Origin of the sequence: Bacillus sp. DC4300-2b2, from assembly GCF_049895685.1 — a bacterium.
GTDB classification, from domain to species: domain Bacteria; phylum Bacillota; class Bacilli; order Bacillales; family Bacillaceae; genus Bacillus; species Bacillus safensis.
Genome location: NZ_JAFCSW010000003.1, coordinates 229,666 through 343,981, shown reverse-complemented (window position 1 = coordinate 343,981; position 114,316 = coordinate 229,666). Strand labels below are relative to the sequence as shown.

General features: G+C 41.2%; 128 protein-coding genes, 2 pseudogenes, 2 riboswitches and 1 other annotated feature (2 of these 133 running past the window's edge). Of the genes and pseudogenes, 112 read left to right on the top strand and 18 right to left on the bottom strand.

Translation table 11 applies throughout. From position 1 onward, the window contains the following. Positions 1–1,282, bottom strand: the 5' portion of a protein-coding gene (gene zwf / locus ACP69X_RS11685) for a glucose-6-phosphate dehydrogenase (RefSeq protein WP_269103299.1). 194 nt of this gene lie to the left of the window's left edge; the window shows 1,282 of its 1,476 coding nt (coding positions 1–1,282); its start codon is at positions 1,280–1,282; the stop codon falls past the left edge of the window. A gap of 221 nt (positions 1,283–1,503) precedes the next feature. Here zwf and rnz point away from each other — a divergent pair, with 221 nt between their 5' ends. Together rnz and ACP69X_RS11675 are read left to right on the top strand one after the other, a co-directional pair. Then, positions 1,504–2,433, top strand: coding sequence for a ribonuclease Z (rnz, locus tag ACP69X_RS11680; RefSeq protein ID WP_075611605.1), 930 nt, complete (start codon positions 1,504–1,506; stop codon positions 2,431–2,433). A 139-nt stretch (positions 2,434–2,572) separates the two neighbouring features. Further along, positions 2,573–3,880 (top strand): aminotransferase class I/II-fold pyridoxal phosphate-dependent enzyme, encoded by a 1,308-nt coding sequence (locus ACP69X_RS11675; protein ID WP_075611604.1) that lies wholly within the window; start codon positions 2,573–2,575, stop codon positions 3,878–3,880. 46 nt (positions 3,881–3,926) lie between these two features. Here the strand turns inward: ACP69X_RS11675 and ACP69X_RS11670 are convergent, their stop codons facing one another. Both ACP69X_RS11670 and namA read right to left on the bottom strand, forming a co-directional pair. Beyond that, complete coding sequence (locus ACP69X_RS11670; RefSeq protein ID WP_041086052.1) at positions 3,927–4,691, bottom strand: alpha/beta fold hydrolase; 765 nt, start codon at positions 4,689–4,691, stop codon at positions 3,927–3,929. Positions 4,692–4,811: 120 nt separating this feature from the next. Further along, the gene (namA, locus tag ACP69X_RS11665) at positions 4,812–5,828 is read right to left on the bottom strand and encodes an NADPH dehydrogenase NamA (RefSeq protein ID WP_426052691.1); all 1,017 of its coding nucleotides are present in this window, start codon (positions 5,826–5,828) and stop codon (positions 4,812–4,814) included. A gap of 140 nt (positions 5,829–5,968) precedes the next feature. Here namA and ACP69X_RS11660 point away from each other — a divergent pair, with 140 nt between their 5' ends. From ACP69X_RS11660 to ACP69X_RS11640, 5 genes are all read left to right on the top strand, one after another. Further along, positions 5,969–7,582: a M20/M25/M40 family metallo-hydrolase gene (locus ACP69X_RS11660; RefSeq protein WP_073979643.1), complete on the top strand. Its 1,614-nt coding sequence runs from the start codon at positions 5,969–5,971 to the stop codon at positions 7,580–7,582. Between the two features lie 368 nt (positions 7,583–7,950). Then, positions 7,951–9,300 carry a coproporphyrinogen-III oxidase family protein gene (locus ACP69X_RS11655; RefSeq protein ID WP_073979724.1) on the top strand — a complete coding sequence of 450 codons (1,350 nt, stop codon included), beginning with the start codon at positions 7,951–7,953 and terminating at the stop codon, positions 9,298–9,300. Continuing rightward, positions 9,300–10,556 carry an MFS transporter gene (locus ACP69X_RS11650; protein WP_073979644.1) on the top strand — a complete coding sequence of 419 codons (1,257 nt, stop codon included), beginning with the start codon at positions 9,300–9,302 and terminating at the stop codon, positions 10,554–10,556. Before ACP69X_RS11655 ends, ACP69X_RS11650 begins: the two co-directional genes overlap by 1 nt. A 19-nt stretch (positions 10,557–10,575) precedes the next feature. Beyond that, positions 10,576–11,064, top strand: a complete 489-nt coding sequence (locus ACP69X_RS11645) for a DinB family protein (RefSeq protein ID WP_305960286.1) — start codon at positions 10,576–10,578, stop codon at positions 11,062–11,064. 13 nt (positions 11,065–11,077) lie between these two features. Beyond that, a complete protein-coding gene (locus ACP69X_RS11640) occupies positions 11,078–11,221 on the top strand; it encodes a hypothetical protein (RefSeq protein ID WP_155761598.1) in 144 nt (47 codons plus the stop codon). 49 nt (positions 11,222–11,270) lie between these two features. On the opposite strand, the gene proC is transcribed toward ACP69X_RS11640, so the two are convergent. Continuing rightward, positions 11,271–12,098 (bottom strand): pyrroline-5-carboxylate reductase, encoded by an 828-nt coding sequence (gene proC / locus ACP69X_RS11635; RefSeq protein ID WP_041086046.1) that lies wholly within the window; start codon positions 12,096–12,098, stop codon positions 11,271–11,273. 41 nt (positions 12,099–12,139) lie between these two features. Beyond that, positions 12,140–12,351, bottom strand: a binding site (T-box leader). Between the two features lie 167 nt (positions 12,352–12,518). Between proC and ACP69X_RS11630 the strand changes: the two genes are divergently transcribed. Continuing rightward, positions 12,519–13,469, top strand: a complete 951-nt coding sequence (locus ACP69X_RS11630) for an MBL fold metallo-hydrolase (RefSeq protein ID WP_426052690.1) — start codon at positions 12,519–12,521, stop codon at positions 13,467–13,469. Between the two features lie 12 nt (positions 13,470–13,481). Next, complete coding sequence (locus ACP69X_RS11625) at positions 13,482–14,258, top strand: SDR family NAD(P)-dependent oxidoreductase (RefSeq protein ID WP_039179737.1); 777 nt, start codon at positions 13,482–13,484, stop codon at positions 14,256–14,258. Between the two features lie 63 nt (positions 14,259–14,321). Here ACP69X_RS11625 and ACP69X_RS11620 read toward each other — a convergent pair whose 3' ends face one another. Continuing rightward, positions 14,322–15,650 (bottom strand): CoA-disulfide reductase, encoded by a 1,329-nt coding sequence (locus ACP69X_RS11620; RefSeq protein ID WP_426052689.1) that lies wholly within the window; start codon positions 15,648–15,650, stop codon positions 14,322–14,324. Positions 15,651–15,838: 188 nt separating this feature from the next. Between ACP69X_RS11620 and coaA the strand changes: the two genes are divergently transcribed. After that, complete coding sequence (coaA, locus tag ACP69X_RS11615; protein ID WP_024428044.1) at positions 15,839–16,798, top strand: type I pantothenate kinase; 960 nt, start codon at positions 15,839–15,841, stop codon at positions 16,796–16,798. Positions 16,799–16,831: 33 nt separating this feature from the next. On the opposite strand, the gene ACP69X_RS11610 is transcribed toward coaA, so the two are convergent. The 4 genes from ACP69X_RS11610 to ACP69X_RS11595 all read right to left on the bottom strand — a co-directional run bounded on the left by ACP69X_RS11610 (position 16,832) and on the right by ACP69X_RS11595 (position 20,461). Further along, on the bottom strand, positions 16,832–18,067 hold the full coding sequence (locus ACP69X_RS11610) for an MDR family MFS transporter (RefSeq protein ID WP_426052688.1): 1,236 nt from the start codon (positions 18,065–18,067) through the stop codon (positions 16,832–16,834). A 199-nt stretch (positions 18,068–18,266) separates the two neighbouring features. Next, complete coding sequence (locus ACP69X_RS11605; protein ID WP_041086037.1) at positions 18,267–18,611, bottom strand: YolD-like family protein; 345 nt, start codon at positions 18,609–18,611, stop codon at positions 18,267–18,269. A gap of 15 nt (positions 18,612–18,626) precedes the next feature. Next, on the bottom strand, positions 18,627–19,859 hold the full coding sequence (locus ACP69X_RS11600) for a DNA polymerase IV (RefSeq protein ID WP_041086034.1): 1,233 nt from the start codon (positions 19,857–19,859) through the stop codon (positions 18,627–18,629). A gap of 152 nt (positions 19,860–20,011) precedes the next feature. Further along, complete coding sequence (locus tag ACP69X_RS11595) at positions 20,012–20,461, bottom strand: YfmQ family protein (protein ID WP_073979648.1); 450 nt, start codon at positions 20,459–20,461, stop codon at positions 20,012–20,014. 273 nt (positions 20,462–20,734) lie between these two features. Between ACP69X_RS11595 and ACP69X_RS11590 the strand changes: the two genes are divergently transcribed. The 5 genes from ACP69X_RS11590 to ACP69X_RS11570 all read left to right on the top strand — a co-directional run bounded on the left by ACP69X_RS11590 (position 20,735) and on the right by ACP69X_RS11570 (position 24,407). After that, entirely contained in the window at positions 20,735–21,214 is a 480-nt protein-coding gene (locus ACP69X_RS11590) for a GNAT family N-acetyltransferase (protein ID WP_041086032.1), read from the top strand. Further along, positions 21,211–22,185, top strand: coding sequence for a GNAT family N-acetyltransferase (locus tag ACP69X_RS11585; protein ID WP_426052687.1), 975 nt, complete (start codon positions 21,211–21,213; stop codon positions 22,183–22,185). Before ACP69X_RS11590 ends, ACP69X_RS11585 begins: the two co-directional genes overlap by 4 nt. 79 nt (positions 22,186–22,264) lie before the next feature. Continuing rightward, positions 22,265–22,591: an iron-sulfur cluster biosynthesis family protein gene (locus ACP69X_RS11580; protein WP_041086027.1), complete on the top strand. Its 327-nt coding sequence runs from the start codon at positions 22,265–22,267 to the stop codon at positions 22,589–22,591. 12 nt (positions 22,592–22,603) lie between these two features. Next, entirely contained in the window at positions 22,604–22,843 is a 240-nt protein-coding gene (locus ACP69X_RS11575) for a YqkC family protein (protein WP_024422884.1), read from the top strand. Positions 22,844–23,144: 301 nt separating this feature from the next. Then, positions 23,145–24,407, top strand: a complete 1,263-nt coding sequence (locus ACP69X_RS11570) for a tetratricopeptide repeat protein (protein WP_024428051.1) — start codon at positions 23,145–23,147, stop codon at positions 24,405–24,407. Positions 24,408–24,433: 26 nt separating this feature from the next. Here the strand turns inward: ACP69X_RS11570 and ACP69X_RS11565 are convergent, their stop codons facing one another. Beyond that, complete coding sequence (locus tag ACP69X_RS11565; RefSeq protein ID WP_338527471.1) at positions 24,434–25,360, bottom strand: alpha/beta hydrolase; 927 nt, start codon at positions 25,358–25,360, stop codon at positions 24,434–24,436. A 123-nt stretch (positions 25,361–25,483) separates the two neighbouring features. Here ACP69X_RS11565 and ACP69X_RS11560 point away from each other — a divergent pair, with 123 nt between their 5' ends. The 3 genes from ACP69X_RS11560 to ACP69X_RS11550 all read left to right on the top strand — a co-directional run bounded on the left by ACP69X_RS11560 (position 25,484) and on the right by ACP69X_RS11550 (position 26,246). Next, on the top strand, positions 25,484–25,708 hold the full coding sequence (locus ACP69X_RS11560; RefSeq protein WP_039179706.1) for a YqkE family protein: 225 nt from the start codon (positions 25,484–25,486) through the stop codon (positions 25,706–25,708). 203 nt (positions 25,709–25,911) lie between these two features. Further along, on the top strand, positions 25,912–26,094 hold the full coding sequence (locus ACP69X_RS11555; RefSeq protein WP_231120192.1) for a hypothetical protein: 183 nt from the start codon (positions 25,912–25,914) through the stop codon (positions 26,092–26,094). A 44-nt stretch (positions 26,095–26,138) separates the two neighbouring features. Next, a complete protein-coding gene (locus ACP69X_RS11550) occupies positions 26,139–26,246 on the top strand; it encodes an LCI fold-containing protein (protein ID WP_231120193.1) in 108 nt (35 codons plus the stop codon). A 113-nt stretch (positions 26,247–26,359) separates the two neighbouring features. Here ACP69X_RS11550 and ACP69X_RS11545 read toward each other — a convergent pair whose 3' ends face one another. Continuing rightward, a complete protein-coding gene (locus tag ACP69X_RS11545) occupies positions 26,360–27,280 on the bottom strand; it encodes an aldo/keto reductase (protein WP_426052686.1) in 921 nt (306 codons plus the stop codon). Positions 27,281–27,448: 168 nt separating this feature from the next. Between ACP69X_RS11545 and ACP69X_RS11540 the strand changes: the two genes are divergently transcribed. From ACP69X_RS11540 to lysA, 23 genes are all read left to right on the top strand, one after another. Further along, positions 27,449–28,006, top strand: coding sequence for an NUDIX hydrolase (locus ACP69X_RS11540; protein ID WP_081378157.1), 558 nt, complete (start codon positions 27,449–27,451; stop codon positions 28,004–28,006). Further along, positions 28,003–29,184, top strand: coding sequence for a TIGR00375 family protein (locus tag ACP69X_RS11535; protein WP_075611593.1), 1,182 nt, complete (start codon positions 28,003–28,005; stop codon positions 29,182–29,184). The genes ACP69X_RS11540 and ACP69X_RS11535 overlap by 4 nt, the downstream gene beginning before the upstream one ends. Beyond that, positions 29,171–29,623: a GNAT family N-acetyltransferase gene (locus tag ACP69X_RS11530; protein WP_041086016.1), complete on the top strand. Its 453-nt coding sequence runs from the start codon at positions 29,171–29,173 to the stop codon at positions 29,621–29,623. Before ACP69X_RS11535 ends, ACP69X_RS11530 begins: the two co-directional genes overlap by 14 nt. A 68-nt stretch (positions 29,624–29,691) precedes the next feature. Beyond that, on the top strand, positions 29,692–29,913 hold the full coding sequence (locus tag ACP69X_RS11525; protein ID WP_039179694.1) for a hypothetical protein: 222 nt from the start codon (positions 29,692–29,694) through the stop codon (positions 29,911–29,913). Between the two features lie 110 nt (positions 29,914–30,023). Beyond that, the gene (locus tag ACP69X_RS11520) at positions 30,024–31,154 is read left to right on the top strand and encodes a S8 family peptidase (RefSeq protein WP_052468228.1); all 1,131 of its coding nucleotides are present in this window, start codon (positions 30,024–30,026) and stop codon (positions 31,152–31,154) included. Between the two features lie 116 nt (positions 31,155–31,270). Next, positions 31,271–31,915: a stage II sporulation protein M gene (gene spoIIM, locus ACP69X_RS11515; RefSeq protein ID WP_041086012.1), complete on the top strand. Its 645-nt coding sequence runs from the start codon at positions 31,271–31,273 to the stop codon at positions 31,913–31,915. A 110-nt stretch (positions 31,916–32,025) separates the two neighbouring features. Then, positions 32,026–32,478 carry a ferric iron uptake transcriptional regulator gene (gene fur / locus ACP69X_RS11510; RefSeq protein ID WP_003215577.1) on the top strand — a complete coding sequence of 151 codons (453 nt, stop codon included), beginning with the start codon at positions 32,026–32,028 and terminating at the stop codon, positions 32,476–32,478. Positions 32,479–32,595: 117 nt separating this feature from the next. Beyond that, a complete protein-coding gene (locus tag ACP69X_RS11505) occupies positions 32,596–32,823 on the top strand; it encodes a YqzK family protein (protein ID WP_024428058.1) in 228 nt (75 codons plus the stop codon). Between the two features lie 6 nt (positions 32,824–32,829). Continuing rightward, the gene (xerD, locus tag ACP69X_RS11500; RefSeq protein WP_039179686.1) at positions 32,830–33,720 is read left to right on the top strand and encodes a site-specific tyrosine recombinase XerD; all 891 of its coding nucleotides are present in this window, start codon (positions 32,830–32,832) and stop codon (positions 33,718–33,720) included. A 153-nt stretch (positions 33,721–33,873) separates the two neighbouring features. Next, the gene (gene deoB, locus ACP69X_RS11495; protein WP_024422869.1) at positions 33,874–35,058 is read left to right on the top strand and encodes a phosphopentomutase; all 1,185 of its coding nucleotides are present in this window, start codon (positions 33,874–33,876) and stop codon (positions 35,056–35,058) included. Positions 35,059–35,069: 11 nt separating this feature from the next. Further along, positions 35,070–35,882 carry a purine-nucleoside phosphorylase gene (locus tag ACP69X_RS11490; protein ID WP_041086007.1) on the top strand — a complete coding sequence of 271 codons (813 nt, stop codon included), beginning with the start codon at positions 35,070–35,072 and terminating at the stop codon, positions 35,880–35,882. Between the two features lie 150 nt (positions 35,883–36,032). Further along, positions 36,033–37,187 (top strand): D-alanyl-D-alanine carboxypeptidase family protein, encoded by a 1,155-nt coding sequence (locus ACP69X_RS11485; protein ID WP_370332956.1) that lies wholly within the window; start codon positions 36,033–36,035, stop codon positions 37,185–37,187. Between the two features lie 161 nt (positions 37,188–37,348). Then, on the top strand, positions 37,349–37,702 hold the full coding sequence (gene spoIIAA / locus ACP69X_RS11480) for an anti-sigma F factor antagonist (protein ID WP_024422866.1): 354 nt from the start codon (positions 37,349–37,351) through the stop codon (positions 37,700–37,702). Beyond that, complete coding sequence (spoIIAB, locus tag ACP69X_RS11475) at positions 37,699–38,139, top strand: anti-sigma F factor (RefSeq protein ID WP_024422865.1); 441 nt, start codon at positions 37,699–37,701, stop codon at positions 38,137–38,139. The genes spoIIAA and spoIIAB overlap by 4 nt, the downstream gene beginning before the upstream one ends. Before the next feature lie 13 nt (positions 38,140–38,152). Continuing rightward, entirely contained in the window at positions 38,153–38,920 is a 768-nt protein-coding gene (sigF, locus tag ACP69X_RS11470; RefSeq protein ID WP_041086003.1) for an RNA polymerase sporulation sigma factor SigF, read from the top strand. A 114-nt stretch (positions 38,921–39,034) separates the two neighbouring features. Then, the gene (locus tag ACP69X_RS11465) at positions 39,035–39,655 is read left to right on the top strand and encodes a stage V sporulation protein AA (RefSeq protein WP_041086001.1); all 621 of its coding nucleotides are present in this window, start codon (positions 39,035–39,037) and stop codon (positions 39,653–39,655) included. Then, entirely contained in the window at positions 39,645–40,061 is a 417-nt protein-coding gene (locus tag ACP69X_RS11460) for a stage V sporulation protein AB (protein WP_034280358.1), read from the top strand. The genes ACP69X_RS11465 and ACP69X_RS11460 overlap by 11 nt, the downstream gene beginning before the upstream one ends. Before the next feature lie 20 nt (positions 40,062–40,081). Beyond that, complete coding sequence (gene spoVAC / locus ACP69X_RS11455) at positions 40,082–40,534, top strand: stage V sporulation protein AC (RefSeq protein ID WP_041085999.1); 453 nt, start codon at positions 40,082–40,084, stop codon at positions 40,532–40,534. A gap of 12 nt (positions 40,535–40,546) precedes the next feature. Continuing rightward, positions 40,547–41,563, top strand: coding sequence for a stage V sporulation protein AD (gene spoVAD, locus ACP69X_RS11450; protein ID WP_041085997.1), 1,017 nt, complete (start codon positions 40,547–40,549; stop codon positions 41,561–41,563). Next, positions 41,563–41,913 carry a stage V sporulation protein AE gene (spoVAE, locus tag ACP69X_RS11445; RefSeq protein ID WP_007501045.1) on the top strand — a complete coding sequence of 117 codons (351 nt, stop codon included), beginning with the start codon at positions 41,563–41,565 and terminating at the stop codon, positions 41,911–41,913. Before spoVAD ends, spoVAE begins: the two co-directional genes overlap by 1 nt. A gap of 6 nt (positions 41,914–41,919) precedes the next feature. Next, positions 41,920–42,528, top strand: coding sequence for a stage V sporulation protein AE (locus ACP69X_RS11440; protein ID WP_041085994.1), 609 nt, complete (start codon positions 41,920–41,922; stop codon positions 42,526–42,528). Further along, a complete protein-coding gene (locus ACP69X_RS11435; RefSeq protein ID WP_041085992.1) occupies positions 42,482–43,954 on the top strand; it encodes a spore germination protein in 1,473 nt (490 codons plus the stop codon). Before ACP69X_RS11440 ends, ACP69X_RS11435 begins: the two co-directional genes overlap by 47 nt. Positions 43,955–44,069: 115 nt before the next feature. After that, positions 44,070–45,395, top strand: a complete 1,326-nt coding sequence (lysA, locus tag ACP69X_RS11430; protein ID WP_041085989.1) for a diaminopimelate decarboxylase — start codon at positions 44,070–44,072, stop codon at positions 45,393–45,395. A gap of 38 nt (positions 45,396–45,433) precedes the next feature. Here the strand turns inward: lysA and ACP69X_RS11425 are convergent, their stop codons facing one another. Then, positions 45,434–46,318, bottom strand: coding sequence for a DUF1002 domain-containing protein (locus ACP69X_RS11425; protein WP_041085988.1), 885 nt, complete (start codon positions 46,316–46,318; stop codon positions 45,434–45,436). A gap of 321 nt (positions 46,319–46,639) precedes the next feature. Between ACP69X_RS11425 and ACP69X_RS11420 the strand changes: the two genes are divergently transcribed. Then, positions 46,640–47,077 carry a peptidylprolyl isomerase gene (locus tag ACP69X_RS11420; protein WP_008359679.1) on the top strand — a complete coding sequence of 146 codons (438 nt, stop codon included), beginning with the start codon at positions 46,640–46,642 and terminating at the stop codon, positions 47,075–47,077. 29 nt (positions 47,078–47,106) lie between these two features. On the opposite strand, the pseudogene ACP69X_RS11415 reads toward ACP69X_RS11420, so the two are convergent. Then, a pseudogene (locus tag ACP69X_RS11415) lies at positions 47,107–48,305 on the bottom strand (MFS transporter). 270 nt (positions 48,306–48,575) lie between these two features. On the opposite strand from ACP69X_RS11415, the gene ACP69X_RS11410 reads away from it, so the two are divergent. The 7 genes and pseudogenes from ACP69X_RS11410 to ACP69X_RS11380 all read left to right on the top strand — a co-directional run bounded on the left by ACP69X_RS11410 (position 48,576) and on the right by ACP69X_RS11380 (position 52,926). After that, entirely contained in the window at positions 48,576–49,157 is a 582-nt protein-coding gene (locus ACP69X_RS11410; protein ID WP_041085984.1) for a TetR/AcrR family transcriptional regulator, read from the top strand. 209 nt (positions 49,158–49,366) lie between these two features. Continuing rightward, a complete protein-coding gene (locus ACP69X_RS11405) occupies positions 49,367–49,603 on the top strand; it encodes a DUF2164 domain-containing protein (RefSeq protein ID WP_039179646.1) in 237 nt (78 codons plus the stop codon). Positions 49,604–49,833: 230 nt separating this feature from the next. Further along, positions 49,834–50,178 (top strand): hypothetical protein, encoded by a 345-nt coding sequence (locus ACP69X_RS11400; RefSeq protein WP_008344451.1) that lies wholly within the window; start codon positions 49,834–49,836, stop codon positions 50,176–50,178. Between the two features lie 106 nt (positions 50,179–50,284). Then, a riboswitch (FMN riboswitch) is annotated at positions 50,285–50,426 on the top strand. Between the two features lie 253 nt (positions 50,427–50,679). After that, positions 50,680–51,330: a riboflavin synthase gene (gene ribE / locus ACP69X_RS11395; protein ID WP_075611585.1), complete on the top strand. Its 651-nt coding sequence runs from the start codon at positions 50,680–50,682 to the stop codon at positions 51,328–51,330. A gap of 11 nt (positions 51,331–51,341) precedes the next feature. Further along, positions 51,342–51,938 (top strand): annotated as a pseudogene (ribB, locus tag ACP69X_RS11390) (3,4-dihydroxy-2-butanone-4-phosphate synthase); the annotation flags it as partial. Between the two features lie 56 nt (positions 51,939–51,994). Further along, the gene (ribH, locus tag ACP69X_RS11385) at positions 51,995–52,459 is read left to right on the top strand and encodes a 6,7-dimethyl-8-ribityllumazine synthase (protein ID WP_029706184.1); all 465 of its coding nucleotides are present in this window, start codon (positions 51,995–51,997) and stop codon (positions 52,457–52,459) included. Positions 52,460–52,572: 113 nt separating this feature from the next. Continuing rightward, positions 52,573–52,926, top strand: coding sequence for a GNAT family N-acetyltransferase (locus tag ACP69X_RS11380; RefSeq protein ID WP_039179637.1), 354 nt, complete (start codon positions 52,573–52,575; stop codon positions 52,924–52,926). Between the two features lie 24 nt (positions 52,927–52,950). Here ACP69X_RS11380 and ACP69X_RS11375 read toward each other — a convergent pair whose 3' ends face one another. Together ACP69X_RS11375 and ACP69X_RS11370 are read right to left on the bottom strand one after the other, a co-directional pair. Further along, a complete protein-coding gene (locus tag ACP69X_RS11375) occupies positions 52,951–53,475 on the bottom strand; it encodes a DUF309 domain-containing protein (RefSeq protein WP_426052685.1) in 525 nt (174 codons plus the stop codon). A gap of 90 nt (positions 53,476–53,565) precedes the next feature. Continuing rightward, a complete protein-coding gene (locus ACP69X_RS11370) occupies positions 53,566–53,658 on the bottom strand; it encodes a YjcZ family sporulation protein (protein WP_012010430.1) in 93 nt (30 codons plus the stop codon). Between the two features lie 209 nt (positions 53,659–53,867). Here ACP69X_RS11370 and ACP69X_RS11365 point away from each other — a divergent pair, with 209 nt between their 5' ends. From ACP69X_RS11365 to ACP69X_RS11295, 15 genes are all read left to right on the top strand, one after another. Further along, positions 53,868–54,626, top strand: a complete 759-nt coding sequence (locus ACP69X_RS11365) for a segregation/condensation protein A (RefSeq protein ID WP_024422848.1) — start codon at positions 53,868–53,870, stop codon at positions 54,624–54,626. Further along, a complete protein-coding gene (gene scpB, locus ACP69X_RS11360; protein WP_024422847.1) occupies positions 54,616–55,209 on the top strand; it encodes an SMC-Scp complex subunit ScpB in 594 nt (197 codons plus the stop codon). The genes ACP69X_RS11365 and scpB overlap by 11 nt, the downstream gene beginning before the upstream one ends. Positions 55,210–55,322: 113 nt before the next feature. Further along, complete coding sequence (locus tag ACP69X_RS11355; RefSeq protein WP_041085975.1) at positions 55,323–55,802, top strand: YpuI family protein; 480 nt, start codon at positions 55,323–55,325, stop codon at positions 55,800–55,802. A 113-nt stretch (positions 55,803–55,915) separates the two neighbouring features. Next, on the top strand, positions 55,916–57,067 hold the full coding sequence (locus tag ACP69X_RS11350) for a D-alanyl-D-alanine carboxypeptidase family protein (RefSeq protein ID WP_041085973.1): 1,152 nt from the start codon (positions 55,916–55,918) through the stop codon (positions 57,065–57,067). Then, on the top strand, positions 57,055–57,642 hold the full coding sequence (locus ACP69X_RS11345) for a nucleoside recognition domain-containing protein (protein ID WP_041085971.1): 588 nt from the start codon (positions 57,055–57,057) through the stop codon (positions 57,640–57,642). Before ACP69X_RS11350 ends, ACP69X_RS11345 begins: the two co-directional genes overlap by 13 nt. A 4-nt stretch (positions 57,643–57,646) precedes the next feature. Next, positions 57,647–58,183 carry a spore maturation protein gene (locus ACP69X_RS11340; protein WP_041085969.1) on the top strand — a complete coding sequence of 179 codons (537 nt, stop codon included), beginning with the start codon at positions 57,647–57,649 and terminating at the stop codon, positions 58,181–58,183. A 135-nt stretch (positions 58,184–58,318) separates the two neighbouring features. Continuing rightward, on the top strand, positions 58,319–59,053 hold the full coding sequence (gene rluB, locus ACP69X_RS11335) for a 23S rRNA pseudouridine(2605) synthase RluB (RefSeq protein WP_024422842.1): 735 nt from the start codon (positions 58,319–58,321) through the stop codon (positions 59,051–59,053). Positions 59,054–59,143: 90 nt separating this feature from the next. Continuing rightward, positions 59,144–59,674, top strand: coding sequence for a thiol-disulfide oxidoreductase ResA (resA, locus tag ACP69X_RS11330; RefSeq protein WP_041085967.1), 531 nt, complete (start codon positions 59,144–59,146; stop codon positions 59,672–59,674). A 1-nt stretch (position 59,675) separates the two neighbouring features. Beyond that, positions 59,676–61,355 carry a cytochrome c biogenesis protein ResB gene (gene resB, locus ACP69X_RS11325; protein ID WP_041085964.1) on the top strand — a complete coding sequence of 560 codons (1,680 nt, stop codon included), beginning with the start codon at positions 59,676–59,678 and terminating at the stop codon, positions 61,353–61,355. Further along, the gene (gene ccsB / locus ACP69X_RS11320) at positions 61,339–62,517 is read left to right on the top strand and encodes a c-type cytochrome biogenesis protein CcsB (protein WP_039179613.1); all 1,179 of its coding nucleotides are present in this window, start codon (positions 61,339–61,341) and stop codon (positions 62,515–62,517) included. Before resB ends, ccsB begins: the two co-directional genes overlap by 17 nt. A gap of 86 nt (positions 62,518–62,603) precedes the next feature. Beyond that, the gene (locus ACP69X_RS11315) at positions 62,604–63,326 is read left to right on the top strand and encodes a response regulator transcription factor (RefSeq protein ID WP_003215596.1); all 723 of its coding nucleotides are present in this window, start codon (positions 62,604–62,606) and stop codon (positions 63,324–63,326) included. Then, positions 63,323–65,104, top strand: coding sequence for an ATP-binding protein (locus ACP69X_RS11310; RefSeq protein ID WP_426052684.1), 1,782 nt, complete (start codon positions 63,323–63,325; stop codon positions 65,102–65,104). Before ACP69X_RS11315 ends, ACP69X_RS11310 begins: the two co-directional genes overlap by 4 nt. A gap of 202 nt (positions 65,105–65,306) precedes the next feature. After that, on the top strand, positions 65,307–65,915 hold the full coding sequence (gene sigX / locus ACP69X_RS11305) for an RNA polymerase sigma factor SigX (RefSeq protein ID WP_039179611.1): 609 nt from the start codon (positions 65,307–65,309) through the stop codon (positions 65,913–65,915). Then, entirely contained in the window at positions 65,827–66,933 is a 1,107-nt protein-coding gene (locus ACP69X_RS11300; protein WP_073979662.1) for a sigma X negative regulator, read from the top strand. Before sigX ends, ACP69X_RS11300 begins: the two co-directional genes overlap by 89 nt. Before the next feature lie 104 nt (positions 66,934–67,037). Beyond that, positions 67,038–67,685, top strand: coding sequence for a peptidoglycan DD-metalloendopeptidase family protein (locus tag ACP69X_RS11295; RefSeq protein WP_305960274.1), 648 nt, complete (start codon positions 67,038–67,040; stop codon positions 67,683–67,685). 35 nt (positions 67,686–67,720) lie between these two features. On the opposite strand, the gene serA is transcribed toward ACP69X_RS11295, so the two are convergent. Continuing rightward, positions 67,721–69,295 (bottom strand): phosphoglycerate dehydrogenase, encoded by a 1,575-nt coding sequence (gene serA / locus ACP69X_RS11290; RefSeq protein WP_024422834.1) that lies wholly within the window; start codon positions 69,293–69,295, stop codon positions 67,721–67,723. A 287-nt stretch (positions 69,296–69,582) separates the two neighbouring features. Then, positions 69,583–69,713: riboswitch (FMN riboswitch) on the top strand. Positions 69,714–69,857: 144 nt separating this feature from the next. Here serA and ACP69X_RS11285 point away from each other — a divergent pair. Next, entirely contained in the window at positions 69,858–70,439 is a 582-nt protein-coding gene (locus ACP69X_RS11285) for an ECF transporter S component (protein WP_024428075.1), read from the top strand. 34 nt (positions 70,440–70,473) lie between these two features. Here ACP69X_RS11285 and ACP69X_RS11280 read toward each other — a convergent pair whose 3' ends face one another. Continuing rightward, positions 70,474–70,722: a ferredoxin gene (locus tag ACP69X_RS11280; RefSeq protein ID WP_003215700.1), complete on the bottom strand. Its 249-nt coding sequence runs from the start codon at positions 70,720–70,722 to the stop codon at positions 70,474–70,476. A 267-nt stretch (positions 70,723–70,989) separates the two neighbouring features. Between ACP69X_RS11280 and ACP69X_RS11275 the strand changes: the two genes are divergently transcribed. The 17 genes from ACP69X_RS11275 to fni all read left to right on the top strand — a co-directional run bounded on the left by ACP69X_RS11275 (position 70,990) and on the right by fni (position 87,040). After that, positions 70,990–72,042 (top strand): helix-turn-helix domain-containing protein, encoded by a 1,053-nt coding sequence (locus tag ACP69X_RS11275; RefSeq protein ID WP_073979664.1) that lies wholly within the window; start codon positions 70,990–70,992, stop codon positions 72,040–72,042. Beyond that, on the top strand, positions 72,035–73,543 hold the full coding sequence (locus ACP69X_RS11270) for a RecQ family ATP-dependent DNA helicase (protein WP_426052683.1): 1,509 nt from the start codon (positions 72,035–72,037) through the stop codon (positions 73,541–73,543). The genes ACP69X_RS11275 and ACP69X_RS11270 overlap by 8 nt, the downstream gene beginning before the upstream one ends. Then, complete coding sequence (locus ACP69X_RS11265) at positions 73,540–74,181, top strand: CPBP family intramembrane glutamic endopeptidase (RefSeq protein ID WP_041085946.1); 642 nt, start codon at positions 73,540–73,542, stop codon at positions 74,179–74,181. Before ACP69X_RS11270 ends, ACP69X_RS11265 begins: the two co-directional genes overlap by 4 nt. Continuing rightward, the gene (locus tag ACP69X_RS11260) at positions 74,126–74,914 is read left to right on the top strand and encodes a LysM peptidoglycan-binding domain-containing protein (RefSeq protein ID WP_411242764.1); all 789 of its coding nucleotides are present in this window, start codon (positions 74,126–74,128) and stop codon (positions 74,912–74,914) included. The genes ACP69X_RS11265 and ACP69X_RS11260 overlap by 56 nt, the downstream gene beginning before the upstream one ends. Positions 74,915–74,988: 74 nt before the next feature. After that, the gene (locus ACP69X_RS11255) at positions 74,989–75,444 is read left to right on the top strand and encodes a DUF2663 family protein (protein ID WP_041085941.1); all 456 of its coding nucleotides are present in this window, start codon (positions 74,989–74,991) and stop codon (positions 75,442–75,444) included. Positions 75,445–75,531: 87 nt separating this feature from the next. Then, positions 75,532–76,320, top strand: a complete 789-nt coding sequence (locus ACP69X_RS11250) for a metallophosphoesterase (RefSeq protein ID WP_426052682.1) — start codon at positions 75,532–75,534, stop codon at positions 76,318–76,320. A gap of 165 nt (positions 76,321–76,485) precedes the next feature. Next, positions 76,486–77,064, top strand: coding sequence for a genetic competence negative regulator (locus ACP69X_RS11245; protein WP_024428080.1), 579 nt, complete (start codon positions 76,486–76,488; stop codon positions 77,062–77,064). Between the two features lie 196 nt (positions 77,065–77,260). Continuing rightward, positions 77,261–78,535 carry a Glu/Leu/Phe/Val family dehydrogenase gene (locus ACP69X_RS11240; protein ID WP_007500982.1) on the top strand — a complete coding sequence of 425 codons (1,275 nt, stop codon included), beginning with the start codon at positions 77,261–77,263 and terminating at the stop codon, positions 78,533–78,535. Positions 78,536–78,658: 123 nt separating this feature from the next. Further along, positions 78,659–79,630, top strand: coding sequence for a YpdA family putative bacillithiol disulfide reductase (locus ACP69X_RS11235; RefSeq protein ID WP_041086836.1), 972 nt, complete (start codon positions 78,659–78,661; stop codon positions 79,628–79,630). A 155-nt stretch (positions 79,631–79,785) separates the two neighbouring features. Next, positions 79,786–80,442, top strand: a complete 657-nt coding sequence (gene prsW, locus ACP69X_RS11230; RefSeq protein WP_041085934.1) for a glutamic-type intramembrane protease PrsW — start codon at positions 79,786–79,788, stop codon at positions 80,440–80,442. 133 nt (positions 80,443–80,575) lie between these two features. Beyond that, positions 80,576–81,484: a spore cortex-lytic enzyme gene (sleB, locus tag ACP69X_RS11225; protein ID WP_269103337.1), complete on the top strand. Its 909-nt coding sequence runs from the start codon at positions 80,576–80,578 to the stop codon at positions 81,482–81,484. A 16-nt stretch (positions 81,485–81,500) separates the two neighbouring features. Then, positions 81,501–82,850, top strand: a complete 1,350-nt coding sequence (gene ypeB, locus ACP69X_RS11220; protein WP_305960272.1) for a germination protein YpeB — start codon at positions 81,501–81,503, stop codon at positions 82,848–82,850. Positions 82,851–82,952: 102 nt separating this feature from the next. Next, positions 82,953–83,600: a flagellar brake protein gene (locus ACP69X_RS11215; RefSeq protein ID WP_041085928.1), complete on the top strand. Its 648-nt coding sequence runs from the start codon at positions 82,953–82,955 to the stop codon at positions 83,598–83,600. Positions 83,601–83,663: 63 nt separating this feature from the next. Further along, entirely contained in the window at positions 83,664–83,846 is a 183-nt protein-coding gene (locus ACP69X_RS11210) for a DUF5359 family protein (RefSeq protein WP_024422820.1), read from the top strand. A 71-nt stretch (positions 83,847–83,917) separates the two neighbouring features. Beyond that, positions 83,918–84,595, top strand: a complete 678-nt coding sequence (cmk, locus tag ACP69X_RS11205; protein WP_338527480.1) for a (d)CMP kinase — start codon at positions 83,918–83,920, stop codon at positions 84,593–84,595. Between the two features lie 223 nt (positions 84,596–84,818). After that, entirely contained in the window at positions 84,819–85,970 is a 1,152-nt protein-coding gene (gene rpsA, locus ACP69X_RS11200; RefSeq protein ID WP_041085926.1) for a 30S ribosomal protein S1, read from the top strand. A 14-nt stretch (positions 85,971–85,984) separates the two neighbouring features. Next, the gene (fni, locus tag ACP69X_RS11195) at positions 85,985–87,040 is read left to right on the top strand and encodes a type 2 isopentenyl-diphosphate Delta-isomerase (protein WP_041085924.1); all 1,056 of its coding nucleotides are present in this window, start codon (positions 85,985–85,987) and stop codon (positions 87,038–87,040) included. Between the two features lie 17 nt (positions 87,041–87,057). Here fni and ACP69X_RS11190 read toward each other — a convergent pair whose 3' ends face one another. Next, positions 87,058–87,189, bottom strand: a complete 132-nt coding sequence (locus ACP69X_RS11190) for a YpzI family protein (RefSeq protein WP_305960269.1) — start codon at positions 87,187–87,189, stop codon at positions 87,058–87,060. A 119-nt stretch (positions 87,190–87,308) separates the two neighbouring features. Here ACP69X_RS11190 and ACP69X_RS11185 point away from each other — a divergent pair, with 119 nt between their 5' ends. The 30 genes from ACP69X_RS11185 to ACP69X_RS11040 form a co-directional block, all read left to right on the top strand. Further along, positions 87,309–87,911 carry a YphA family membrane protein gene (locus tag ACP69X_RS11185; protein ID WP_422666686.1) on the top strand — a complete coding sequence of 201 codons (603 nt, stop codon included), beginning with the start codon at positions 87,309–87,311 and terminating at the stop codon, positions 87,909–87,911. After that, the gene (locus tag ACP69X_RS11180; protein WP_073979669.1) at positions 87,908–88,792 is read left to right on the top strand and encodes a YIEGIA family protein; all 885 of its coding nucleotides are present in this window, start codon (positions 87,908–87,910) and stop codon (positions 88,790–88,792) included. The genes ACP69X_RS11185 and ACP69X_RS11180 overlap by 4 nt, the downstream gene beginning before the upstream one ends. A 6-nt stretch (positions 88,793–88,798) precedes the next feature. Continuing rightward, positions 88,799–88,993, top strand: a complete 195-nt coding sequence (locus ACP69X_RS11175; protein WP_008344527.1) for a capping complex subunit for YIEGIA — start codon at positions 88,799–88,801, stop codon at positions 88,991–88,993. 159 nt (positions 88,994–89,152) lie between these two features. Next, positions 89,153–90,463: a ribosome biogenesis GTPase Der gene (der, locus tag ACP69X_RS11170; RefSeq protein ID WP_041085918.1), complete on the top strand. Its 1,311-nt coding sequence runs from the start codon at positions 89,153–89,155 to the stop codon at positions 90,461–90,463. 14 nt (positions 90,464–90,477) lie between these two features. Then, positions 90,478–91,515, top strand: a complete 1,038-nt coding sequence (locus tag ACP69X_RS11165; protein WP_041085916.1) for an NAD(P)H-dependent glycerol-3-phosphate dehydrogenase — start codon at positions 90,478–90,480, stop codon at positions 91,513–91,515. 266 nt (positions 91,516–91,781) lie between these two features. After that, a complete protein-coding gene (locus ACP69X_RS11160; RefSeq protein ID WP_041085913.1) occupies positions 91,782–91,985 on the top strand; it encodes a DUF2768 domain-containing protein in 204 nt (67 codons plus the stop codon). 18 nt (positions 91,986–92,003) lie between these two features. Next, complete coding sequence (locus ACP69X_RS11155; protein ID WP_059376268.1) at positions 92,004–92,729, top strand: hypothetical protein; 726 nt, start codon at positions 92,004–92,006, stop codon at positions 92,727–92,729. A gap of 204 nt (positions 92,730–92,933) precedes the next feature. Next, on the top strand, positions 92,934–94,412 hold the full coding sequence (gene spoIVA / locus ACP69X_RS11150) for a stage IV sporulation protein A (RefSeq protein ID WP_008344534.1): 1,479 nt from the start codon (positions 92,934–92,936) through the stop codon (positions 94,410–94,412). 376 nt (positions 94,413–94,788) lie between these two features. Next, positions 94,789–95,067, top strand: coding sequence for a non-specific DNA-binding protein Hbs (gene hbs, locus ACP69X_RS11145; RefSeq protein WP_003215863.1), 279 nt, complete (start codon positions 94,789–94,791; stop codon positions 95,065–95,067). Positions 95,068–95,257: 190 nt separating this feature from the next. Beyond that, the gene (gene folE / locus ACP69X_RS11140) at positions 95,258–95,827 is read left to right on the top strand and encodes a GTP cyclohydrolase I FolE (RefSeq protein WP_003215789.1); all 570 of its coding nucleotides are present in this window, start codon (positions 95,258–95,260) and stop codon (positions 95,825–95,827) included. Positions 95,828–95,851: 24 nt separating this feature from the next. Beyond that, positions 95,852–96,082 (top strand): trp RNA-binding attenuation protein MtrB, encoded by a 231-nt coding sequence (gene mtrB / locus ACP69X_RS11135; protein ID WP_008344541.1) that lies wholly within the window; start codon positions 95,852–95,854, stop codon positions 96,080–96,082. Between the two features lie 115 nt (positions 96,083–96,197). Further along, positions 96,198–96,965 carry a heptaprenyl diphosphate synthase component 1 gene (locus tag ACP69X_RS11130; protein WP_041085908.1) on the top strand — a complete coding sequence of 256 codons (768 nt, stop codon included), beginning with the start codon at positions 96,198–96,200 and terminating at the stop codon, positions 96,963–96,965. Between the two features lie 3 nt (positions 96,966–96,968). Next, positions 96,969–97,673, top strand: coding sequence for a demethylmenaquinone methyltransferase (locus ACP69X_RS11125; RefSeq protein ID WP_024422810.1), 705 nt, complete (start codon positions 96,969–96,971; stop codon positions 97,671–97,673). Between the two features lie 24 nt (positions 97,674–97,697). Then, positions 97,698–98,660 carry a heptaprenyl diphosphate synthase component II gene (hepT, locus tag ACP69X_RS11120; RefSeq protein ID WP_041085904.1) on the top strand — a complete coding sequence of 321 codons (963 nt, stop codon included), beginning with the start codon at positions 97,698–97,700 and terminating at the stop codon, positions 98,658–98,660. A gap of 129 nt (positions 98,661–98,789) precedes the next feature. Then, positions 98,790–99,236 (top strand): nucleoside-diphosphate kinase, encoded by a 447-nt coding sequence (gene ndk, locus ACP69X_RS11115; RefSeq protein ID WP_024422808.1) that lies wholly within the window; start codon positions 98,790–98,792, stop codon positions 99,234–99,236. 145 nt (positions 99,237–99,381) lie between these two features. Further along, positions 99,382–100,161, top strand: a complete 780-nt coding sequence (locus tag ACP69X_RS11110; RefSeq protein WP_075611568.1) for a CheR family methyltransferase — start codon at positions 99,382–99,384, stop codon at positions 100,159–100,161. Positions 100,162–100,234: 73 nt separating this feature from the next. After that, positions 100,235–101,407 (top strand): chorismate synthase, encoded by a 1,173-nt coding sequence (gene aroC / locus ACP69X_RS11105; protein ID WP_024422806.1) that lies wholly within the window; start codon positions 100,235–100,237, stop codon positions 101,405–101,407. Beyond that, on the top strand, positions 101,407–102,498 hold the full coding sequence (gene aroB / locus ACP69X_RS11100) for a 3-dehydroquinate synthase (RefSeq protein WP_426052681.1): 1,092 nt from the start codon (positions 101,407–101,409) through the stop codon (positions 102,496–102,498). The genes aroC and aroB overlap by 1 nt, the downstream gene beginning before the upstream one ends. After that, complete coding sequence (gene aroH, locus ACP69X_RS11095) at positions 102,495–102,878, top strand: chorismate mutase (protein WP_024422804.1); 384 nt, start codon at positions 102,495–102,497, stop codon at positions 102,876–102,878. Before aroB ends, aroH begins: the two co-directional genes overlap by 4 nt. Positions 102,879–103,109: 231 nt before the next feature. Continuing rightward, on the top strand, positions 103,110–104,657 hold the full coding sequence (gene trpE, locus ACP69X_RS11090; RefSeq protein WP_041085897.1) for an anthranilate synthase component I: 1,548 nt from the start codon (positions 103,110–103,112) through the stop codon (positions 104,655–104,657). Then, positions 104,629–105,651: an anthranilate phosphoribosyltransferase gene (trpD, locus tag ACP69X_RS11085; RefSeq protein ID WP_059377969.1), complete on the top strand. Its 1,023-nt coding sequence runs from the start codon at positions 104,629–104,631 to the stop codon at positions 105,649–105,651. Before trpE ends, trpD begins: the two co-directional genes overlap by 29 nt. After that, the gene (trpC, locus tag ACP69X_RS11080; RefSeq protein ID WP_041085893.1) at positions 105,644–106,396 is read left to right on the top strand and encodes an indole-3-glycerol phosphate synthase TrpC; all 753 of its coding nucleotides are present in this window, start codon (positions 105,644–105,646) and stop codon (positions 106,394–106,396) included. Before trpD ends, trpC begins: the two co-directional genes overlap by 8 nt. After that, complete coding sequence (locus ACP69X_RS11075; protein WP_423358470.1) at positions 106,393–107,061, top strand: phosphoribosylanthranilate isomerase; 669 nt, start codon at positions 106,393–106,395, stop codon at positions 107,059–107,061. Before trpC ends, ACP69X_RS11075 begins: the two co-directional genes overlap by 4 nt. Then, the gene (trpB, locus tag ACP69X_RS11070; RefSeq protein ID WP_073979675.1) at positions 107,042–108,244 is read left to right on the top strand and encodes a tryptophan synthase subunit beta; all 1,203 of its coding nucleotides are present in this window, start codon (positions 107,042–107,044) and stop codon (positions 108,242–108,244) included. The genes ACP69X_RS11075 and trpB overlap by 20 nt, the downstream gene beginning before the upstream one ends. Then, positions 108,237–109,040: a tryptophan synthase subunit alpha gene (gene trpA, locus ACP69X_RS11065; RefSeq protein WP_426052680.1), complete on the top strand. Its 804-nt coding sequence runs from the start codon at positions 108,237–108,239 to the stop codon at positions 109,038–109,040. The genes trpB and trpA overlap by 8 nt, the downstream gene beginning before the upstream one ends. Before the next feature lie 11 nt (positions 109,041–109,051). Then, positions 109,052–110,149 carry a histidinol-phosphate transaminase gene (hisC, locus tag ACP69X_RS11060; protein WP_426052679.1) on the top strand — a complete coding sequence of 366 codons (1,098 nt, stop codon included), beginning with the start codon at positions 109,052–109,054 and terminating at the stop codon, positions 110,147–110,149. A gap of 115 nt (positions 110,150–110,264) precedes the next feature. Further along, positions 110,265–111,380 (top strand): prephenate dehydrogenase, encoded by a 1,116-nt coding sequence (locus ACP69X_RS11055; protein ID WP_041085882.1) that lies wholly within the window; start codon positions 110,265–110,267, stop codon positions 111,378–111,380. 10 nt (positions 111,381–111,390) lie between these two features. Next, positions 111,391–112,677 carry a 3-phosphoshikimate 1-carboxyvinyltransferase gene (gene aroA / locus ACP69X_RS11050; protein ID WP_041085880.1) on the top strand — a complete coding sequence of 429 codons (1,287 nt, stop codon included), beginning with the start codon at positions 111,391–111,393 and terminating at the stop codon, positions 112,675–112,677. 280 nt (positions 112,678–112,957) lie between these two features. Continuing rightward, positions 112,958–114,229 carry a tetratricopeptide repeat protein gene (locus tag ACP69X_RS11045; RefSeq protein WP_058837950.1) on the top strand — a complete coding sequence of 424 codons (1,272 nt, stop codon included), beginning with the start codon at positions 112,958–112,960 and terminating at the stop codon, positions 114,227–114,229. Positions 114,230–114,304: 75 nt separating this feature from the next. Further along, a protein-coding gene (locus ACP69X_RS11040) for a ReoY family proteolytic degradation factor (protein WP_008344562.1) crosses the window boundary here: on the top strand, positions 114,305–114,316 show its 5' end (the start). 528 nt of this gene lie beyond the right edge of the window; only the first 12 of its 540 coding nucleotides appear in the window; its start codon is at positions 114,305–114,307; its stop codon lies beyond the right edge, outside the window.

Here is a 114,316-nt window from a genome sequence, read left to right as displayed (position 1 = left end):
CATGAATCAGTTTTTCATATGCTTCTGGTGTATTCATGATGTCGTTATAGTTTGTTTGGTAGTCGAGTTTAATCGGTTTCGCATACGTGCCGCCATCCAGCTTGCGAGCATTCAGGTGAAGGGTGATGCCTTCATCTGGCTGAATATGAATGACAAGTAGGTTTGGATGCATGGCATTTCCGTTACCATAGTACAGGTTCATTGGAATGTCTTTAAATTGAACCACGATTTGAGTAGATTTCTTTTCTAACCGTTTTCCTGTCCGAATGTAAAATGGCACCCCGGCCCATCTAAAGTTATCAATGAGCAGTTTCCCTGCCACAAATGTTTCTGTGTTTGAGTTCGGGTCAACATTTTGCTCTTCCAAATAAGAAGGAACCTCGCTGCCATCAATCGTACCCGTATCATACTGTCCGCGGACAAAGAATTGATCGACCTCATCTTTAGAGAAAGGACGAAGAGCGCGCAATACTTTCCGTTTTTCGCTGCGGATTTCCTCTGTATTCAGTTTAATTGGCGGCTCCATTGCTAAAAGGGCAACCATTTGAAGCATATGGTTTTGGACCATATCTCTTAGTGCACCAGAATTTTCGTAATATCGAGCCCGGTCTTCAACCCCTAATGATTCACTGGATGTAATTTGAATGTTTGAGATATAACGGTTTGTCCAAAGTGGTTCAAAGATGGCATTCGCAAAACGGATAACCTCAATGTTTTGAACCATTTGTTTACCAAGATAGTGGTCAATACGATAAATTTGATCTTCTGTGAATGCATCACGAATTTCTTCATTTAATGTTTTCGCACTTGGCAGATCATGCCCAAATGGCTTTTCAATGACAAGTCGTGACCAGCCGGTTGTTTCTGATACGCCCTCACTCTTTAGGAACTTCGCAATCGTTCCGAAGAATTCCGGTGCCATAGCTAAATAGAACATGCGGTTATTTGGAATACTGTACGTATCTTCAAGGCCTGTTAGAAGCGTGTTAAGTGATTGATAGGAAGCAGGGCTTGATACGTCAAAATCGTGATAATAGAAATGTGAAATGAATTCCTCTGTTTTCGCTTCTGCATCATCAGAAGAAACAGATTCTTTTACCACAGCTCTGAGGTCCTCATGAGACCACGGACGGCGTCCAACTCCGACAACAGCGAATTGATCACCGAGCTTTCCGCTATGATAAAGTCTATGTATAGAAGGGTAGAGCTTGCGTTTGGCAAGGTCTCCTGTTGCGCCAAAAATGACAATGACTGCTTTAGGGTTATTAGTTTCTGTATTCACGAGAAGTACCTCACTTTATTCGTAGCATTGTTGTAAAAACCGAGAATGTATGTACATTTTCTTTATTTTAAAGGTTCATTGTTCGTAAAGCAAACATTTGATTCGACTTTTTCTGCTCTCGTTTCACTTTTTTCAAAAATTCCGCTGAATTCACATTTACCTTGTCTTCATGTATTCTATATGAATGAAGATATTGTATACCGGCTTTAGGAGGAAAAGTAATGGAACTGCTCTTTTTAGGAACAGGTGCAGGCATTCCTGCAAAAACAAGAAACGTCACTTGCACAGCGCTAAAGCTTTTAGAAGAAAGAAATGCAGTGTGGCTTTTTGATTGCGGAGAAGCAACGCAGCACCAAATCTTACATACAACGATTAAACCGAGAAAAATCGAGAAAATATTTATCACACATATGCACGGAGATCATGTATATGGCCTTCCGGGACTTCTTGGCAGCAGGTCCTTTCAAGGCGGGGAGGATGAATTGACGATCTATGGACCAAAGGGCATCAAGGCCTTTGTAAACGCAGCACTTTCAGCCTCGCAAACGCATTTGACATATCCGCTGCATATCATAGAAATAGATGAAGGGATCGTATTTGAAGATGATACCTTTCAAGTAGAAGCAAGAAGAGTCTCTCACGGGATTCCAGCTTACGGCTACCGGGTTGTGGAAAGAGATATGCCTGGTGCATTAAAAGCCGAAGACCTAAAAGAAATCGGTGTAAAACCTGGACCTTTGTATCAGAAGTTGAAAAATGGGGAAACCGTGACACTCGAAGATGGAAGAACCATCGATGGAACCGATTATTTGGAACCCCCTAAAAAAGGGAGAATCGTTGCATTTTCAGGAGATACCCGTTTGTGCGAGAATATAACAAGGCTTGCCAAAAATGCGGATGTGTTAGTCCATGAAGCAACATTCGGTAAAGAAGATGCAGATTTAGCCTACAATTATTATCACAGCACAACAGAACAAGCAGCGAAAACAGCACAGGAAGCAGGCGCAAAAAGGCTTATTTTGACCCATATAAGTGCACGTTACCAAGGAGAAGAGGCACTGAAACAACTGTTGAAAGAAGCCCGCGATATATTTCCGCTGACAGAAGCTGCACATGATTTCTCTTCTTTCCCCATTGAACGCACCCTGTAAAAATTGGATGAATCGTCAAAAAAAGTTGTGTGATTTTTTTGATATTTATGATGACGCTCTTTTTCAGGTAGTGGTAAAATGGTGAAGAAAAAACAAATGACGAATCAAACTATGAAGAATACGGGAGGCACAATCAAAGATGAGCGGTTTTACAGCATTAAGTGAAGCAGAATTGAATGACCTATATGTGGCACTACAAAATGAGTATGAAACTTACAAAAGTAAAAACTTGCACTTAGACATGTCTAGAGGGAAGCCTTCACCAAAACAGCTCGATTTGTCTATGGGCATGCTCGATGTTGTGACATCAAAGGATGCAATGACAGCTGAAGATGGCACAGATGTGCGAAACTATGGCGGCTTGACAGGCCTTCCTGAAACGAAGAAATTTTTTGCAGAAGTTCTGAATTTAAAGCCAGAACAAATCATCATCGGCGGTAACTCAAGTCTGAATATGATGCATGATACCATTGCACGTGCGATGACTCACGGCGTATGTGACAGCAAAACACCTTGGGGAGAATTGCCAAAGGTAAAATTCCTTGCACCAAGCCCAGGGTATGACCGTCATTTTGCCATTTGTGAGCTATTTAACATAGAGATGATCACGGTCGATATGAAGGCTGATGGACCTGATATGGATCAGGTAGAAAAATTGGTCGCAGAAGATGAAGCGATTAAAGGCATTTGGTGTGTACCGAAATATAGCAATCCAGACGGCATTACGTATTCAGATGAAGTCGTTGACCGCCTAGCTTCAATGAAAACAAAAGCAGACGACTTCCGAATTTTTTGGGATGATGCATATGCAGTCCACCATCTAACGGATACACCTGATACGTTAAAAGATATTTTTCAAGCAGTCGAAGAGGCAGGATACCCGAACCGTGTGTTTATGTTTGCGTCTACGTCTAAAATTACATTCCCAGGCTCAGGTGTTGCTCTGATGGCGTCTAGCCCGGACAATGTGAGCTTTACTCAAAAGCAATTATCGATTCAAACGATCGGACCGGACAAAATCAATCAACTAAGACATCTTCGTTTCTTCCAAAATCCAGAAGGTTTGAAGGAACATATGAAAAAGCATGCAGCGATCATTAAGCCGAAATTTGACCTCGTTCTTTCTATTCTTGATGAGAAACTTGGCGGGAAAGACATCGCTGAATGGCACAAGCCAAATGGCGGATATTTTATTAGTTTAAATACACTTGATCATTGTGCAAAAGCTGTTGTGCAAAAAGCTAAAGAAGCAGGTGTCACAATGACAGGTGCAGGTGCAACATATCCATATGGAAAAGATCCGCTTGATCGTAACATTCGCATTGCACCAACATTCCCGGCTCTTGAAGAACTAGAGCAAGCGATTGACATCTTTACATTATGTGTTCAGCTTGTCAGCATTGAAAAGCTGCTTTCTGAAAAAAGTCAATCTGCTCCAATGGCATAAATTAAAGAAACTCCTTGACTCATAACAGGTCAAGGAGTTTTTCGTTTTAATTGGCAGTTTGATAATAGGAGACAGGTTGTTTGGCTGCGCACCATACATCATAGATGGCAAGCTGTACAATATGCGGTTCATCTTGATGAATATAGTGCGAGCTGTTCTGCGCCTGAATCCATCCGCTTTGGGATGACAAAGACAGCATGCGTTTATGAAGTCTGAGCCAAGCTTCATGCGCTGGATGAAACAATCGGCTCTTACCTGATGAAATGACAAGAAGCGGCATCATCCCATAATGGTTTTGCTCCTCTTTGATTGTGCTTAACATTTGCTGAAAGTCCTCATGCGTACATTCTGCTGTAAATTGCGTCATATATGAAGTGCGTTCTTCCTTTGATAAAAGCGGCAAGATCACCTGCTCTTGTTCCTCGCTTGCTGGGTCTAGCAGCACCATGCCAATGACATCATCTCCTCTTCGGCTTGCCCATAGCCGGCTGACAAGAGAGCCGAATGAGTGAGCGACGATGAGAAATGGCGGCTGAATATTGGCTTCTTTCAGTAGCGCATCTAAATCATCAGCGAGGTCATGCAAGGTTCTTCCTTCACAGCTCTCACTGCTCTTTCCATTTCCTAAACGGTCGTATAAGAAAACCCCAAGCTCTGGGTCAATATCACGGGCCATATTCGACCACGTATCACTAGAAATGCCGTAGCCGGCTTCAAAGATAATCGTGGCTTGCCTTTTGCCTTGACGATGTTTTGTATAAAAATGGTGTCCATCTATATGATACATTTTTTCAATCATTGCCGAATTCATTCTTCCATCTCCTCTAAGTGGTTCTTTAGCTAAAAGACGGCACAAAAGGCAGATATGTTTCTCTTAAAAACAAAAAAGATGCCTATTTCGAAAAATAGACACCCTTTTTCCTAAGAGCTTTTACCAAGCGCGATCATATTGACGCGGGCTTTCAATGGATGTACGGAGCTCTTGAGCAGCTGTTTTTGGAAAGTATGGATCGCGTAAAAATTCTCTGCCAATAAAGATCAAATCTGCACGCTGATTTCGTAAAATCTCCTCTGCCTGTACACCAGATGTGATCAGACCGACAGCTGCTGTTTGAATGCCGGCACCTTCTTTTATTTTCTCAGCGAATGTTACTTGATAGCCGGGGAATGTGTTGATTTTCGCCTGTACGACAGCACCTGAGCTGACATCGATTAAGTCGACACCTTGCTCTTTGAGCCAAGTGGCAATGCCAATATAATCTGCAATATCAAGTCCTTTTGTTGTGTAATCAGAAGCCGACACACGGACAAATAAAGGTCCGTCCCATACGGCGTTGACTGCGTCTACGACTTCTCTTAAGAAACGATAGCGGTTTTCTGGTGAACCGCCATAGTCGTCTGTTCGGTGGTTCGCCAGCGGTGAAAGAAATTCATTGATCAAATAGCCATGTGCACCATGAATTTCAATGATGTCAAAGCCCGCTTTTTTTGCCCGTACAGCTGCATCCTGAAACGCCTGAACGGTATCTTTGATTTGATCAACAGACATCTCGACAGGGGTTTTAGATGTTTCATCAAATGGAATGCTTGATGGTGCAAGGATGTCCCCATCAAGTTCAGCTTTACGTCCTGCATGGGCTAGCTGGATGGCTGTCTTCGTTCCGTATGCTTTGATTTGTTCGTTTAATGAAGCAAATCCTTCAATGTGCTCATCGCTCCAAATACCGAGGTCTTGATCACTAATTCTTCCCTCAGGAGATACAGCACTTGCTTCCACCATGATGAGGCCAGCCTGACCTTGTGCACGGGAAATATAATGTGTGAAGTGGAAAGGCTGTAATTTCCCATCACAGTCATAGGATGAATACATACACATCGGGGACATCACGATGCGGTTTTTCAGTGTAACACCTTTTAATGTCCAAGGTGAAAAGAGTTTTGTTTCCAAATACCTTCGCCTCCTCATGGAATTGTATAGCCGATTATAACAGCCATTCAAACTTTCGTCATAAAAGGTGCTCAAAGAATATAGCTTTTATACACGTTTTTGTATAATGGAGAGATAGAGACATCAAAGGGGGAGAACGGATGAAATGGCAAACAGAGAGTGAACTAAAGGAGCTCCTGACAGCTCTTATGCAATATGAAAGCATATCAGGTACAACAGGAGAAGTCGCGTTAGCGGAATACTTATATTATTTGCTAAGGGAACGGCCTTATTTTGAGCAGAACCCTGATCATTTGGCTTTGCATCCGATGAAAGATGGCCGGTATTATTTAACGGCACTTGTGAAGCGCAGTACGCTGCGGTGTACCGTGCTGCTTCTTAGTCACTTTGATGTAGTTGATACAGAAGATTACGGCGAATTCCAAAACATGGCATGCAAGCCTGAAGAGTTAATGGCATCCTTTTCGCAAAAAAGTGCGCTTCTTCCAAAGAGGGCAAAAGAGGACCTTGCTTCAGGCGACTGGCTGTTTGGGAGAGGGGCCATGGATATGAAAGCAGGTCTCACCGTGCAGCTTTCTATGCTGGAAAGAGCGATGACAGAAACATTTGATGGAAATGTCCTGCTCGTCACAGTCCCTGATGAAGAAGTGAATTCACAAGGAATGCTTGAGGCTGTCCCGAAACTAAAGGAGCTTAAAGAAAAGCATGACCTTGACTATACCGCGTGTTTAAACAGTGAGCCCATGTTTGAAAAGTATCCAGGGGATGAACATCATTATATGTATACAGGCAGTATAGGAAAGGTATTAGCTGGATTTTTCTGTAAAGGGATTGAAACGCATGTAGGAGAGCCATTCTCAGGCTTAAATGCGAATTTTATGGTATCTGAACTAAACCGGCTGTTAGAGCTCAATAGTGATTATTGTGAGGAAGTAGATGGTGAAGTAACACCTCCCCCTACGAACTTAATGCAAAAAGACTTAAAAGAAGCCTATTCCGTTCAAACACCTCACACAGCCGTATCTTTATTTAATGTGCTCATGATGAAACGTTCAAGTGAAGAACTGCATTGCCTTCTCTATGATACTGCGAAACAAGCCGCAGACCAAATCGAGGCCAATCTTCAGCAAAAAACAGCTGACTTTCAGCGCTTCAAACACTTTACACCCATCGATGCGAGGGTTACGGTTCTCACGTATCACGAGCTGTATCAAAAAGCCGCAGAACGCTCTGGTGAACAGGAAGTCGAGCGCATTGTCAACTATGCATTCGCCAACCGAGGTGAGCTTGGAGATCGTGATTTTTCAACGAAAATTGTCTCGGAGCTGACGACGCTTTGTAAGGAAGAAGGACCGCTGATTGTTCTATTTTATAGTCCGCCATTTTACCCTTCTGTGTCCTCAACAGAAGATCCGCATATTCAGACGACATTAAAGAAGATTCAAGAAGAGGCAAAAGAGGCGTACGGACTTGAAGTGGAGGAAGTGAAATATTTCCCGGGATTGTCTGATTTAAGTTACTTACAGCTCGAAAAGCAGGAGGTAGGTCATTACACGACCAATATGCCACTTTACCAAAAAGGCTATTCTTTACCACAAGGAGAAAAGGAAGCCCTTTACGTTCCAGTCATCAACGTGGGTCCATTAGGAAAGGACCCGCACAAATGGACAGAGCGGCTGCACGTCCCGTTCTCTTTTGGCATTTTGCCAGAATTACTAGAATCAACGATTCATGCTTTATTAGAGAAAAAGTAAGTAGATGTGATGAAGAGCCCTATCTTGATGATAGGGCTTTTGGTTGTGAATGTTCAGTCTATATTTTCATGGTTATACCAAAAGTTTCATACGTAAATTGTATTTAAAACAATAGTCCTTACAAAAAATAGTGAAAATGATTGAAATATTCAGAAAAGTCTATTATAATCAATTATGTAATTAAGTTACAATTATTCTAATTAAAAGGAGGTGATAAAAATGAAGCGTAACGAGTGGATTGCAATCTAATGAATAGAATCAATACTTACTGAAAAGAGTTTTTCGCAGAGAAGTGCTTTATTTAGCTTCTCTGTGAATTTGTATGTAGGATAAAAATAGACGAGAGTTGGGTGAGATAATTGTCAAATATGAAAAGTTATTATGATGAGCATCCGTCTTTGTGGAATTTTCTTTATCCGTTTTTTGGCCAAGCGAGCCAAGAAGGAGCACAATCTCGTGTGACAGAATTCATTCAGAAAGAGCGAACATTTCAAAAAGGGAAAAACGCTTTATATTTACATATCCCTTTCTGCGATACGATTTGTTCGTTTTGTCCTTTTATTAAATCTACGAAATATGAGCCCATTATCGGAAAATATATAGATGCTTTAATCAATGAGATGCGTATCTTATCCCAATCTCCTAATATCCAAAAAATGACGTTTGATGTGGTGTTCGTTGGTGGAGGGACTCCTTCCATAATGCCCCCAGAGCTAATCTATCGACTTTCGACCGCTATAAAAGAAAATTTCTCATTATCTGCTGATTATGAATGGACATTTGAATGTGAAGCAAAAACAGCTACGCCAGAAAGAGTGGCTGCTATGGCTGAAGGTGGAGCCAACAGAGGGAGCTTTGGTGTCCAAACATTAAATGAACACTATCGGAAAATGTTCAACTTAACGGCTAGTTTTGATCAAATCTCTCAGACTGTGGACTTAATGAGACGTCATTTCCAATCTTATAATATTGATTTGCTTTATCAGCTGCCTGGACAAACGAAAGAAGAGATGATTGAGGACATAAATGGAGTGATGGCATTAGGAAGCACAAGTATTGATACGTATCCACTAGAATATATTGCTTGTTCAAAGGGATGGTTATCAAAAATTAACAAAGGCAAGGTGCCAATGCCGCCAAATCCTAAAGAAAAATTTGAGTTTAGTGATACATTATATCGTCATTTAAAAACGAATGGCTGGCATCAAAATTATGTGTATACGTTTATGGCTCCAGAGCATCAGAATAAACGTTTTCAATATGGCGAAGTGATTTACGGAGGATATGAAGATCAATATATTGGTTTGGGAACAGGAGCGATCTCCTATATGCAAGGCATGATATGGTCAAATGAAGGAAATACGCAAAAGTATATCGAAAGCCTAACGAATCAAGAATTACCTATTGTTAAATCTAGAGAATATCATGCTTTTGATAGAAGACTCGTCTTCTTCCCTAAAACAATGAAAATAGAAAAAACGCATCTGAATCGAATGCCAAAACGTGAAGAAATCTATCGTAAACTACACCTGCTCATAATGAAAGGAGTAGTTGAAGAAGCGGAGCAATATTTTTTAATCAAAGAAGAAGCGAAGCCATGGTATCCGGCGATCTTAGTTGATCTTATACCAGAAAAAGAGAGAGAAAATTATGATCAAGCCGTGGAGTTTATGCAAAAAGAGTTAGGTTGGTACGAGTCGACTGAGGTGCTCCTCTAATGGTTTCAAAGAAAGAAACGACATCGCTATTCAAAGATCAAAATTTTGTCTGTTTCTTTATTGGGCAAAACTTATCAGCTTTTGGAGATTGGTTTAGAACGATAGCGACGATTGGTTTAATTTATGAACTTACTGGGAAAGCGACTCATCTAAGCATTCTATTTATTTGTTCCATGCTCCCTCTCATTTTAACATCTATGCTTTTGAGCCCAATTATAGATAAGTTTTCTTACAAAAAAGTTGTGATATTCGCAGATGTGGCACGTTTTATCATTGGACTGGGGTTTGTTTTAGTTGTCACAATGAATGTTACACCGTTTATCCTTTATTTATTATTGGCGTTAAATGGTGCTTTCTCTGGTATTTATCTGCCAGCTCGTTCATCTATGATACCTGAAATCATTGCTAAGGAGCAGCTTTCTAAGGGGAATAGTATACTGGCCACATCTTTTAGCGCATCGATGCTCATCGCGACAGGATTAGGCGGGTTGGTGACAGAAATTTGGTCAATTTCTACAATTTATTTAGTAGATGCGCTGACATTTTTATTATCAGCTATGCTGTTAATTCCTATTAAAGCGAAAGAAGCATCTGAAAAAAAAGAGTATGTGTCATATGTTCAAAGTTTTAAAGAAGGGATTAAAGAAATCAAAGGATCACCCAAAATTCAAAGCGCCATATGGATATTGATGTCAAGAGAGTTTGCTTTAAGCATCGTTTATGTTTTATTTAGTCTGTATATTTTAGAAGTGGCCAGAGAAGGGAATTTTGGCTTGGGCCTTGGTCATACAATTAGTGGACTAGGGCAAATTATCGGTGGACTTACACTTGCAGCGTACTTCAAAAAAGCGAAATTCTCCTTTCAATTTTATAAAAGGTGGTCCACGTTAGCGGTTATATTGCTTGCGATATTACATGCATTGTCGTATCAACAAACGACTTTTATTGGATTTTTGATTGTTGTTTTATTAGCCAATCTTTTATATAGTCCAGTCGAAGTTTTGTATTCTACTAATATTATGACCTATGCAAGCAGTCATTTAAGAGCCCGTGTTTTTTCAGTAGGTCTTGCATTATCACGCATATTTTATATTAGTGGGTTTATCCTCATGGCATTTATCGGAGATTTGATTCCTATACATGTCATCGCTATAGGGATGGCCGGGCTTGTGATAGTAGCAGGTTTAATGAACAGCTTCCTGCTACTAAAAGGAAAGCATCAAGATAAATCAAAAGTAGAAATGCATTCACTGTAAAGGGGACGTTGATTGCGTAATGGAAACTGGGAAATTAACAAAAACAGACATCATCACATCGCTTCAGGAAAGTATGCGTGAACTTGAGAAGCTAGTGGAGGCTTGTAATGATAACACACTGGATCAATCTTTGGGGGAGGGGAAGTGGTCAATCAAGCAGCTCGCCGGGCATTTGTATGACACAGAAGAAGTCTGGTCAGAGCGGATAGAGCAGGCGATATCAGATGATCAAACGTCCTTTCAATCGTATGATCCTGAAATGTATGTGAAAGAAAGAGCGTATGAATGGTATAACGCAGAGGAGATCAAAGCATTGATCAAACGGATGAAAGAGAGAAGATACAACACGCTTCGGCTATTAGAAAAAGATATATGGGAACAATCAGGCCTGCATCCGGAAGAAGGACTGATGACCGTTCAAATATTAGCTGAAACCATCGCTTTACATGAACAACATCATCTGGATCAAATCAAAGCCATCATGTCAATGAGTGAATCATCTACATGAGGAGGTGCTAATAGTGAAGCATCAAGAATTGTTAGTTGATGTGAATTTTTATCAGGCACGTGATTCTTTATTACAACAAGCCATTTCTAGTAAAGAACAGAAAGAACCGAAGTGTGAATCACGAAATTCACACCCAGTGGCCAGCGAAAAAAAATAGAGGGGTATATGTGAAAAAGCACCTGCATCAAAACAGGTGCTTTTCAAATTCATTTATACGTGCTTGCTGAAAACATTTCGTTTAATTCTGCTGCGCGTTTAGTGGCTGTTTTGACACAATCGACAACAGCTTCTTCAAATTGATAGGCAGCCAGTGTGTTCAGGCCGGCTTCTGTTGTTCCGCCTTCACTTGTGATTTCTTTGCGCAGTTCGGCAGGTTCTTTTCCGCTGTCTTGAAGCATATTGGCGGCGCCTGCAATCATTTGGCAAATGAGTAATTTCGCAGTTGCTTGGTCCATTCCAAGTTCCGAAGCACCTCGCTCCATTCCTTCAATCAAATGATAAATGAAGGCAGGGCCGCTGCCTGCGATGGCTGTTACCGCATTTAGCTGCGATTCATCTAATACGGTGACATGCCCGATTGTTTCAAACAGCTCGACGGCCTTTTTCTTTTGCTCCTCAGTCACTTCTTGACTTACGGCAATACCTGTTGCTGACTGCTGAATCGCCGCTGATGTATTTGGCATCGCACGAACGACTGCACTCTTTCCTCCAGCATAGTGTTGAATCGTTTCAATGGAAATACCCGCTAAAATAGAAATGATCAGCTGGCCATGTAAATGAGGCTGAACTTCAGAAATTCCGCTTTCTGCATCCTTCGGTTTTAAGGCAAAAACGAGAATATCTGCTTCTTCATAAATAAAGGAGCGAGCGAAATCCGTTTTAACTCCATAACGTACCTGTAATTCCTCTAATCGTTTTTCATTCGTTTTGTTTGTGACAATGATATCTTCATTCGACATCATTCCGCTTTTTAATAAACCTTTGATCATAGACTCTGCCATCGAGCCTGCACCGATAAATCCAATTTTACTCATAAGCTGCTCCTCCTTGTAGAAAATAAAAAAACCTCTCGCCTGAAAAGGACGAAAGGTTTTTCGCGGTACCACCCTCAATTAGCATGCAAACATGCATACTCAGCTCTAGTCCCTTAACGCGGGAAACGTTTAGGTTTGCCTAACAGCTCAAAGGGCAGGTTCAGCAAATAAGAGGATGGTGAAGTCTTACAGCCGGCGGACCTCACTCTCTTGCATCATTATTTTGCTTACTAATCCTTGTCATCGCGCATCATATATTTGTTGTTCATTATGCAACGATGGACAAGTTTATGTCAATAGGGGCAGTTAAAAAAATTGCCCATCTAAACCGCATGACAGTCTGCCTTTTGCAAGATACAATGAAGTAAGAAGACTGAGTCCCACAATCATGAGTCAAAAAGCAGGAGATGACATATAAAAGTGAAAGAAGACATCATTCAATTATCCATCCCGACGCCGTTTGCCGTTGGGGATGTGCATGCATATGTATTAAAAGGAGAGGCCGTAACCTTAGTAGATTGCGGGCCGATGACAGAAGAGGCAGAGTATGCCTTTGTCACGCAACTAAAGGAACATCGTTTATCGATAGACGATATTGATCAAGTGGTGCTGACCCATCATCATGCAGATCATGTCGGTCTATTGAATTTGATGAAACCTCATGTCCGTGTGATCGGGCACCAGCTAAATGAGCCGTATATTAGTCAGGATCCAGTGTTTAAGCAGCGTCAAGTGGACTTTATGACTCTTTTTTTTCAGCAGTTAGGTGTGCCGCTTCGACAAAATGAGTGTGAAAAAATGGTGAAGCAATCTTATACATATTCTTGTACTTCACATGTAGATGAGGTCATAAAAGAAGGTGATCGTTTAAGTGGGCATGAACACTTCTTTGTGATGGAAACACCCGGACACGCACAGTCTCACCTTTCCTTTCTAGACGAAAGAACGGGGAATTTTATTGGCGGCGACCTGCTTTTGACGACCATTTCCTCAAATCCGTTAATGGAAGCACCGGATGAAGGCGAGGAACGTCAAAAATCACTGCTTCAATATAAAGCATCACTCAATCGGTTATTGCGTCTGCCAATCAAGACGATTTATCCGGGACACGGTCAGCTCATCACGGCTCACCATGAATTGATCGAAGAAAGATTTAAGAAACAAGAAAAACGGGCAAACACAATGTATCAGCTGCTCAAACAAAAAGAAATGACAGCCTTTCATCTTTGCCGTAAGCTATTTCCAGTGCTATATGAAGAGGCCTTATTTTTAACGATGTCAGAGACAGTCGGTCAGCTTGATGTGCTCTTAGCGGCTGGGCAAATTGAAGAAGTTGAAAAAGACGGAATCGTCTATTACAGGGCAAACTAAGGAGTGAAACGTATGGGGCGATTGACAGGAAAAAGAATTTGGATTACAGGCGCATCTGGGGGCATTGGTGAAAAAATGGCGTACTTGGCAGCAGAAGAAGGCGCAGAGATCATTATTTCAGCAAGACGAACAGAAAAGCTTACAGATGTGAAAGAAAAAATTGTGAGCGCTGGCGGGGTGTGTCACATCGCTCAGCTTGATGTCAGTCAGCTCGAGGACATTGATCGCGCGTATGAAGAAGTGGGGCCGGTCGATATTTTGGTCAACAATGCCGGCTTTGGTGTATTCGATCTCGTCGAAGATGCGTCCATCGAAGAAATGGTGTCGATGTTTGAGGTGAATGTGTTTGGCTTAATCGCCTGCACGAAAAAGGTCATCCCTGAGATGAAGCAAAGAGGGCAGGGACATATTATCAATATCGCATCCCAGGCAGGAAAGGTTGCGACGCCCAAATCAGCCATTTATTCTGCATCAAAGCATGCTGTTCTTGGATTTTCAAACAGCCTCAGAATGGAGCTGGCAGACTCAGGTATTCACGTAACAACGGTCAATCCAGGACCGATTGCAACAGATTTCTTTACCATCGCTGACCGCAGCGGTGAATATGTGAAGAACGTTGATTTTATGATGCTCAGTGCGGACAAGGTGGCAGGCAAAGTCGTATCTGCCATGATGACGAAAAAGAGAGAGATTAATCTGCCCGGGTGGATGAACGCTGGCAGCAAATTGTATCAGTTATTCCCATTTTTATTTGAAAAAGCAGCACGCAAAGCGTTGATGAAAAAGTAACAAAAAAGAAACCGGTTTTGAACTGGTTTCTTTTTTTGATAAGGCTTCATTGCAGAAGTCTTTCTATATCCGTCTTGCCGCTTGCTGAAGCGGGTCCCATACACTGTTAAAGGGCGGTGCATAGCTAATATCTAAATCTTCAAGGTCTGTTATGGTCAGCTCTTGGTAAAGGGCAGCCGCCACGATATCGATCCGTTTATCTACACCGTTTCTGCCGATGATTTGGGCACCAAGCAAGGTATGGTCATCGCTTCTGTAGATCAGTTTCACTTTCATTTTCTGCGCTTCTGGGTAATACTTCGCGTGATCTGTACTATCAATCGTGATCACGGAGAAAGGAATGTCCGCTGCTTTTGCTTCTTTTTCTGATAAGCCTGTTCTTCCCGCTGTCACTTCCATAAATTTCATGATGGCTGTTCCAGTCACGCCTTGAAACGCCCGGTTTGTTCCTGTCATATGAAAGCCTGCGATTCTCCCTTGTTTATTCGCAGTTGTGCCAAGCGGAATATAATCCAGTGATTTTTTGATGCGGTGATAGGTCGCCGCGCAATCACCAGCAGCATAAATGTCTTTTATATTGGTTTGCATGTATTGATTTACTGCAATAGCGCCATTTTGAAGACGCTTGATTCCGGTATGATGTAAAAAGGAGGTTTGCGGAGTAACGCCGATGGCTATGATGACCATATCTGTTTGAATGGTTTGTTTGTCTGTGATAACAGCTGTGACATGTGACTTGCCTTCTAATTGCTGCACTGTTTCTCCAAGCGACACGTGAATACCCTTGGCGTCAGCCTCTTCTTTAAGGTATTTTGCCATATCGGAGTCAAAGCCCGGGCCGAGTGCTGCTCCCCGCTGAATGATATGTACGTTTTTTTCGAGCGCTTTTAAATTTTCAGCCATTTCAAGGCCGATATATCCACCGCCAATGATGGTGACATGTGTGATGTCCTTTTTTAAATGGTTCAAAATGGACAGCGCATGCGGGATGGTTTTTAATACGTGTACGCCTTCTAATGGCTGAGTGTCTAAATCCAGTGTGACAGGGCTTGCTCCTGTTGCAATTAAAAGACGGTCATAGCTTTCTGTAAAAGGTTCTTTTGTTTTTGTATGATGACCCGACACTGTTTTTTGCTCTGGGTCAATGGAGGTCACTTCGTGTAAGCATCTGGCGTCAATTCCATATTTCTCACGAAAGGTTTCAGCACTGCGTGCGATCAGCTTACTGTGATGATCAATGAGACCGCCGATCAAGTAGGGAAGTCCGCACTGTCCATATGAGAAAATCTCTCCTTTCTCAAAAGCAACAATGTGTGCATCTGGATCCTCTCTATATATTTGCATAGCGCAGCTCATTCCAGCTGCATCTCCGCCAATCATCACATATTTCATTTGGTGTGCTCCCTTCTATCTATCGTACTGAATACTCTTATTTACCCTCATATTCCTTTTTTTAATGCTTTTTTTTGCAAAAGAAGCAAACTTTAGTTGAAAAATAAAGACAGCGCCTTCATTTTAAGCTACAATCGGATTATCGTCTTTTTGGGTTACGAGTTTAGTGAAGATTGGTGGGAAAGACTTTGAGTGACACGCGACTAGATTTTAATACGCTATACACGCGCCATACGAGAGAGGCCTGGGCCGCTCTTGGAGAATATATGCCGGTATCAGTTTCAGAAGAGGAAGCGAGAGCGCTGCAAGGGTTAAATGACTATTTATCGCTTGAAGAAGTTCGAGATATTTACATACCGCTTATTCGTTTTCTAACATTACATGTCTTTGCAGAAAAACAAAAAAATCAGCATGTGAATGCCTTTTTAAACTACCCGCATCATGCCAAAATTCCCTTTTTAATTGGAATTGCTGGAAGTGTAGCTGTCGGGAAAAGCACAACGGCTCGTATCATTGAAACGCTTTTATCAAGGCTTGGAGATGGGCTGAAGGTGAGTCTTGTGACAACAGATGGCTTTTTATATCCTCAAAAAGAATTAAAGGATCGAGGGCTGATGGAAAAGAAGGGCTTCCCGGAAAGCTATGATGTCAAAGCCCTGCTGTCTTTTTTAAATGAATTAAAATCAGGTAAACAAACTGTGCATGCCCCGGTATATTCTCATCTGACCTATGATCGGCTAGAAGGGGTGTATGAAACGGTAGAGGATGCGGATATTGTCATTATTGAAGGAATCAATGTACTTCAATCACCAGCGCTGGATGATCTGAAGGATGAACCGCGTGTGTTTGTATCAGATTTCTTTGATTTTTCGATTTATGTAGACGCCGCTGAAACGCAAATTCAATCATGGTATAAAGAACGATTTCGTTTGCTAAGGGAAACAGCCTTCCAAGACCCTGAATCCTTCTTTCATCAATATAAAGATTTGACGGATGAAGAGGCAGATCAAATGGCAAGCACCATTTGGAATACTGTGAACCGCCCTAATTTATATCAAAATATTTTACCGACAAAATATCGAGCTGATCTCATTTTGAAAAAAGGTGATCAGCACAAGGTGGAAGAGATCGCCATCCGCCGGGTATAAAGAAAAAACCGCTCAAACGAGAGAGCGGTTTTTTTAATGATCTCCACTTACTTTAATAGCTACGTCTGCCGCCGATCGCTTTTTTAAACGGTAATATCCTATGAGTAAGAATGGAACGCCTGCGATGGTGATCATTGACAAGACCGTAAAAATGGAGAGGGGATGGGCTGCGCCAAAATAGTCAATGCACAGTCCGCCGACAAATGGTCCGATGACGCTGCCGAGCTGAGAAAATCCCATCGCCCCAAAGTACGACCCCTTCACTTCAGGCTTTGCAATATTGTCTACAAAAAGATCCATCATCGCAAACAGCAGAACCTCCCCAATCGTAAACACGACAATGATGAAAGCAAGCATGCCGAGACTCTGTGAAAAAGCAATGGCAAACAAACTGCCGGCAAGAAGAATATTCCCAGTGGTCAGCGACAAAATGGTGGAGTAACGCTTCGCAATCATGATGAGGGGGTATTGTACGACAATGACAACGACTGCATTTAGAGATAAAAGATATCCAAACAGTTTAGGACCATCCTCAATCATAGGTGACGCGGATAAGTATTGAGGCAGTGTTGAGCTTAAATGCGAATACCCGAACGAACATAAGGTAACGCCGATAAGGATGATGCTAAAGACCGTATCTTTTTGGATAATGGAAAGGGCTTTTTTGACGCTGATTTGTTTCATGCTTTCTGGAGCAGCAACTGGATGTTTCTGAAATTGCCAGGCCAGTGTTAAACCGTATAACAAATAAATGAAGGCAGCGACAAGAAATGGAAACGTTGTTTTCGATGACCCGAGATATAAGCCAAGCAGCGGGCCGAAGATCACACCAATATTAATGGCCGTATACCGTAAATTAAAAACAAACAACCGAATACTTGATGGGGTGACATCAGATAAGAGTGCCTTAGACGTCGGTTCAAACAGTGCCCGGCACAGTCCATTTAAAGCGTTCATGAGAAAGAAGACCCATATGGCATCTGCAAACGCAAAGCCAACAAAGACAAGTGTCCAGCCGAAGATGGATAGAAGCATGACCTTTTTCCTGCCGATTCGGTCAGAAACATAGCCGCCGTAAAAACTCGCCACGATCCCAATAAGGGAGCTGACGGCAATGATTAACCCAGCTGAAGAAGCTGAAGCCCCTTTGACTTGTGTCAAATAAACGGCCAAAAAAGGAATGCTCATGGACGTCGCCATTCGGCCGAATATGGTGCCGATGATGATCGTCCAACTAAGTGGATGTAAAGTACGTAAGTTATTTTTCATGCTGTTTCTCCCCTGAGTGTTAAGATGTTCCAATCATACATGAAAAATTGTGCAAATTAAATACACAATTTGATGGAGGAGACATCCGCCATATGACAGAGGAGCTCCGAATAGCTCGCAAATTTGGAGAGCATGTTTTTTCTGCTGATGCTTCTATGTCTTTTAAATCTGCTGATTCGTACGATCACTTAAAGACCATTTAATCAAGATCAATCGCGACAATTTGCTGTAAGGACAGGTGGAGAACATCTTCATCATTGACGATTTTTATGCGCTGCGTTTCATAATGAATGGCTTTCACCCAGCCCCAAAACTGCTGTTTCATACCTGCTGCAGCATATGTCACGCAAATCGCTTGGTCTTCTGTAATCGACTGTGTGATCAAAAAATTCATTTCCTCTAGCTGATCAGTGCTCAGCGGAGGAGGCGTGTATTCTTTTTTCTTTCGTTTTTGAGCAAGCAGCTGTTCACGGTGCTCTGGGAGCATCATTCGGCTTGATTCCCACATGATGTTGTATCCAGGTGTTAATTTATTGGGATTCATGGATGTTCGCCTCCGTTATTTGTAATGTCCACCAATTTTTTCGGCGCGGTGATACGCCTGCCCTGCACTTGTTAGTGACGAAGCGTGCAAGAGTGCAGCAGGTCCATACTTCATATGGATGGCATCAAATACTTTGCTGAGTCTGTCTTTTTTTAAATGGTGATCAAATAAACTCAGCTGATATTGGCTGTCAGGCTGCAGCTGTGAGAGAGTAATACCTACACTGCGAATGGGCTGGCCGTCCCAGTGCTGCTGGCATAGCTGAATGGCTGCGTCTGCAATATCTGTCCCGTACTGTGTGGGTGAATGGAGCTTGATTTGTCTATGAAATCCAGTCGGATGAGAAAAATCAGCGCCTCTTACGCCAACAGACACCGTTTGCCCAACATAATGCTTAAAGCGCGCCCGTCTTGCCACTTCTTCACTCAATTCAAGAATGGCGACTTTAATGTCCTCAAAGGACGCATAATCATGGGGAAGGGTCATATGATGACCAACCGCTTTTTGCTGATCATGTGTGTGAAGAGTGACCGGGGAAGGGTCGTGTCCTAAAGCTGTTCGCTGTAGAAGCTCCCCATTGATTCCCCAGCGCTTTTTTAGCCGGTCTAACGGATAAGTAGCAAGCGTCCCAATGGTACTGATGCCCATTCGTTTTAAATGTTGCTCCATTCGTTTGCCGACGCCAAATAGTTTTCCGACCGGAAGCGGCCATAAATCAGCCGCAACTCGGTCTGCACGAAGCTCATAGATGCCAGATGTGTTTTTTTTAGCAAAATGGTCACAGGCCATTTTAGCAAGTACTTTATTAGGACCAATGCCAACACGTGCGTAAATGCCCGTTTGGTTCATAATGGTCGTTTGTATATTTTGGGCGATCTCGCGGGGTGAACCGAGTAGTGTCACACTCCCCGTAATATCAAGAAACTGTTCATCAATTGAATAGGGTTCGACAAGATCTGTGTATTGTTCAAGTAGTTCTGTCATCATGACAGAAACATCAAGATAACGCTGCATACGTGGACGTACAACGACGGCTTCAGGGCATTTTTCCTGTGCTTCCCATAATCTTGATGCATTTTGTACGCCCCGTTTTTTAGCGAGCGGGCAGGCCGCAAGTACGACCCCGCTCCGCCGCTTGGGATCTCCTGAAACGATGAGCGGTACATCCTTCAAATGGGGAGCCTCCACTTTTTCGACCGACGCATAAAACGACTGCATATCCACAAGCAGAATGGCTCGTTCATTCATCATTTTCACCTCTTAGAACATATGTTCTGTATATATTTTAACCGCCAGAAGGTGAAATTGATACTGGTAAATCATTCAAAGAGAAGAGTGTAAATCCATACAAAAAAGACGAAGTGTCTCCACTTCGTCTCATCTGTGTAAAATGAGTCATTTTAAGCATGTGCCAAGTTATTGGATGTTTGGAGAGGCTCAGAACGCAAACGATAGGCCGTTAGCTTTTTCTTAGGCTTATGGGTAAACTGCCGCACCACATCCACGTGGTCATCGTAATGATACAGATAAAGGGTCACATCATGCTTGCCAAGCTTTGTTTGCATGGTAAGCGGCGTCGGTCCTTCCTGTGGATGAAGAAAACGCTCTTCGTCACCAGGATAAATATAATAGCGTTCAATAAAGATCGCATCATTAAAATGTTGAATAATTTCAGATGTTTGCTGATCATCGAGTGGACGTCCTTGAAACGTCATCGTTGTTTGATCACTTGTTACTTTTGCATGCACCGCATAACGACTAAAAAGGCGTTCAACAACACCGGAAGGCAGCGAAGTGACAAGCAGCTTTAAAAGACTAAACACAACAAGTGAAGTAACAATCCAAACCAATATCATCATCTCCAATAAACATTTGTTCCATTTCCTATATGAACCATCTTAACATAACAAAAGAATAAAGCTTTCACACAAAAAGTGAACTTTTTGAAATAAGTGTGAAGATTTAAAAGGAGATGACAGCGAAAGAACGAAGAACCAACAAAGCTGAAAGGAAAAAAGGCTGATACATCATCTTTACAAACAATCGATCAGACAGGTAGACTATTGAAACAGTTGATTTTTTGTGAAACGGTACAGCTAAAAATGGAAAGGGGCGAGGCCATCATGATACGTCAAGTGAAGCCGTCAGATTTTTATGCGGTCACATCCGTCATTCAAAGCTGGTGGGGAGGCAGAGATTTGCGCGCAAAATTGCCAAAGCTATTTTTCGAACATTTTCAGCAAACAAGTTTTGTCGTTGTTGAAGAAGGTGAACTGATCGGCTTTTTAGTCGGTTTTTTATCGCAATCGCATTCAGATGAAGCGTATATTCACTTTGTGGGGGTACATCCAGACCACAGAAAATTAAAGATTGGCAAAATTCTCTATCAAGCATTTTATGAAGCGGCTGAAAAGGAAGGAAGAACAACGATTAAGGCGATCACAGCTCCTATCAATAAAGTCTCGATTGCTTACCATACAAAGCTCGGTTTTCAGATAGAAAAGGGAGATAAAACGGTTGATGGCATTTCAGTTTTTTCAGATTACGACGGCATTCATGAAGACAGGGTGCTATTTGTGAAAAAGCTGGAGGCGAAAGCATGATCATTAGACTGGATCAAAAAAATAAAGAACAAGCAAAAGAGCTGTTACATATCCAATTGGCTGCATATCAGCGGGAGGCAGAGCAAATTGGCTATCAAGATTTACCGCCCTTAAAAGAAACAGTTAAAGACATAATAGAAACAAATGAAATTTTCATAGGATTTGAAAAAGAGGGGCATTTGTTAGGGATCGCTTCATATGAACTGCATGACGATCGGATCATCCTCAGCCGGTTAGCTGTGCACCCTCATCATGTCAAACAAGGAATCGGGACAGCGCTCCTGCAATCCATAATCCAGCATCAAAAAACAATTGAGCTCACAACAGCGGAAGCAAATATACCAGCAATCAAGCTTTATGAAAAACTAGGGTTTAAACAGAAGGACCGTTTGCAGGTGGAAAACAATCTGATGTTAACAAAGATGGAACGTTTGATGCTTCGAAAAGTGGAAGTGATTGAATACCAATCGAGCTGGCCAAAACAATTTCAAGATGAGCATGACAAGCTGAAAAAGATAGTTGGCGACAACTGGGTATATGGCCACCATATTGGCAGTACGTCAGTCATAGGAATGGCGGCTAAGCCAATTATTGATATCTTGCTAGAGGTGAAGCATATCAGCAGCTTAGATGAGTGTAACCACCTTTTTCACCAGCTTGGTTATGAACCGCTCGGAGAAAATGGACTCAAGGGAAGACGTTTTTTTAGAAAAGGCGGCTTGAACCGAACACATCACGTTCACGCCTATGAAGCCGGACATGATGATGTAAAAAGGCATTTGGTGTTCCGAGATTATTTAAAAGCTGCACCTGATCGTGCCAAAGCCTATTCCGATAAAAAGCGTCAATTGGCAAAAGCCTATCCTGAAGATATGGCAAGTTATATGAAAGGAAAAGATGGGCTCATTAAAGAAATTGAACAAGAAGCGTACAATTGGTCAGAGCAGTTAAAGACAAACGATCAGACATAAGAGCTGGCAGGACGTGAACATGTTTAATTAATGACTGATATGTTACAATGTAACAATCAACGAAAAAAGGATGTTCGGCATGTATATTCATATAACAGAACCAGCAGCAGCGTTCCTTACAAAACAACAAGCAGCGCATGAAACAAAAGAACTGCTCCTTCGATATGATTCAGATGGGTGCGGCTGTGCGGTAAGCGGTGTTCCAATGATTTGGCTCATAGGTGAAAGAACAGGCGAATGGGAAGAGCTCAAGCATAATCAGCTCTTTAAGCTGTACATACACACAGCACAAAAGGTCTTTTTTGACGAGGAAATGACGATTGATTTTAATGAAAAAGCCAACACACTCATGTTGAAAAGTCCTCAACAAATACTCAGCCCGAGAATGGGTATACTTGTAAAGTAAGGTGGAAATGTAGTGGATCAAAAGCTAAAAGTGATACAAAATACGGCACAAAATAAAACATGGGTGTCGTTTTTAAATAACAATCATCCCTATAGCCTTTTGCACTGGTCAATAGGTGGAATGGATTCGGTGAAAAAGGACGTTTGGCTTCTTCAAGATGAAGTCACATTTGAAACGGAAGAATTTCCAACGCTCGAATTAGCTGTCAATTGGATCAAAGAGAATATGGACCAAGTAACAGATGTATTATAAGAGCCCTTTTTCGAAAGGGTTTTTTTCGTGCGTTCATCATCTCATCAAACCGCACGGTTGTCTAATCTGAAAAATGATCTTTTGAAGCGAAAAAAGCAGTTTTTCAACAAACAATTCGACAAAATGAGCAAGCTGGAAATAAAAAAATAATGGCTGTAAATGCCGAAAAATAGGCATTCGCAGCGTTTATTGCGGGATACCGAAAACTTTGCGAAAAATGACATTTCATATTTCTTCCATTCGAGGAAATGTGATAGAATACAACATGTATCGTATATGAGAAGGGAGGTGCTAAAGTGAATTGAAGCTCAAGCTGTCATCGCCTCAGGTTGGAATCAAAATAAACGAATGGTATAGGCAGATTTGCGGATTTCATGTGATGAAAGCAGAGAAGCTGAAGGCGGAGATCGAGCAGGAAATCCTCGAAATGGAGCAGGATCAAAACTTGTTATTGTTTTACCAGCTGATGGATTTTCGCCACAAGGTGATGCTTGAATATTTTGAACCGGCAAAGAAAGCCTCAAATGATGAAGAAATTAAGAATTTGCTAGAAACGATCGAACATTCACAAACGAAATTAACGGATATGCTTGAATACTATGTTCATTTTTTCACAGGAATGTTTGAATTTGAACAGCGAAACTATTTAAGTGCTATTGCTTATTACCGCTCAGCAGAAAAAAAGCTCAATCTTATATCAGATGATATAGAAAGAGCAGAATTTTACTTTAAATTAGCAGAAATTTACTACCACATGAAACAAACCCACTTTTCGATGCACTATGCCTTGCAAGCGTTAGATACGTATTCTGCCTACAGAACGTACACGCTGAGAATCATCCACTGTGAATTTGTCATCGGTGCAAACTATGATGATTTGAAATGCTATGAACATGCATTGCCCTACTTTAAAAATGCTCTAAAGCGAGCACGCTCAATTGGAAACCCTCGAGTCATAGGTTCGGCCCTTTTCAACTTAGGTAACTGTTATTATCAAATGAACGATCTTGCGGAAGCAAGCCGTTATCTGAAAGACTCTATTGAAGTGTTTGAAAAGGAGAATTTAACCCATCTTAATCGCTCTCTAGACCCACTATTTATGCTGACACAAATCCTGTTTAAACAAAAACAAATAGAAGAGTCGTTAACCCTCTATCAACAAGGTATTATGAAGGCCTGTGAATTAGAAGATGAAATTTACATCTGCAAATTTCAGTTCTTAAAAGCATTATACGTTGATGCAGACATAACAATCATAGACGATACATTAGACCTGCTCGAGGACAAGCGCTTATACCCAGATATTGAGGAATTGGCACTTGATGCGGCTCATTATTACAATGAGCTTGGACTGTTTGAAGTATCTACCCGGTTTTACGAAAGGAAAATTCAAGCCATATCAAAAATTCAAAATGGGGGTCATTTATATGAAAACGAGTTTGATAGTTCTTTTATTGGCAGCAACTGCAGGATTATCGGTCATGAGTCAGCAGCAATCGGAAGAGAGCCATATGGAGCTTGCGGGCAGACACCATACAACAGTGGTGACTATCGCATAAGTTAGCTCAAAAAGAGGGGACGAACTGCTGTTCATTCTCCTCTTTTATTTTCATTCAATTCAAATCTTTGAAGAAATGCTTGAATTTCTTGCTCATAAGCTTCCTTATTTTCGCTAAAAGACATTGCATGCGCACCGTGTGGCGCAATAAATAACTGTTTGTCACCCTTTTTTCGTGCATATAACTGCTGACTTTGCTCACAGGGGATATAGTCGTCATGGCGGCTATGAATAAAAAGTACAGGTTCTTTCACCTCATCGATCACATCAAGAGGAGAAACTTGCCGGATGCGGTATCCGTCCCGCCATTTTAATACTTGATCACTTAGTGAAAGAATCCATTGCCCTGAAAGGCGAAAATCTGTTTTTAATCGATAAAGAAGCTGGTCCTCAAAAGAAGCAAAAGGGCAGTCTGCTATGTAAAAATTGGCGTTTGTTTCCGGCTTTGCGGCATATAACAAGGTCGTGACTGCACCCATTGATTCTCCGTGTATCCCAATGATGGCACTTTCTCCGAGTCTTTGTCTGAGCCACTTTACGATCTTTGCTAGATCTTCTTTTTCATAATATCCATAACTCGTGGTTTTCCCGCCGCTCATCCCATGTCTTCTATGATCATAAAGCAGCACATTCCATCCGAGCTTTTGGAATAATTTCATATACTTAACGGAATTAATCAAACTGACTGTCACACCGTGGCAAAGTACGATTGTGCGTGTTGTATGAGGATAAGGCACAAAATAGCCATGTAGATTATAACCAAATGCTGAAGGAATACACACTTTCTCTTTCTTCAGCTGTTGAAATTCCTCGTGATGATAATGGCCTCCATCTGATTCTCGTTTGATGAGCTCTTCATCCGTTAATTTTCGAATATACATCATTTTATTGGTGAAAAAAATGCCGATTACAGCGAGTGGACATAATATGAAGGCAAATATAGCAATCCATTTCTTCATCTAGCCGATTCTTCCTTTCCGGAGTTTTTTCTATGACGATCATACCACATGTGGGTAGATTGACGTGCCTCTTGCTCAGAAAATAAAACGGATGATACACTAAGTCAAAAGGAGAGAGGCACAATGAAAAAGACCAAGCAGGATCAAGCGAAATTAAAGGACGGCATAAAGGACGATGTCAAACAGCAGCTTCTTCAAATGAAACAGAACCTCGCCGTCGAAACAGAAAAAAGAGAAGAACAAAAACGACAAGACCTCCTTCGGCAGCAGAAAGAAAAAGAAAAAAACAAAAGCTTTTCAGAGCTGCTAGATGAAAGCCATTTAGACTGGAGAAAGTATAAAAGCTAAAAAGGGAGCAATGATGCTCCTTTTTTCATGTGATCATCTTGAGATAGATCCACAGAATAAACATAGGTCCATAAAGAGAAAAGCATTTTTGCCCCCTTCATATCACTTCATTTTAGAATCGTGACAGTATGATTTTTACAGTCAAACGAAACGAAATTCCATAACTTATGTTTGAAATAGAAGTAAAAAGGTGTATCGAAAATATGACCATTAAACCCCTTTTGGTAGAGAGTCATTCTCCTTATAATGAAGATGAATTACAAAAATTGGTAATGAGGATGATTCACGTGAAATTGAGAAAAACAATGGCTGGAGTCGCTTTATCTTTAGGATTGCTTTTACCTGTTTCTGGACAAACTCTTGCACAAAGGCTACTTCAATTGTAGATTGTTCTGTAGCTCCTTTTAAAGGTGCAAGTAATCGATTATGTATGTATTCAGATAATGGTTCTTTTGCAAATAGTTTCAGTCGTTTTGGTATCACATTTTATCTTAAAGGCAAATCTGGAAATTATGCATATTACGAAAGTGCAAGATAAGACAACGGGGCTTTAAGCCCCTCCTTATTTTATATAGAGAAAAACATAAAAAATGTAGAAAAACATGAGTTTTTCTACATTTTGACGAGATCAAATGATGTGATTTTTTCTTATTAGGATCGGTGCGCTTCATACACAAACGGTTTTGTATAGTAAGTTACTGCTTTGACTTCTTGGTCACTTAAAGAACGTGCATTTGCTGCTGCTATGTTTTCTTTTAACTGATCCACCGAGCTCGCGCCAAATACAACGGAACTGACCGCAGAATGTTTCAGTACATATTGAATGGACAGTTCGGTGAGGGACAGGTCATAAGCGACTTTCTTTAAAGAAGTAATGATCTGCTGGAGCTCTTCAAATGAATATTGAAGATAGCCGTTTTTTTGAATCGCTGCACTTGCTTGAGAAAGTGGCTTTTCAGTTAATAATCCTTTCGCTAAAGGACCTCTTGCGACGACGCTAATGCTTTGTTCTTCAAGAAGAGAGAACCATTCTTCCGGGCGGCGGTCGAGTAAGCTATATTGCATCATCACGCTTACGATATTGGACTTTTTGGCATATTCTTTAATGACATTTGGGCGGATAGATGAAATGCCATAATAGCGAATAACGCCTTCCTCTACTAATTCTTCAAAAGCCTCAATGGTTTCATCAATGGGGTCATCAATCGTGCCTCCATGCAATTGATATAAATCAATATAATCTGTTTGAAGCCGCTTGAGGCTTTGTTTTACGGCTTCCTTTATGTACGCCTTTGAAGGGTCCCAGTCCCAGCCTGGTTTGCCTTTTTCAAAGCGGTTGCCGCCTTTTGTCGCCAAAATCAAATCCTGCCGTCTGTTTTTAATGGCTTCCCCAACAATTTCCTCATTTGTCCCAAAATCATATAAATCGGCTGTATCCAAATAGTTAATTCCGAGATCAATGGCCTCATCTAATAAAGAGAGCGCTTTTTCTTTATCAGTCCCAAGAGACATGCATCCTAGTGCCGCCTCGCTCACTAAAAGATCTGAGGTGCCAATACGTCTTTTTTTCAATTCCATCACACTCCTATTCTTTCACAGTAAGTGAAAAAAATCAGGAATTCAAGCTAGGTGATTTCAAATGGCGCATTGAAGCAAGCGTTTCGCTTTTCGCTTCTCTTAAATCATCTATGTTAAAATAAATGAAGTAAAAAGTGAAAGTAGAACGAGGAGCTGACAAAATTGAAGGACTTTGAAGAAAAAACATTATCGTCGAAAGAATTATACAACGGAAAAATCATTGATTTGGTACTTGAAGATGTAGAATTGCCTAACGGAAAACAAGGCAAACGCGAAATCATTAAACATCCTGGTGCAGTAGCTGTCATTGCACGTACAGACGAAAATAAAATCATCTTGGTCAAACAATACCGTAAAGCACTAGAGAGAGCCATCGTTGAAATTCCGGCTGGAAAACTAGAAAAAGGGGAAGAGCCGGCACATACAGCATTAAGAGAATTAGAAGAAGAAACAGGATATACAACTCAGCAGCTTCAAAAGCTGACGGCCTTTTATACATCACCTGGTTTTGCAGATGAAATTGTTCACATTTATCTAGCAGATCAGCTAGCTCCGCTTGAAGAAAAAAGAGAGCTGGATGAAGATGAATTTGTCGAAGTAATGGAAGTTTCATTAGAAGAAGCCTTGCACCTCATTGAAGATCAGCATATTTACGATGCAAAAACAGCCTATGCCATTCAATACTTACAACTGCAAGAGGTACTTGAGTCAACAAAATGAAGGAATTTTTTGCAGACATCCATATTCATATTGGCAGAACAAGAACAGGCAGAGCTGTCAAAATTACAGGTGCAAGGTCATTGACAATTGACCAAATTCTCATTGAAGCAGCAGAAAGTAAAGGGATGGGGATGATTGGTGTGATAGATGCACAATCTCCAGAAGTCTTAGAAGAGCTAATAGAGGGTGTAGAGGAAGGCCGGTACACGGAACTAAATGACGGCGGTCTATCATTTGGACCGACAGTGCTGCTTTTAGGCAGTGAATTAGAAATCAATGATGATCATTCAAAGGGACCGATTCATGTGCTGGCATTTATGCCCACACTACACAAAATGTCTGAGTTCTCCGCATGGCTTTCGCTTCATATGAAAAATGTGCATTTGAGTTCACAGCGCCTCTATGTTGATGGGAAAACACTTCAGCGCAAGGTTAAGGAGCTAGGAGGATTGTTTATTCCTGCTCATATTTTTACGCCGCATAAAAGTCTATACGGCAAAGGGGTCAACACTTCTTTAACGGAAGTATTTGATCCGGAACTTATTGATGCTGTTGAGCTTGGTCTTAGCTGTGATACGTCTATGGCGTCCCAGCTGAGTGAGCTGAACCGGTATCCCTTTTTAACGAATTCAGATGCTCATTCTTTAGGGAAAATCGCGCGAGAATATACAAAAATCAGAATGGATCATGCCTCTTTTGCCGAATTCAAGCTAGCCCTTGAAGAAAAAGATGGCAGAGCTGTCACAGGAAATTATGGACTTGCTCCGCGGCTTGGCAAGTATTATCATACGACCTGCGAGAAATGCGGGGGAAGACCTCACGCACCAGATCAAGAAGGGTGCCACGTATGCGGACATACCCGGATGACAAAAGGAGTAAGTGAGCGTTTAAAAGAGCTTGCTGACCAAGAAAGTGAAAAAAGAACGAGACCTCCTTATGTTCATCAGCTTCCGCTTCAGTTTATTCCGGGAGTTGGGCCCAAAACGCTGGAGAAGCTAAAAGCCGTGTTTCACACAGAGATGAATATTCTGCATCAAGCAACAGAACAAGAACTAAAAGCCGTTCTGCCAGAAAAGACAGCGGGCTACATCATCAAAGCAAGAAAGGGTGAAGTCGAACTAATCGCTGGTGGAGGCGGAGTGTACGGTAAGGTGGATATCAATCATGAGTCACATTAAATGGACATGTCAAACGTTTGAACAATTGTCAAAAGAGGATCTTTACTTGATTCTAATGGAAAGAGTCAACGTGTTTGTTGTAGAACAAACATGCCCTTATCCTGAAATTGATCACAGGGACCAAGAAGCAATTCATCTCATCGCAAAAGAGAACGGCACCATTGTGGCTTATTGCCGAATTTTTCAAAACGGGATCGTGTACAAAGAGGCGTCCATCGGCCGCGTTCTTGTGACGCAGGCCGGCCGGAAAAAAGGGTATGGAAAGATGCTACTCATCAAGGCTTTGGAAAAGCTTAGTGAACTAGGTGAAACAAGTGTCAAAATACAGGCGCAGGCCTACCTGAAGTCATTTTACGAATCATTTGGTTTCAAGGCCGTCTCAGATGTTTATGATGAAGATGGGATTCCGCATCTTGATATGGTAAAAACAGAAAGATAGACGTATTTACGTCTATCTTTTTTATGTAACATCGTGTATCATAACGTCAACGAAAGGGGTTTTGCCTAATGGGAAAAAGCAAAGCAAAGAAAAAACGAGAGCATATCCAAAGACAGCACAGCCGAAATCCAGAACTGTCGAGAGGAAACATGCCGCATTTTAGCACACACGAAAGGAAGACAAAAACAAAACAAGAAGTCTTGCAGCACATGATGAAAAAACATAAAGGACGAAATGCTTATGATCACTATCAAGAGGATCATAAGCATTTTTATTTTGCTTTTTTGTGACAACTAGATCAAATAAATGGAAAAATTTAAAAAATAGGACAAACGGTCGTTTCTTTTTGTCTAAAAATGTAGTTAAATGACAAAAAGAAACGAAAGGGAGAGTGGGTATCATGAACGTCAAGTCATTTGGAGCAGGGCTTTGTATGGCAAGTGTGCTTGTGGCATCGGTCATGTTTGGCACGTCAGATATTTCTGCAAAGGAGCAAGTAAAAAAAGAGTACATGATCGGCTTTTCTTCTTCCGTTCAAGACAAAATACAAAAACAGCTTGTAGAAGAAGCTGGCGGGCATGTGAAAGAATCCATAGAGCAAATAGATATGATGAAAGTGTCGTTGAATGAGACATCAAAAAAGAAACTGAATGAAGCAAAAGAAGTGACCTTCATTGAGGAAGACCAAAAAGCAAAAACAAGCAGTCAAACTGTTCCATATGGCATCAAAAGCATCAAAGCACAAAAGGTACATAAACAAGGATACGCTGGACAGAATGTCAAAGTAGCAGTTCTTGACAGCGGTATCGACGGAAAACATGAGGATTTACATGTCACCGGCGGGGTGAGCTTTGTACCGGCAGAGTCAGATCCGCTTGTAGATCCGCATAAACATGGGACGCATGTGGCAGGGACAATTGCCGCTTTAGATAATAAGGTAGGTGTCGTTGGTGTTGCGCCAAAAGCCTCTATCTATGCTGTCAAGGTGGCAGATGAAAATGGTGACGGCTACTATAGCTGGATCATAAAAGGGATTGAATGGGCCATTGAGAATGACATGGATGTCATCAATATCAGTATGGGGGGAGCAAGTGAATCTGAGGCGCTGAAAGAAGCGGTAGATCGAGCGTATGATAAAGGGATTCTCATTGTGGCTTCTGCAGGGAATGAAGGAAGTTATGGCTCTCTCAATACGATTGACTATCCGGCTAAATACAGCTCCGTGATGGCTGTTGCCTCTGTTGACCAAAAAAAACAAAGAGCTTTTGATTCCTCTGTTGGCGAAGAACTGGAAATCTCAGCACCAGGCGTTTCAACGCTGAGCACCCTTCCTCATAACGAATATGACTACATGAGCGGAACGTCAATGGCATCACCGCATGTAACGGGCGCTGCGGCTGTCATTCTATCAAAACATCCGAATCTGACAAACGATGAAGTGCGTGAGAGGCTGTCAAAAACGGCGACAAAACTTGGAGAACCTTTTTATTACGGTGCCGGGCTTGTGAACGTACAAAAAGCCGCACGATAAATGAAAAAGAGAAAGCAGTGAGCAGGCTGCTTTCTCTTTTTTCTTTCAATAAAACTGTCATGTTTCGTAATCTCTCTCATAGAATCTAGTAACCTTACTATTTGGGAGGAAGACACATGCGGAAAAAGTCTTGGAAGGAGCATCTTCTTCAGCACGTAAAAGATCATCTCTCGATTTATTTATTTGTCTCTGTACTCTTTTTAATGGGTGTGATCTTCGGGGCCATCATTGTCAATAGCATGACATTCAGCCAGAAAGAGGATTTATTCTATTATTTAAATCAATTTTTTGGTCAGCTGACGAATGAGAAAGCAGCAGAATCAAAAGAAATGTTTTTACAAAGCTTCCTGCATCATATGAAATATTTAGGCCTTATGTGGATACTGGGAATATCCATCGTTGGTCTGCCTCTTATCTTTCTTATGATCTTTTTAAAAGGAATTGTTGTTGGATTTACTGTTGGTTTTCTCGTGAATCAAATGGGGCTGAGTGGATTTTTTCTCTCGTTTGTATCGGTGCTTCCGCAAAACATTTTGCTCATTCCAGCCTATTTAGTGATTGGCACCTGTGCCATTGCATTTTCCATCCGTCTCATTGGACAGCTCTTCATGAAAAAAACCATCAGTCAAGCACCCGTCCAGTGGTTTGGCCGGTATGCATCGGTTCTGCTGATGATTTTAGCGCTTGCTGCACTTTCGTCCTTTTTTGAATCGTACATATCATTCATGCTGATGAAAAAGCTTGCAGGCATTCTTTTATAATTGTTATTAATTAATAATCAATTTATTTATCAATTTAAAATGATTATAGTTGGCTCTCAGCACATCATTTGATATAATGATCAAGTAATGTGGCGTAGGAGGGAAAGTCAATGGAAAATAGGATTGATCGAATTAAGAAACAGCTTCATTCTTCCAGCTACAAGCTCACGCCACAGCGTGAAGCCACAGTAAGAGTACTGCTTGAGAATGAAGAAGACCATTTAAGTGCAGAAGATGTATACCTCCTCGTAAAAGAGAAGTCTCCTGAAATTGGTCTTGCTACTGTTTATCGGACGTTAGAATTGCTCACTGAATTGAAAGTTGTTGATAAAATTAACTTTGGAGACGGCGTTTCGCGTTATGATCTTCGCAAAGAAGGAGCCGCTCACTTCCATCACCATCTTGTCTGCATGGAATGCGGAACAGTCGATGAGATAGAAGATGATTTATTAGAAGATGTCGAAGAGATTATTGAACGTGACTGGAAATTTAAAATTAAGGATCATAGATTGACATTCCATGGTATTTGCCACCGGTGTCATGATGATGAATCCGGCAAATAATCCGAATTGGAACCTTTTCATTTAAGATGAAGAGGTTTTTTGCATTTTCGCTGTATATTCCTTGTCCTACCTGGCATATGCTGAAGTAATGAGAAGGTGAGAAAGGACTTGAAGATCATGCGAAAATGGCTCAAAACAACAGGCGAAGTGATCAAAGTATTTATCTTGTTCACAGGTTTTACCGTCCTGTTCTATTATGCTATGATATGGATAAATTCAGAATATGAAAGCTACCATCGTTATGATAAACCAGAGGGTGCAGCAATTAAAGTGATGGAAATGGATCAGCCGAATCAAGACAATTGGCAAGATCGATTGATTTATTTTTATCAAAACGGGGAGTAGAAATCATTGAACGATCAATTATCCGACTTTATTCATTTTATGACCGTAGAGAGAGGACTCTCTGAAAATACCATTGTTTCTTATAAAAGAGATTTACAGAACTACTTGTCTTTTTTAATGACACATGAACAGCTGACGGATATTAGCGATGTCACGCGCCTGCATATCATTCATTATTTAAAGCAGCTAAAAGAGGAAGGGAAATCGAGTAAAACGTCTGTACGGCATCTATCATCGATCCGTTCCTTTCATCAATTTCTGCTTCGGGAAAAAGTGACAACGGATGACCCGTCATGGAACATTGAAACGCAAAAAACAGAGCGGACATTACCGAAAGTTTTATCATTAGGGGAGGTCGAAAAGCTGCTTGATACACCAAATCAGCACACTCCTTTTGACTACCGAGATAAAGCAATGCTTGAGCTCTTATATGCAACAGGTATTCGCGTCAGTGAAATGCTGGATCTGACCCTTGCCGATGTGCACCTCACAATGGGCTTTATCCGCTGTTTTGGAAAAGGAAGAAAAGAACGAATTGTGCCAATCGGTGAAGCTGCTGCAAGCGCAATTGAAGAATATATCGAAAAGGGAAGAAGCAAGCTGTTAAAAAAACAGCCGTCAGATGCCCTATTTCTCAATCATCACGGGAAAAAAATGTCGCGGCAGGGCTTCTGGAAGAACTTAAAAAAACGAGCCATTGAAGCAGGGATTCAAAAGGAACTGACGCCTCATACGCTCAGACATTCATTTGCTACACACCTGCTTGAAAACGGTGCGGACTTAAGAGCTGTACAGGAGATGCTCGGACATGCCGATATCTCAACAACACAAATTTATACACATGTGACGAAAACAAGACTGAAAGATGTGTATCACAAATTCCATCCAAGGGCATAAGTAAAGCATGACACGGTGAACGGGTGTCATGCTTTTTCATCTTTACACCGTTTATGGTTGTCAACTGGCTTGTAAACGGTTTATACTTGAGATGTCTGACCTCTTACTGTTTGTAAGGTCAAAAGACAAGAATATTGAAGGAGGCGCTTTTTAATGCCTGATTATCAGTATAAACGCATTTTCCTCGTCGTAATGGATTCAGTAGGGATTGGGGAAGCACCAGATGCTGCTGATTTTAATGATGTAGGTGCAGATACACTTGGACATATTGCTGAAAAAATGAACGGGCTTCATATGCCGAATATGGCGAAGCTTGGGCTGAGTCATATTAAAGAAATCAAAGGAATTCCAGCGGATGAAAAACCGCTTGCGTATTATGGAAAAATGCAAGAAGCATCAAATGGTAAAGACACAATGACGGGACACTGGGAAATTATGGGTCTTTACATAGACACACCGTTCAAAGTCTTTCCAGAAGGATTCCCAGATGAACTATTAAATGAACTAAAAGAAAAAACAGGCCGAGGTATTATTGGAAATAAACCTGCGTCTGGTACGGAAATTTTAGATGAGCTTGGCGAAGAGCACATGAAAACAGGCGATTTAATTGTTTACACTTCTGCGGATTCTGTGCTGCAAATTGCTGCGCACGAAGAAGTTGTACCATTAGATGAGCTTTACCGTATTTGTGAAATTGCCCGTGAACTCACATTAGATGAAAAATATATGGTTGGACGGATTATCGCTCGTCCGTTTGTCGGAGAGCCCGGTGCTTTTGTTAGAACGCCAAACCGTCATGACTATGCGCTAAAACCATTTGACCGTACAGTCATGAATGAACTGAAAGATGATGGGCTCGATGTCATTGCGATTGGAAAAATCTCTGATATTTATGACGGCGAGGGGATCACATCATCTCTTAGAACGAAATCGAACATGGATGGAATGGACAAGCTGGTCGATACACTAAAAACAGACTTTACAGGACTCAGCTTTTTAAACCTTGTTGATTTTGACGCTCTTTATGGGCATAGAAGAGATCCAGAGGGTTATGGAAAAGCATTAGAGGAATTTGACGCACGTCTTCCTGAAGTGTTTGACCTGTTGAAAGAGGATGATCTTCTTGTGATCACAGCAGATCATGGAAATGACCCGGTTCATCACGGAACAGATCATACAAGAGAATACGTTCCGCTCATTGCTTACAGCAAAAAGCATCAGGAAGCAAATGAACTGCCAACAGCAAAAACGTTTGCTGATCTTGGGGCAACCGTTGCCGATAATTTCAAGATAGCGATGCCAAAATACGGAACAAGCTTTTTATCTAAACTCAAATAGGGGGAAATCTCGTGGGAGCACAGTTTTCAGAAGCGGCGGCATACATTAAACAAGCATCGACATATGTACCAACAGTTGGATTGATTTTAGGATCAGGGCTTGGCATTTTAGCAGATGAGATTGAAAATCCAATCAAAATAAAATATGAAGATATTCCCGGATTCCCTGTTTCAACAGTAGAGGGACATGCAGGGCAGCTCGTGATCGGAACGCTGAAAGGCACTGTCGTTTGCGCGATGCAAGGACGTTTTCATTTCTATGAAGGATATGATATGAAGCAAGTGACGTTTCCTGTCCGTGTGATGAAAGAAATTGGTATTGAAACATGCATTGTCACAAATGCAGCTGGCGGAGTGAATACGTCATTCCGTCCAGGAGATCTCATGCTGATCACAGATCATATCAATATGATGGGAACAAATCCATTAATTGGCCCAAATGACAGTCAAGGCGTTCGTTTCCCTGATATGTCTGCACCGTACGATAAAGAATTGCTGGCACTTGCAGCAGAAACAGCCCATCGTATAGGTATCTCTGTACAGCAAGGGGTTTATGCAGGGATGACAGGCCCTTCATATGAAACACCTGCTGAAGTTCGTTTCCTAAGAACACTTGGAGCAGATGCGGTAGGAATGTCGACTGTTCCAGAAGTCATTGTTGCGCGTCATGCAGGAATCAAAGTACTTGGCATTTCATGCATTTCCAATGCGGCATCTGGTATTTTGGATCAGCCGCTGTCTCATGATGAAGTGATCGAAGTAACGGAAAAAGTGAAAGCAAGTTTTCTTGATTTAGTAAAAGACATTGTCAAACAACTCTCATAGCATGTGTCCAAAAGCCTTCTGCTACCCAAGCAGAAGGCTTTTTTTATTTGCAATCCTGAATAAAACAGCCTGTATGAGGAAAAAATAGAAAGGATTACGATTATGGAGGTCTGCCACTTGAAACGTCATATATGTGCATTGTTTATTTTAATGATCCTTATCTCAATGGTTTCACCATCAGCGACAGCAAAAGAAAAGATTGAAAAACCAGGAGAAAAACAAACATCAGAATTGGCACACGAAGCCAAATCAGCGATCTTAATAGAACGTGACACGGGAAAGGTGCTTTACAATAAAAACAGCGATGAAAAGCTTGCACCCGCAAGTATGACCAAAATCATGACGATGCTTCTCATCATGGAAGCTATTGATCAAGGTAAACTGAAAATGAAAGACAAGGTCAGAACGAGCGACTATGCAGCGTCCATGGGAGGGTCGCAAATCTTCCTTGAACCAGGAGAAGAAATGACCGTGAAAGAAATGCTGAAAGGCATTGCGATTGCGTCAGGAAATGATGCTTCAGTTGCCATGGCAGAGCATATTGCAGGATCTGAAGAACAGTTCGTAGAGCAGATGAACAAAAGGGCGAAAGAGCTTGGTCTCAACTCAACAGTCTTTCAAAACCCAACAGGACTTCCTGAAAAAGACCATTACAGCACAGCTCACGATATGGCAATAATGGCAAAGGAGCTGTTGAAATATGAACAAATCACCAAATTCACAGGTGTCTACGAAGACTATCTACGGCAAAACACAGATAAAAAATTCTGGCTTGTAAACACAAACCGTCTGATTAAATTTTATCCAGGTGTTGATGGGGTGAAAACAGGTTTTACAGGTGAAGCGAAATACTGTTTAACTGCATCTGCTAAAAAAGGTAACATGCGCGTCATTGCGGTTGTCTTCGGCGCAAGCACCCCGAAAGACAGAAACGCTCAGGTAGTCAAAATGCTGGACTACGCATTTAGTCAATATACGACTCATCCGCTTTACAAACGAGGGCAAGATGTGGCGGAGGTCAAAGTAAGCAAAGGGAAAAAGAAAAATATTCAGCTCGTTACTTCTGAACCGATCTCCCTTCTAACGAAAAAAGGCGAAAATGTGGATCAGATCAAAAAAGAAATCAAATTGTCTCATGATGTCAAGGCTCCATTTTCAAAAGGAACGGAACTTGGTACGATCGTCTTGAAAAAAGACGGAAAAGTGCTACATGAAAGCCCTGTAGAAGCAAAAGAAGGAATGGAAAAGGCAGGCATTTGGACTTTCTTCAAACGAGCGATGGCTGATTTTGTGAAATGGAAATAAAAGGAGAAGACTGCTGTAATGGGCAGTCTTTTTGCTATGAGGAAAAAGAAAAGAACATCTAAATGTGACGAATGGTCACTAGTTTTGTCATGGTGAAGGATTTACTTCATATAAAAGAGAAACACTCTTTATCCGAAATTAGAGCAAGGAGGAATAAAAAGATGAGCCTTGGTATTGATTTTCAAGTAAAAGAGAGCGTACTTTGCATTCGGTTAACAGGAGAGCTCGATCATCACTCCGCAGAAACATTGAGACAAAAGGTGACGAATTATTTGGAAACAGAGGACATTCGCCACATTGTGCTGAATCTGGCTGATTTATCGTTTATGGACAGCTCTGGACTCGGAGTGATTTTGGGAAGATATAAAGAAATTAAGCAGCTTGGCGGAGAAATGGTCGTCTGTGCCATCTCGCCAGCAGTGAATCGGTTATTTGATATGTCTGGTTTGTTTAAAATCATTCGTATGGAGCCTTCAGAGCAAACGGCTTTGCAAACATTGGGGGTGGCGTCATGAGAAATGAAATGAATCTGACTTTTTCGGCATTAAGCCAAAATGAATCGTTTGCGAGGGTGACAGTCGCGGCGTTTATCGCTCAGCTTGATCCGACTTTAGATGAATTAACAGAAATCAAGACCGTCGTATCAGAGGCAGTGACAAACTCGATCATCCATGGCTATGATGGGAATCCAGATGGCAAGGTGCATATCCATGTCACATTAGATGACCATGTCGTTTACCTCACCATCCGTGACGAAGGCATGGGTATTACCGATCTTGAGGAAGCAAGACAGCCGCTTTTTACAACAAAACCAGACTTAGAGCGCTCTGGAATGGGCTTTACCATCATGGAGAATTTTATGGATGATGTCATGGTGGACTCATCTCCAGAAATGGGCACGACCATCCGTTTAACAAAGCATCTATCAAAAAGCAAAGCGCTTTGTAATTAAAGGAGCTGCTCATATGGATGTGGAGGTAAAAAAGCAAGCTAAAAAAGCCCAGCTGTCAAATGATGAAGTCAAAGAGCTCATCAAAAAAAGCCAAGACGGTGATCAGCAAGCAAGAGACCTCCTCGTAGAAAAAAACATGCGTCTTGTTTGGTCCGTTGTTCAGCGCTTTTTAAATAGGGGATATGAACCAGATGATCTATTTCAGATTGGCTGTATTGGGCTGTTGAAATCTGTTGATAAATTTGATTTGTCATACGATGTAAAGTTTTCAACGTACGCCGTCCCAATGATCATTGGTGAAATCCAGCGATTTATTCGGGATGATGGAACGGTCAAAGTCAGCCGGTCATTAAAGGAACTCGGAAATAAAATTCGGCGGGCAAGGGATGAATTGTCTAAGTCTCATGGAAGAATGCCGACCGTTCAAGAAATTGCCGAATACCTTGATATCACACCAGAGGATGTCGTCCTCGCCCAAGAAGCGGTCCGCTCCCCATCATCCATTCATGAAACGGTGTATGAAAATGATGGGGATCCGATAACATTGCTTGATCAAATTGCCGATCATTCTGAAGAAAGCTGGTTTGACAAAATCGCACTGAAAGAAGCGATCAAGGAATTAGAAGAAAGGGAAAAACTCATTGTGTATTTAAGGTATTATAAAGATCAGACACAATCTGAGGTTGCAGAAAGACTTGGCATTTCACAGGTGCAAGTCTCACGACTTGAAAAGAAAATTTTAAAACAAATCCAAATGCAAATGGATCAAAAAGACAGCTAGCCAATTCGGCTGGCTTTTTTTGTGTGGTAATTACCGGTAAATCCAGTTCTATCAGTATGAGAACCATTTTTCACCACATACTATTTTTAACCCCTCGTATAGGAAGTGACTTGGATGGACGGACAAATCTTTATTCGGCTGCGCCATCGAATCAAGACCGGTATTGATCAGCTCATTTATTTAGAGGATATCGCTCAAATCACTGGTGATGAGTTTGCTGTGCATAAGCTTAGCAAAATGCCCGTGTATCATGTCAGCAAAAAGGATCGTCACATCGTCGTTCTTGATATTATGCATGTTGTCAAAACGATCAAAAAGACGTGGCCAGATATCGATATTCAAACCGTTGGCGGCTCTGAGGCCATTGTTGAAATTGATACAGGCAAACGCCAGCTTTCGCCCGTTTTATTTGTGTTTGTATGGCTCCTATTATTTGTCGGAGCGGCGCTTGCCATTATGAATTTCCACGAGGATGTCAGTATGCGGCTCGTTCATATCCGCCTATATGAAATGATCACAGGGAAAACGGTTGAGCATCCGTATTTATTACAAATTCCATATAGCTTTGGGCTCGGTTTTGGCATGATTTTGTTTTTCAATCATGTATTTAAAAAGCGTTTAAATGAAGAACCAAGTCCGCTCGAAGTGGAAATGTTTAAATATCAGCTCGATCTCGATCATTATGTCGCACTCAATGAAAATAAAGAAACATTGAAGGATATCCATGATCGGTAAGTGGCTTTTTGTCGTACTCGTTGGACTAGGCGGCGGTTTAACAGTCGGAGCAGGATTTGTGGCATTTCTTACAGTGCTTGGCATCATTCCCCGCTTAATGCAATTAACCAAAACGCAGCGCTTCATACAAGGGTACGAGGCGGCTGTCATTAGCGGGGCGGTTGTTGGCGGCTGGGCCACCTTAAGTCAAATACATCTGCATTTAACCAAATGGCTGGCGCTGCCGGTCGGTCTTTTATCAGGCATCTTTGTCGGCATGCTTGCAGCTGCACTCACTGAAGTATTAAATGTACTTCCTATATTAACGAAAAGAATTGGAATGGACGGGAAAATTGTTTTGCTGCTCATGGCCATCGTCTTAGGAAAGGTATTTGGTTCACTATTTCATTGGCTTATTTATATTTAAGAAATTGGAGGGAACAACACGTGTCGAGTTTAAAAGAGAACTATCCATCTAAGGTGAAAACGTATCAGCCCAAACCACCATATGTCGTGAACTGTATCAAGGCGTTTTTAGTAGGCGGCTTGATCTGTCTGATAGGTGAGGGGCTGCAAAATTTCTATATCCACTTTTTTGATTTTAATGAAAAGACAGCAGGGAACCCAACAGTGGCAACCCTCATTTTAATTTCTTCTCTATTAACGGGTATCGGTATTTACGATAGAATCGGCCAGTTTGCTGGTGCGGGATCGGCCGTACCGGTAACAGGTTTTGCTAACAGTATGACAAGTGCTGCCCTTGAGCATAAAAGTGAAGGGCTTGTTTTAGGTGTTGCCACAAATATGTTTAAACTGGCTGGGAACGTCATTGTGTTCGGTGTCGTCTCGGCATATATCGTAGGGATCATTCGATACATCTTGGAAAAGGTGTTTTCTTAGGAGGAATGAAAGGTGAAACTAACAGGTAAACAATCTTGGGTATTTGAGCACAAGCTTTATGTTAATGCAGAAGGAACCGCTGCAGGACCTAAGGAAAAAGAAGGTCCGATTGGACATTTAATTGATAAAACATACGATGAAATGCACTGTGATCAAAAGAATTGGGAAATGGCTGAAAGAAAGCTCATGGATGATGCGATATCAACCGCTTTATCAAAAGCAAATTTGCAAAAAAGCGATATTGATCTGTTGCTGGCTGGAGATTTACTCAACCAGAACGTCACAGCAAACTATGTGGCAAGAGAGCTGAAGATCCCGTTTCTCTGCTTGTTTGGAGCATGCTCGACCGCAATGGAATCGGTCGCCATTGCGTCAGCACTCATTGATGGCGGCTTTGCAAATAGAGCCATCGCAGCAACAAGCAGTCACAATGCGACCGCAGAACGCCAATTTCGAAATCCGACAGAATACGGTGGACAAAAGCCAGATACAGCAACAAGCACCGTAACTGGGAGCGGAGCCGTTATTATCAGCCAAGAGCCCTCTCAAATTCAAATTACAAGCGCAACGGTAGGCAGGGTCATGGATCTTGGCATTACAGATCCATTTGATATGGGATCGGCCATGGCACCGGCAGCGGCAGACACTATCAAGCAGCATTTAGAAGACTTAGGAAGAACAGTAGATGATTACGATTTGATTTTAACTGGAGATTTATCAGGTATTGGTTCACCGATCTTAAAGGATCTCCTGAAAGAAGAAGGCATTCAACTTGGGCGAAAGCACGATGATTGCGGTTTAATCATTTATACACCCGACCAAAACGTATTCGCTGGAGGCAGCGGCTGTGCTTGTTCAGCTGTTGTGACATTTAGTCATATTTTTCAAGAAATGAAAGCAGGGAATTTGCAAAGAGTACTGGTCGTGGCAACCGGGGCGTTACTCAGCCCAACGATGGTTCAGCAAAAAGAGACCATTCCAACCATTGCGCACGGTGTCGTATTTGAGCGTGCAGGAGGAGAGAGCTAATGGATTATCTAATCGCTTTTGTTGCAGGCGGACTAATTTGCGTCATTGGCCAGCTTTTGCTAGACGTACTTAAACTCACGCCTGCACATGTCATGACTACTTTTGTTGTGGCAGGTACCATTTTAGACGGATTCGGTATTTATGATAAGTTTATTGAATTTGCAGGTGCAGGCGCAACCGTACCAATCGTCAGCTTTGGTCATAGCTTGCTTCATGGGGCAATGCACCAGGCAGATGTACATGGATTCATCGGCATCGGTATCGGTATTTTTGAATTAACCTCTGCTGGAATATCAGCTGCGATTTTATTCTCATTTATTATCGCACTTATCTTTAAACCGAAAGGATAACCGAATATGGGGCAAAGACGGAAAGTCATTTTAGTGACAGACGGAGATATATATGCTGCCAAAACCATTGAGCTTGCCGCTAAAAACGTCGGCGGACGATGTATTTCCAGCTCAAAAGGAAATCCAAGCAAACGGACAGGACCTGAACTTGTTCAGATGATTTTAAAAACGCCGTATGATCCAGTCTTTGTGATGTTTGATGATTCTGGTCTGACAGGTGAAGGAACAGGGGAGACGGCGATGAAACATGTAGCACGCCATCCTGAAATCGAAGTCATTGGAGCGATTGCAGTTGCATCCAAGACGCACCAAGCCGAATGGACAAAGGTCCATGTCTCTATTGACCGGGAAGGTGAACTGACAGAATACGGTGTCGACAAACACGGTCTTCCCGAAATGGAGCCCCATAAAATGAGCGGGGATACAGTGTATTGCCTTGACTCCCTCAACCTTCCGCTAGTTGTCGGGATTGGAGATATTGGCAAGATGGGACGAAAAGATGATCTGAGCAAAGGATCTCCAATCACGATGAAAGCAGTGGAATTAATATTAGAAAGGAGTGGTTTCCATGAAGAAAGACAAGGTAAATGTGTATCGAGACCCGAAGAAAAATGAAGATTACTTCAAAGAAAATGTCGGAATGGGTCTCAGCTTTGACCTTGGTGTTCGGAAAATTTATATACACGATCAGGAAATCCAGCTTTACTATGTAAACGGATTGTGTGATACGCAGTATGTCATTTACTTATTAAAAGAACTAATCGAAATCAATGATAACGAACCAGAATCAGATGATCTTGCACATGTAGTCGAGAACCGCCTTGTCAATCAGCAGGTCTCCAAAGTAAAAACGCTGGATGAAGCAGTGGATCAAGTATTGTCTGGGCTTGTAGCAGTCGTTGTAGAAGGTGAAAACTACGCATTTATCATTGATGTGAGAAGCTATCCTGGCAGAATGCCTGAGGAGCCGGATACAGAAAAGGTTGTCAGGGGAGCAAGGGACGGCTTTGTTGAAAACATTATTGTAAATACAGCGCTTATTCGAAGAAGAGTGCGGGATGAAAAGCTGCGATACAAAATGCTCAAAGTAGGCGAACGTTCCAAAGCCGATGTTTGTGTTTGCTATATTGAAGATATTGCAGACCCCGATCTTGTAGATATTATAGAAAAAGAAGTATCAGGAATCAAAGTCGATGGGCTGACGATGTCTGATAAAACGATTGAAGAATTTATGATTAAGCAAGGATATAATCCCTTTCCGCTAGTGCGTTACACCGAACGTCCAGATGTAGCCGCTAACCACATATTAGAAGGGCATGTCATCATCATTACGGATACATCCCCTAGTGTCATCATTACACCAACCACTATTTTTCACCACGTTCAGCATGCAGAAGAATATCGCCAGGCACCTGCCGTTGGTACATTCCTAAGATGGGTACGCTTTTTAGGTATTTTATGTTCTACCTTTCTTTTGCCGATTTGGTTTCTTTTTATCCTTGAACCAAATCTTCTGCCTGACAATTTAAGCTATATTGGGTTTAACAAACCTTCTCATATCCCTGTGATTCTCCAAGTGTTCCTTGCTGATTTCGGGGTGGAATTTTTAAGGATGGCAGCAATTCATACGCCAACCGCATTGTCGACCGCCATGGGACTGATCGCGGCTGTTTTAATTGGACAAATCGCTATTGATGTCGGTTTGTTTACACCAGAGGTCATCTTATACGTTTCACTGGCGGCGATCGGTACCTTTACAACGCCAAGCTATGAGCTGAGTGTCGCCAATAAGATTGTAAGGCTCATCATCCTAGCACTAGTGGCGATCTTCAAGCTGAATGGACTCATCATTGGTTTTACGTTGTTACTCATTTATTTAACTTCCATCCGTTCATTGCAGACGCCTTATATGTGGCCGTTCATTCCTTTTAATGGAAAAGCTTTGTGGCAAGTGCTGATTCGGACGTCTGTTCCTGGCTCAAAAGTAAGGCCGAGCATTGTTCACCCTCAAAACAGATCAAAAATTCCGCCAAATTCTTAAGGCTCATTGAAAGTGGCTGAAGATTGTGATATTGTATTTTTAACTTTGAGACAAGGCAAAAGGCAGCTCACGCAGCTGCCTTTTTTCAGCCGAAGCGGAGAAAGAGGGAATGACATTGTATTTACACGGCACTTGCAGACAAAATGAACTCGGTCATTTAGAAATTGGTGGTGTTGATGCCGTTTCTTTAGCTGAAACGTATGGGACACCACTTTATGTATATGATGTGGCTTTAATACGGGAGCGCGCAAAAAGCTTTCAAAAAGCATTTATAGAAGAAGAATTAACAGCGCAGGTAGCATACGCGAGTAAAGCATTTTCTTCCATCGCCATGTTTCAGCTTGCTAAAGAAGAAGGATTATCTCTTGATGTTGTATCAGGCGGTGAGCTTCACACAGCCATTTGCGCTGGATTCCCAGTAGAAAAAATTCATTTCCATGGCAATAATAAAAGCAGAGAAGAATTAAAAATGGCTTTAGAGCATGGGATCGGCTGTATTGTTGTAGATAATTTCTATGAAATGAAGCTCATTGAACAGCTTGGTCAAGAGCTGTCAAAAAAAGTGAAAGTATTGCTCCGCATCACGCCTGGTGTCGAAGCGCATACGCATGATTACATTACGACAGGTCAAGAGGATTCAAAATTTGGCTTTGATCTTCACAATGGACAAGCAGATGAAGCGGTGAAACAAGTGCTTGGTTCAGAAGTGATCGAGCTTTTAGGTGTTCATTGTCATATCGGTTCACAAATTTTTGATACGGCTGGTTTTGTCCTTGCAGCAGATAAAATCTTTTTGAAACTGGATGAATGGAGAGAATCATTTGGTTTTATTTCAACAGTGTTAAACTTAGGCGGCGGCTTTGGGATTCGTTATACAGAAGAGGATGAACCACTTCCTGCGACAGAATATGTCGAGAAAATTATCCAAGCTGTGAAAGAGAATGTGGCCCGCTATGAGTTCGAAATGCCGGAAATTTGGATAGAACCAGGCCGTTCTCTTGTAGGTGATGCAGGGACGACTCTTTATACGATCGGATCAACAAAACATGTACCTGGCATCCGTGATTATGTTGCGATAGACGGCGGAATGAGTGATAACATTCGTCCAGCTTTATATCAAGCGAAATATGAAGCGGCAAGTGCCAATAAAATGAGCCAAACGCATGATCAAACGGTTTCAATTGCTGGTAAATGCTGTGAAAGCGGAGATATGCTTATTTGGGATATTGATCTGCCAGAATTATCACAAGGGGATTTATTAGCTGTCTTTTGTACCGGAGCTTACGGTTATAGTATGTCAAACAACTATAACCGCATCCCGCGCCCAGCTGTTGTGTTTGTAGAAGACGGAGAAGCGCAGCTTGTGGTTGAGCGTGAAACATATGAGGACATTGTCAAACTTGATTTACCGTATCAATCAAAAGTGAAATCATCTACTTAAAAAAGCCGCCTGGTGTACAGGCGGCTTTTTTTCATGAATTATTTTCCTCCAGTGAATACAGAGACGATCGCGTTCCAAATGGAGACAAAGAAATCCCAAATCTTTTGAAGGAGGTTTTTTCCTTCATCCGATTCTATGAATTTTGTAATCTTGTCTTTTGCTTTATCAATTTGAGACCCTACTTGATTCCAATCGATATTGATGTTTTTCATTTTATCAAATAGCGAGACAAGCTGATCTTTTTGATCCTGCGTCAGATTTAAGTTCAAATCAGAAGCCGCCTGATCGACTTTTTCTTCTACTTCTTTTGTGGTTTTAGGGACACCGTTTTTTGCAATGTCATCTTTGATTTTTGCAATAAGAGCAGAAGCGTTGTCTTTCCCGATAGAGTCACCCAGTTTTGAAGTTGTCACAAGCTCTTCGTTTGCCACCTGCTTCACATCTTCTGGAATGGCTTTGTCACTTGACACCTCATACGCTTTTAGTAAACCCGTCAGTGCGGCTGTACCAGATACTTCAAATGGAGCAGTCACGACAACCTTGGCATCCTTGACACCTGCTGTCATTAAAGCATTTAAATACATCTCATCTGTAATGGTCTTGATGTTGTGTGTATCCACAGTCAGACCAGTACCTGATTTTTCAATGGTGATAGATGAAGATGATAATGCTCTCGTCCCGATAGAAGAACGAGGGATATACTTTCCTAAATATTCGTGCTCTTCTTTATTGGTTACTTCAATTTTTGTCGCATTTTCAGGTGGATTCAACTCCTCAAGCACCTTTTGTCGATCAGCCGGTGTTAAGTCTTGCCCGAGTGTGACGATGACATCGCCGACAGCTGCATCCGCTAAGCTGACTTTTGGCGCACCAATTAGGAAAAGGAGCGCTGCCATCATACCAAGCATCATTTTTTTAAACATGTTGACCTCCTTCAAGTCGAAAGCGTTCCTCTTTCAAGAGAAACTCAGCTTTTGAGTACACGTAAAGAAATGCACTCCATCATATAGACGTAACAAATTGACTCGACGTTTCAATTTTCTTTTTAAGATGTTTTCCTTTTCCAATAAATGAAGACATGTCATTTCGTCACATATCATTTTATTAGGAAAAAAGAATCAAGCAACCCTATTTTATCAATCATCAGTTAAGAGGTAAATGACAATCGAAGAGCAGGGGATGTTTAACATTACCGAAAATGTGCTATAATGAGCGTTGTTTAACCTGAAAGGAGAATGTGAAAAATGGCGAAAAAAGGATACATACAATTAACGAATGGAAAGAAAATTGAGTTTGAACTTTACCCAGAGGCTGCTCCAGGTACAGTAGCAAACTTTGAAAAATTAGCGAATGAAGGCTTCTACGATGGATTGAAATTCCACCGCGTGATTCCAGGTTTCGTCAGCCAAGGCGGCGACCCAAACGGTAATGGAACGGGTGGTCCTGGTTACACAATTAAATGTGAAACAGAAGGAAATCCACATCAGCACGAAAGAGGTTCATTATCAATGGCACATGCTGGTAAAGACACAGGCGGCAGCCAATTCTTTATCGTACATGACCCGCAGCCGCACTTAAACGGCGTTCACACTGTTTTTGGCAAGGTAACATCTGGTATCGAGGCTGTACTTGATATGGAGCAAGGCCAAGGCATGGAAAAAGTTGAAGTTGTAGATGCGTAATCCAAAACACCGCTTAATCGCGGTGTTTTTTATTTTGTTTCTGAGACTAATGTGATTTGTTTCGTTAAGCGATAGGTGATGATCCAATACAAAATGGCTAAAGCGCTGACGGAAGCACCAAAAAGACATACTCCGCTCCAGCCATAGGCTGCGTATATGCTGGTTGAAACAATTGAACCGGTCGCACTGCCGATGGAGTAAAAAATCATGTAAGCTGCAGTAAGCCGGCTTCTCGCCTCAGGCCGCACTGTGAAAATCATAGTCTGATTCGTTACGTGTACTGCCTGCACAGATAGGTCAAGAATGATAATGCCAATGACTAAAGCAATAAGTGAATGTTCAGTCAAACTGATGAAAAACCATGAAATGAATAATAGGACAAGGGCTATACCGCTTGTGAACTGTCCAAAACCTCGATCAGCAAGGCTGCCAGCCCGAGCAGCGCCTAATGCTCCGGCTGCTCCAGCAAGACCAAATGCGCCAATAGCAGTATGTGAAAGAAAGTATGGCGCAGTACTGAGAGGCAGCACGAGTGAAGTCCATAACGTACCAAAGACGATAAAAATCAGAAGAGCTAGAATCCCACGGATGCGCAGGATTCGTTCTTGTACGAACAATACAAACATTGAACGAAGCAGATGAGCATAGGATAATGACTCTCCTTTGCTGTCATCACGCGGGAGCACTCGGAACAATACGCCAGTTAGGATAAGCATGATGACGGCAGAAACAAGATATACAGACCTCCAGCCAGCTAAATCGGTTAATACACCAGCAAAGGTTCGGGCGAGAAGAATACCGATGACGATTCCACTTTGCACCAAGCCGACGATACGGCCGCGCTCTTCTGGAGCAGCCCAACTTGCTGCAAACGCAACGAGTACCTGAGTGACTACAGCGAGCAGTCCGACCACTGCTAATCCAATAAATAGGACGGTGACGACAGGAGCGAAGCCGACTAGAATGAGGGCAAGCACAGATAAAAGCATCTGACCAATGATGAGCCGGCGTCGATTCAACAGATCACCAAGTGGTACGATCAGTAGCAGCCCCGCCGCATAACAAAGCTGAGTAACGTAATGACAATACCGATGGATGAATATGTGATACCAAACTCGGCTGCCAGTGAATCTAGTAACGGTTGTGCGAAGTATATGTTTGCAACAGCCATCCCGCAGGCTGCTGCAAAAAGTAGTGCCATATAGTGAGTCATTTTATCTTTAACCATTCATTGCATCCCCTCTTTTTATACTGAAAAGAATAATGTACTAATAGGTACAAAATGATTCCTGTTAAGGATAACCAGCAAAATGTTTTAAAGTCAAGAGTTTATTCTATGTTAATCTTGAAAGCAGAAAGACAGTTTGACAATTTCACCTGAAAAAAATACAATCATAATGTACTGATTAGTAATAAAAAGAAAATGATATCCTGATAAATAAAGAAATAGACAATTGTTATCGTGAAAGGATTTTATTGTTGAAAAGAGGAATTGATGATGGTTCGACAGCGTGAGTTTGATGAGGAAAAAGCGTTGAATGATGCAATGATGCTTTTTTGGGAAAAGGGGTATAGAGCTACAACGTTAAGCGATTTGACTGCAAAAATGGGAATACAGCGGCCAAGTTTATACTCAGCTTTTGGAGATAAAGAGGAATTATTTGAGGCTGCATTACGCACATATACAAAGCAGCATGCAGCTCGTATTCGAACAAAACTTCAAAACAATCGATCTGTAAAGGAAGCATTTCATCTATTATTTACAGATGTAGTGGAAGAGGAATATGGAGATGGCCCAAGTAAAGGCTGTTTTTGCATTAATACAATAGTGGAGCTTGCTCCACACGAAGAGAAATTTGAAATTCTGACAAGAGAACATCAAATGTATCTTTCGGTTATTTTTGAAGAAAAGATAGTGCAAGGTATTCGCTCAGGTGAGCTCGAAAGCGGCTTGAATGCTAAAGCCTTAGCACAGACACTGGTCGTTTCTTTCATCGGGCTTACCGTCCTAATGAAGTCACGTCCAGAGCGTTCATTTGTAGATCATTCTATAGCGACGATCCTATCCATTTTAAAATAAAATGGACAACACGCTATGACAGTTTCTGTGAAAAAATCATACAAAATAGTGAAGCGTATTTTGATCCATTACATCAAAATACGCTTTTTCTTTTAGGGCAGTCATGCACAGAATCTTTTTTTATGATATGATAAGAGAACAAACATTCGTATTTATGAAATGCTAGCACAACCAGCTGCAAATGAAGAAAATAGAAAGAAGGGGAGACTTTGAAACCACTCACTAAAGAAGAAAAAAATCAAATGATGATGGCCATTCAGCGTTACTTTGCCGAAGAACGAGAAGAAGAGATTGGTGAATTGGCAGCCATTAATATACTAGAATTTATCACAAAAAACCTTGGAAGCTACTATTATAATCAAGGGGTTCGCGACAGCCGCAGTATCGCTGTTCAGCGGTCACAATTGTTAGAGGAAGACTTATTCGCACTCGAAAAAAGAATATAAACGAAAAGCTTGCAGTATGTTGTGTTACGAACTGATAAATAAGAAAAAGACCCCCTTAATAAAGAACGCACATTCGTATCATATGTAATGATTAAGAGGTGGAACCAAAGGGCCATCTGAATCGTTATATAAGTAACCATTAATGAAAATCAGCTTTTTTGGTTTTATTTCAATAAAAGAAGGAATAAAACATACAAATAGGCGAAGCGCAGATGATGGAGGTTCTAAATATGGGGAAAATTAAATTAAAAATTGCGATCTTATTTGTTTTACTGCTTTGTTTAGGCGCAGGTTATTTATACATGAATGGCATGAAAATTGAAGATGTGCCAACAGCCATTGGCGAGAGCTTAACAAATAATGATAAAGATTACACCATCTATGAATATACTATTACGAAAATTGATGGAGATGAATATTACGGTCAAGCAAAGAATGGCACCAAAATCATTTTTAATGGAAAGAAATTTGAAGATGATGTGGCCGATCTGAAAAAAGGCGATCGTATTAAAGCCTACTTTAGTAATGAAAAAAGAATAGATGGTCTGATAAAAGTAGTAAAAGTCGTTAATTAACATGTCTCCTTTCCTGTAAGGAGGCTTTTTTTTGTGAAGAATCATGATTGTTGCATTTGAAAACAAGTATCGTTATAATAGCTCCTAAGGACAGCTGAATATCGATTGTATCCTTCGGGGCAGGGTGAAAATCCCGACCGACGGTAATAAAGCAAATGCTTTACAGCCCGTGACCCGTTAATTTATTAACGGTTGATTCAGTGAAAAGCTGAAGCCGACAGTGAAAGTCTGGATGGGAGAAGGATAAAAGAAAGCTATGAACGAAAAATATTTGTTGATCATAGTCTTATTTCTGATGCAAAAAAACCACAGCCCCGGAATTTTTTCCGGGGCTTTCTGTATGTTTTTGTTGTTAATACACACATGCAGTGTTTATTAGGTGATCCCTCATCTAACTTGTATGGACCATAAAAAGCGACGAAGGTGCTCAATCGATCACATGTCCCTAACATCGCTTTTTTAAAAAGTGAGAAATACAAATGAAAAGAAAGGGAGGATCACATGTTTACGGGGATTATTGAAGAAATTGGCACCGTTCAGTCATTAAGTAAAAAGTCAGCAGATGCCATGGAAATAGTCATTACATGCAGCCGTGTGCTGGAAGATGTTCACCTCGGAGACAGTATCGCCATTAATGGAGTATGTCTGACAGTCACAAGCTTCACAAAAGGACAGTTCGCCGCAGATGTGATGCCAGAGACGGTCAAATCGACATCACTGGATCAGCTGACAAAAGGCAGTCCAGTGAATTTAGAGCGAGCCATGTCCTCAAATGGACGATTTGGCGGTCATTTTGTCTCTGGCCATGTTGATGGAACGGCTGTCATTACCCGAATAGAAAAGAAGAGTAATGCCATTTACTATGATTTAAAGATGGACAAGACCCTCACAGATATGCTCACCCAAAAGGGTTCGATCGCAATAGATGGTGTCAGCTTGACCATTTTCGATTTGCGAGATTCATATGTCACAGTCTCTATTATTCCTCATACGCTTGAAGGAACTATTTTCCCGACTAAATCTATGGGGGATATCGTAAATATAGAGTGTGACATGATCGGTAAATACATTTATCGTTTTTTAACAAAAGAGCAAGGCGATAAACAGCCATCTCGATTGACCCCATCATTTCTAAAAGAGCACGGATTCTAGGAGGCGATTGTATGTATCATTCTGTTGATGAGGCAGTAAATGCCCTTAAACAAGGAGAAATCATTATCGTAGTGGATGATGAAGACAGAGAAAATGAAGGAGACTTTGTGGCACTTGCTGAGCATGCCACACCTGAAGTGATTAACTTCATGGCTTTACATGGAAGAGGCCTCATTTGTACGCCAGTCGATGAGTCGATCGCCAAACACCTGAAGCTGCATCCAATGGTTGAACATAATACAGATGCACACCATACAGCATTTACAGTAAGCATCGACCATGTGACAACGACGACTGGTATCAGTGCTTTTGAGCGCTCCACGACCATGCTGGCCATGTTAAATAAAGACGCAAAACCAGACGAATTTGCCCGTCCAGGCCATGTTTTTCCGCTTATTGCAAAAGAAGGCGGCGTACTAGAAAGACCAGGTCATACAGAGGCGGCGGTTGACCTTGCTAAACTGGCAGGCTCAGAGCCAGCGGGTGTCATATGTGAAATTATGAATGCAGACGGATCAATGGCTCGCGTCCCTGAACTAAAGGAGATTCAAAAACAGCATGATTTAAAGATGCTGACAATAGAAGCATTACAGACATATTTAAACAATAATCAAGCAGCGACTATCGAAACAAAATAAAAATCACAAAAAAGGATGATCAACATATGAATACAATACAAGGTCATGTAGTAGCAGAAGGACTAAAATTTGCAATCGTTGTAGCGAGATTCAATGATTTTATTACAAGTAAACTGTTAGATGGAGCAGAAGACACATTGCTCAGACACGGAGCAAATGGTGATGATATCGATGTTGTGTGGGTACCAGGCGCTTTTGAAATCCCGTACATGGCAAAAAAATTAGCTGAAACCAAAAAATATGATGCAGTCATCACACTTGGAACCGTGATCAGAGGCGCAACGACTCACTATGATTACGTGTGTAATGAAGCTGCTAAAGGAATTGCTCAAAGTGCAATGTCAACAGGGGTACCGATTATCTTTGGTGTACTGACAACAGAATCGATTGAACAAGCCATTGAAAGAGCTGGTACAAAAGCTGGAAATAAAGGCAGCGAATCGGCTGCAGCTGCTATTGAAATGGCGAATCTTAATCGAACGTTCTCTTAATTTAGTGAAAAAGAGTTTAAAAACGGTATAAAAATGTTTATAATGTGTGATGAGCAAATGAATCATAAGACATTTGCTGGAAATTAGGATAATTTGAATATTGAGGGGTATATATGTTAATTCGTTACAAGAGGTCTTTTGAAAAAATTGCCATGGGACTCCTGTCCTTTATGCCGGGTGAGAAAGACGTCAAACAGCTTCAGCAGACGATGAAGTCATATGAAATGGATGAAGATCGGCAGCTGTTCCTATGGAAAGATGGCGAGGATATTGTAGGTGCTATTGGTGTGTTGAAAACAGACGACCAAGTACAAATCGAACATATTAGTGTGAATCCATCCCATCGTGATCAAGGAATCGGCAAGGAAATGGTTTTAGCCGTGGAAGACATATTTAAAACCAAAACACTCATTCCAAATGAATTAACGCAAGGCTTCTTTCATAAGTGTCACAGCGAATCAAATTAAATATCACACATGTAAAAGCAGAGGCTATAGTCCTCTGCTTTTTTTACGTTCAATCTGCTTTTTTCGCTCCAGCAATACATCTGTCCGGTCACGGAGTCTATGTTTTTCGATCAAAAATGTATGGGATAAGTTGCTTTCCTGTCCAAAGAGCAGTCCTTCTTTTTGGGCCATTTCTTGGCATAAAGAAAGAAGTGCTTCATCTTTGATCGGCAGCATCACACTTTCATAGGGCATATCTTCATCCATTTTCTTTTTCAGCGTTCTCAGAAGCATCAGAAATGCCTCATCATCCAGACCGAGATCCGATAATACTGAACGGTTTGCTTCTAACAAATGAAGACTGTTAGAAATGAGCCGTTTTGCTCCTTTTCCATTTCCCCGTCTTTGATGATACAAGGCAACAGCGAGCTGAATGAGCCCGACCCAATATTCTTTGCGCTGCTCAGGGGGATCTTCCTTCCAATATTCCTCTAGAATTTCATGACACTCAAAATAATCTCTTGTCGTATGAAATTCGTGTAAAAAAGCCACGTACGCTTCAGGATACACAGCGGTCATCTCCTTTTCCACTTTCAGTCTAACATATTGAAAAGAAAAGAAGAAAGAGCGTCCCTTTAGTGAAAAGGACGCTCTGTTTCTTTAATAAACCCAAGCCGCGCCAACGATGATCAGCAAGATGAAAAGCACGACAATAAGCGCGAATCCTCCGCCAAAGTTATAGCCATCTCCCATAATGATACGGCCTCCTTTTTCATCAGTTCTGATTACAATGGTATTCTATGTATAAATGCCCTTATTGGTATGGGCGGATCCACTGTTTTTCTTGATTTGCCTAAGGCATCATGGCCGAAATTATATTGGACGAGAGCTTTATCCTGTCTTATACTAAAGGTTAGCCGGTGAAACGGTACTTAGAAGACAGTAGAAATGGTGAGAAAAAGATGCTGGAATATCAGGTGAAAATAGATTCGTTCGAGGGTCCTTTGGACTTGCTTTTACATTTAATTAACCGGTTGGAAATTGATATTTATGATATTCCCGTCGCTAAAATTACGGAGCAGTATTTATTATATGTCCACACGATGAGGGAGCTTGAGCTCGATGTTGCGAGTGAATATTTGGTCATGGCTGCAACCCTCCTCAGTATTAAAAGCAGAATGCTTCTTCCGAAACAAGAGGAAGAGCTGTTTGATGAAGACCTGCTTGAAGAGGAAGAGGATCCTCGAGAAGAGCTGATTGGCAAATTGATTGAATACCGCAAGTATAAAAATGCAGCACAAGAACTAAAGGAACGCGAAGAAGAAAGGCAAAATGCCTTTACAAAACCACCGAGTGATTTAAGCGAATTTGCAAAAGAATCAGAAGCGAAGGACACAAATTTACACGTAACGGTGTATGATATGTTAGGTGCGTTCCAAAAGGTATTAAACCGGAAGAAAATAACGAAACCAGCACCATCAAAGATTACAAGACAAGAAATCCCGATTGAAGACAAAATGAATGAGATTATGAACCATTTAAGAAAAACAAAAAAGCGGACCAATTTCATGACTCTATTTCAACATGATCAAAAGGAACACCTTGTCGTGACGTTTCTTGCTGTTCTCGAATTAATGAAAAGTCATCAAATCATGCTAGAGCAGGAAGGGAACTTTGAAGACATTTATATCATAGGGAGTGAAACGATTCATGACGCTTGATATCGTGAATTGGAAAGCCATCTTAGAAGCGCTGCTGTATGCAGCAGGTGACGAAGGCTTAACAAGAAAACAGCTCATGTCTGTTCTTGAAGTAGATGAGTCGGTATTACTCGACATTATGTCTTCCGTAAAGGAAGAGTATCAAAAACAAGAACGAGGGATTGAGCTCATTGAATATGCAGATTCATATATGCTGCTGACGAAAAAAGAATACAGCATGTATTTAAAAAAATTAGTCGAGACACCATCCAAAGGTTTGTCGCAGGCAGCGCTGGAGGTGCTTGCCATTGTTTCTTATAAACAGCCGATTACACGCAGTGAGGTAGAGGAAATCAGAGGAGTCAAATCAGAGCGTGTGCTTCATAGCTTAGTAGCCAAAGCGCTGCTCTGTGAAGTAGGACGTGCCGATGGTCCGGGAAGAGCGATTCTCTATGGGACAACCCCTACCTTTTTAGAGCAATTTGGCTTAAAAGCCTTAGATGAATTACCTCCGCTTCCAGAGAATGTGGAAGCCGATGGAGTACAAGAAGAGGCTGATCTATTTTTTGAAAACTTCAATCAAACATTTGAAGACATAAAATAGTTCAAAAGAAGGAAAAATGTATGATAAAATATAAAAAAGATTTTAGGTCTAAAATCTTTTGATGACAGATAAAATGGTGACAAAGCCATGAGGGGAAGGTAAACACGAAACAAATGGCACATATGAATGTAAAGGCTCAAGTTGATCAAGCAGGCGTCTTTTTATCAAAGGTTGCAATTGAAATGAATGGTTTTTTGAACGAAGCCACCTTATCAAGCTTGAAACGATTAAACCCCGAAGCGGAAGCCTATTATTGTGACATATTGAGTACATTACGGAAGCTTGCAGTGTACAGCGAGGATGCAGCAGCAGTTTGCAGGAAAATGGGGCAGCAGCAGACATTTCCGCAGCAAGCCGCACAGCAGATGCTTCACCGTATTTATCATCAATGTATTGAAGAATTTTTCACGCCGAAAAAGGATACATGGTATGAAGACAGCCGTTCAGCCTATACAGGAAAAAGCAGCATTGTTTTTCACCATGAAGTATCCGCTGATATGAAACAATTATTTTCTTCATTAGAAAAAGACTTTTTAGCGATGAGAGAAGAGCTGGAATATACGACTTCTCATCAGCAAGTGAAAATGGTATAAGTAAGTCGAAGAAGCGCCTCTACATGTAGAGGCGCTTTTTTTTATGGACGAGGCATCATAACTTTTTCAGCTGAGCATACACTTGTACAAAACGGACAAGGACGTGAATGAACATGCCCTATTTAAAAATTGGAACAGCAGTCCTTCTTCTATTTACACTCTTACTGCCTTTTTCCTCACATGCCAAAGCAGACATTTCGTTATCAGTGAGTGCAAGAAGTGCCATTTTAATAGATGGACAGTCAGGCAGAGTCCTATTTGGAAAGGACGAGCACGAAAAAAGAAGAATCGCCAGTATTACAAAAATCATGACGGCTGTATTAGCCATTGAATCAGGAAAAATGAAAGATACCGTCAAAGTATCAAAACGTGCGATTCAAGCGGAGGGCTCATCCATTTATTTAAAGGAAGGGCAGAAGGTGAGCTTAGAAGATTTGACATACGGGCTCATGCTGCGTTCTGGAAATGATGCAGCTGTTGCCATTGCAGAGCATGTTGGCGGCAGCTTAGAAGGCTTTATTTTTATGATGAATCAAAAGGCGGCTGAACTAGGAATGGAGAATACGAATTTTCAAAATCCGCACGGGCTCGATGATCATAAAAATCATTATTCATCGGCCTATGACATGGCGATCCTAACAAAATACGCGATGAAGCATAAACAATATCAAAAAATTGCTGGTACGACTTTCTATAAAGCGAAAACAATGGAAGGCTATTGGAAAAATAAAAACAAGCTGCTCACCGGTTTATACGAATATTCCACTGGAGGGAAAACAGGATATACAAAACTTGCAAAACGTACACTCGTCTCCACCGCTGCAAAAGGGGATGCTGAGCTGATCGCTGTGACCATTAATGCGCCGGATGACTGGAAGGATCATATCTCTATGTTTGAATATGCATTTGATCACTATAAAACGTATGTGCTTGCTGAAAAAGGAAGACTTGCTTCGTTAAAAGGGACCTTTTACGAAAAAAAAGCGTTTATCAAGCGTGATGTGGACTATTTTTTGAATGAAGATGAGAAAAAACTTGTCAAAATTGAAACGGAAATGCTCACCCCTAAAAAGAAGTGGAAAAAAAACGCCGAAGCCATCCCAGATGTTGTAGGAAAAATGACGATTTTATTAGATGGACAGGTGATCGAGCAATTACCGATTTTTTATGAAAATAAACGAAACCGCATGCCTCAAAAAAGCTTTCAAGAAATGTTTAAGTCTGTCTTTCAGACCTCTATAGGCGGATCTTCATGGTCAATCTAATTTGGGTATTTCTCACTGTCATCGGTCTTGTCTATGCGATGTTTAATGGAACGATGCAGGAAGTGAACGAGGCTGTATTTAAGGGATCAAAAGAAGCGGTTACTATTTCAATTGGTCTGATTAGTGTCCTCGTTTTTTGGCTCGGGCTCATGAAGATTGCCGAAGAGGCAGGGCTGTTAAATTTCTTTAGTAAATTGTGCCGGCCCTTTATTTCAAAGCTATTCCCGGATATTCCGCCTCATCATCCTGCAATGGGTTATATTTTGTCCAATCTCATGGCAAATTTCTTTGGTCTTGGGAATGCCGCTACACCGCTTGGGATTAAGGCGATGGAGCAGATGAAAGCATTAAACGGCGGAAAAAATGAGGCAAGCCGTTCTATGATTACATTTCTAGCGGTCAACACATCCTCTATCACACTTGTGCCAACAACCGTCATTGCTATAAGAATGACCTATGGGGCAGATCAGCCAACAGACATTGTAGGACCAACCATTTTAGCAACACTCATTTCAGGAATCGGTGCAATTCTCATCGATCGTTATTTCCACTATCGCAGAAGCAGGCGGGGGTGATCTTGTGGCATTTATTAACTGGCTGTCACTTGCTTTGATTCCACTGATCATCGCAGGGATTTTGATTGCTGGAACCATTAAAAAGGTACCAACCTATGAAACATTTGTGGAGGGAGGAAAAGAGGGCATTCAAATTGCCTTTTCCATCATTCCCTATTTAGTCGGCATGCTTGTAGCTATTACGATATTCCGTGCGTCAGGTGCGCTTGATTTTGTTATGGGACTTTTAAAACCAGTCTTTACAGCGATTGGTTTCCCAGCAGAAGTCGTTCCGCTTGCGTTTATTCGCCCGATATCTGGAACGGCTGCACTTGGAATGACATCAGATTTGATAGCGACGTATGGCCCAGATTCTTTTATTGGCCAGCTCGCGGCTGTCATGCAAGGGTCAACAGACACCACCCTTTACATTTTGACGGTTTATTTTGGAGCAGTCGGTATTAAAAAAATGGGAGATGCGCTAAAAGTAGGTTTGTTAGCAGATCTCATTGGTGTCATTGCATCTGTGATTATCGTCAGTTTGTTATTTAGCGGCGCCTAATCAGGCGCTTTTTTGTATTTCATGGATGGAAAATCGCTTTTTAGCTGAAATTAGATAGACGAAACGCTTATTTTTCCACGAATGCTTGTTTGTTTTAGGTCAAGCAAGTAAGATAGTACATGAGGTGAAAGACAAATGGAACGTTTACAGAAAGTAATTGCACATGCCGGCGTCGCTTCAAGACGAAAGGCTGAAGAATTAATTAAAGAAGGACGAGTTACCGTTAATGGTCAAACAGTGACAGAGCTCGGAGTGAAGGTGGGCTCTTCAGATAAAATTGAAGTCAATGGCTTAAAGCTTGAAAGAGAAGAACCGGTTTACTTTATGCTTTATAAACCGCGCGGCGTCATTTCTGCTGCCGAGGATGATAAAGGACGTAAGGTCGTCACAGACTTCTTTGATGATGTCCCGCAACGCCTTTATCCAATCGGCCGGTTAGATTATGATACGAGCGGTTTGATTTTGATTACAAATGATGGGGAATTTGCCCATAAGCTCATGCATCCGAAATACGAAATTGATAAAACGTATGCAGCGAAGCTAAAAGGCATACCATCAAAGGAACTGCTTAGAAAGCTAGAAAAAGGGATCATGTTAGATCATAAAAAAACAGCACCTGCTCGTGCGAAAATGCTTTCTATTGATAAACGAAAGCAAACTTGTATTGTCCAATTAACCATTCATGAAGGCAGAAATAGACAAGTACGCCGCATGTTTGAAGCGATCGGCCATGATGTCTTAAAGCTAAAGAGGGAGCAATATTCGTTCCTTCATATTGAAGGTATGAGACCAGGAGACCGCAGAGAATTGTCTCCACATGAAGTAAAGCGCCTGAGAGCAATTGCCGATCATGGGAAAAGCGCTTTTTAATTTTCACATAAACTTCAAAAAATGAAGAAGCATCAAAAGAAGGAGAATGCTATAATTTACCTGAATGTCTATGGGGAAGGGGTACTTCAGATGAAAAAAAGACGGTTTTTCATACGGACGGGCATTCTCCTCGTGATGCTTGCTGCACTATGTTATACAATGTATAACTCAGTATTTGCCAAACAGGATCGAGTCAAAGAAGGATCTATTGCGCCAAACTTTGTCCTTCAATCTGTGGATGGGGATCGGATTGAATTAAAGGATTTAAAAGGCAAAGGTGTCTTTCTTAATTTTTGGGGTACATGGTGTGGTCCGTGTAAACAAGAATTTCCTTATATGGCGAATCAATATGAAGTGTTCAAGGATCGCGGTGTGGAAATTGTCGCAGTCAATGTTGCGGAGTCCAAGATTGCCGTGAAAAATTTTATGGAATCCTATGGCGTGAATTTTCCTGTTGCCATGGACAAAGATCGTCAAGTGACAGAGGCATATGATATTACGCCGCTGCCAACCACATTTTTAATTAATCCTGAAGGCAAGGTAATCAAAGTCATAAAGGGAACGATGACAGAACGTAATGTCTATGAATATATGAATTTGATTAAACCAAAGGGGTCATAGAATGAAAGAGGTAAAGTGCGAGTGTGGACATATTAATCCAATCGGTACTGTTCTATGTGAATCATGCGGGAATCCCATTGCGGCTAAAGAGAAGAACTCTTCAAAGCTGCTTGATATGAGATATGACGGCAGTGCAAGACGCTCGCAAACATATAACAAAACGATTGTTGATAAAGTATGGAACTTTTTTTCTTCCGTTAAAGTAGGTGTGTGGCTGATTGTCATTACACTGCTTGCATCTTCGCTTGGAACGATTTTCCCGCAGGAGCGATTTATTCCGCCAGGAGCGTCTGCTTCCACGTATTATGAAGAGCAATATGGATCCTTTGGCAAGCTGTATTATACACTTGGATTCCATGATCTTTATAATTCTTGGTGGTTTTTAGCTCTTATCGCATCAATCGGAATCTCCCTTGTTATTTGTAGTCTCGATCGCGTTATTCCTCTTTATCGAGCACTCAAAAACCAAGGGGTTATCAAAAAAGAAGGATTTATGAGAAGACAGCGTCTGTTTAGTGAGACAGACAAAACATTAGATGAGCATACATATGAAGGCATCATAAGAGCAATGAAACAAAAGCGTTACCGCGTGCGAGAAGAAAATGGGCATATTTTAGCCGAAAAAGGACGTTTTTCACGCTGGGGACCTTACGTCAATCACATTGGATTAATCATCTTTCTCATTGGATCGATGCTCCGGTTCGTCCCGGGCATGTACGTGGATGAAACGCTGTGGGTCAGAGAAGGTGAAACTGCACCGATTCCAGGTACGGATGGTCAATACTTCTTGAAAAATAACGCGTTTTCAATTGATCGTTATGAAACTGGAAATGAAAAAGAAGTGTTTGAGAATGCCATTGAAAAAGCTGGCGACGGTCAAGTGGTGAAAAGCTATAAAACGGATGCCATCTTATACAAACGTGAAGGAGAAGTTGTATTTGGTGAAAAGCCCAAGCTGAAGCAGGTAACAGAACACGATATCAAAGTGAATGAACCGCTTAAGTTTGACAATTTCTCATTATATCAAGTGGATTTTAAACAAAATGAACTCGATCAAATGGTCTTTCAACTGATTCGTAAAGATACAGAAAAATCTTTCGGTACAGTGAAGATTAATCTGCTGGAGCCTAAGTCGGAATATGATCTTGGTAGCGGTTACAAAGTCAAAGTGATGAGCTATCTGCCTGATTTTTATTTTGACGATGATGGAACGCCGAGTACGAAAACAAGGAATCCGAATAATCCTGCTTTCGTGTTTGAAATGATTTCTCCTGAAAAACCTAAAGGTGAAAAAAGCTTTGTCGCCATTCAAGAGACAGTAGAGGGCTCTGATAACAATCTATATAAAATGAAGTTTGATCGGGTTGAAACGAAAAACGTCACAGGCTTAACTGTTAGAAAAGATTTAACACTAGGGGTGCTCATTGTAGGCGGAATCATTTTCATGATTGGTGTCGTGCAGGGGATGTATTGGCAGCATAGAAGAATCTGGCTGTCGGCAAAGGATGGAAAAGTATTGGTGGCAGGACATACAAACAAAAACTGGTTCGGCTTAAAGTCCGATCTTAACGTGTTACTGAGCGGCAGTGGCATCAAACAGCCAGTTGATCAAAAAGAGCTGCCTGATACAACAAGTATCAGCAAAAGCAAGGGGGAAGGATTAGATGGCGGCAGTCAGTGAAAATCTGTTATTTGCAGCTTTTCTATTTTATTTAGCAGCAGTTCCTTTTTTTGGTGGTGCCATTAAGGGAAAAAAGAAAGAAGATGGACCGCGAAGGAATAAGGCGGCACTCATTGGCATTACGCTTACTATCATCGGTTTTTTGAGCCAGTTGGGCTATTTTATTTCAAGATGGATTGCATCTGGTCATGCACCAGTCAGTAATTTGTTTGAGTTCACTACCGCTTTTGGCATGATGCTGGTGCTTGCATTCATCATTTTATATTTTGTGTATCAAGTGTCTGTACTTGGTTTATTCACACTTCCAATCGCTTTATTGATTATTGCCTATGCAAGTATGTTCCCATCAGATATTTCACCGCTGATTCCTTCACTTCAAAGTAATTGGCTTTATATTCACGTGACAACAGCAGCACTTGGTCAAGCCATTCTAGCCATCAGCTTTGTGGCAGGCGTCATCTTTCTATTAAAGCATGTGGATCAAACAAAGCCAGGGAAGAAGACGTTTGGTTTAGAGCTTGTCATGTTTATGATTGTGGTGACACTTGCATTTATCGCTGTCACGTCTATTTTTAGAATGACAGGGTATGAAGCGACATTTAATTGGATCGATAAAAATAAAGAAAAAAGTGTGATGGTCTATGAGCTGCCAGCTCTTGTCGGCCCTCATAAAGGGGAGCTTGTGACGGAAGATCGTTTGGAGCCGTTTGTTGAGCTGCCGCCTGTTTTTTCAGGCAGAAAGGTCAATACAGTGTTATGGTCATTTAGCGTAGGGCTGATTATATACGGACTCATTCGATTGATCATTCGCAAACGACTGAGCGCACTGCTTCAACCGCTAGTGAAACAGGTGAACCTAGATTTAGTCGATGAAATTGGGTATAGGGCTGTTTCGATTGGTTTCCCTGTATTTGCATTAGGTGGGCTGATTTTTGCCATGATCTGGGCACAAATTGCATGGACTAGGTTTTGGGGCTGGGATCCGAAGGAAGTATGGGCATTGATTACGTTTCTCTTTTATGCAGCCTATCTTCATCTTCGCTTGTCGCGAGGCTGGCATGGTGAAAAGTCCGCTTGGCTTGCTGTGATCGGCTTCGCCATTATTATGTTTAATCTCATCTTTGTCAATCTTGTCATTGCGGGGCTTCATTCCTACGCATAATCACAAGGAAAAGGCCAACTTTTATGATTCAATTCGGCTTTTTGTTAAAATGAATGTAACAACGGAGAAAGCAGGAGGACTGTCTAATGGAACACACAACTCAAACGAAAATATTAGTCGTAGATGATGAGGCACGAATTCGCCGCCTTTTAAAAATGTATTTAGAACGTGAAAATTATGAAATCGATGAAGCAGAAAACGGAGATGAGGCGATTCAAAAAGGGCTTCAAACCGATTATGACCTCATTTTGCTCGATTTAATGATGCCTGGTACAGATGGAATTGAAGTGTGTAATCAAATTCGAGACAAAAAAGCGACTCCAATCATTATGCTGACGGCAAAAGGAGAAGAAGCCAACCGCGTTCAAGGATTTGAGGCAGGAACGGATGACTACATCGTCAAACCTTTCAGCCCACGTGAAGTTGTTTTACGTGTGAAGGCATTGCTCAGAAGATCGTCTCAAACGTCTTATCTGAATACTGGGACAACAACAAAGGACGTTCTTGTGTTTTCTCATCTTTCTATTGACCATGATGCACATAGAGTGACGGCTGATGGCAAAGAAGTCAGCCTCACGCCGAAGGAATATGAGCTTTTATATTTCCTTGCAAAAACACCGGATAAGGTTTATGACAGAGAAAAGCTGTTAAAAGAAGTATGGCAATATGAATTCTTTGGAGACTTACGAACAGTCGATACCCATGTCAAACGACTTCGTGAAAAACTGAATAAAGTGTCGCCAGAAGCAGCGAAAAAAATCGTAACTGTATGGGGAGTCGGGTACAAATTTGAGGTCGGCGCTGAATGAAACTGTGGAAAAGTGTTGTAGGAAAGCTATGGTTAACCATTCTTTTCCTCGTCCTGATCGTTTTATCTATTTTAACTGTGCTTCTTTTAGAGTTCATTGAGAATTATCATGTAGAAGAAGCAAAATCTGATTTAACACAAATGGCCAACAAAGTAGCAGTCATTTTAGAAAGCCATGAGGATCAATCTCTTGCAAGATCGATAACATCAGAACTCGCTGACAAATTGACGAGTATTGCGATCATACAAGAGGACGGGCTAGAGTGGTATTCGTCTGAAAAAGGCGGGAAGCTTCCTGCGATTACAAAGAAACAAATTGAAGCGGACAGCGATTTAAACCAAGCACTGAAAGATCGTAAAAAAATCAGTAAACGTGCAGAACCTGATGCAGGCAATCAAAAAGATGAACGAATTGTAGTCGGTGTTCCATATGAGGTGAACGGAAAAAAAGGCATGGTCTTTCTTTCTCAGTCACTCCTCGCTGTAGAACAAACAACGAAACATACGACGCGATACATCTTTTTAGCAGCCGGAATTGCGATTGTACTGACCACTATATTCGCTTTCTTCTTGTCAACCCGTGTCACCTATCCTCTCAGAAAGATGAGAGAGGGTGCACAAGATTTGGCGAAGGGGAAATTTGATACAAAGATTCCTATTTTAACGCAAGATGAGATTGGAGAACTGGCGATCGCTTTTAATCAAATGGGGAAGCAGCTTAAATTCCATATCACAGCTTTAAATCAAGAAAAAGAACATTTGTCTAATATTTTAAGCAGTATGGCCGATGGCGTCATCACCATCAATATTGATGGAACGATCTTGATGACAAATCCTCCTGCAGAACGATTTTTGCAGGCATGGTATTATGAGCAAAATATGAAGATCAAAGATGGAGATGAACTGCCGCCAGAAGCGCGCGAGCTATTTCATACAGCTGTCAGTACAGAAAAGGAGCAAATGATCGAAGTTACGCTGCAAGGGCGTACGTGGGTTCTTCTCATGTCTCCGCTTTATAATCAGCAGGATGTCAGAGGAGCAGTTGCAGTCCTTCGTGATATGACGGAGGAACGAAGACTTGATAAGCTGAGAAAAGACTTCATTGCCAATGTCAGTCATGAACTTCGTACACCAATCGCCATGCTGCAAGGGTACAGTGAGGCGATTGTAGATGATATTGCAGGATCAGAAGAGGAAAAGAAAGAGATTGCGCAAATTATCTACGATGAATCACTTCGAATGGGACGACTTGTAAATGATCTTCTAGATCTAGCGAGAATGGAAGCAGGTCATATTACACTGAATCTTGAATCAACAGATACGGAAGAGCTGACTGAGAAGATCTACCGCAAGTTTCTAGGGATTGCGAAAGAAAAACAAATCGACCTTACGTATGACATTCTAGTGGATGAACCGCACTTTGTATTCGATCCAGATAAGATTGAGCAAGTGTTTACGAATCTCATTGATAATGCCATTCGTCATACACCAGAGGGTGGAGAGGTTCACTTTTCGGTTCAATCGGTGGAAAACGGGCTGAAAATGGATGTGAAAGATTCGGGAAGCGGAATTCCAGAAGAGGATCTGCCCTTTATTTTCGAGCGCTTCTATAAAGCTGATAAAGCAAGAACAAGAGGACGTTCTGGTACTGGGCTTGGCCTTGCGATTGTGAAGAACATCGTCGAAGCGCATCAAGGCTCTATACATGCTCACAGCAAAACGGGTGCAGGTACACACTTCACCTTCTATATTCCGAGAAAAAAGCAGGAACTCGTCTAATCTTGACGAAGAATCTTGTTACATGAGAAACACTTCTTTTCGAAAGAAAATGAAGTGTTTTTTCTATTTTGAAATTTTTAAGGAGAAGTTAAACAAAAAGCCCTTTCCAAACTGTCGAACTTGTAATATATTTGTCATAAAGTTGTAATGTAACGTTTTATAAGAGTCACTCGACAAAAATAAGTGAACGGAGGGGTTTCCTATGCATGAAACCTTTCAAAAAATATATGATTCGTACCATCAAGATTTGTACCAGTTTTTATTTTATATGGTTAAAGATAAAAATCAGGCAGAGGATCTCGTGCAGGAGGTTTACATTCGGGTACTTCACTCATATAAAACTTTTGAAGGAAGAAGCAGCGAGAAAACATGGCTGTTTTCAATTGCAAGGCATGTGGCGATTGACTGGTTTCGCAAGCAGCAAACCATTAGACAACGGGTACTCGGCACGTTTGATTGGGATAAGCAGGATGTAAAAGACCCAGACTTGCTCCCAGACGAACTAGCTGTACAGGATGAAAATACGAAAGAAATTTATGCCGCACTTGATCACTGTACGATTGATCAAAGAGCTGTCATCATTTTAAGGTTTATCCAGGGCTACTCAATCATGGAGACGGCAAAGGCGCTAAAGTTCTCGGAAAGCAAAGTCAAAACAACGCAGCACCGAGGCCTGAAAGTGCTCCGAAAACATATGGAGCTTTTGAAGGAGGAGCTAGTGAATGAAAACGAACAGGTCCGATTGGAGCGAAGAACGAATCAAGGTGTTACTAAGTCAGCTTCCAAAAGTGGAGGACAACCGTTCATCTAAGCAGATATACCAGCAGATGCTGATGGCAAGCGGGAAGAAAAAGAAAAGTGTCAGATGGATCGGTCCAGCGGTGGCAACCGTTGTGGTTTTATTTATGGCGTTTTTAATTTCTCCTCATTTATTTCAGCCGGCTGCTCAAGAACAGCATCAACAGATGAAAATGGACTCAAGTGCTGACAAAGGACAGGCGAATGCCACATTAGAGCCGGTGAAACAGGAAAATGGTACCGCGCACGTTGTTTCTCATGAAGACAAGCAAAAGTATATGACGGTTGCATACATAGATGAATCAACATCTCAAGTGATTCCCATTAGTATTGAAAAAGAAAATGAACATGACCATTTGCAGGAAATGATGAACACATATGAACAGGTGCAGCTGCCTGAAATGACAAAGCCGCTTCAATCTTATCTTGAGATGGTGGACCTTCGGGAAAAAGGGAATACACTTGTTTTTCAGTTAAAAAATGATTTATCCCTTGATACGATAAAGGAAGCCAATCGATTTAAAGATATGGTAAAAGAAACGCTCAAATGGAGCAGGTATAAACAAGTGGAGATCAGGTCAGTCGAAGGTTCTCATCTTCAATTAGGGACTAGCAGCTTTGGCACGATATCAATTGATAAACAAACGAAGAAAGCTTATTACGTGTTAAAAAATAAGAGCGGGACTTTTTTGGTACCCTCAAAAACCCATTATTCTTCTTATGAAGATGCGGTAGAGGCCATGAAACGGACGAGTGATTCTGGGCTCGAACCATTAATTAAAGAAGAATCCATTAAAGAAGTGACATCAAAAGGTAAGCATGTGACCATCACGTTTGGAGCATCAGCGAAATTATCGGACTCAATTGATCATATTCTACTCATTGAAGGTCTGCTGCTTACAGCGAAAGATTTTGGTTTCACAGATATCACCATTCAATATGCAGGAACAGATCAAGTAGGACCATATGAATTAAACGAGCCAATAGAGGTACCGGCTCTGCCGAATCCAGTTGTCATCAAAGATCGTTAAAGGACGCAAGTAAGTCATTGCGTTCTTTTTTAATGTATAGAAAATGCCCTTCTTGCTGTATACTAAGCTGTCATGAAAAGAACCTCAAAGAAGGGGAGTCACTGATGAAAAGGTATTGTTTCATAGGTGCAAGCTGTTTTTTGTTCTTCATCTTAGCACCATTTGCCCATGCGCAGCAGACAAACGAATGGGTGGAACCAGTGAAAGGAGAAGTCACTGACTTGTTTGGGACAAGGGGCGGCTCGCATAAGGGATTAGATATAGCTGCACCAGAAGGAGAATCCATTTTTGCTGCAAGTGAAGGTGTGGTCGCGCGTTCGTATGTATCGGCTACATATGGAGAAGTCGTGTTTATTCAGCATCCAAACGGATACGAAACCGTCTATGCTCATTTACACGAGCGTTTTGTGAAAAAGGGTGACCATGTACAAGCAGGGCAGCCGATTGGCATCATTGGCAACACAGGAGCTTCTAGAGGTACTCATTTGCATTTTGAGGTACATCGTGGAAATTGGTCAGTCAGCAAAAAGGATGCGATAGATCCGCTCAAAATGATTGCAGTGGAACGTTTCAAAGAGCCAGCTCTTCATGTAAATGGACATGAAAAAAATACATATGTCATTAAAAAAGGGGATACCCTTTGGTCGATAGCAAAGGCGCATGAAATGACTGTGGAACAATTGAAAAAGATCAATGAGCTGACCACTCACCTCATTCGAACAGGAGACCGTTTAATGGTTTCAACAAAATAAACCTCATGCTTTTGCATGAGGTTTATCACTGTTTTTTAAAGGTCAATCAGGCGGACAGAAAGAATATCCTGTACTTCCGTTAATTTTTTCACAATTTCATCCTCTAGATGCTTATCGAAAGAAAGCATCATAATGGCTTCGCCGCCTTTTTCTTTACGTCCTACCTGCATTGTTGCGATGTTGACATCATGGTCGCCTAAAATCTGTCCAACCTTTCCAATCACACCAGGTGCATCTGTATGCTGGATATAGACTAGGTGTCCATCTGGATAAAAATCAATATTAAATCCATTAATAGAAACAACGCGTTCCCCTAGATGCGGGATGTAAGTCGCTTTTAGAGTAAAGGTTGAAAGATCACCTTTGACTTCAATGGAAATACTGTTTTCGTAACCAGATTCGCTGGAGGAAATTTTCTCACTAAAACTAATGCCGCGTTCCTTTGCGACCATTCCAGCATTTACTTCATTCACAGTTGAATCAACGCGCTCTTTTAAAAAGCCTGAGAGGAGACTTTTTGTGATAAAGGATGTTTCGAGTTTTGAAATAGAGCCTTCATAAGAAATGCCTACTTCTTTTACAGGTTCTCTCATGGATTGAGAGACAAGACGTCCAAGTTTTCCTGCAAATTGATGATAAGGCTGAATCTTTTTGAATTCGTCTTTTGTCATCGCTGGTAGATTAATAGATGACATGACAGGAAGGCCTTTCGCAAATTGAAGGACTTCTTCAGATACTTGCGCTGCTACATTTAATTGTGCTTCTTTTGTAGAGGCACCAAGATGCGGAGTTGCAATGACGTGTGGATGATCCACAAGCGGATTATCAGTTGGAGGTTCTACCTCGAATACATCGAGTGCAGCTCCTGCGACATGGCCGCTTTCAAGTGCCTCAAGAAGGTCAGCTTCGTCAATAATGCCGCCGCGTGCACAGTTTACTAGGCGAACACCTTTTTTCGTTTTTGCAATCGTTTCTTTATTGAGAAGTCCTCTTGTTTCTTTTGTTAATGGCGTATGTACAGTAATAATATCTGATACTTCGAGTACTTCATCCAGTGATTTCGCATTGACGCCAATTTTTTCTGCACGTTCCTTTGTGAGAAATGGGTCAAACACGTTGACTGTCATGCCAAATGCTCTTGCACGCTGGGCGATTTCACTTCCGATTCTGCCTAAGCCGACAATCCCAAGAGATTTTCCGTAAAGCTCAGCACCAACATATGCACCTCTGTTCCATTCTTTTGATTTGACAGAAATATTGGCTTGCGGAATATGACGCATGAGTGATGAAATCATAGCGAACGTATGCTCAGCTGTCGAGATCGTATTACCGTTGGGTGCATTGATCACAATGACGCCATGCTTGGTCGCTTCATCAATGTCAATATTGTCTACTCCCACACCGGCACGGCCGACAATTTTTAATGAAGTCATTTTTTCATAAAGCTCTTTCGTTACTTTCGTGGCACTTCTGACAAGTAAGGCATCAAACGTGTGTAATTCATCTTCTGCTTCTGCTACATTTTTTTGGACAATTTCAACAAAATCTGATTCTAAAAGTGGTAGAAGACCATCATTGCTCATCTTATCTGAGACTAATACTCGAAACATCGTAAGATTTCCTCCTAAAATAAACGTCATAAATATCTGATAATTTACCATATTCCTTTTCACTGTGTCAATCAAATTAAAGCAGTAAAGTGAAAAAGAAAACACGAACATTTCTTTGTGTCTTTATAAAGAATGAACACCTTTAAACAAAAGATAACCAATTTTTGCGCATTTGTCATTAGAATTTTTGTGTTTTTTACGATTTCTTAAAACTGATGAATTTGCTCAGGATTTTTATCTGTACAAATGCTCATATATCATATATAATGATGTCGAATTGAATAATGATCAATCTTCGGGGCAGGGTGTAATTCCCTACCGGCGGTGATGAGCATAGTCTCTAAGCCCGCGAGCCTTTTTGGCAGGATTCGGTGTGATTCCGAAGCCGACAGTATAGTCTGGATGGGAGAAGATGGAGGTTCATAAACGTTGAAAACATTGATGTTTACACGTTTATTTGTCTAGCCCAATTTCCCCGCTCCTGTTTTCAAGGGCGGTTTTTTTGTGGCTAAAATGGAACAATCCTCTTTTCGAAAGATTTGATCGAAAAGGAGAGAGAATATTGAATCAAAGTAAAGTAAAGCGTTTAGTCGTAATCAGTATGCTTAGCAGTATTTCATTTGTTTTAATGTTATTAAACTTCCCGTTCCCTGGGCTTCCAGGATATTTGAAAATTGATTTCAGCGATATTCCAGCGATTATTGCGATTTTAATTTATGGGCCGGGTGCAGGTATTGCTGTTGAGGCGTTAAAAAATGTACTGCATTATCTCATTCATGGTAGTATGTCTGGTGTTCCTGTTGATCAAGTAGCGAACTTTACAGCAGGCGTATTGTTCATTTTACCAGTGGCCTTCATTTTCAAAAAAATCAAATCGGCAAAGGGAATTGTATGGTCTATGTTCTTGGGCACAGTGCTTATGACTGTGATGATGAGTATTTTAAATTACTTCCTGTTTCTGCCGGCTTACACATGGTTTTTAAATGCACCTCAACTTTCGGATAATATGCTCAAGGCGACGATAACAGCAGGGATATTGCCTTTTAATCTTATTAAAGGCATCATCATTACCATCGTGTTTAGCCTCATTTTTGTGAAAATGCGTCCATGGTTTGAAAATAAACGCCGACTTCAAAATAGTTAATATAAAAAAAGCCCCTGCATAAGGGGCTTTTATACTATTCATGCTTAAGTGGGTCGCCCTCGAAAGATTCGTCCGCAACTTTGATTGAATCCGTTGGACATCCTTCAAATGCATCAAGCATATCTTCTTCAAGTACTTCTGGAACTTCTACAGTTCCTTGGTTGTCATCAAGCGTAACAAATGCAATGCCTTCATCATCATAATCATAAATGTCTGGAGCAGCTGCACCGCATGCGCCGCAAGCAATACATGTGTCTTTGTCTACAATTGTATATTTTGCCATGTTAAAAAAATACCTCCCAGATTGTTCGATGGAACAAATGGTCTAACCTTTTTAGTTTCACCGATAAAAAACAATTTCCTCAAACCTTATTGTAATGATTTTAATTTCACATTTCAACTGTAAAGTGATTGAGAATGCTTATCACATAAGGGTTTGTTCATAACTTTCCCCCACAAATTGAGTTTAAACATTTCTTCTTCTATGAAATCTGTTAAAATAAAGGGAGAAAATATTCGAATTTTGTCAGGAAGACAGGTGCTTTGGCGAATGACTCTTCATTATTTGGATGTCATGTTAATGGACAGCGTATATAAATTGAACGGCGAACGCTCCATAAGTGCTGTCTACCATCTTTTTAAAGGAAAAAAATCATCACAAACCATACAGGATGCCAGTTTGTTTCAGCTTTCAAAGTACTTCGGTTGTTACCCGGGGTTTACGAGGGATCAGCTGAATCGCTCTACTATAAAACTTGACGAAGAGCACTACATCAAAAAAACAGGGGAGACATTCACTGTTACAGTTGCAGGACAGCGTATGCTAAACCAGTATTTTTTAGAAAAACCGATGCCCGTTTATTTTCATGGTGCGAAATATCATGATAAAGCAAAGGTGCTATGGATGAGGCTCTCTTTACTTGTACAAGTGCTTTCTCACCATATGGCTGGATCGTATCAATATGTCCCAATACAAAGAGATGTATCTGTACAAAGCTGGACGAAATCCTTCTTAAAACAGCATCATGAGAAGAATAAGCTTTCAGAAGAGCTGCATCATGAACTAGAAACGCTCCTTAGCCGTATAAGTGATCAAGAAGCGCTGATTTTTGTTTATTCATTGACGTCAAATGAAAGAATCGGGCGTACGTATCAGCAAATGGCAGAGTGGCTAAAAGAAGATGTGTGGTATGTGTACCTGCTTTTTTGGAATGTCCTCCATTATTTTATTCATGCTGCCCAAAAAGGTGAGACGCAGCTCATGCAAAAGCTCGTAGGTGACCTTGAATTCAAACGCGTATTAACAACCTCTACTCACAAAACGCTTGAACTTGTGCAAAAAGGCTTTAATATTGATCAGATTGCTCACATTCGTTCATTAAAAAAAGCAACGATCGAAGACCATATTGTCGAACTTTCCATACATGAACCGAACTTCTCAATAGAGCCGTATGTGAGCGTAGAAGCGCAGCAGGCCATTCATACAGTAGCCAGGGAGCTTCAAACAAATAAAATGAAGCTGATTAAAGAAAAACTCGAACATTCATTTACTTATTTTCAAATACGATTGGCTCTGACAAGGATGGTGAAAGCAAATGGATAAGCTTCATCAGACGCTCATGCGATATTTTGGTTACGACTCATTTAAAACAGGTCAAGAGGACATTATTCAAAGTGTACTGAATCAAAAAGATACGGTTGCCATGCTGCCTACTGGCGGCGGGAAATCCATCTGCTATCAAATTCCCGGCTATATGACAGATGGATTAGTTCTCATTATTTCGCCGCTGTTATCGCTTATGGAGGACCAAGTCGAACGAATGAAAATGCGCGGAGAAAAACGAGTGGCGGCGCTGAACAGCACATTGTCTTTTCAGGAGAGACGGCATATCATTCGGCATTTGCCATCATATAAGTTTCTATTTGTCGCGCCTGAGGCATTAATGTCAGAGGTGCTGCTAGAACAGCTCAAATCGATGCATATTGGTCTGTTCGTCGTCGATGAAGCCCATTGTATATCGGAATGGGGGCATGATTTCCGTCCGGAATATTCAAAGCTGGGGGAATGGAGAGAAGCGTTAGGTCATCCTGTCGCTTTAGCACTGACGGCAACAGCAACAAAACAAACGCTAAAAGATACCGTGCAAACGTTAAGGTTGCAGCATCCAGACTTTCATATTCATTCTGTCAACCGGCCAAACATCGCTTTAGTTAAAGAAGCGCACGAAACGAAAGAAGCAAAAGAGAAACGGGCCATTGAGCTTGTGGAATTCCTGCAAGGCCCCGGTCTGATTTATTGCCCGACTCGGCAAATGACAGAAGATATGGCGCTATTTATGAAACAAAAAACCCACCAGCGTGTAGAGTATTACCATGGCGGAATGGATGCAGGAGATCGCATGCTTATTCAGCAGCAATTTATCAGCGGACAGCTTGATCTCATTTGTTGTACAAGTGCTTTTGGAATGGGAATTGATAAAGCAGATATACGATTTGTTATTCATATGAGCCCGCCGCAGTCAATTGAAGCATTTATGCAGGAAATTGGAAGAGCAGGACGGGACGGGAAAAACAGTGTGAGCATTCTTTTATATACAGAAGAGGATGCGGACATTCAACAGCATTTAATACAAGCCGAGGGCTTTGATGATCCAGAAATTGATTTTTTCTTAGCCAGATTGACACAAATGCAGACAAATGATGAAAAAAAATTACGTGAACAATTGATGGAATCAGGGCTTCAGGAGACACGGGCAAGAATGTTAATCCATTATTACAGGATGTATCAGTCTGACGAGCCTCGTGTGCTCCTGATGAAACTGAAAGAGAAATTGCAGGACAGACAAACAGAAAAACTGAGAAAAGTGTGGCAATTTAAGGAGCGGATCACAGGTCATAGCTGCTTTAGACAATCTCTGTTATCATACTTTTACGAACAGCTTGATCAAACGGAGACGGCATCCTGTGGCAATTGCTGCTCTTCTTGCGGACTTGACCTGTCTGATTATGAAAAAAAAGAACAATCATTGGAGCTGAATGAAATGAAACACTGGAAGACCGTGCTGGATCGTATGTTTCATCTGACAAAAGAGGCGCACCATTGATCGAACAACATCACCGAATCATTGAAAAATTAACCGATCGCCAAGTCGTAGAACAGCTGTATTTTACGCAGCTGCTGATGCTGGTTATTTCTTTTTTACTAGGTATATTTATGTTCGATCATTGGACAGATTTCACATCCCTGTGGGAGATCCAAGATGCGCGGATACTGACTTATGGAATTGGCGGCGCTGTGCTTGTAATCATTGTGGATGCGATTGTCATGAAGGTTTTTCCTGCTCATATGTATGATGATGGCGGATTAAATGAAAAAATGTTCAAAAACCGCAGCATCCCGCATATTGTTTGGTTAACACTGCTCATCGCCTTTTCAGAGGAAATTCTATTCCGAGGGATCGTCCAGCAGCAATTTGGATTGGAGATTGCTAGTATCGTGTTTGCACTCCTTCACTTTCGCTACTTATCAAAAATACTCTTGTTTATCCTTGTGGTTTCCATTAGTATTTTTTTAGGACTTTTATACGAGTGGACGGGGAATTTATTTGTTCCTGTCATGACCCATTTTGTCATTGACTTAGTCTTTGCTTGTCAAATTCGTTTGAAATATAGGGGGAGGGATGAACATGGAAGAAATGTCGAGAATGAAGAGAAAGAAGGAGCAGCTGACAAACATCCATGACGATGATGTAGAGGAAATTTTTGAAGAAGAAGAAGTACAGCCTTCAGATGACTCTCACTTTCCTACACGAGAAGATTTCCATGAATATAAAAAGCAGCGCACGAAAAAGGTGCGCAATCCATTATTTACAACATTGGCTATTATCTTTCCTATTATCGTCGTCACGGTGTTCTTCCTTTTGATCTACTACACGTCAAAGGAAATTAACCATAATAATAATCAAGATGTATATAATATTGATTCTACATCAAGTGCTGACACAGACCCAGTCCCGTCAGCACTTGCCGAAACGAAAAATGACTCAAGCGCTGATAAAGCGGATGCGTCTGATGATGAGAAGCAAAAGAAAGATGAAGAAAAACAGCGATCGAAAGAAAAAGCTGAACAGAAGAAAAAAGAAAAAGCTGCTAAAGAGAAAGAAAAGCGTGAACAAGCAGCGAAAGAAAAAGAACGCGCGAGAGTCGAAGCTGCCAAAAAACGTGAACAGCAGCAGCTAGCCCTGCAAAAGCAACAAGAAGAGAAAAAACGAAAAGAAGCGGAAGAGAAAAAGAAGCAGGAAGAAAAACCAGTTCGTGTCGTGCAGCACACGGTTGGCCCAGAGGAAAACCTGTACCGAATCTCCATGAAGTATTACAAAAACCGTTCGGGTGAAGAGAAAATTAGAGCCTATAATCACTTGAAAGGCAACAGCGTGTATAGCGGTCAAGTGTTGAATATTCCACTAGAAAACTAATCACCTGTAATCACCTGACATGAATGAAGAAGCACGCACATACATATGTAGAAAAAAGGGACAGGGTGTATGTGATGACATTGCACGCAATCAGCCGCTATATGGATCAGCCCACACAGAAAATGATGGAAACATTAATTAAAAGAAAGTACAAATATGAGGGCTTTGCCAAGCAGTGTAAAAGATGGCAATGGACAGCCCTTCTATCGCTGGCCATTCTTTTGTTTTATTTTGTGATCACGGCAAATGCGGGAGGCGGCTCACTTCAGCCGGAAGCCATGATTGCCACACTGCTTGGTCATGAAGTATTTCTGTTTTGGATCATGGCTGAGGTCTTTGCTTTTTATGCCTCTTATTACTATAAGAAAAAAGAAGAAAAGGCCGAAGATGAATATCATCGGCTTCGATGTGAAATTATACAAAAGAGTACAGACTTATGGCCGCAATCAAATCAGTGGAAAGAGCGCGAGGCGGTTTTTCACTATATGCAGAAGCAATATGACATTAATCTCTATTATGAAAGTAAATAAATGAGAAAAAAAGACGTTTAACAGTTGAAACGTCTTTTTTCATTCAAGCGTCTTATGAAAGAAAGATATGTAAGGGAGCCATTTGTGATGAAATATGCCATCGGATTTACTGCCGCCATTGCGGCTGTTACAACAGGTGTGTGTGTAACGGCAAAAATGGTGAAAACGGCAAAACAAAACAACATCAAAAAGCATTACTTTACAATAGAAGCACTTCAATCAGACCGGCCTGCTGTCATTTTCTTTATTTCTGATACACACAGACGTCTCATAAGTGACACTTTATTAGCAGAAATCAGTCAAGAAGAGCCAGATGTGATTATGATTGGCGGAGATTTAGCAGAAAAAGGTGTGCCCTACGCAAGGATTGAAGAAAATGTGAAACGTTTATCAAAAATTGCGCCGGTTTATTTTGTTTGGGGAAATAATGATCATGAGCTGCATCAGCAAAGGTTGAAAGAGATTCTTCATGCATACGATGTCACGACTTTGCAAAATGAAACGGCTGTATGGAATTTCGAAGGCCAGCGAATTAAAATTGGAGGAATTGATGATATTCGGCTTGAAAAAGCAGATTATGAAGCGATACGGCCAGAGTTTGTGAAAGAAGATGTCAATATTCTTTTATCACACAATCCAGATGTACATCATTTGATGAGTGAAGAAGAGGGAATCGATCTTGTCCTGAGCGGTCATACGCATGGGGGACAGATCCGAATTGGGAAATTTGGACCGTATGAAAAAGGAAGAACAGGCCAGGTCAAAGGTGCGTTCTTTCTCATTAGTAATGGCTACGGAACAACAAAAATTCCCATGCGTCTCGGAGCAGAACCAGAAACCCATCTGATCTATTTAATGCCTCTAAAAACGCGTTAACTTGCGGCACCCTCAATATTTTCCATAAAAGTCACCGTAAGCATAGCTTCATGCTTGTCTTCCGTCTTGACACAGTGTAAACTGAATACAAAATTAAGAACCTATGACTCATCATCTCATATACTACAGTATGATGTGTGTTTAGAAGAGGCAGGAGGGAACGTTATGCGACTGGAGCGTCTGAATTATAATAAAATCAAAATTTTTCTCACACTAGATGACCTGACAGACCGAGGTCTTACGAAAGAAGACCTTTGGAAAGATTCGTTCAAAGTCCATCAGCTGTTTAAAGACATGATGAACGAGGCGAATCAGGAGCTCGGTTTTGAAGCGAATGGACCGATTGCTGTTGAAGTATTTTCTCTTCAGGCGCAGGGGATGGTCGTCATTGTCACAAAGAGTCAGCAGGAAGATGCTGATGATGAGTTTGATGAAGATTACATTGAGATGCAAGTCAAGCTCGACGAGAGCAAGCATGTGCTCTATCAATTTGCCTCGTTTGAAGATGTGATTCAACTGTCCCATAGTTTAAGTCGTATTGGACTTTTAGGGGGTACAGTTTACCATTATGAAGGTCAATATTATCTCAGCCTGGATGATGTTGGAGAACTATCTGCTGATACAGTCATTTCAATTTTAGCAGAGTTTGGTTCACCTACGACACTCACCATTCACCGGCTAAAAGAGTATGGAAAAGTGATCATGCAAGAAGATGCTGTGAAAACGATTCAAATGTATTTTTAATCACTTTTTTCTATTATATTTAATACTGTTGTGATGAAACAACAGTATTTTTTTATATCCTTTTTTATATTTATAAACGCTGATATTTTATTTTGATAAAAAACGCTTTTTACCTTTGCTTTACCAGTACGAAGGTGTATACTATTGCTTGAAAGGGAGCAGTAGATCATGAAAGATTTCTAGGGGGTTTATTTTAATGGCAGCCGATCAAAACGCCGCTCATAACGCAGAAGATAAGCTAGATGTTTTAAAGTCAACTCAAACCGTCATACATAAAGCGCTAGACAAATTAGGGTATCCGCAGGAAGTGTATGAATTGCTGAAGGAGCCAATTCGTCTATTAACGGTCAAAATTCCAGTACGTATGGATGATGGATCTGTGAAAATTTTCACTGGTTACCGCGCACAGCACAATGATGCTGTCGGTCCAACAAAAGGCGGAATTCGTTTCCACCCGAACGTTACGGAAAAAGAAGTAAAAGCGCTTTCAATTTGGATGAGTTTAAAATGTGGAATTGTGGATCTTCCTTATGGCGGAGGAAAAGGCGGTATTATCTGTGATCCAAGAGAAATGTCATTCAGAGAGCTTGAAAAACTAAGCCGCGGCTATGTTCGCGCCATCAGTCAAATTGTTGGACCAACAAAAGATGTTCCGGCACCAGACGTGTTTACGAACTCTCAAATTATGGCATGGATGATGGATGAATATTCTAGAATTGATGAGTTTAACTCGCCAGGATTTATTACAGGAAAACCAATTGTTCTTGGAGGATCACACGGACGTGATACTGCAACAGCAAAAGGTGTGACGATCTGCATCAAAGAAGCGGCGAAGAAAAAAGGAATTGACATTAACGGAGCTCGTGTTGTCGTACAGGGATTCGGAAATGCAGGAAGCTACTTAGCTAAATTCATGTATGATGCTGGAGCGAAAATCGTAGGGATTTCAGATGCGTACGGCGGATTATACGATGAAGATGGTCTAGATATTGACTACTTGCTTGACCGACGTGACAGCTTTGGAACCGTCACTAAATTATTTAACGATACAATTACAAACCAAGAGCTGCTTGAGCTGGATTGTGATATCCTAGTACCTGCAGCCATTGAAAACCAAATCACAGAAGATAACGCGGCAAACATTAAAGCAAAAATTGTCGTAGAAGCAGCAAATGGCCCAACGACACTGGAAGGAACCAAAATTCTTTCAGATCGTGGTGTACTGCTTGTTCCAGACGTACTTGCGAGTGCGGGTGGTGTAACTGTTTCTTACTTCGAATGGGTTCAGAATAACCAAGGGTTCTATTGGACTGAAGAAGAAGTTGAAACTCGTTTAGAAGATATGATGGTGAAATCATTTAATAATATTTATGAAATGGCGCAAAACCGCCGGATCGATATGCGTCTTGCTGCATATATGGTCGGTGTACGTAAAATGGCTGAAGCTTCTCGATTCAGAGGCTGGATTTAAGCGGCTGATTTGCATCACGCCTTAAAATCTCCTATCCTTAAATAGGAGATTTTTTTATGGAATGGAACAAAGAATCAACAGCCCAGCAATTGTTATTGCAGTGAAATGACAGGAGTGGAACAAATGAAACAAGAAAAAGCGATCATAATAGGAGGCGGCCCATGCGGGCTATCAGCTGCCATCGCATTCAAGCAAATTGGGATTGATGCACTTGTGATTGAAAAGGGGAATGTCGTGAACAGTATTTATCATTACCCAACACATCAAACCTTTTTTAGTACAAGTGAAAAGCTTGAAATCGGTGATGTCGCTTTTATTACTGAAAATCGTAAGCCCGTTCGTATTCAGGCACTTTCCTATTACCGAGAGGTCGTCAGACGAAAAAACCTGCGTGTGCATGCTTTTGAAAAAGTAAACGCCGTGAAGAAACAAGATGGCCGTTTTACGGTGAATACATCAAAAGACGATTATTCATGTGATTACGTCGTCATTGCGACTGGCTATTATGATCATCCAAATTATATGAACGTCAAAGGAGAAGACCTTCCCCACGTGTATCACTATTTTAAAGAAGGGCACCCATATTTTGATAAAGATGTGACGGTGATCGGCGGGAAGAACTCCAGTGTGGATGCTGCGCTAGAACTTGTGAAATGCGGAAGCAGAGTCACTGTACTTTATAGAGGAACTGAATATTCATCCAGCATCAAACCTTGGATTTTACCAGAGTTTGAAGCGCTGGTTCGTAATGGAACGATTCGCATGGAGTTTGGCGCGCAGGTGAAAGAAATCACAGAGGAAGATGTAATCTTTACAAACCAGCAAGATCAAACGGATCGAGTGAAAAGTGACTATGTATTTGCTATGACTGGCTATCATCCAGACCATTCTTTCTTAGAAAAAATGGGTGTCACGATAGATCAAGAATCAGGCCGTCCAGCATTTGATGAACAGACGATGGAAACGAATGTTGAAGGTATTTTCATTGCAGGAGTCATTGCTGCTGGAAATAATGCCAATGAAATTTTCATCGAGAATGGAAGATTTCATGGCGGACTCATTGCAGAAGAAATCAATAAAAGAATCAACAGATAAAAAAAGAACTGGATCCTTCAAAGGGGTTCGGTTCTTTTTTATACAAATTGGGATTATATAGAAATTTATTTTTAGAAAAATGGGCCCGAGTCATATAAAAAAAGGGTAAATCATGGTACGATAATGAAGGATAATGTAGGGAAAGAGGTCTGGTTATGATCGCAATCATCTCAGCAGGTTTAGCTCCCGGCATCGCACTTTTAAGTTATTTTTATCTGAAAGATCAGTACGACAATGAGCCGGTTCACATGGTCATCAGATCTTTTATGCTAGGTGTCATACTTGTGTTTCCAACCATGTTTATTCAATATGTCCTTCAAGAGGAAAAAATCGCAACAAACCCTATCTTGATTTCATTTGTGACGTCGGGTTTTTTAGAGGAATCATTAAAATGGTTTATTTTAATGGTCAGCGTTTATGCACATGCCCAGTTTGACGAACACTATGACGGGATTGTGTATGGAACAAGTGTCTCACTTGGTTTTGCAACACTTGAAAATATACTTTACTTAGTCGGTCACGGGGTCGAATATGCGTTTACCCGTGCTTTATTACCTGTATCAAGTCACGCATTATTTGGTGTTGTGATGGGATTTTATATCGGAAAAGCGCGCTTCTCTGATAAAAAAGAGCAGCGCAAATGGCTGCTCCTTTCTTTAACGCTCCCTGTGCTGTTTCACGGCCTGTATGATTTCATTCTATTAGGGATGAAAAACTGGGGATATATCATGGTGCCGTTCATGATTTTTTTATGGTGGTTTGGTTTAAGGAAAGCAAAAAAAGCCCGTGCGGTAAAAATGGTGCAAATTTAATTTGGAAAACGTCCTTTTTATATATAGGGCGTTTTTTTGTCTTTTCCATCCAATTCTCTCCTGTGTTGAATGTATAAAAATAGGGATCGGAAGAAACATATATTCAAACATCAAAAGTACAGGAGGATCAAATATGGATAAAGCTCGTTTCATGAAACAAATCGTTCTTATCTTCTCAATCGTTCTTCTTGCGTCTTCACTTTTGACAGACAGTAAAAGTGAAGCCTTCACCAGCCAAGTCATCCAGCGCGGGGCAACAGGAGAAGATGTAGTCGAGCTGCAAGCACGTCTCCAATACAATGGTTTTTACAATGGCAAAATCGATGGCGTCTATGGCTGGGGGACATACTGGGCCGTTCGCAACTTTCAAAGCCAATTTGGTGTAAAGAAGGTCGATGGACTTGTAGGTGAGAAAACAAAAAGCTTATTAGTTCAAAAGACGAAATACTACAAAGAGTTTGTTCAAAAGCAGCTGCAGCAAGGGAACCAGTTTACTCATTATGGCGGGAAGCCTCTTGATCAGCAAACAAAGGCTCCGCAAAGAAGCTCGCAAAAAAAGACAGCCCAAGGTACAAAAGAAAATCAAAAAAGTCAAAGTGGATCATCTGGGAAGTCTGGCAATCAGTCAGGTAGCCAGCAGGGAAATCAAACACCGAAACAAACAGCAGCCAACATGCCTGGTGGTTTTTCTAGTAATGACATTCAGCTCTTGTCGCAAGCTGTTTACAGTGAAGCCAGAGGTGAGCCGTATGAAGGACAGGTGGCCATCGCTGCCGTTATCTTAAACCGTTTGAACAATCCGACCTTTCCAAATACGATCGCAGGGGTCATTTTTGAACCGCTGGCGTTTACCGCTGTTGCAGATGGGCAATTTTATATGACGCCAGATGAAACGGCAAAAAAAGCTGTGTTTGATGCAATCAATGGCTGGGACCCATCTGAGAGCGCCATTTATTACTTTAATCCTGATACAGCAACAAGTCCATGGATTTGGGGAAGACCACAAATTAAACGAATCGGGAAACATATATTCTGCGAATAAAAAGAGGTGTAAATAAATGATCAGAGGAATATTGATTGCTATTTTAGGAATTGCTGTCATCTCAACAGGTTACTGGGGCTATAAAGAACATCAAGAAAAAGACGCCGTGCTGCTTCATGCTGAGAACAACTACCAAAGAGCCTTCCACGATTTAACGTATCAGGTGGATCAGCTGCATGACAAACTGGGCGCAACTCTTGCGATGAACAGCCAATCATCCATCTCACCAGCACTTGCAGATGTATGGAGAATGTCATCAGAAGCGCATAACAATGTCAGCCAGCTCCCGCTCACATTGATGCCTTTTAATAAAACGGAAGAATTTCTGGCAAATGTCGGAGACTTTAGCTACAAATCATCAGTCAAAACTTTATCAGACGAACCATTAAATAAGGATACACACAAAACCATTACAGCCCTATATAATCAGGCATCAGATATCCAAAACGAACTTAGACAAGTGCAGCACCTCGTCCTTAATAAAAACTTAAAATGGATGGATGTTGAAATGGCGCTGGCTGACGGCGATCGAAAGAACGACAACACCATCATTGACGGGTTGAAAACAGTCGAGAGAAATGCAGATGCATTTGCAGATGTCGATCTGGGGCCTACAAATGTGTCGACAGAAAAAGAAACACAAGGCTACAATCATTTAAAAGGTGACAAGATTTCAAAAAAAGAAGCGATCCGCATTGCACAGCAATTCACACCCGACCATAACCAACATTTTAAAGTGAGAAAAAGCGGCAGCAAAACCAATCGCGACGTGTACAGCTTATCGATGTCTGATCCAGACAGCCATGCAAACTTTTACTTAGACTTAACTGAAAAAGGAGGACACCCAGTCTATCTTCTTCAGAATCGAGACGTGAAAAAACAAAAAATCAGTTTAAATGAAGCATCAGAAAAAGCCCTTAGCTTCTTAAAGAAACAAGGATTTGACACGGAATCGTTCCATTTAGATGAAAGTGCACAATTTGATAATATCGGTGTATTTACCTATGTGCCTCTTCAAAAAAATGTTCTGCTTTATCCAGATAGTATACGCATGAAAGTCGCATTGGACGATGGCGAGGTTGTTGGGTTTTCAGCGAAGGACTACTTAACGAATCATAAAACTCGAGACATCAAAGCACCGAAAATCTCTCAAAAAGAAGCGCAGAAAACATTGAATCAGCATGTGAAGATCGAAGATACTCATTTAGCGATTGTACAAAATGATATGTCAGAGGAAGTTCTGTGCTATGAGTTCCTCGGTACGATAAAAAACGATACGTACCGCATGTTCATTAATGCAGATACTGGAAAAGAAGAACGAGTAGATAAACTAAAAAACGCAGAACCTATATATAAAGACCTATAGAAAAGGAAACGAGGAAAAGGCTAATAAGTCTTTTCCTTTTGTTTTAGACATGGTTTAATATAAGAGAGGATACGATTTCACAGATGAAAAGAGTGATGAGGAATGTTACAAATAGGGGATGCAATCACAATTGAATATGTCAATGAGAACAAAGAAGTGAAAACGGCAAAATCGAAGGTTTTGGAAAATAATAACGATGATATTTGCATTAATTATCCAGCTGATAAAGAAACGGGCCGCACCATCTACTTAAACCAGCAAACAGAAATCACCGTCTTCTTTTTTGACGAAAATCAAATTCCATACAAATGTAAAAGCGAAGTCATTGGAAAAAGAAAAGAAGATATTCCGATGATTGTTATTTCCATTCCGCCAAAAGAAGAAATGGTCCGGCTTCAGCGAAGAGAATATTTGAGAGTGGATACGATGATCAAAGCCACCATCATGCAAACGGATGATGAGCCCTTTGACACGTTTATTGTGAATATAAGTGCTGGCGGCGTGGCGATTGCTGTTCCTGAGGGCTTGTCATTGAAAGATTATGGAGAAGTGGTCACAGAGTTTGAACTTCCCTTAAAAGAGCCCGTGAAAATTAAAGCGGTTGCAGAGATGAATCGAGTATATCAAGATGAACAGTCTGGCAAAACAAGAGCGATCATGGAGTTTTCAGAGATCACAAATGACCACCAGCAGCACATTATGAAATACTGCTTCCAGCAGCAGCTTTTAACACGTGTGAAAAAAGCATAAGAATAAAGGGTGTAAAAAGCTTCCATACTAGAGAGGAAAGAATCTAGCGTGGAGGCTTTTTGTATGAAGACAATGGAAAGATGGTTATTGAAAGTGGTGCTCATTCAGCTTGTTTTATTGCTAACTGTTCAGATCACACTTCATTTGACGAAAGGAGAACTTTTTTTGTCAAAAGTCGTGCAGTATGAGGGTGTGAATAACATGAGCATTGAAGAATGGATTGAGACGTTTAAGCAGAAGGATTGATAGAAAATTCCCCCGTTTGAGCGGTGATCGTGTTACAATTCATAAGGGAGATTCAATCAAGGAGAGGTATTATGAAAAAGAAATTATCTATTGCAATTGATGGTCCTGCAGCAGCAGGCAAAAGCACTGTGGCAAAAATTGTCGCAGCAAAAAAATCATATATTTATATTGATACAGGTGCCATGTACCGCGCGATTACACTTGCGGCACTTAATCAAGGTATAGACCTTGAAGATGAACAGGCACTTGATTCATTACTGAAAAAAACAGTCATTGAACTTGTAACAACAGGCGAGGGTCAAAAAGTCCATCTAAACAATACGGATGTCACAGAGGATATTCGCACAGACCGCGTAAGCAACCAAGTATCGGTTGTTGCAAAGCACAGAGCTGTTCGGGAAGAAATGGTCCGCAGGCAGCAAGAGCTTGGCAAAAGAGGCGGCGTCGTTATGGACGGAAGAGACATAGGCACTCACGTACTTCCAGATGCCGAAGTGAAAATTTTCTTACTTGCATCAGTAGAAGAAAGAGCAAAGCGCCGCTTTGAAGAGAATCAGAAAAAAGGCTACGATGTCAATTACGATCAGCTGATCGAAGAGATTGCAAGACGCGATAAGCTTGATTCTGAGCGCGAAGTTTCACCTTTGAAGAAAGCAGATGACGCCATTGAAATTGACACCACTTCCCTTTCTATTCAAGAGGTGGCAGGGAAAATTTTAGATGCAGCAGACCGCGTAGAGAAACAGTAAGAAATTTTAGAAAACTTTAATAAGTTAGAGGTTTATCTCTTGACAAACAAGGTCTTTTATTAGAAGTTTATACTAATACTATTTTTATTGATCATTCAAGCAATTATATTGATTTGAATGTTTCTATAATACATATTCGGCTGGCATTCATCATGCTTAAGACACATATTCGCCCAGTCGTTTTAACTAAGCTGTGTAGGTTTGGACCAAGGAGGTTATCGAAATGACAGAGGAAATGAATCAAATCGATGTTCAGGTACCAGAGGTTGGAGATGTAGTGAAAGGGATTGTTTCTAAAGTTGAGGACAAGCATGTCAATGTAGATATCGTCAATGTGAAACAACCTGGTATCATCCCAATCAGTGAATTATCAAGTCTTCACGTTGAAAAAGCATCAGATGTCGTGAAAGATGGCGACGAGTTAGAGCTTAAAGTAACAAAGGTCGAAGACGATGCTTTGATTTTATCTAAACGTGCTGTTGATGCAGACCGCGCTTGGGAAGACCTAGAGAAAAAGTTTGAAACAAAAGAAGTATTTGAAGCTGAAGTAAAAGACGTTGTAAAAGGTGGTCTTGTCGTTGACATTGGTGTGCGCGGATTTATTCCTGCATCTTTAGTAGAAGCACACTATGTAGAAGACTTCACAGATTACAAAGGGAAAACACTCTCACTTGTCGTGGTAGAACTTGACCGCGAAAAAAATCGCGTGATTCTCTCGCACCGTGCAGTCGTTGAGCAAGAGCAGTTAGACAAAAAGCAAGACTTCCTGCAAAAGCTTGAAGTAGGCAGTGTGATTGATGGTAAAGTGCAGAGGCTTACTGATTTTGGTGCATTTGTTGACATTGGCGGCATTGATGGATTAGTTCACATTTCTCAACTATCCCATGCGCATGTTGAAAAGCCATCTGACGTAGTAGAAGAAGGACAGGAAGTCCAGGTCAAAGTACTTGCTGTTGATCGTGATAACGAGCGTATCTCACTATCTATCAAAGAAACATTACCAGGACCTTGGAGCCAAATTGGTGAAAAGGTAAAACAAGGTGATGTGCTTGAAGGAACTGTTCAACGTCTTGTGAGCTTTGGTGCATTTGTTGAAATTCTGCCAGGTGTAGAAGGGCTTGTGCATATTTCCCAAATCTCTCATAAACATATCGGCACGCCGCAAGAAGTCCTTGAAGAAGGGCAGACTGTCAAAGTGAAAGTGCTTGATGTGAATGAAGACGAAGAGCGCATCTCACTAAGCATTCGTGATTTAGAAGAAAATCCTGAAAAACAAATCGAAGAGGATTATCGTCAATATCAGGCGAAAGAAGAAAACACAAGCGGATTCCAGCTTGGTGACCTGATCGGCGATAAACTCAATAAACTAAAATAATTTGGTGATCAAAATTGACGCGAGCAGAAAGAAAGAAACAGCATATTGAGCATGCGTTGTCCACTGGCCAGCATGCAGCAACAGGTTTAGAAGATGTTTCCTTCGTTCACGCCAGTTTACCAGATCTTGCAACATCACAAATTGATACACATACGACAATTGGCGGACTGACTTTCGGTTCGCCAATTTTTATCAATGCAATGACTGGCGGGGGCGGAGAATCTACCTATGAGATCAACCGCTCTTTATCGATCGCAGCGAAGGAGACCAATATCCCGGTAGCAGTAGGGTCACAAATGGCTGCACTGAAAGATAAAGAAGAAAGACGAACATATGAAGTCGTTCGTGAAGTCAATCCAGATGGTATTGTATTTGCGAATTTAGGCAGTGAAGCGACAATGAAGCAAGCTCAAGAAGCAGTCAGCATGCTCGAGGCAAATATGCTCCAGATTCACCTGAATGTCATCCAAGAGATTGTCATGCCTGAAGGGGATCGCGATTTCAGGGGGGCGCTTGAGCGGATTGCAGCTATCGTTGAATCTGTTGGTGTGCCTGTTGTCGTGAAGGAAGTCGGATTTGGCATGAGCAAGGAGACGGCAAGAAAGTTATTCCATGCTGGGGTTGCAGCCGTTGATGTAGGCGGATTTGGTGGGACGAACTTTTCTAAGATTGAAAATCTCCGCCGCCAAAAAGCACTTCGTTATTTTGATCAATGGGGGATTCCAACTGCAGCGAGTCTTGCTGAAGTACATACAGCCTTTCAGAATCAAACGATTTTAGCCTCCGGAGGTATTCAAGATGCTCTTGATGTAACCAAATCAATGGCTCTTGGCGCATCTGCTGCTGGTCTAGCTGGATTTTTCTTGAAATCATTGACCAGTGGAGGAGAAAGCGGCCTCATCGCAGATATCATGGAACTTCAAGAAGATATCAAGATGATGATGACAGCGCTTGGCGTAAAGACGATTGAAGAACTGAGACAAGCTCCAATTGTGATCTCAGGGGAAACAAGTCATTGGCTCAAAGAAAGAGGCGTTGACACAACGTACTATAGTAAGAAAGGCATGTGATCATCACATGCCTTTTTTTATTGATTTCTTTTTCGAGCGCTTTCTGGACCTTCTAATGCTGTTGCACCCTTATGATGAATGGATTGATTACGGTCAGATTCCACTCTTTTTGATGCCTTTAAACGCTTTTCCTGTCTATCTTTTCCCATCATACACCCCTCCTCAATCATTAGGGTGTCACCTCTTATTTATTTCATACAGAGCCGGTAACGATCCTCATGTTTAAAAATTGGAGATTTTCCCATAATGTAATTGAGGTGATCAGGCGTTGGAGGCTTTGTACTATTATTGGTCTATATGGTTCGTTTGGATTATGGTGACATTTATTATGGAAAAAAGTTTGTGGCGCAGTGTGCTGGGCATCTGTGTACTTGTCCATATTATATTCAGTCATTTCATGATATCCGTTTTAGATATGAGCATCAATGCGGGGTTCTTGATGACTTTTTTATATGCATGTGCCGCTTTCGTGATATTCAGGCCTGGTTATCGAATCATGAGAATTATGCAATTGGGCTCAATGGTGAGCGCATATGCCTTTTTTATGATGTTTGCATTATATGACCCCGTTTGGTTCACGATAATAAAGGTGGATTGGGTCGTATTTACCTTGCTGATCTTAATGTGTATGACATATGGACATTCGTTAGCGCAAAAAATCACCCTATGGATGATGTCAGTATGTCTTGGCGAAGCCCTTTATGCGCTCACGATTCACCGCCTTACATCATCAATTGTCATAGGGGATCTCTCTTTTCTTTCCTTCGTTGTTCAAGGAGCGGTCTTCCTATTAGGTGTCGATCAGCTTGAAAAGCTCTTGAACGCCCGTTCATCAAGAAAATCAGTAAAAGGGGCTGCAAAATCAACATGACAGACTATACGTTTCCTGTGATTATTGGTGTCATCTTTGGGATGGCGGCCAGACTTTACATGTTAAGAACTGATTACCGGCAATACCCTACGTATATTCATGGACAAGTGATTCACATTGCGCTTGGTTTTATTGCTTCAGGATTAGGTGCAATCATTATGCCTGCACTAATTCAGGAGGAATTTACGGCGATAACCTTTCTCACTTTGGCAGCCACGCAATTTCGGGATGTCCGAAATATGGAAAGAAATACGTTAACCCAAATGGATTCGTATGAGCTTGTCTCAAGAGGCAGTACATATATAGAAGGCATTGCCATTGCTTTTGAAAGTCGAAATTATATTGCCATTCTCACTGCACTCATTACAACAACAGCCTGTATTTTCTTTTCGCTTGTTATTGGAACAGTGGTCGGTATTCTTTGTTTTTTCATGGCAAAGCTATTAATGTCAGGCAGTCAATTAAAGGATATCGTCAGCATTCAAAAAGGGGAGCTTCGCTTTGATGGGGCAGGGCTTTATGTAAATGATATATACATTATGAACATCGGGCTGCCTGAAAAGCAAAAACTCATTTTAGAGCATGGGATGGGCTTTATTTTGACACCGAAAAATTTCAACTCTGCTACAACGATTGCCAACCTTGGTCAGCGGCAAGCCATTTTATTTGATTTATCGAACGTGCTTGGCGTATACCGCGATTCTGGTGAGCCATCGCTCTGTCCGCTCGCAAAACGTGATCTGAATACCGGTACACTTGGCGTATTCATTTTACCGCAATGGTATCGTGAAGATTTGGCTGTCCGTGTATTAGAAGAGGTGCCTATTTTAGAAAATGCCATTAGAATGCCAACAGATTTCATTAAAAAGAAAGTGAGGTAATAGGGCATGGCGAACACCATTGAACAATTTATATTGGCTGTGGCAACAACAAATAAAGAGCGGGTCATTGGCGGAACAGCCGTTTTTTTCTGTGAAAATAAAGAAGAGCTCGACATGTATGCCATGAATTTAGAGGCCATTTTAGATGGAATTGCACACGGCATTGGAGAAGATCTTTACTTGATTGTCAAACATTTTTAAGTTATTCATTGTGGTCTGATTAAAAATTGATATAATATATAAGTTGAACCCTTCATGTTTGAAGGGTTTATTTCATAAAACTGAATGAAAATTTTAAATCCCGGTTGAAACATGATGATGAACATATTGAATCGCGGCTGGATTGAAAGGAAGGGTACTATGGGTAAACCTGTCGTAGCCATTGTTGGAAGGCCCAACGTTGGAAAATCTACAATTTTTAATCGAATCGCAGGCGAAAGAATATCGATTGTAGAAGACACACCTGGTGTAACAAGAGATCGAATCTATAGCTCTGCTGAATGGTTAAATTATGACTTTAATTTAATAGATACTGGTGGAATTGATATTGGAGATGAGCCATTCTTGGCGCAAATTCGCCATCAGGCAGAAATCGCAATGGACGAAGCAGATGTCATTATCTTTATGGTGAATGGCCGAGATGGCGTGACATCTGCGGATGAAGAAGTCGCAAAAATTTTATATCGCACGAAAAAGCCAGTTGTACTTGCTGTCAATAAACTGGACAACCCTGAAATGAGAAGCGACGTGTATGACTTTTATGCGCTCGGATTTGGCGAGCCGTTTCCGATTTCTGGAACGCATGGATTAGGTCTTGGTGATCTGCTTGATGCAGTTGCAGAACATTTTAAGAATTTACCGGATACGCAATATGATGAAGAAGTTGTCCAGTTCTGCTTAATTGGCCGCCCCAATGTAGGGAAATCTTCTTTAGTGAATGCTATGCTGGGAGAAGACCGCGTCATTGTCAGCAACATCGCTGGTACAACAAGAGATGCTGTCGATACGATGTTTACGTACAATCAGCGTGACTTTGTTATTGTTGATACAGCAGGTATGAGGAAAAAAGGGAAAGTATATGAAACAACAGAGAAATACAGTGTGCTTCGTGCATTAAAAGCCATTGATCGCTCTGATGTTGTCGCTGTTGTACTTGATGGCGAGGAAGGCATTATTGAGCAGGATAAACGAATTGCGGGCTATGCACACGAAGCTGGTAAAGCTGTTGTCATCATTGTGAACAAATGGGATGCTGTTGAAAAAGATGAGCGTACGATGAAGGAATTTGAGCAAAACATCCGTGAGCACTTTCAATTCCTTGATTATGCACCTGTCTTGTTTATGTCTGCTCTTACGAAAAAGAGAATTCATACATTAATGCCGTCCATAATCACAGCGAGCGAAAACCATGCAATGCGCGTTCAAACCAATATTTTAAATGATATCATCATGGATGCGGTGGCGATGAATCCAACGCCGACCCATAACGGACAGCGCCTCAAAATTTACTATGCAACACAGGTGGCCATTAAGCCTCCGTCCTTCGTTGTGTTTGTAAACGATCCAGAGCTTATGCACTTTTCTTATGAGCGTTTCCTAGAAAACCGCATTCGAGATGCATTTGGTTTTGAAGGAACACCGATTAAAATATTTGCGAGAGCGAGAAAATAAAAAGGGTGAGCAGGATGAAGAAAATTTCCGTACTTGGAGCAGGCAGCTGGGGAACAGCTCTTGCGCTTGTATTAGCTGATAATCATCATGATGTACACATGTGGGGACATAGACAAGAGCTCATTGATCAAATCAATGAGAAACATGAAAATCATGATTACTTGCCAAATGTCGAACTGCCAGCGTCTATTCAGGCGACAACCGATATGAAGCAGGCTTTAGAAGGGACAGAGGCGATTATTGTCGCTGTGCCAACAAAGGCCATTCGTGAGGTATTGAAGCAGGCAAATGAGCTGATTTCATCGAAGGTGCCGTTTGTCCATGTCAGTAAGGGAATCGAACCAGATACACTTCTTAGAATTTCTCAAATGATTGAACAAGAAGTCCCATCTGAGAAAAGAGAAGCTGTCGTTGTCCTATCAGGGCCAAGTCATGCAGAAGAAGTAGGTCTGCGTCATCCGACAACTGTTACTGTCTCGTCAGAAAATATTGAAGCAGCTCAATTTGTTCAAGATTTGTTCATGAACAATCATTTTAGAGTGTACACAAACCCTGATGTGATTGGGGTGGAAATTGGCGGCGCATTGAAAAATATCATTGCTCTTGCGGCTGGTATCACAGACGGACTTGGATATGGTGACAATGCAAAAGCGGCGCTTATCACTAGAGGACTTGCTGAAATCGCACGTCTTGGCACAAAAATGGGAGGGAATCCCCTTACATTTGCCGGATTAACAGGTGTTGGCGATTTGATCGTGACATGTACAAGTGTTCATTCGCGTAACTGGCGCTGCGGGAATTTACTTGGTAAAGGATATAAGCTTGAAGAAGTGCTTGAAAAAATGGGGATGGTTGTCGAAGGCGTCCGCACAACAAAAGGCGCTTATCAGCTCTCCAAAGAATACAAGGTCAGCATGCCGATTACAGAGGCTCTTTACGGTGTCCTGTTTGAAGGGAAAAAGGTTGACGATGCTGTAGAATCTTTAATGGCACGTGTGAAAACACATGAGATGGAAGACCTTGTGAACATGTTTGAAAACCAAACAAAATAAATGGAAAGACTGAACTTAGGCATGTAGAGGATGCAAGAAGGGGAAGACTTGCATAACATAGCAATGAAGTTTGAATAGAGCTTTGCCTCTACAGAATGAGGAAAATAGTCGATCCAATGACTGAAGCAGAGTCCCCCTCTTTGCTTCAGTTTTTTTATGCGCTTTTTTCTAAATGAATGGAAAAATGATTGATATTTACCTTATTTTTGGTTTAGAATGAAATATAAACGCTTACAATTCGTTCGTTTTAAAGGGGGACAGGCACGATGAGTTTTGCTTTAATCAAGATGTGGTTTGCGCTTGGTTCAATGGGGCTCATGTTTTTAGCCGTAGTAACCATTTATTTCAGCAGGTTTAAGCTGAAAAGCAAATTTCTTAAAATAATGGCCTCAACCGTCGCATACAGCTTGATGCTTATATCGGGTATCATTGTGTTTTTAGTTGTCTTTAGCGGGCCGGTTAATGAATAAAGAAAAAGGAAGAATGTGATGATCAAAGCAAAAGTCAGTGTCACGCTGTTAGCACTTATGTTATTAACAGGATGTCTGTATCCAGAAAATCGCAAAGCTGAGAACCGGGTGCCATACGAAGAGCAGCTGCAAAGTGTACAGACAGCGATTGAGGAATTTCAAAAAGCAACAAATGGTCTTTTGCCTATAGAAACGAAAGAAGCAGACACGCCGGTTTATCAGAAATATGTCATCGACTTTAAGCGCTTGTCACCAAGATATTTACACGATGTACCGTCTACATCTTATGAAGGCGGGGGCGAATATATTTATGTCCTCACAGACGTCGAAAAGAAACCAACTGTGAAACTGCTTGATGTCAAAATGACGCAGACCATCAATGAATTACGTCTTAGGATCAAGATGTATCAAGATGAACATACATATCCGCCATACGGCAAAGTCGTATCAGACAATTTATATACGTTAAATGAGAAAAAATTAGGATTAAAATCGCCGCCTGCGGTCATGAGTCCTGTGACAGGGAATTCCCTCCCATTACTGATTTCATCAAACGGTGACATCTATGTGGACTATCGCAGTGATTTTGCTCATATTTTGAAGAATACGAAGCAAAAGCTGAAACCAGGTGAAAACATTCAAGATGTATATTGGCAGGAAACCCCGTTTGTACCCGCGTTTTCTGTCCCATATACCATCAACAAAAAAGGTGAGCCTGCCTTTTTAGAAAAAAAGACGTCATAAACAAGAATGAACCTTTTTCCTCTGCATATAAATGAGGAGAAAGGTTTTTTTATGGCTAAACTTACTCTCAAAACAAAAAGGTGTCATATTCAAATAGGACAACGTCATACACATATATTGTCCAGACACCTTTCAAGCACAGTTTGATTGAAGTATAGAGTATTTAATTTGAAAACGAGGATAGCAAGTCCGGGAGGGGATCACTTGGAAAAAGTCGATATTTTCAAGGATATCGCTGAACGAACAGGAGGCGATATATATTTAGGAGTCGTTGGCGCTGTTCGTACAGGGAAATCTACGTTTATTAAAAAGTTTATGGAGCTCGTGGTGCTCCCGAATATCAATAATGAGGCAGATCGTGCAAGAGCACAGGATGAATTGCCGCAAAGCGCAGCAGGAAAAACCATTATGACCACAGAGCCAAAATTTGTACCGAATCAAGCAGCATCTATTCACGTGAGTGACGGTCTTGATGTCAACATCAGGCTTGTCGATTGTGTGGGATACACTGTCCCTGGTGCGCGCGGGTATGAAGATGAAAATGGCCCAAGAATGATCAATACGCCGTGGTATGAAGAGCCAATCCCGTTTCATGAAGCAGCGGAAATTGGTACACGCAAGGTCATTCAAGAGCATTCAACAATAGGTGTTGTGATTACAACAGATGGATCTATTGGAGAAATCCCAAGACATGATTATATTGAATCTGAAGAACGTGTGATTGATGAACTCAAAGAGGTTGGTAAGCCGTTTATTATGGTCATCAACTCTGTGAGGCCATATCATCCTGAAACAGAAGCGCTCCGGCAGGAACTTAGCCAAAAGTATGATATTCCAGTACTCGCCATGAGTGTAGAAAGTATGAGAGAGCAAGACGTACTCAGTGTACTTCGTGAAGCATTATATGAATTCCCAGTTCTAGAGGTGAATGTGAACCTGCCAAGCTGGGTGATGGTGCTGAAAGAAGATCACTGGCTGAGAGAGAGCTATCAGGATTCAGTGAAGGAAACCGTAAAGGATATTAAAAGATTAAGAGATGTCGACCGTGTCGTTGGTCAATTCAGTGAATTTGATTTTATCGAAAGAGCGGGTTTAGCTGGAATTGAAATGGGTCAGGGGATTGCGGAGATTGATCTGTATGCGCCAGATGATCTATATGATCATATACTAAAAGAAGTCGTTGGTGTAGAAATTAGGGGGAAAGACCATCTACTAGAGCTCATGCAAGATTTTGCTCATGCTAAGACAGAATATGATCAAGTGTCAGACGCGTTAAAAATGGTGAAGCAGACTGGTTACGGAATTGCAGCGCCAGCGTTGTCAGATATGAGTTTAGATGAGCCAGAAATCATTAGGCAGGGATCTAGATTTGGCGTGAGATTAAAAGCAGTAGCTCCATCTATTCACATGATCAAAGTAGATGTAGAGAGTGAATTTGCACCGATTATCGGAACAGAAAAACAAAGTGAAGAGCTCGTCCGCTACTTAATGCAAGACTTTGAAGATGATCCGCTTTCTATCTGGAATTCAGATATATTTGGCCGCTCCCTCAGCTCCCTTGTCAGAGAAGGCATTCAAGCAAAGCTTTCTCTCATGCCGGAAAATGCAAGATATAAGCTGAAGGAAACGCTTGAAAGAATCATCAACGAAGGATCAGGCGGTTTGATCGCGATTATTTTATAGCAAGTGAGACCTCTCATTGATAGGGGTCTTTTTTTTGCGTGTGGAATGAGTCATAAAAAGACAATTGTATAAAGATTAGTCAGATTCAGGCTGAAATTAGGAATATTCGTTCGCAAAAGTGCCCTTAATCCTTGACGAATAAGGATTCTTCCCTTTAAAATGCTTGATATGGTATTTCATATGTGTTAATCTACTTACAGAAAATCTTCACTTTGTTGGACAAACATTCCTTCAAAGAGATGTTTTCTAATGAAAAGCCATGTATAACGCTTTCTAGGACGCTCTTTTTTTCTGAAAAAGGGTATAGAAAGAAGATGAATTGTGAAGAAATGATAACAATCTACTGAATTCATATTTTTGGGAGGAGGTGAAAGGCATGAACAAGACAGAACTTATTAACGCGGTTGCTGAAGCAAGCGAGTTATCTAAAAAAGACGCGACAAAAGCAGTTGATTCTGTTTTTGATACAATTTTAGATGCACTTAAAAATGGTGACAAAATCCAACTTATTGGTTTTGGTAACTTTGAAGTACGTGAGCGTTCAGCTCGTAAAGGACGTAACCCACAAACTGGTGCAGAGATTGAAATCCCTGCAAGCAAAGTACCTGCTTTCAAACCAGGTAAAGCACTTAAAGACGCGGTGGCAGGTAAATAATCGTTATGTGTAATGATCCTGTTGAAGGAGTTATACATATACAGTTTCACACTGGTCTAGAAAAGCCCCTTTCATAAGGGGCTTTTCCTTTTGAATCAAAAGGTTCGTTTAGAACGCTCTCCTTTGCTTTTAGGATCTGAAGTGTGCTAGAATCTGAATGAAATGTAATCGCCTTTGGAGGATATAATACATGAGTGAAATAAATAAAGAATTAATCGAACACGCAGTACGCGATATATTAAAAGCAATCGGAGAAGATCCAGATCGTGAAGGACTTCTCGATACCCCAAAACGAGTCGCAAAAATGTATGAAGAAGTGTTTTCAGGATTAAATGAAGATCCAAAAGAACATTTTAAAACCATTTTTGGCGAAGACCACGAAGAACTCGTCCTTGTAAAAGATATTGCTTTCCATTCAATGTGTGAACACCACCTCGTGCCTTTCTATGGGAAAGCCCACGTTGCTTATATTCCGCGCGGCGGAAAAGTAACGGGACTTAGCAAGCTGGCAAGAGCAGTCGAAGCCGTGGCAAAACGCCCGCAGCTTCAGGAACGCATTACATCAACCATTGCAGATAGTATGGTGGAAACACTTAATCCGCATGGCGTGATGATTGTTGTTGAAGCAGAGCATATGTGTATGACGATGCGCGGAGTGAAAAAGCCAGGTGCTAAAACAGTGACCTCAGCAGTCCGCGGCACATTTGCAAATGATGCAGCAGCAAGAGCAGAAGTGCTTTCCTTTATTAAAAACGACTAATTCAATAGATGGACGGTGAACAAAATGAGTGAAAATAAAGCATCTGATTTTGTGGTGATTAAAGCCATTGATAATGGTGTAAATGTCATCGGCCTAACAAGAGGTTCTGATACAAGATTTCACCATTCCGAGAAGCTCGATAAAGGTGAAGTGATCATTGCGCAATTTACTGAGCATACGTCAGCGATCAAAGTAAGAGGCGATGCTGTCATTCAAACAAGCTTCGGCGAAATTCAAAGCGAAGCAAAGAAATAAAGAACTTGTATGCACTTGATAGCATAAAAGTGAGAGCTGATATGGTATAATAAATCTCTATACAATGTGCAGGTCTACATATGAAACTGTAATTTTTGGGACAAGGGTGATATCTTTGCAAGACATCTACGGAATTTTATCTAATCTAAATATAAAATTAAATAAAAAGCTTTCTCATCCTTATTTGGCGAAGCATTTACGTGCACCACTCATCGATGAAGATAAGCTCCTTCTTTTTCATGCAATGTTTGATGAAGCCCAAATTGATGCAGAGAAAAAAGAAAATTATATTTTAACGGCGATGCTTGTGCAAATTGCCCTTGATACCCATGACGAAGTCACAACTGCTGCAGCCATCAAGCAAGACGAATTCAAAAATCGTCAGCTGACCATCCTGGCAGGAGACTATTTCAGCGGTCTCTATTATTCTCTTCTCTCTGACATGAAAGACATATATATGATCCGCACGCTTGCTACGGCGATCAAAGAGATCAATGAACATAAAATTAGACTGTATGACCGGTCCATTCAAGATGCAGCGCACTTTTACAAAAGTGTAGCTACAGTTGAATCTGCGCTTTTCCAAAGGATTTCTGAGCATTTTCAATTAACGCATTGGAATGAGATTGCAAGTCGTTTTCTTGTTTATAAACGTTTCATGAAACAAGCAGAAAATGACAAACATTTAAAACTTTTTTTGAACGATAGTTATACGGACGCCTATTCATGTTTTGACAACTTTGAGAATGAAGGCTATGAAAAGGCCAAACGGCCGATCAAGGAGCATCTTGTTTCATCTCCGGTCGTTCAAAAAGAGCTATTAAATCGCTTGGATCATATGAAAAATGAGCCTGCGTACCATCAGAAAGTGGAAGAAGGGTAAGTCATGCAGCAATCAAAAGAACAGCGAGTACACGGTGTATTTGAAAAAATTTATAAAAACTATGATCAAATGAACTCTGTCATCAGCTTTAAACAGCATAAAAAATGGCGTGATAAAACAATGAAGCTCATGAATGTGCAAAAAGGCTCTAAAGCATTAGATGTATGCTGCGGGACAGCCGATTGGACAATTGCGCTTGCAGATGCTGTTGGAGAAAAAGGCGAGGTCAAAGGTCTTGATTTCAGTAAAAACATGCTGAGTGTTGGAGAAACGAAGGTGAAGACTGGGGGCTACAAACAGATTGAATTGCTTCACGGCAATGCGATGGAGCTCCCTTTTGAAGACAACTCATTTGATTATGTCACCATCGGTTTTGGACTTCGAAACGTCCCTGATTATTTAACGGTGCTAAAGGAAATGACAAGAGTAGTGAAGCCTGGCGGAATGGTTGTCTGTCTTGAGACATCACAGCCTGAGATGATCGGCTTTAAGCAGGGCTACTACATCTATTTCAAATACATTATGCCGCTCTTTGGTAAACTGTTTGCCAAAAGTTATCAGGAGTATTCATGGCTTCAAGAATCGGCCAAAACATTCCCTGGCATGAAAGAGCTGGCGGCTCTGTTCGAAGAGGCCGGGTTGTCTGATGTCTCGTATCATCCATTTACAGGCGGTGTAGCAGCAACACATATCGGAAAGAAGCTTTGAATAAACGATATTTGGGTGAAGATAATGAAACTAAAAGCAATGATCTCTTTTTTAAATCATGATATCGATATAATTGAAAAAGAGCTTGAACAAACAGTTCGCTCTGATTATGCATTATTAAGTGAAGCAGGTCTTCATTTGCTGCAAGCGGGCGGAAAACGAATCCGCCCCGTTTTTGTTCTCCTTTCAGGCATGTTTGGTGACTATGACATTAATAAAATAAAATATGTTGCCGTTGCCCTCGAGCTAATTCATATGGCATCACTTGTTCACGATGATGTCATTGATGATGCAGAGCTGAGAAGAGGCAAACCAACGATAAAGGCAAAATGGGATAACAGAATTGCCATGTACACAGGGGATTATATGTTTGCGAGATCACTTGAATACATGACAAAAATCAATCACCCAATGGCACATGAAATTTTGTCAAAAATGGTCGTTGAGCTCTGTCTTGGTGAAATAGAGCAAGTGAAAGATAAATATAATATGGAACAGAACCTGCGTACATATTTAAGAAGAATCAAACGAAAAACAGCCTTGCTTATTGCTGGCAGCTGTCAATTAGGCGCTATTGCAGCAGGTACAGATGAAAAAACACATAAAGCCCTCTATTGGTTTGGATACTATGTCGGCATGTCTTATCAGATCATTGATGATGTCCTTGATTTCACATCAACAGAAGAAGAGCTGGGCAAGCCTGTTGGAGGAGACCTTTTACAAGGAAATGTCACACTCCCAGTTTTATATGCACTGAAAAATCCGACACTAGAAGGTCAATTGAAGCTGATCAATAGTGAAACGACGGAGAAGCAGCTGAAGCCTGTCATTGAAAGCCTCAAACAAACAGATGCGATCGACCGCTCGATTCGAGTGAGTGAAATGTATTTGAAAAAAGCTTTTGAACAGCTCGACAAGCTTCCTCGAGGACGAGCGAGAACGTCACTCGCCTCCATTGCAAAATATATTGGGAAACGAAAATTCTAATCAACGTTACGTTGATTGGTTTTTTTGTGAAATTTTTTGTCAAAAATTGATTATTATAAAAAAAAATGATACGATCACTTTGTAACAATGTAAGCCTATACATACATAACGACGGGGTGGAAAACGTATATGGACAAAACATTTCTTATGGTCAAACCTGATGGTGTGGAAAGACAATTAATCGGTGACATTGTGTCAAGATTCGAAAAAAAGGGGCTTCAGCTTGTTGGTGCAAAACTAATGAGTATACCAAAGGAAGTAGCAGAAACACATTACGGAGAGCATAAAGAAAAACCATTTTTCGGGGAATTGGTTGACTTTATTACGTCAGGACCTGTATTTGCAATGGTATGGCAAGGTGAACAGGTAGTAGACGTAACAAGACAAATTATCGGCAAAACAAATCCAAAGGAAGCGCTTCCAGGAACAATAAGAGGAGACTATGGATTGACTGTTGGGAAAAACATTATTCATGGGTCAGACTCACCAGAAAGTGCTGAAAGAGAAATTAACTTATTCTTCAAACAAGAAGAACTCACAAGCTGGGATCAAACCATCTCAAGCTGGATTTATTAAGGTTCAAGCCAAGGTGTTCATTCAATGAGCACTTTGGCTTTTTTTATATTGAACTTTCTACACGAAATTTCGTATGAGAAGATACAAATTTTCGATAAAAACAGCTATACTAGGACAAAGATAGATGAGACAGGAGAGGACATTGATGGATTCATATCAAGTATTTGTTGGAAAATGGAAAAAACTAACCGGGGTTGATCTGAATTTATATAAAGAAGCACAAATGAAACGAAGATTAACATCACTTTATGATAAAAAAGGATTTAAAGATTTCGAAGCATTCGCGGCCGCGCTTGAAAAGGACAGAGCACTATTAGATGAGACGATGGACCGCATGACGATTAATGTGTCAGAATTTTACCGAAACTATCAGCGCTGGGAAGTACTTGATCAAAAAATCCTGCCGCTGCTCTCGAAAAATGGCGGCACCTTAAAGATTTGGAGTGCAGCATGTTCGACAGGAGAGGAGCCATATACACTCTCCATGCTGCTGTCAAGCCATCCTCTTGTGAAAGACTTTCAAATTATTGCAACTGACATTGATGATAAAGTTCTGCAGTCAGCTCAAAAAGGCAGATATCATGAACGCTCTCTGCAAGAGGTACCAGATCATATCAAGCAAAAATATTTCACAAAAGAAGATTCCTCATTTTACACTGTGAAGGATGAGGTTCGAAAGCATATTCAATTTAAGAAGCACAACCTTTTAGCAGATCCATATGAAAAACAGCTTGACCTTATCGTTTGCCGAAATGTACTGATTTATTTTACTGAAGAGGCGAAAGAAGAAATTTACTTGAAAATGAGCAGTAGTTTAAAACAAAATGGCGTATTATTTGTTGGTTCTACAGAGCAAATTTTTCACCCAGAAAAGTTTGGACTGACATCTGCTGATACTTTCTTTTATCAAAAGAAGGGTATGTAGCTGACTTTTTAGTAGCAAGTGTGTTATTATATTTTTACTTAAAAGCGTTAATGCGATGAAGGGAGATTGAGTTATGAGGTACTTAACAGCAGGTGAGTCACATGGTCCACAATTGACCACAATTATTGAAGGAGTTCCAGCGGGACTTTACATAGAGCAGGATGACATCAATTATGAATTGGCTAGAAGACAGAAAGGTCATGGCCGCGGAAGAAGAATGCAGATTGAAAAAGACCAGGCAAAAGTGTTAAGTGGCGTTCGCCACGGGAGAACATTAGGTTCTCCAATCGCACTTGTTGTTGAAAATAACGACTGGAAGCATTGGACAAAGGTGATGGGGGCAGAGCCAATCACGGAAGAAGAAGAAAGTGAAATGAAGCGTCAAATCTCTCGTCCAAGACCAGGACATGCGGATTTAAATGGTGCGATTAAATATGGACACCGTGATATGAGAAACGTATTAGAGCGCTCATCAGCCCGCGAGACAACTGTTCGCGTAGCAGCAGGCGCAGTTGCCAAACAAATCTTGGCGCATCTAGGGATTAAAGTAGCTGGCCACGTTCTTGAAATTGGCGGAGTGAAAGCAGCTCATACAGCATACGAGTCTATTGAAGATTTGCAAAAGGTAACAGAAGAATCACCTGTTCGCTGCTATGACAGTGAAGCAGGTCAGAAAATGATGGATGCAATTGATGAAGCGAAGAAAAACGGCGATTCAATTGGCGGAATTGTTGAAGTTATTGTTGAAGGGATGCCGGTTGGGGTTGGCAGCTATGTTCATTACGACCGTAAATTGGACAGCAAGCTTGCAGGCGCTGTACTTAGTATCAACGCTTTTAAAGGGGTTGAATTCGGTATTGGCTTCGAGGCAGCCTCTAAAAATGGCAGTGAGGTCCATGATGAAATCATCTGGGATGAAGAAAAGGGCTATACGAGAAAAACAAACCGCCTAGGCGGTCTTGAAGGCGGAATGTCAACTGGTATGCCAATTGTTGTAAGAGGGGTTATGAAACCAATTCCAACGCTTTATAAGCCGCTTCAAAGCGTTGACATTGAAACAAAAGAACCTTTCTCTGCAAGTATTGAACGTTCTGACAGCTGCGCTGTTCCTGCCGCAAGTGTTGTTGCAGAAGCAGTTGTGGCATGGGAAATTGCCAATGCAGTTGTGGAGCAGTTTGGTCTTGACCAAATCGACCGCATTAAAGAAAATGTTGAAAAAATGCGCCAGCTTCAGAGGGAATTTTAATGAAAACACTGGAAGTTAAGACGTCTTCAGCCACTTATCCTGTATTTATCGGTGATGGGATTAAACGCAATATCGTCGACTTGATAACTTCCACTGGGCATTCCTATACGAAGCTCTTAATCGTCACAGATACAGCTGTTGATGCCATTTATGGTGATGAGATGGTTCGTTTACTTCAGCAGAAGTGGCCTGTGAACAAAGTGGTTGTGCCAAGCGGAGAGCAATCAAAATCCTTTGCCGAATTTGAACATATTCATACAAAAGCCATTCAATTTCAGCTTGATCGTTCCTCCTGCATCATTGCGCTGGGAGGCGGCGTGATTGGAGATTTGGCTGGATTTGCTGCTGCCACTTATATGAGAGGTATTGACTTTATCCAAATTCCAACGACGCTGCTGGCACATGATAGTGCAGTTGGCGGGAAAACAGGGATCAACCATCCGCTCGGTAAAAATTTAATCGGTGCGTTTCATCAGCCGAAAGCTGTGATCTATGATACTAGTATGCTTGAGACCCTATCGCAAATTGAACGAAGATCAGGCTTTGCAGAAGTCATCAAACATGCACTGATTTCAAGTGAAGACTTTTTATCAGAACTAATGTCCATTCGTTCTTTGACGGATTTGTCAAAGAGCGAGCTGGCACATATGCTGTATCAAGGCATTCAAGTCAAAGCGTCAATTGTTCAAGAAGATGAAAAAGAACAAGGCGTGCGTGCATTTTTGAATTTAGGCCATACATTGGGGCATGCCATTGAAGCAGAGTATGGATACGGCGCCATCACGCATGGAGATGCCATTGCAATAGGCATGCAGTTTGCGCTGTATGTGAGCGAAAAAGAGCTGGGGCTCAGCCTTAATCGTTTGGAACTAAAAGAGTGGATGGAAGAACTTGGATTCCCTGTACAAGTCACACAAGAGATTTCAACGAAAACATTTGTTGACCGGATGATTGGTGATAAGAAAGCAAGAGGCGGCAGTGTTCAATTTGTTTTATTAAAACAGGTTGGAGACGTCACCTTGCAGTCTTTCACAAAAGATGAGCTGCACTACTGGCTCGAAGAATGGAAACGGGAGGAGGGATGTCTATGATGTTTCGCGGGATACGTGGGGCTACAACTGTGATAGAAGATACAGAAACTGAAGTGTTAAACAAAACAAAACAGCTGTTAGAAGCGATTATTTCAAGAAACCAAGTAGATCCAGAACGTGTCGTGCAGATCTTGATTTCAGCTACACAAGATATTCACTCCGTTTTTCCGGCAAAAGCACTTCGTCAGTTTGAAGGATGGACATATGTACCGGTTACTTGCATGCAAGAACTGGACATTGATGGCGGTTTAAAGCAATGTATTCGTGTCTTAATGACTGTCCAGACAGATACAAAGCAGGAAGACATACAGCATGTGTACTTGGAAGAAGCTGTGACGCTTCGCCCTGATTTACAGTTGACAAAAAACAAGGAATTATAATACGATATGAACAGCCGAAGTTTACACACAGGTGTAAACGGCATTGCAAGCTTAGAGAAGATGAGAATGAGACTAGGGTAGTTGAGATGAGTAGAGTTGAGCAGAGATACGATACTTCTATTTAATCATACTGCCTAAAAGAGCAACCCTCTTTTAGGCTTATTTCGTATACTCATACAAACCCTCTATATGTACCCTCATTCTCCTTAATCCCATTTAAGGAGTGTGCTTATGAATTCCCAATCAAACTTGACCCAATTTTTAAAGGACAGTGAGTCCTACAAAACGATTCCAATTGTTGAAACCATTACAGTCGATACGCTTTCACCGATTCAAATTGTTGAAAAACTCAAACAAGATATTGTGTATTTGCTAGAAAGCAAAGATGAGTCTTCCAGCTGGTCGAGATATTCCTTCATTGGATTGCACCCGTTTTTAACCTTACATGATGACCAAAACAAATACGTTGCACGTGACGCTGCGGGGCAAGAAGTCATGCAAAAGCAAGAGCTGAAAGAACTGCTGGATTGGATGAAAGAGCAATATCAAATCAAAACGCCAGATATTGATATCCCATTTACAGGCGGGGCTGTTGGGTACTTAAGCTACGATCTGATCCCAAACATTGAACCTTCTGTCAGGCCTCACCGTAGCGCATCGCTGGCAGAAAATTGCACATTATTTGTCTGCCAAACGATGATCGCCTTTGATCATGAAACAAATCATGTTCATTTTATCCAGTACACCCAGCTTGCCGGTAATGAAACAGAAGACGAAAAAATACGTGCTTACAAAGAAAAACAAAAACAGCTTGAACAGATGATTCACAAGCTCCATACAAAAATTGATATGAAAGAACTGATTTTATCAGGGAATATAAATGAGCCGCCATCCTTTGAACATGTGACGTCAACCTATGAAAAAGCGCAATTCTTAAAAGACGTAGAAAAAATCAAAGAATACATTCGAGCGGGTGACATTTTCCAAGGCGTACTCTCGCAGCGATTTGATATCCCTGTATCAGTGAGTTCATTTGAGTTATACCGAGTGCTTCGGATTGTGAATCCATCTCCTTATATGTATTTTATGAAATTAAAAGATCGTGATTTAGTCGGCAGCTCGCCAGAACGATTAATCCATGCCAAAAACGGGCATCTAGAAATTCATCCTATTGCAGGCACAAGAAAACGAGGAACAACAAGAGAAGAGGATGCTGAGCTTGCAAGAGAGCTGCTTGAAGATGAAAAGGAAAAAGCGGAGCATTACATGTTAGTGGACCTTGCAAGAAATGATGTAGGCCGTGTGGCAGAATACGGCAGTGTATCCGTACCGACCTTTACAAAAGTAGTGAATTTTTCACATGTCATGCACATCATCTCCATTGTGACAGGAAAGCTAAAGCGGGATACACATCCAGTTGATGCGCTCATGTCCGCATTCCCAGCAGGCACATTAACAGGTGCCCCGAAAATAAGAGCGATGCAATTATTAAATGAAATGGAGCCTGAGCCAAGGGAAACGTATGGCGGCTGTATTGCCTATATTGGATTCGACGGCAATATCGACTCCTGTATTACCATTCGTACGATGAGCGTCAAAAATAAGACCGCTTCTATACAAGCAGGCGCCGGCATTGTGGCTGATTCTGTCCCAGAAAATGAATGGGAAGAGACTTGTAACAAGGCAGGAGCACTTCTGAAAGCCATTCAGCTTGCAGAACATATTTTCTCAGAAAAGGAGAGTGTGCAGGATGAATCACCGACTATCAGCTCTTGTTAATGGAGGATTTCTATCAGAAAATGAAGCAAATAAACTCATGCATGATATGATGAGCGGCTTTTTAACAGATGCTGAAGTCGCTGCTAGTCTCTCGATTTTAGCGCATAGAGGAGAAACCGCTGAAGAAATGACGGGTTTTGTGAAAGCCATGCGGCAAAATGCAGCACCAATGGAACGATCGCTTGATGTTGTTGATACTTGCGGCACAGGAGGCGATGGACTCTCCACCTTTAATATATCAACTGCCGCTGCGATTGTCGCTTCCGCTGCTGGAGCCAAAATCGCCAAACACGGAAATCGATCAGTTTCTTCTAAAAGCGGGAGTGCCGATGTACTAGAGTGTCTTGGAATTCACATTCAATCCACACCAGAAGAAACAAGAAGACAAATACAAGAGAAAAACATGGGCTTTTTATTTGCACCATTGTATCATTCATCTATGAAACAAGTAGCCACAGTCCGCAAACAGCTCGGCTTCCGGACGGTATTTAATCTATTAGGCCCGCTTTGCCATCCAATGCAAGCCAAAAAGCAAATCATCGGCGTCTACTCAAAGGAAAAGGCAAAATTAATGGCAAAAGCCCTTGCGCCATTAGAGCCAGAACATGTGCTGTTTGTTTGCGGAGAAGATGGGCTGGATGAATTAACGATTACAGCAAATTCATATGTGATTGAACTCAAAAAAGATGTCATGACAGAATATACACTCAATCCAGAAGACTTTGGGCTGCAAAAAGGATATTTATCAGATATTCAGGTCCAATCACCGGAAGAGAGTGCTAAATTGATTCAGAATATATTGAATCATCAAACAGTAGGGGCGCCGCTTCATATTACAGCCCTGAATGCTGGAGCGGCTTTATATGTCGCAGGGAAATCAGAAAACCTCATGGCAGGAACATTAAAAGCGATTGAAACGATCAAAAACGGCGCAGCCAAAGAGCAATTGGCTCGTTTAAAACAAAAAACGAGAGAGGAAGAGATCTATGCTTAATCAAATCATTGCCCGCAAAAAAGAACATATCCAAACATTGCAGTTACCAGTAGATGAGCACTTTGAAAGACGATCATTTAAAGAAGCACTCATGAATCCTCATCGCTCAATTGGTCTAATTGCTGAGGTGAAAAAGGCGTCTCCTTCCAAAGGAATCATTCAACCAAATTTTGATCCTTTACAAACAGCAAAAGCTTACGAAAAATCCAACGCTGATTGCTTATCTGTTTTAACGGATGAACCATTCTTTCAAGGAAAAAACGAATACTTATCCCTCATTAAAAAACACGTAGATCGGCCAATTTTAAGAAAAGATTTCATCATTGACTCCATACAGGTAGAAGAGTCAAGACGTATAGGGGCAGATGCCATTTTATTAATTGGAGAAGTACTTGAGCCGCAAAAGCTGCACGAGCTCTATGCTGAAGCAAAGGAGAAAGGCCTTGATGTCCTTGTCGAAGTACATGCAGCAGATACACTGGAAAATATTTTGAAGTTGTTCACTCCTGAGATCATTGGAGTAAATAACCGGAATTTAAATACATTTACAACAACAGTTGAACAAACAAAAGAGATTGCCCCCCTCGTCCCAAAAGAGGTTTTACTAGTGAGTGAGAGCGGTATTCAAACATTTGATGATCTAACCTTTGTGAAGAAACATGGAGCGGGTGCAGTCCTTGTAGGAGAATCATTAATGAGAGAACAATCACAAGAAAAAGCCGTTCAGACATTGTTTGGAGAATGAACAGGATGAAGCCTTATGTAAAATATTGCGGAGCAGTATCACAAGAAGATGTGGAATGTATTGCGAAATCTCACGCAGATGCCATCGGATTTATTTTTGCTCCAAGTAAAAGACAAGTCCAGCCAGATCAAGTGAAACAGTGGCTCATCCAAACAAAGTGTAAGAAAAAGATTGCTGGTGTATTTGTAAATGAAAAGATCCAAAAAATGTGCGAGATCACAAAACATGTACCTTTAGATATTGTGCAGCTTCATGGAGATGAAACGCAGGATGACGCAAAAGAAATCAAACAACAAACAGGGGCTGTCGTTTGGAAAGTGTTCCACCACGAGCCCGATGTCACAAGCACGCTTGAAAAAATGACGGCATTTGCACCTGTTGTCGATGGCTTCCTCATTGATGCGAAAGTAATAGGGATGAGGGGCGGCTCTGGAACAGCTTTTGCTTGGGAGGCAGTGCCTCTATACGTTAAGCATGCAAAGCGGCTGGAGAAAACTTGCATAATTGCAGGCGGCATCACACCAGAAACGATAGCAGGTCTGCTCGCCTATGGTCCAGAAGCGATCGATCTTTCAAGCGGAATAGAAGAAAACGGAAAGAAAAGCAGCGCTAAGATCGAAGCGCTCGAAGAAAGGATGTTAAATGATGTACGCATATCCAAATGAGATTGGCAGATACGGAGAATTCGGAGGGAAATTTGTCCCGGAAACGCTCATGCAGCCACTTGCAGAAATCGAACAGGCATTTCGTGAATTAAAAGAAGATCCTGCTTTTCAAGCAGAATATGTATCACTACTTCGAAACTATTCAGGCAGACCAACTGCGCTTACATATGCTGACCAAATATCAGCATATCTCGGCGGCGCAAAGATCTATTTAAAAAGAGAAGATTTAAACCACACAGGTGCTCATAAAATTAACAATGCGCTTGGGCAGGCTTTACTTGCGAAAAAAATGGGGAAATCAAACATCATCGCGGAAACAGGCGCAGGCCAGCACGGAGTAGCTGCTGCAACGGTAGCCGCAAAGTTTGGGTTATCCTGCACGGTATTTATGGGAAAAGAAGATGTAGAAAGACAATCACTCAATGTCTTCCGAATGAAACTGCTTGGCGCTGAAGTCATACCTGTCACAAGCGGAAATGGCACATTAAAAGATGCTACGAACGAAGCCATTCGCTATTGGGTTCAGCACTGCAGTGATCATTTTTATATGATCGGCTCTGTCGTAGGCCCTCATCCGTATCCTCAAATCGTCAGCGAATTCCAGCGCATGATTGGTGATGAAGCAAAAGAGCAGCTGCTTGAAAAAGAGGGAAGACTTCCACATAAAGTCATTGCCTGTGTTGGAGGCGGAAGTAATGCCATTGGAATGTACCGGGCATTTTTAGATGAAGAGGTAGATATCATTGGGGTAGAGGCAGCTGGAAAAGGAATCGATACGCCGCTCCATGCTGCAACCATCACGAAAGGAACCAAAGGTGTGATCCATGGGTCTTTGACCTATTTAATCCAAGACGAATTTGGCCAGATTATTGAGCCATATTCGATTTCCGCTGGTTTAGATTATCCGGGAATTGGACCAGAGCACGCCTATTTACATGCGAGCGGACGGGTTCAATATGTGAGTGCGACAGATCAAGAAGCACTAGATGCCCTAAAACTGCTGACTGAAAAAGAAGGTATACTTCCAGCAATTGAATCTGCACATGCGCTCGCCAAGGCGTTTGAGGTAAGCAAGACGATGAATGAAGATGAAATCGTTCTTGTCTGCCTGTCAGGAAGAGGCGATAAGGATGTGCATACATTAATGAACGTGCTTGAAAGTGAGGGAAAACAAAATGATTAGATTTCAATTAGAGCAAGGCGAAAAATTATTCATCCCATTTATCACAGCAGGAGATCCGTCAGAAGACATCACGATTGATTTAGCTATCTCCCTTCAAGCAGCCGGTGCACATGCGATTGAACTCGGAGTTCCTTATTCCGATCCACTAGCGGACGGTCCTGTCATTCAAAGAGCCTCCAAAAGAGCTCTAAATCATGGCATGAATATCGTAAAAGCGATAGAATTAGCAGGGAAGATGAAAAAAAACGGTGTAAAAATTCCTGTAATTCTATTTACGTATTATAATCCTGTGTTACAATTAGACACAGAATACTTTTTCGCTTTACTGCGCAAAAATCATATTTCGGGACTCTTAACACCCGACTTGCCGTTTGAAGAGAGCAGCGAGCTGCAAAAGAACTGTCAAACCCATGACATTTCATATATTTCACTCGTTGCACCAACAAGCAAGGAACGATTAGTAAACATTGTAGAGCAGGCAGAAGGTTTTGTGTATTGTGTTTCATCTCTTGGTGTAACAGGTGTCAGACAATCCTTTGACGCGTCAATTACAGATTTTATTCAACAAGTGAAACAGCTGAGTCACATACCGGTTGCGGTCGGTTTTGGCATCTCAACAAGAGAGCAGGTAGACTCAATGAATAAACTGAGTGACGGCGTCGTTGTCGGCAGTGCACTTGTGAAAAGAATTGAAGAGCTTCAAGAACAATTGCTGGCAAGTGATACACGTCAAGAGGCTTTAAGAGAATTTGAAGCATATGCAAAAACATTTAGTCCCCTCTATTCATTCAAATGAGGTGAAACATTTTGCAAATCAAAGATCAATTAAAACAGCTTAAACCGTATCAACCTGGGAAACCAATTGAAGAGGTCAAAAAAGAATATCAATTAGACAAAATTGTGAAATTGGCTTCAAATGAAAACCCTTTTGGATGTTCCGTACATGCAAGAGAGGCGATACAGGCCGAGCTCGAACATTTAGCGATTTATCCAGATGGATACAGCGCAAGTTTAAGAACGGAGCTGGCTGAATTTCTTCAAGTAAGTGAAAAACAATTAATTTTCGGGAATGGCTCAGATGAACTTGTGCAAATTATTGCAAGAGCATTCCTTGATCAACATACAAATACCGTCATCCCAACTCCATCTTTTCCGCAATACCGTCACAATGCAGTGATTGAACATGCTGAAATTCGAGAAGTGCCTCTTTTAGACGGAGGAGCTCACGATCTGAAGGGCATGCTGGATGCGATCGATGAAAACACGAAGGTTGTCTGGGTATGTAATCCAAATAACCCGACGGGAAATTATTTGTCAGAATCTGAGCTTGTGGCGTTTTTAGACGAAGTGCCGGCTCACGTGCTTGTTGTACTAGATGAAGCGTATGTTGAATACGTTCGTGCGGAAGATTTTCCAGACAGTTTATCTTTATTACAATCCTATCAAAACGTCATTGTACTTCGAACGTTTTCTAAAGCGTATGGACTTGCAGCGCTTCGAGTAGGCTACGGGATTGCGTCAGAAGAGCTGATTACTGCCATTGAACCAGCGAGAGAACCGTTTAATACTAGCCGTATCGCTCAGGCAGCTGCGCGTGCAGCGATAAAAGATCAAGACTTTATTCAATCATGCAGACAAAAAAATGAAGCAGGTCTCAAGCAATACCAAGATTTCGCTGACCGTTTTGGACTATATATCTATCCATCTCAAACAAACTTTGTGCTGATTGATTTTAAACGAGATGCAGATGAATTGTTCAATGCATTATTGAAAAAAGGTTACATTGTTCGTTCCGGTAAAGCACTTGGTTTTCCGACTTCTTTACGTATTACCGTCGGAACAAAAGAGCAAAATGAAGAAATTCTAAGTACACTTGCCGATTTACTGCAAGGCATTCGTGCGTAGCATAACCATAAAGTCATATCCTAATGCAGGATATGGCTTTCATTGTACCAACCTCCTATACATATAAGCTGTTGAAATAGGTTGTTTAATTTTCGCGAAAAATCAGGTGATGAATATGAATGATGCAAACGAAACAATATTAATCGCTGGACTCGGTTTAATCGGTGGGTCCATTGCACTCTCGATTAAAAAAGAGTATCCTCATAAAAAAATTGTAGGATTTGATGTTTCCAAAGAGCAAATGGTTGCTGCAACAAAGCTGGGAATTATTGATGCAACAGCTGATTCGTTTCTGGCTGGATTAGAAGAATCTTCGACCATTATTTTGGCAACACCTGTCCAGCAAACAGTAAAGATGCTTAGTGATATTGCAGACTCTGGAATTGAAAGAGAGCTAACAATCACTGATGTCGGCAGCACAAAGCAAAAGGTCGTCCATTTTGCTGAAAAAGCGCTGCCTGAACATTACCAATTTATTGGTGGCCATCCAATGGCAGGCTCTCATAAGTCAGGTGTTATTGCAGCAAAAGACTTTTTATTTGAAAATGCGTTCTACATTTTAACGCCTGCAAAGGAAACAAACCGTCAAGCTGTTGATCGGTTGATGGATTTGTTAAAGGGGACAAATGCTCATTTCATCGAGATGACACCAGAAGAACATGATGCTGTGACAAGTGTCATTAGCCATTTTCCTCATATTGTTGCAGCCAGTCTTGTGCATCAAGCGCATCATTTTGAAGAACAATTCCCACTTGTTAAACGGTTTGCTGCTGGAGGCTTTCGTGATATCACACGAATTGCTTCAAGCAATCCTGCAATGTGGCGGGATATCCTGCTGCACAATAAACACAAGATTTTAGACCGTTTTCATGAATGGAAAAAAGAGATTAACCGCATTGAGACCTTCGTACAGCATGAAGATGCTGAAGGATTGTTCTCTTATTTTCAAGATGCAAAGGAATATCGCGATGGACTTCCTCTAAGGAAAAAAGGAGCTATTCCTGCTTTTTATGATCTGTATGTCGATGTTCCGGATCACCCTGGGGTCATTTCGGAGATTACAGGGCATCTTGCAAGTGAAAACATTAGTATTACAAATATCCGTATTATTGAGACGCGGGAAGACATTAATGGGATTTTACGCATTAGTTTTCAAACAGATGACGACCGCAAGCGTGCAGAAATCTGTATAAAAAATAGAGCGAATTACGATACATTTTATGCTGACTGAGGTGACAAACATGAAAATTCATAAAAATGCTCCTATGAATGGAGAAATTCATATCCCAGGTGATAAATCTATTTCACATAGATCAGTGATGTTTGGTGCAATTGCTGATGGAACCACAGTAGTAAAAAACTTTCTTCCTGGAGCTGATTGTTTAAGTACGATTGATTGCTTTAGAAAGATGGGCGTTGAAATTCAACAAAAAGGGACAGATGTTGTCATTCATGGTAAGGGGCTGAAAGAGCTCAAGGAGCCGTCTGACATTCTCGATGTTGGCAATTCTGGTACAACCATCCGATTAATGATGGGGATATTAGCTGGTTGTGAGTTTCACAGTACACTAATCGGTGATGAGAGTATTGCCAAAAGACCAATGAAACGTGTGACGGTTCCGCTTAAACAACTAGGAGCCAAAATAGACGGCAGAGCAAATGGCGAGTATACACCCCTGTCTATTCGTGGCGGTCATTTAAAAGGTATAACTTATGAGTCTCCGGTGGCAAGTGCACAAATTAAGTCGGCTGTCCTTTTAGCTGGGCTGCAAGCAGAGGGCACAACGACATTAATTGAACCACATAAATCAAGAGATCATACAGAAAGAATGCTCTCTATGTTTGGTGTAAAGCTAGATGAAGATGAACAAAGTGTTTCCATTGAAGGCGGCCAAACATTAACAGCAACAGATATATTTGTTCCTGGAGACATCTCTTCAGCTGCATTTTTCCTTGTAGCTGGATCAATCGTTCCTAATAGCCGGATTGTCTTAAAAAATGTCGGGCTAAACAAAACAAGAACAGGTATTATTGATGTACTGAAACTTATGGGTGCAAATCTTGAGATCAATGAAGTAGATGCCAAAGGCGGAGAACCATATGGTGATTTAACCATTTCTACTTCATCACTAAAAGGGATTGAAATTTCTGGTGACATGATTTCAAGACTCATTGATGAAATTCCGATTATTGCGCTTCTTGCGACCCAAGCAGAAGGAACAACAATCATTAAAGATGCTGCTGAGTTAAAAGTAAAAGAAACCAATCGAATTGATACAGTCGTATCAGAACTTAAAAAACTCGGTGCTGATATTGAAGCAACAGATGATGGTATGAAGATTCATGGTAAAACTACGCTTCAAGGCGGTGCAGTCGTCTCAAGCTACGGAGATCACCGTATCGGTATGATGCTGGGAATTGCCGCATGTGTGACAAAGCAAGCAATTGAGATTGAAGATACAGAAGCTGTTCGTGTCTCATACCCGAATTTCTTTGAACACATTGAATATTTAACGAAAACAGTCTGAGGATGTCCTCAGGCTTTTTCTTTCCTTCTGCATATTTGACAGAAATATAGCATAGCTTGTCTCAAGGTGAAACCTTGAAAAAAAACATTTTGTCCGATAAAAATAGTGTCTGCAGTTTACAAATCATCAGTTTCGTATAGGATGAAATGAAAAACAGTCTTTAAAACACAAAAATGGGTTCATTTTAAAAGAGCAACATATTTGCTGGATGTGCACCTGTCGATTATGATATGAAGTAACAATAGTTTAGGTTTTTGGAAACAGAAAGGAACGGTTTGATTTGAATAGTTCATTACAAGAAGCGATAAAATTAGTTGAGGCAGGTGAGACTGAAAAAGGACTCCAAACACTTGCTCAAGCAGAGAAGCATTTGCATGATGAAGAAAAGGCGCAAGCGGCTCAATTATATTATGATTGGGGAGATATCGATAAAGCACGGAATCTCATCAGTGATTTACATGATTTATATCCAGAGGAAACAGGTTTAACGTGTTTTTATGCAGAGCTGCTGATTGACTCTGATGAAGAAGAGAAGGCGATTGCAGTATTAGAAACGATTCCTGAAGATGATGATGCGTACCCAGAGAGTTTATTGTTAATGGCAGATTTGTATCAGATGCAAGGACTATTTGAAGTCAGTGAACAAAAGCTTTTAAAAGCGAAAGAACTACTTCCGAATGAAGCTATCATCGATTTTGCATTAGGTGAGTTGTATTTTTCTCAAGGTCTTTCAAAGAAAGCGGCTGATTTTTTCTACAAAGTGGCAGATCAACAGCATGAGGTTGGCGGTGTCAATGTGTATCAGCGGCTCGCTGAATCGCTCAGTACAGCTGGAGAATTTGAGGATGCACTTGAATGGTACGAAAAGGCAGTAAAAGATCAAGCAGACCCGAACACTCTTTTTGGCTACGGATTTACAGCGATGAGGGCTGGCAGAACAAAAACAGCCATTCAGCAGCTTACAGAACTGAAAGATATTGATCCGTCCTATTCGTCACTTTATATGCCTTTAGCGAAAAGTTATGAGGAAGAAGGACTATATCACGAGGCTTTAGAGGTAGTAAAAGAGGGTATTAAAGTTGATGAGTATAACAAAGAATTATATTTATATGGTGCCAAGATTGATTTGAAAAATGGGGATTCAGTAGATGCGAAAAAACTGCTTCAAGAAGCACTTGCTCTCGATCCGGGTTATATTGAAGCAGTTCAAACATTGCTGGCGATCTATTTAAATGAAGAGCTGTTTGATGAAATTCTAGATGTTATTAAAGAGGTTAAAAGCTTTGGGGAAGATGATCCAAAATGGAATTGGTATGCAGCATCTGCTTCTGTCGGGCGAGAAGAATACAAAGAAGCTGCCGAGTATTTCAAGCTTGCCCTGCCTGATTTTGATGAGGAACGTGACTTTTTATATGAATACGCTTCGTTCCTTTTAGAAGAGGGCAGACAAAAAGAAGCATTACCGTTATTACGCAAAGTTCTAGAGAAAGATGGCACGAATGAAGAAATTGAAGAAACAATTTTAAGAATTGAAGACGAAATTTCCTTATAGTTTGCAGGAATGAAGAACTGGTTTGTTGAATAATTCATGTATAGCAATTTAATTTACGATAGAGGAGGGAATAACATGCAGACCCCT

What these genes read in the sequence shown, in the direction of transcription:
- rnz (WP_075611605.1), top strand. Translation starts at nt 1,504, where the DNA reads ATGGAACTGCTCTTTTTAGGAACAGGTGCAGGCATTCCTGCAAAAACA.
- ACP69X_RS11675 (WP_075611604.1), top strand. Translation starts at nt 2,573, where the DNA reads ATGAGCGGTTTTACAGCATTAAGTGAAGCAGAATTGAATGACCTATAT.
- ACP69X_RS11670 (WP_041086052.1), bottom strand. Translation starts at nt 4,691, where the DNA reads ATGAATTCGGCAATGATTGAAAAAATGTATCATATAGATGGACACCAT.
- ACP69X_RS11660 (WP_073979643.1), top strand. Translation starts at nt 5,969, where the DNA reads ATGAAATGGCAAACAGAGAGTGAACTAAAGGAGCTCCTGACAGCTCTT.
- ACP69X_RS11655 (WP_073979724.1), top strand. Translation starts at nt 7,951, where the DNA reads ATGAAAAGTTATTATGATGAGCATCCGTCTTTGTGGAATTTTCTTTAT.
- ACP69X_RS11650 (WP_073979644.1), top strand. Translation starts at nt 9,300, where the DNA reads ATGGTTTCAAAGAAAGAAACGACATCGCTATTCAAAGATCAAAATTTT.
- ACP69X_RS11645 (WP_305960286.1), top strand. Translation starts at nt 10,576, where the DNA reads ATGGAAACTGGGAAATTAACAAAAACAGACATCATCACATCGCTTCAG.
- proC (WP_041086046.1), bottom strand. Translation starts at nt 12,098, where the DNA reads ATGAGTAAAATTGGATTTATCGGTGCAGGCTCGATGGCAGAGTCTATG.
- ACP69X_RS11625 (WP_039179737.1), top strand. Translation starts at nt 13,482, where the DNA reads ATGGGGCGATTGACAGGAAAAAGAATTTGGATTACAGGCGCATCTGGG.
- ACP69X_RS11620 (WP_426052689.1), bottom strand. Translation starts at nt 15,650, where the DNA reads ATGAAATATGTGATGATTGGCGGAGATGCAGCTGGAATGAGCTGCGCT.
- ACP69X_RS11610 (WP_426052688.1), bottom strand. Translation starts at nt 18,067, where the DNA reads ATGAAAAATAACTTACGTACTTTACATCCACTTAGTTGGACGATCATC.
- ACP69X_RS11605 (WP_041086037.1), bottom strand. Translation starts at nt 18,611, where the DNA reads ATGAATCCCAATAAATTAACACCTGGATACAACATCATGTGGGAATCA.
- ACP69X_RS11600 (WP_041086034.1), bottom strand. Translation starts at nt 19,859, where the DNA reads ATGAATGAACGAGCCATTCTGCTTGTGGATATGCAGTCGTTTTATGCG.
- ACP69X_RS11590 (WP_041086032.1), top strand. Translation starts at nt 20,735, where the DNA reads ATGATACGTCAAGTGAAGCCGTCAGATTTTTATGCGGTCACATCCGTC.
- ACP69X_RS11585 (WP_426052687.1), top strand. Translation starts at nt 21,211, where the DNA reads ATGATCATTAGACTGGATCAAAAAAATAAAGAACAAGCAAAAGAGCTG.
- ACP69X_RS11580 (WP_041086027.1), top strand. Translation starts at nt 22,265, where the DNA reads ATGTATATTCATATAACAGAACCAGCAGCAGCGTTCCTTACAAAACAA.
- ACP69X_RS11565 (WP_338527471.1), bottom strand. Translation starts at nt 25,360, where the DNA reads ATGAAGAAATGGATTGCTATATTTGCCTTCATATTATGTCCACTCGCT.
- ACP69X_RS11560 (WP_039179706.1), top strand. Translation starts at nt 25,484, where the DNA reads ATGAAAAAGACCAAGCAGGATCAAGCGAAATTAAAGGACGGCATAAAG.
- ACP69X_RS11555 (WP_231120192.1), top strand. Translation starts at nt 25,912, where the DNA reads ATGACCATTAAACCCCTTTTGGTAGAGAGTCATTCTCCTTATAATGAA.
- ACP69X_RS11550 (WP_231120193.1), top strand. Translation starts at nt 26,139, where the DNA reads ATGTATTCAGATAATGGTTCTTTTGCAAATAGTTTCAGTCGTTTTGGT.
- ACP69X_RS11535 (WP_075611593.1), top strand. Translation starts at nt 28,003, where the DNA reads ATGAAGGAATTTTTTGCAGACATCCATATTCATATTGGCAGAACAAGA.
- ACP69X_RS11530 (WP_041086016.1), top strand. Translation starts at nt 29,171, where the DNA reads ATGAGTCACATTAAATGGACATGTCAAACGTTTGAACAATTGTCAAAA.
- ACP69X_RS11525 (WP_039179694.1), top strand. Translation starts at nt 29,692, where the DNA reads ATGGGAAAAAGCAAAGCAAAGAAAAAACGAGAGCATATCCAAAGACAG.
- ACP69X_RS11520 (WP_052468228.1), top strand. Translation starts at nt 30,024, where the DNA reads ATGAACGTCAAGTCATTTGGAGCAGGGCTTTGTATGGCAAGTGTGCTT.
- spoIIM (WP_041086012.1), top strand. Translation starts at nt 31,271, where the DNA reads ATGCGGAAAAAGTCTTGGAAGGAGCATCTTCTTCAGCACGTAAAAGAT.
- fur (WP_003215577.1), top strand. Translation starts at nt 32,026, where the DNA reads ATGGAAAATAGGATTGATCGAATTAAGAAACAGCTTCATTCTTCCAGC.
- ACP69X_RS11505 (WP_024428058.1), top strand. Translation starts at nt 32,596, where the DNA reads ATGCGAAAATGGCTCAAAACAACAGGCGAAGTGATCAAAGTATTTATC.
- deoB (WP_024422869.1), top strand. Translation starts at nt 33,874, where the DNA reads ATGCCTGATTATCAGTATAAACGCATTTTCCTCGTCGTAATGGATTCA.
- ACP69X_RS11485 (WP_370332956.1), top strand. Translation starts at nt 36,033, where the DNA reads ATGATCCTTATCTCAATGGTTTCACCATCAGCGACAGCAAAAGAAAAG.
- spoIIAA (WP_024422866.1), top strand. Translation starts at nt 37,349, where the DNA reads ATGAGCCTTGGTATTGATTTTCAAGTAAAAGAGAGCGTACTTTGCATT.
- spoIIAB (WP_024422865.1), top strand. Translation starts at nt 37,699, where the DNA reads ATGAGAAATGAAATGAATCTGACTTTTTCGGCATTAAGCCAAAATGAA.
- sigF (WP_041086003.1), top strand. Translation starts at nt 38,153, where the DNA reads ATGGATGTGGAGGTAAAAAAGCAAGCTAAAAAAGCCCAGCTGTCAAAT.
- ACP69X_RS11465 (WP_041086001.1), top strand. Translation starts at nt 39,035, where the DNA reads ATGGACGGACAAATCTTTATTCGGCTGCGCCATCGAATCAAGACCGGT.
- ACP69X_RS11460 (WP_034280358.1), top strand. Translation starts at nt 39,645, where the DNA reads ATGATCGGTAAGTGGCTTTTTGTCGTACTCGTTGGACTAGGCGGCGGT.
- spoVAE (WP_007501045.1), top strand. Translation starts at nt 41,563, where the DNA reads ATGGATTATCTAATCGCTTTTGTTGCAGGCGGACTAATTTGCGTCATT.
- ACP69X_RS11440 (WP_041085994.1), top strand. Translation starts at nt 41,920, where the DNA reads ATGGGGCAAAGACGGAAAGTCATTTTAGTGACAGACGGAGATATATAT.
- ACP69X_RS11435 (WP_041085992.1), top strand. Translation starts at nt 42,482, where the DNA reads ATGAAGAAAGACAAGGTAAATGTGTATCGAGACCCGAAGAAAAATGAA.
- ACP69X_RS11425 (WP_041085988.1), bottom strand. Translation starts at nt 46,318, where the DNA reads ATGTTTAAAAAAATGATGCTTGGTATGATGGCAGCGCTCCTTTTCCTA.
- ACP69X_RS11420 (WP_008359679.1), top strand. Translation starts at nt 46,640, where the DNA reads ATGGCGAAAAAAGGATACATACAATTAACGAATGGAAAGAAAATTGAG.
- ACP69X_RS11410 (WP_041085984.1), top strand. Translation starts at nt 48,576, where the DNA reads ATGGTTCGACAGCGTGAGTTTGATGAGGAAAAAGCGTTGAATGATGCA.
- ACP69X_RS11400 (WP_008344451.1), top strand. Translation starts at nt 49,834, where the DNA reads ATGGGGAAAATTAAATTAAAAATTGCGATCTTATTTGTTTTACTGCTT.
- ribE (WP_075611585.1), top strand. Translation starts at nt 50,680, where the DNA reads ATGTTTACGGGGATTATTGAAGAAATTGGCACCGTTCAGTCATTAAGT.
- ribH (WP_029706184.1), top strand. Translation starts at nt 51,995, where the DNA reads ATGAATACAATACAAGGTCATGTAGTAGCAGAAGGACTAAAATTTGCA.
- ACP69X_RS11380 (WP_039179637.1), top strand. Translation starts at nt 52,573, where the DNA reads ATGTTAATTCGTTACAAGAGGTCTTTTGAAAAAATTGCCATGGGACTC.
- ACP69X_RS11370 (WP_012010430.1), bottom strand. Translation starts at nt 53,658, where the DNA reads ATGGGAGATGGCTATAACTTTGGCGGAGGATTCGCGCTTATTGTCGTG.
- ACP69X_RS11365 (WP_024422848.1), top strand. Translation starts at nt 53,868, where the DNA reads ATGCTGGAATATCAGGTGAAAATAGATTCGTTCGAGGGTCCTTTGGAC.
- scpB (WP_024422847.1), top strand. Translation starts at nt 54,616, where the DNA reads ATGACGCTTGATATCGTGAATTGGAAAGCCATCTTAGAAGCGCTGCTG.
- ACP69X_RS11355 (WP_041085975.1), top strand. Translation starts at nt 55,323, where the DNA reads ATGGCACATATGAATGTAAAGGCTCAAGTTGATCAAGCAGGCGTCTTT.
- ACP69X_RS11350 (WP_041085973.1), top strand. Translation starts at nt 55,916, where the DNA reads ATGCCCTATTTAAAAATTGGAACAGCAGTCCTTCTTCTATTTACACTC.
- ACP69X_RS11345 (WP_041085971.1), top strand. Translation starts at nt 57,055, where the DNA reads ATGGTCAATCTAATTTGGGTATTTCTCACTGTCATCGGTCTTGTCTAT.
- rluB (WP_024422842.1), top strand. Translation starts at nt 58,319, where the DNA reads ATGGAACGTTTACAGAAAGTAATTGCACATGCCGGCGTCGCTTCAAGA.
- resA (WP_041085967.1), top strand. Translation starts at nt 59,144, where the DNA reads ATGAAAAAAAGACGGTTTTTCATACGGACGGGCATTCTCCTCGTGATG.
- resB (WP_041085964.1), top strand. Translation starts at nt 59,676, where the DNA reads ATGAAAGAGGTAAAGTGCGAGTGTGGACATATTAATCCAATCGGTACT.
- ccsB (WP_039179613.1), top strand. Translation starts at nt 61,339, where the DNA reads ATGGCGGCAGTCAGTGAAAATCTGTTATTTGCAGCTTTTCTATTTTAT.
- ACP69X_RS11315 (WP_003215596.1), top strand. Translation starts at nt 62,604, where the DNA reads ATGGAACACACAACTCAAACGAAAATATTAGTCGTAGATGATGAGGCA.
- ACP69X_RS11310 (WP_426052684.1), top strand. Translation starts at nt 63,323, where the DNA reads ATGAAACTGTGGAAAAGTGTTGTAGGAAAGCTATGGTTAACCATTCTT.
- sigX (WP_039179611.1), top strand. Translation starts at nt 65,307, where the DNA reads ATGCATGAAACCTTTCAAAAAATATATGATTCGTACCATCAAGATTTG.
- ACP69X_RS11300 (WP_073979662.1), top strand. Translation starts at nt 65,827, where the DNA reads ATGAAAACGAACAGGTCCGATTGGAGCGAAGAACGAATCAAGGTGTTA.
- ACP69X_RS11295 (WP_305960274.1), top strand. Translation starts at nt 67,038, where the DNA reads ATGAAAAGGTATTGTTTCATAGGTGCAAGCTGTTTTTTGTTCTTCATC.
- serA (WP_024422834.1), bottom strand. Translation starts at nt 69,295, where the DNA reads ATGTTTCGAGTATTAGTCTCAGATAAGATGAGCAATGATGGTCTTCTA.
- ACP69X_RS11280 (WP_003215700.1), bottom strand. Translation starts at nt 70,722, where the DNA reads ATGGCAAAATATACAATTGTAGACAAAGACACATGTATTGCTTGCGGC.
- ACP69X_RS11275 (WP_073979664.1), top strand. Translation starts at nt 70,990, where the DNA reads ATGACTCTTCATTATTTGGATGTCATGTTAATGGACAGCGTATATAAA.
- ACP69X_RS11270 (WP_426052683.1), top strand. Translation starts at nt 72,035, where the DNA reads ATGGATAAGCTTCATCAGACGCTCATGCGATATTTTGGTTACGACTCA.
- ACP69X_RS11260 (WP_411242764.1), top strand. Translation starts at nt 74,126, where the DNA reads ATGGAAGAAATGTCGAGAATGAAGAGAAAGAAGGAGCAGCTGACAAAC.
- ACP69X_RS11255 (WP_041085941.1), top strand. Translation starts at nt 74,989, where the DNA reads ATGACATTGCACGCAATCAGCCGCTATATGGATCAGCCCACACAGAAA.
- ACP69X_RS11250 (WP_426052682.1), top strand. Translation starts at nt 75,532, where the DNA reads ATGAAATATGCCATCGGATTTACTGCCGCCATTGCGGCTGTTACAACA.
- ACP69X_RS11245 (WP_024428080.1), top strand. Translation starts at nt 76,486, where the DNA reads ATGCGACTGGAGCGTCTGAATTATAATAAAATCAAAATTTTTCTCACA.
- ACP69X_RS11240 (WP_007500982.1), top strand. Translation starts at nt 77,261, where the DNA reads ATGGCAGCCGATCAAAACGCCGCTCATAACGCAGAAGATAAGCTAGAT.
- ACP69X_RS11235 (WP_041086836.1), top strand. Translation starts at nt 78,659, where the DNA reads ATGAAACAAGAAAAAGCGATCATAATAGGAGGCGGCCCATGCGGGCTA.
- prsW (WP_041085934.1), top strand. Translation starts at nt 79,786, where the DNA reads ATGATCGCAATCATCTCAGCAGGTTTAGCTCCCGGCATCGCACTTTTA.
- sleB (WP_269103337.1), top strand. Translation starts at nt 80,576, where the DNA reads ATGGATAAAGCTCGTTTCATGAAACAAATCGTTCTTATCTTCTCAATC.
- ypeB (WP_305960272.1), top strand. Translation starts at nt 81,501, where the DNA reads ATGATCAGAGGAATATTGATTGCTATTTTAGGAATTGCTGTCATCTCA.
- ACP69X_RS11215 (WP_041085928.1), top strand. Translation starts at nt 82,953, where the DNA reads ATGTTACAAATAGGGGATGCAATCACAATTGAATATGTCAATGAGAAC.
- ACP69X_RS11210 (WP_024422820.1), top strand. Translation starts at nt 83,664, where the DNA reads ATGAAGACAATGGAAAGATGGTTATTGAAAGTGGTGCTCATTCAGCTT.
- cmk (WP_338527480.1), top strand. Translation starts at nt 83,918, where the DNA reads ATGAAAAAGAAATTATCTATTGCAATTGATGGTCCTGCAGCAGCAGGC.
- rpsA (WP_041085926.1), top strand. Translation starts at nt 84,819, where the DNA reads ATGACAGAGGAAATGAATCAAATCGATGTTCAGGTACCAGAGGTTGGA.
- ACP69X_RS11190 (WP_305960269.1), bottom strand. Translation starts at nt 87,189, where the DNA reads ATGGGAAAAGATAGACAGGAAAAGCGTTTAAAGGCATCAAAAAGAGTG.
- ACP69X_RS11180 (WP_073979669.1), top strand. Translation starts at nt 87,908, where the DNA reads ATGACAGACTATACGTTTCCTGTGATTATTGGTGTCATCTTTGGGATG.
- ACP69X_RS11175 (WP_008344527.1), top strand. Translation starts at nt 88,799, where the DNA reads ATGGCGAACACCATTGAACAATTTATATTGGCTGTGGCAACAACAAAT.
- der (WP_041085918.1), top strand. Translation starts at nt 89,153, where the DNA reads ATGGGTAAACCTGTCGTAGCCATTGTTGGAAGGCCCAACGTTGGAAAA.
- ACP69X_RS11165 (WP_041085916.1), top strand. Translation starts at nt 90,478, where the DNA reads ATGAAGAAAATTTCCGTACTTGGAGCAGGCAGCTGGGGAACAGCTCTT.
- ACP69X_RS11160 (WP_041085913.1), top strand. Translation starts at nt 91,782, where the DNA reads ATGAGTTTTGCTTTAATCAAGATGTGGTTTGCGCTTGGTTCAATGGGG.
- ACP69X_RS11155 (WP_059376268.1), top strand. Translation starts at nt 92,004, where the DNA reads ATGATCAAAGCAAAAGTCAGTGTCACGCTGTTAGCACTTATGTTATTA.
- hbs (WP_003215863.1), top strand. Translation starts at nt 94,789, where the DNA reads ATGAACAAGACAGAACTTATTAACGCGGTTGCTGAAGCAAGCGAGTTA.
- folE (WP_003215789.1), top strand. Translation starts at nt 95,258, where the DNA reads ATGAGTGAAATAAATAAAGAATTAATCGAACACGCAGTACGCGATATA.
- mtrB (WP_008344541.1), top strand. Translation starts at nt 95,852, where the DNA reads ATGAGTGAAAATAAAGCATCTGATTTTGTGGTGATTAAAGCCATTGAT.
- ACP69X_RS11125 (WP_024422810.1), top strand. Translation starts at nt 96,969, where the DNA reads ATGCAGCAATCAAAAGAACAGCGAGTACACGGTGTATTTGAAAAAATT.
- hepT (WP_041085904.1), top strand. Translation starts at nt 97,698, where the DNA reads ATGAAACTAAAAGCAATGATCTCTTTTTTAAATCATGATATCGATATA.
- ndk (WP_024422808.1), top strand. Translation starts at nt 98,790, where the DNA reads ATGGACAAAACATTTCTTATGGTCAAACCTGATGGTGTGGAAAGACAA.
- ACP69X_RS11110 (WP_075611568.1), top strand. Translation starts at nt 99,382, where the DNA reads ATGGATTCATATCAAGTATTTGTTGGAAAATGGAAAAAACTAACCGGG.
- aroC (WP_024422806.1), top strand. Translation starts at nt 100,235, where the DNA reads ATGAGGTACTTAACAGCAGGTGAGTCACATGGTCCACAATTGACCACA.
- aroB (WP_426052681.1), top strand. Translation starts at nt 101,407, where the DNA reads ATGAAAACACTGGAAGTTAAGACGTCTTCAGCCACTTATCCTGTATTT.
- aroH (WP_024422804.1), top strand. Translation starts at nt 102,495, where the DNA reads ATGATGTTTCGCGGGATACGTGGGGCTACAACTGTGATAGAAGATACA.
- trpE (WP_041085897.1), top strand. Translation starts at nt 103,110, where the DNA reads ATGAATTCCCAATCAAACTTGACCCAATTTTTAAAGGACAGTGAGTCC.
- trpD (WP_059377969.1), top strand. Translation starts at nt 104,629, where the DNA reads ATGAATCACCGACTATCAGCTCTTGTTAATGGAGGATTTCTATCAGAA.
- trpC (WP_041085893.1), top strand. Translation starts at nt 105,644, where the DNA reads ATGCTTAATCAAATCATTGCCCGCAAAAAAGAACATATCCAAACATTG.
- ACP69X_RS11075 (WP_423358470.1), top strand. Translation starts at nt 106,393, where the DNA reads ATGAACAGGATGAAGCCTTATGTAAAATATTGCGGAGCAGTATCACAA.
- trpB (WP_073979675.1), top strand. Translation starts at nt 107,042, where the DNA reads ATGTACGCATATCCAAATGAGATTGGCAGATACGGAGAATTCGGAGGG.
- trpA (WP_426052680.1), top strand. Translation starts at nt 108,237, where the DNA reads ATGATTAGATTTCAATTAGAGCAAGGCGAAAAATTATTCATCCCATTT.
- ACP69X_RS11055 (WP_041085882.1), top strand. Translation starts at nt 110,265, where the DNA reads ATGAATGATGCAAACGAAACAATATTAATCGCTGGACTCGGTTTAATC.
- aroA (WP_041085880.1), top strand. Translation starts at nt 111,391, where the DNA reads ATGAAAATTCATAAAAATGCTCCTATGAATGGAGAAATTCATATCCCA.